The sequence below is a fragment of the Citrobacter sp. Cpo100 genome (assembly GCF_030332595.1).
In the GTDB taxonomy this organism is placed as follows: Bacteria; Pseudomonadota; Gammaproteobacteria; order Enterobacterales; family Enterobacteriaceae; genus Citrobacter; species Citrobacter portucalensis.
In genome coordinates this window covers 800,990-912,480 of record NZ_JAOWHM010000037.1, presented here as the reverse complement: position 1 = coordinate 912,480, position 111,491 = coordinate 800,990, and the positions used below count along the sequence as shown (strand labels likewise).

The 111,491-nt window shown below is 50.2% G+C and carries 126 protein-coding genes and 5 pseudogenes (2 of these 131 running past the window's edge); 80 read left to right on the top strand and 51 right to left on the bottom strand.

The window, feature by feature from the left end; translation table 11 throughout:
• The 6 genes in view from purB to rluE are tightly spaced (at most 53 nt apart) and all read right to left on the bottom strand, a layout consistent with a single transcriptional unit that may run on beyond the window.
• Positions 1–1,248, bottom strand: the 5' portion of a protein-coding gene (gene purB, locus OGX96_RS20080) for an adenylosuccinate lyase (protein WP_167819828.1). Its footprint begins 123 nt before the window's first position; 1,248 of the gene's 1,371 nt are visible here — the first part of the coding sequence; its start codon is at positions 1,246–1,248; its stop codon lies beyond the left edge, outside the window.
• 3 nt (positions 1,249–1,251) lie between these two features.
• Positions 1,252–1,893, bottom strand: coding sequence for a high frequency lysogenization protein HflD (gene hflD, locus OGX96_RS20075; protein ID WP_003832401.1), 642 nt, complete (start codon positions 1,891–1,893; stop codon positions 1,252–1,254).
• A gap of 34 nt (positions 1,894–1,927) precedes the next feature.
• Complete coding sequence (mnmA, locus tag OGX96_RS20070; RefSeq protein WP_003832402.1) at positions 1,928–3,034, bottom strand: tRNA 2-thiouridine(34) synthase MnmA; 1,107 nt, start codon at positions 3,032–3,034, stop codon at positions 1,928–1,930.
• Between the two features lie 53 nt (positions 3,035–3,087).
• The gene (locus OGX96_RS20065; RefSeq protein WP_008784446.1) at positions 3,088–3,549 is read right to left on the bottom strand and encodes an NUDIX hydrolase; all 462 of its coding nucleotides are present in this window, start codon (positions 3,547–3,549) and stop codon (positions 3,088–3,090) included.
• A 9-nt stretch (positions 3,550–3,558) separates the two neighbouring features.
• Positions 3,559–4,488, bottom strand: coding sequence for a hypothetical protein (locus tag OGX96_RS20060; protein ID WP_286584115.1), 930 nt, complete (start codon positions 4,486–4,488; stop codon positions 3,559–3,561).
• Between the two features lie 44 nt (positions 4,489–4,532).
• Positions 4,533–5,156: a 23S rRNA pseudouridine(2457) synthase RluE gene (gene rluE / locus OGX96_RS20055; RefSeq protein WP_167819830.1), complete on the bottom strand. Its 624-nt coding sequence runs from the start codon at positions 5,154–5,156 to the stop codon at positions 4,533–4,535.
• Positions 5,157–5,358: 202 nt separating this feature from the next.
• Between rluE and icd the strand changes: the two genes are divergently transcribed.
• The 3 genes from icd to OGX96_RS20040 all read left to right on the top strand — a co-directional run bounded on the left by icd (position 5,359) and on the right by OGX96_RS20040 (position 9,189).
• Positions 5,359–6,609 (top strand): NADP-dependent isocitrate dehydrogenase, encoded by a 1,251-nt coding sequence (icd, locus tag OGX96_RS20050; RefSeq protein WP_003841892.1) that lies wholly within the window; start codon positions 5,359–5,361, stop codon positions 6,607–6,609.
• Positions 6,610–6,760: 151 nt separating this feature from the next.
• On the top strand, positions 6,761–8,206 hold the full coding sequence (locus tag OGX96_RS20045) for an HAD-IA family hydrolase (RefSeq protein ID WP_221661670.1): 1,446 nt from the start codon (positions 6,761–6,763) through the stop codon (positions 8,204–8,206).
• Positions 8,206–9,189 carry a DNA-processing protein DprA gene (locus tag OGX96_RS20040; RefSeq protein ID WP_286584226.1) on the top strand — a complete coding sequence of 328 codons (984 nt, stop codon included), beginning with the start codon at positions 8,206–8,208 and terminating at the stop codon, positions 9,187–9,189. Before OGX96_RS20045 ends, OGX96_RS20040 begins: the two co-directional genes overlap by 1 nt.
• Before the next feature lie 65 nt (positions 9,190–9,254).
• Here OGX96_RS20040 and OGX96_RS20035 read toward each other — a convergent pair.
• The 6 genes and pseudogenes from OGX96_RS20035 to OGX96_RS20010 all read right to left on the bottom strand — a co-directional run.
• Positions 9,255–9,524, bottom strand: a pseudogene (locus OGX96_RS20035) (site-specific integrase); the annotation flags it as partial.
• Positions 9,525–9,697: 173 nt separating this feature from the next.
• Positions 9,698–10,162: a hypothetical protein gene (locus tag OGX96_RS20030; protein WP_286584110.1), complete on the bottom strand. Its 465-nt coding sequence runs from the start codon at positions 10,160–10,162 to the stop codon at positions 9,698–9,700.
• A complete protein-coding gene (locus tag OGX96_RS20025) occupies positions 10,137–11,033 on the bottom strand; it encodes a hypothetical protein (RefSeq protein WP_221661667.1) in 897 nt (298 codons plus the stop codon). The genes OGX96_RS20030 and OGX96_RS20025 overlap by 26 nt, the downstream gene beginning before the upstream one ends.
• Before the next feature lie 114 nt (positions 11,034–11,147).
• Positions 11,148–12,275 (bottom strand): site-specific integrase, encoded by a 1,128-nt coding sequence (locus OGX96_RS20020; protein ID WP_286584104.1) that lies wholly within the window; start codon positions 12,273–12,275, stop codon positions 11,148–11,150.
• A complete protein-coding gene (locus OGX96_RS20015; protein ID WP_000939946.1) occupies positions 12,256–12,501 on the bottom strand; it encodes an excisionase-like protein from lambdoid prophage 14 in 246 nt (81 codons plus the stop codon). Before OGX96_RS20015 ends, OGX96_RS20020 begins: the two co-directional genes overlap by 20 nt.
• A 30-nt stretch (positions 12,502–12,531) precedes the next feature.
• Positions 12,532–12,711, bottom strand: a pseudogene (locus OGX96_RS20010) (hypothetical protein); the annotation flags it as partial.
• 171 nt (positions 12,712–12,882) lie between these two features.
• Between OGX96_RS20010 and OGX96_RS20005 the strand changes: the two are divergent.
• Complete coding sequence (locus tag OGX96_RS20005; RefSeq protein WP_286584101.1) at positions 12,883–13,371, top strand: hypothetical protein; 489 nt, start codon at positions 12,883–12,885, stop codon at positions 13,369–13,371.
• Positions 13,372–13,561: 190 nt separating this feature from the next.
• Here OGX96_RS20005 and OGX96_RS20000 read toward each other — a convergent pair whose 3' ends face one another.
• Entirely contained in the window at positions 13,562–14,236 is a 675-nt protein-coding gene (locus OGX96_RS20000) for a LexA family protein (protein ID WP_119665458.1), read from the bottom strand.
• Between the two features lie 90 nt (positions 14,237–14,326).
• Here OGX96_RS20000 and OGX96_RS19995 point away from each other — a divergent pair, with 90 nt between their 5' ends.
• Genes OGX96_RS19995 through OGX96_RS19945 form a run of 11 tightly spaced genes read left to right on the top strand, consistent with a single transcriptional unit; the run spans position 14,327 to position 19,913 of the window.
• On the top strand, positions 14,327–14,527 hold the full coding sequence (locus OGX96_RS19995; protein WP_286584097.1) for a helix-turn-helix domain-containing protein: 201 nt from the start codon (positions 14,327–14,329) through the stop codon (positions 14,525–14,527).
• A 43-nt stretch (positions 14,528–14,570) separates the two neighbouring features.
• Complete coding sequence (locus OGX96_RS19990; RefSeq protein ID WP_286584095.1) at positions 14,571–15,122, top strand: YmfL family putative regulatory protein; 552 nt, start codon at positions 14,571–14,573, stop codon at positions 15,120–15,122.
• Entirely contained in the window at positions 15,119–15,355 is a 237-nt protein-coding gene (locus OGX96_RS19985) for a hypothetical protein (protein ID WP_286584228.1), read from the top strand. The genes OGX96_RS19990 and OGX96_RS19985 overlap by 4 nt, the downstream gene beginning before the upstream one ends.
• Entirely contained in the window at positions 15,352–15,576 is a 225-nt protein-coding gene (locus OGX96_RS19980; protein ID WP_286584093.1) for a hypothetical protein, read from the top strand. The genes OGX96_RS19985 and OGX96_RS19980 overlap by 4 nt, the downstream gene beginning before the upstream one ends.
• Entirely contained in the window at positions 15,573–16,562 is a 990-nt protein-coding gene (locus OGX96_RS19975) for a helix-turn-helix domain-containing protein (protein WP_286584091.1), read from the top strand. Before OGX96_RS19980 ends, OGX96_RS19975 begins: the two co-directional genes overlap by 4 nt.
• Before the next feature lie 2 nt (positions 16,563–16,564).
• Complete coding sequence (locus OGX96_RS19970) at positions 16,565–17,032, top strand: PerC family transcriptional regulator (RefSeq protein WP_286584089.1); 468 nt, start codon at positions 16,565–16,567, stop codon at positions 17,030–17,032.
• Entirely contained in the window at positions 17,029–17,352 is a 324-nt protein-coding gene (locus OGX96_RS19965) for a LexA family protein (protein ID WP_286584087.1), read from the top strand. Before OGX96_RS19970 ends, OGX96_RS19965 begins: the two co-directional genes overlap by 4 nt.
• Complete coding sequence (locus OGX96_RS19960) at positions 17,349–17,741, top strand: RusA family crossover junction endodeoxyribonuclease (protein WP_286584085.1); 393 nt, start codon at positions 17,349–17,351, stop codon at positions 17,739–17,741. The genes OGX96_RS19965 and OGX96_RS19960 overlap by 4 nt, the downstream gene beginning before the upstream one ends.
• Before the next feature lie 15 nt (positions 17,742–17,756).
• Positions 17,757–18,554: a KilA-N domain-containing protein gene (locus OGX96_RS19955; RefSeq protein WP_048235574.1), complete on the top strand. Its 798-nt coding sequence runs from the start codon at positions 17,757–17,759 to the stop codon at positions 18,552–18,554.
• Positions 18,555–18,561: 7 nt separating this feature from the next.
• Positions 18,562–19,551 (top strand): DUF968 domain-containing protein, encoded by a 990-nt coding sequence (locus OGX96_RS19950; protein WP_286584082.1) that lies wholly within the window; start codon positions 18,562–18,564, stop codon positions 19,549–19,551.
• Positions 19,552–19,568: 17 nt separating this feature from the next.
• Positions 19,569–19,913, top strand: coding sequence for an antiterminator Q family protein (locus OGX96_RS19945; RefSeq protein WP_286584080.1), 345 nt, complete (start codon positions 19,569–19,571; stop codon positions 19,911–19,913).
• Between the two features lie 34 nt (positions 19,914–19,947).
• Here the strand turns inward: OGX96_RS19945 and OGX96_RS19940 are convergent, their stop codons facing one another.
• The 3 genes from OGX96_RS19940 to OGX96_RS19930 form a co-directional block, all read right to left on the bottom strand.
• Positions 19,948–20,832 (bottom strand): ion channel, encoded by an 885-nt coding sequence (locus tag OGX96_RS19940; RefSeq protein WP_048235571.1) that lies wholly within the window; start codon positions 20,830–20,832, stop codon positions 19,948–19,950.
• Positions 20,833–21,081: 249 nt separating this feature from the next.
• Positions 21,082–21,513, bottom strand: coding sequence for a type II toxin-antitoxin system HicB family antitoxin (locus tag OGX96_RS19935; protein WP_048235570.1), 432 nt, complete (start codon positions 21,511–21,513; stop codon positions 21,082–21,084).
• A gap of 24 nt (positions 21,514–21,537) precedes the next feature.
• The gene (locus OGX96_RS19930) at positions 21,538–21,720 is read right to left on the bottom strand and encodes a type II toxin-antitoxin system HicA family toxin (protein WP_286584077.1); all 183 of its coding nucleotides are present in this window, start codon (positions 21,718–21,720) and stop codon (positions 21,538–21,540) included.
• 133 nt (positions 21,721–21,853) lie between these two features.
• Between OGX96_RS19930 and OGX96_RS19925 the strand changes: the two genes are divergently transcribed.
• From OGX96_RS19925 to OGX96_RS19795, 27 genes are all read left to right on the top strand, one after another.
• Positions 21,854–22,240: a putative holin gene (locus OGX96_RS19925; RefSeq protein WP_137367447.1), complete on the top strand. Its 387-nt coding sequence runs from the start codon at positions 21,854–21,856 to the stop codon at positions 22,238–22,240.
• Positions 22,230–22,508 carry a phage holin family protein gene (locus OGX96_RS19920; RefSeq protein WP_286584074.1) on the top strand — a complete coding sequence of 93 codons (279 nt, stop codon included), beginning with the start codon at positions 22,230–22,232 and terminating at the stop codon, positions 22,506–22,508. The genes OGX96_RS19925 and OGX96_RS19920 overlap by 11 nt, the downstream gene beginning before the upstream one ends.
• Position 22,509: 1 nt before the next feature.
• The gene (locus OGX96_RS19915; protein WP_286584072.1) at positions 22,510–23,055 is read left to right on the top strand and encodes a glycoside hydrolase family 108 protein; all 546 of its coding nucleotides are present in this window, start codon (positions 22,510–22,512) and stop codon (positions 23,053–23,055) included.
• Positions 23,052–23,234, top strand: a complete 183-nt coding sequence (locus OGX96_RS19910) for a hypothetical protein (protein ID WP_286584070.1) — start codon at positions 23,052–23,054, stop codon at positions 23,232–23,234. The genes OGX96_RS19915 and OGX96_RS19910 overlap by 4 nt, the downstream gene beginning before the upstream one ends.
• Before the next feature lie 226 nt (positions 23,235–23,460).
• Complete coding sequence (locus tag OGX96_RS19905) at positions 23,461–23,883, top strand: Ivy family c-type lysozyme inhibitor (RefSeq protein WP_048235566.1); 423 nt, start codon at positions 23,461–23,463, stop codon at positions 23,881–23,883.
• A gap of 341 nt (positions 23,884–24,224) precedes the next feature.
• A complete protein-coding gene (locus tag OGX96_RS19900; RefSeq protein WP_048235565.1) occupies positions 24,225–24,770 on the top strand; it encodes a DNA-packaging protein in 546 nt (181 codons plus the stop codon).
• Entirely contained in the window at positions 24,745–26,670 is a 1,926-nt protein-coding gene (locus tag OGX96_RS19895; protein WP_286584066.1) for a phage terminase large subunit family protein, read from the top strand. Before OGX96_RS19900 ends, OGX96_RS19895 begins: the two co-directional genes overlap by 26 nt.
• Positions 26,667–26,873, top strand: coding sequence for a phage head-tail joining protein (locus OGX96_RS19890; RefSeq protein ID WP_000198149.1), 207 nt, complete (start codon positions 26,667–26,669; stop codon positions 26,871–26,873). Before OGX96_RS19895 ends, OGX96_RS19890 begins: the two co-directional genes overlap by 4 nt.
• On the top strand, positions 26,870–28,471 hold the full coding sequence (locus OGX96_RS19885) for a phage portal protein (protein WP_267455735.1): 1,602 nt from the start codon (positions 26,870–26,872) through the stop codon (positions 28,469–28,471). Before OGX96_RS19890 ends, OGX96_RS19885 begins: the two co-directional genes overlap by 4 nt.
• Entirely contained in the window at positions 28,452–29,771 is a 1,320-nt protein-coding gene (locus OGX96_RS19880) for a S49 family peptidase (RefSeq protein WP_286584059.1), read from the top strand. Before OGX96_RS19885 ends, OGX96_RS19880 begins: the two co-directional genes overlap by 20 nt.
• 9 nt (positions 29,772–29,780) lie before the next feature.
• The gene (locus OGX96_RS19875) at positions 29,781–30,113 is read left to right on the top strand and encodes a head decoration protein (RefSeq protein WP_048235563.1); all 333 of its coding nucleotides are present in this window, start codon (positions 29,781–29,783) and stop codon (positions 30,111–30,113) included.
• Between the two features lie 55 nt (positions 30,114–30,168).
• Positions 30,169–31,194 (top strand): major capsid protein, encoded by a 1,026-nt coding sequence (locus OGX96_RS19870; protein WP_048235562.1) that lies wholly within the window; start codon positions 30,169–30,171, stop codon positions 31,192–31,194.
• 41 nt (positions 31,195–31,235) lie between these two features.
• On the top strand, positions 31,236–31,634 hold the full coding sequence (locus OGX96_RS19865) for a DNA-packaging protein FI (RefSeq protein WP_267455737.1): 399 nt from the start codon (positions 31,236–31,238) through the stop codon (positions 31,632–31,634).
• A gap of 11 nt (positions 31,635–31,645) precedes the next feature.
• Entirely contained in the window at positions 31,646–31,999 is a 354-nt protein-coding gene (locus tag OGX96_RS19860; protein ID WP_048235560.1) for a head-tail joining protein, read from the top strand.
• 11 nt (positions 32,000–32,010) lie between these two features.
• A complete protein-coding gene (locus OGX96_RS19855) occupies positions 32,011–32,589 on the top strand; it encodes a phage tail protein (protein WP_267455738.1) in 579 nt (192 codons plus the stop codon).
• The gene (locus tag OGX96_RS19850) at positions 32,586–32,981 is read left to right on the top strand and encodes a phage minor tail U family protein (protein WP_048235558.1); all 396 of its coding nucleotides are present in this window, start codon (positions 32,586–32,588) and stop codon (positions 32,979–32,981) included. The genes OGX96_RS19855 and OGX96_RS19850 overlap by 4 nt, the downstream gene beginning before the upstream one ends.
• A gap of 7 nt (positions 32,982–32,988) precedes the next feature.
• Positions 32,989–33,735 carry a phage tail protein gene (locus OGX96_RS19845; protein WP_286584051.1) on the top strand — a complete coding sequence of 249 codons (747 nt, stop codon included), beginning with the start codon at positions 32,989–32,991 and terminating at the stop codon, positions 33,733–33,735.
• A 17-nt stretch (positions 33,736–33,752) separates the two neighbouring features.
• Entirely contained in the window at positions 33,753–34,169 is a 417-nt protein-coding gene (gene gpG, locus OGX96_RS19840; protein WP_048235556.1) for a phage tail assembly chaperone G, read from the top strand.
• A 26-nt stretch (positions 34,170–34,195) separates the two neighbouring features.
• Positions 34,196–34,594, top strand: coding sequence for a phage tail assembly protein T (locus OGX96_RS19835; RefSeq protein WP_048235555.1), 399 nt, complete (start codon positions 34,196–34,198; stop codon positions 34,592–34,594).
• Positions 34,578–37,127, top strand: a complete 2,550-nt coding sequence (locus OGX96_RS19830; protein WP_286584049.1) for a phage tail tape measure protein — start codon at positions 34,578–34,580, stop codon at positions 37,125–37,127. The genes OGX96_RS19835 and OGX96_RS19830 overlap by 17 nt, the downstream gene beginning before the upstream one ends.
• A complete protein-coding gene (locus OGX96_RS19825; RefSeq protein ID WP_048235553.1) occupies positions 37,124–37,453 on the top strand; it encodes a phage tail protein in 330 nt (109 codons plus the stop codon). The genes OGX96_RS19830 and OGX96_RS19825 overlap by 4 nt, the downstream gene beginning before the upstream one ends.
• The gene (locus OGX96_RS19820; protein WP_048235552.1) at positions 37,453–38,151 is read left to right on the top strand and encodes a phage minor tail protein L; all 699 of its coding nucleotides are present in this window, start codon (positions 37,453–37,455) and stop codon (positions 38,149–38,151) included. Before OGX96_RS19825 ends, OGX96_RS19820 begins: the two co-directional genes overlap by 1 nt.
• Positions 38,152–38,156: 5 nt before the next feature.
• Positions 38,157–38,900 carry a C40 family peptidase gene (locus OGX96_RS19815; protein ID WP_267455741.1) on the top strand — a complete coding sequence of 248 codons (744 nt, stop codon included), beginning with the start codon at positions 38,157–38,159 and terminating at the stop codon, positions 38,898–38,900.
• Positions 38,864–39,439 carry a tail assembly protein gene (locus tag OGX96_RS19810; RefSeq protein WP_231587321.1) on the top strand — a complete coding sequence of 192 codons (576 nt, stop codon included), beginning with the start codon at positions 38,864–38,866 and terminating at the stop codon, positions 39,437–39,439. The genes OGX96_RS19815 and OGX96_RS19810 overlap by 37 nt, the downstream gene beginning before the upstream one ends.
• Positions 39,440–39,499: 60 nt before the next feature.
• Positions 39,500–42,922: a phage attachment tail tip protein J gene (gpJ, locus tag OGX96_RS19805; RefSeq protein WP_048235549.1), complete on the top strand. Its 3,423-nt coding sequence runs from the start codon at positions 39,500–39,502 to the stop codon at positions 42,920–42,922.
• 94 nt (positions 42,923–43,016) lie between these two features.
• Positions 43,017–45,029: a phage tail protein gene (locus OGX96_RS19800; RefSeq protein WP_286584042.1), complete on the top strand. Its 2,013-nt coding sequence runs from the start codon at positions 43,017–43,019 to the stop codon at positions 45,027–45,029.
• Positions 45,029–45,631 (top strand): tail fiber assembly protein, encoded by a 603-nt coding sequence (locus OGX96_RS19795; protein ID WP_050131119.1) that lies wholly within the window; start codon positions 45,029–45,031, stop codon positions 45,629–45,631. Before OGX96_RS19800 ends, OGX96_RS19795 begins: the two co-directional genes overlap by 1 nt.
• 270 nt (positions 45,632–45,901) lie before the next feature.
• On the opposite strand, the gene OGX96_RS19790 is transcribed toward OGX96_RS19795, so the two are convergent.
• Positions 45,902–46,144 (bottom strand): DinI family protein, encoded by a 243-nt coding sequence (locus OGX96_RS19790; RefSeq protein WP_003840850.1) that lies wholly within the window; start codon positions 46,142–46,144, stop codon positions 45,902–45,904.
• 77 nt (positions 46,145–46,221) lie between these two features.
• Between OGX96_RS19790 and OGX96_RS19785 the strand changes: the two genes are divergently transcribed.
• From OGX96_RS19785 to OGX96_RS19775, 3 genes are all read left to right on the top strand, one after another.
• Positions 46,222–46,641 (top strand): translesion error-prone DNA polymerase V autoproteolytic subunit, encoded by a 420-nt coding sequence (locus tag OGX96_RS19785; RefSeq protein WP_286584225.1) that lies wholly within the window; start codon positions 46,222–46,224, stop codon positions 46,639–46,641.
• A 2-nt stretch (positions 46,642–46,643) separates the two neighbouring features.
• A complete protein-coding gene (locus tag OGX96_RS19780; RefSeq protein WP_286584040.1) occupies positions 46,644–47,912 on the top strand; it encodes a Y-family DNA polymerase in 1,269 nt (422 codons plus the stop codon).
• A 160-nt stretch (positions 47,913–48,072) separates the two neighbouring features.
• Entirely contained in the window at positions 48,073–48,720 is a 648-nt protein-coding gene (locus OGX96_RS19775; protein WP_286584038.1) for an EcsC family protein, read from the top strand.
• Positions 48,721–48,846: 126 nt separating this feature from the next.
• Here OGX96_RS19775 and OGX96_RS19770 read toward each other — a convergent pair whose 3' ends face one another.
• From OGX96_RS19770 to OGX96_RS19755, 4 genes are all read right to left on the bottom strand, one after another.
• Positions 48,847–49,518, bottom strand: coding sequence for an SOS response-associated peptidase (locus tag OGX96_RS19770; protein ID WP_286584036.1), 672 nt, complete (start codon positions 49,516–49,518; stop codon positions 48,847–48,849).
• Between the two features lie 400 nt (positions 49,519–49,918).
• Positions 49,919–50,434, bottom strand: a complete 516-nt coding sequence (locus tag OGX96_RS19765) for a phosphoribosyltransferase (protein ID WP_003832724.1) — start codon at positions 50,432–50,434, stop codon at positions 49,919–49,921.
• 72 nt (positions 50,435–50,506) lie between these two features.
• Positions 50,507–51,622, bottom strand: coding sequence for a gluconeogenesis factor YvcK family protein (locus tag OGX96_RS19760; RefSeq protein WP_032942972.1), 1,116 nt, complete (start codon positions 51,620–51,622; stop codon positions 50,507–50,509).
• Between the two features lies 1 nt (position 51,623).
• Positions 51,624–52,760, bottom strand: coding sequence for an MFS transporter (locus OGX96_RS19755; RefSeq protein WP_286584034.1), 1,137 nt, complete (start codon positions 52,758–52,760; stop codon positions 51,624–51,626).
• A gap of 262 nt (positions 52,761–53,022) precedes the next feature.
• On the opposite strand from OGX96_RS19755, the gene OGX96_RS19750 reads away from it, so the two are divergent.
• Positions 53,023–53,793, top strand: coding sequence for a DeoR/GlpR family DNA-binding transcription regulator (locus OGX96_RS19750; protein ID WP_003832721.1), 771 nt, complete (start codon positions 53,023–53,025; stop codon positions 53,791–53,793).
• 436 nt (positions 53,794–54,229) lie between these two features.
• Here OGX96_RS19750 and OGX96_RS19745 read toward each other — a convergent pair whose 3' ends face one another.
• The gene (locus OGX96_RS19745) at positions 54,230–54,571 is read right to left on the bottom strand and encodes a hypothetical protein (protein WP_231587310.1); all 342 of its coding nucleotides are present in this window, start codon (positions 54,569–54,571) and stop codon (positions 54,230–54,232) included.
• A gap of 150 nt (positions 54,572–54,721) precedes the next feature.
• On the opposite strand from OGX96_RS19745, the pseudogene OGX96_RS19740 reads away from it, so the two are divergent.
• The 3 genes and pseudogenes from OGX96_RS19740 to OGX96_RS19730 form a co-directional block, all read left to right on the top strand.
• Positions 54,722–54,889, top strand: a pseudogene (locus OGX96_RS19740) (isocitrate/isopropylmalate family dehydrogenase); the annotation flags it as partial.
• A 521-nt stretch (positions 54,890–55,410) separates the two neighbouring features.
• Positions 55,411–55,896 carry an Ail/Lom family outer membrane beta-barrel protein gene (locus OGX96_RS19735; RefSeq protein WP_032944396.1) on the top strand — a complete coding sequence of 162 codons (486 nt, stop codon included), beginning with the start codon at positions 55,411–55,413 and terminating at the stop codon, positions 55,894–55,896.
• A 10-nt stretch (positions 55,897–55,906) separates the two neighbouring features.
• Positions 55,907–56,161 (top strand): hypothetical protein, encoded by a 255-nt coding sequence (locus OGX96_RS19730; protein ID WP_048214393.1) that lies wholly within the window; start codon positions 55,907–55,909, stop codon positions 56,159–56,161.
• A gap of 60 nt (positions 56,162–56,221) precedes the next feature.
• On the opposite strand, the pseudogene OGX96_RS19725 reads toward OGX96_RS19730, so the two are convergent.
• Positions 56,222–56,341: pseudogene (locus OGX96_RS19725) on the bottom strand (cytochrome b); the annotation flags it as partial.
• A gap of 88 nt (positions 56,342–56,429) precedes the next feature.
• Positions 56,430–56,702: a hypothetical protein gene (locus OGX96_RS19720; RefSeq protein ID WP_063941461.1), complete on the bottom strand. Its 273-nt coding sequence runs from the start codon at positions 56,700–56,702 to the stop codon at positions 56,430–56,432.
• Between the two features lie 241 nt (positions 56,703–56,943).
• Between OGX96_RS19720 and pdeG the strand changes: the two genes are divergently transcribed.
• The gene (gene pdeG / locus OGX96_RS19715) at positions 56,944–58,467 is read left to right on the top strand and encodes a cyclic di-3',5'-guanosine monophosphate phosphodiesterase PdeG (RefSeq protein ID WP_167819831.1); all 1,524 of its coding nucleotides are present in this window, start codon (positions 56,944–56,946) and stop codon (positions 58,465–58,467) included.
• Positions 58,468–58,636: 169 nt separating this feature from the next.
• Positions 58,637–58,834, top strand: coding sequence for a hypothetical protein (locus OGX96_RS19710; protein WP_048214390.1), 198 nt, complete (start codon positions 58,637–58,639; stop codon positions 58,832–58,834).
• Between the two features lie 31 nt (positions 58,835–58,865).
• Here OGX96_RS19710 and waaZ read toward each other — a convergent pair whose 3' ends face one another.
• Both waaZ and OGX96_RS19700 read right to left on the bottom strand, forming a co-directional pair.
• On the bottom strand, positions 58,866–59,642 hold the full coding sequence (gene waaZ / locus OGX96_RS19705) for a 3-deoxy-D-manno-oct-2-ulosonate III transferase WaaZ (RefSeq protein ID WP_167819832.1): 777 nt from the start codon (positions 59,640–59,642) through the stop codon (positions 58,866–58,868).
• A gap of 359 nt (positions 59,643–60,001) precedes the next feature.
• Entirely contained in the window at positions 60,002–62,089 is a 2,088-nt protein-coding gene (locus OGX96_RS19700; protein WP_198802050.1) for a TonB-dependent receptor, read from the bottom strand.
• A gap of 396 nt (positions 62,090–62,485) precedes the next feature.
• Here OGX96_RS19700 and OGX96_RS19695 point away from each other — a divergent pair, with 396 nt between their 5' ends.
• The 11 genes from OGX96_RS19695 to OGX96_RS19645 all read left to right on the top strand — a co-directional run bounded on the left by OGX96_RS19695 (position 62,486) and on the right by OGX96_RS19645 (position 70,881).
• Complete coding sequence (locus tag OGX96_RS19695) at positions 62,486–64,108, top strand: ABC transporter substrate-binding protein (protein WP_198802051.1); 1,623 nt, start codon at positions 62,486–62,488, stop codon at positions 64,106–64,108.
• Positions 64,108–65,082 (top strand): ABC transporter permease, encoded by a 975-nt coding sequence (locus OGX96_RS19690; RefSeq protein ID WP_198802052.1) that lies wholly within the window; start codon positions 64,108–64,110, stop codon positions 65,080–65,082. Before OGX96_RS19695 ends, OGX96_RS19690 begins: the two co-directional genes overlap by 1 nt.
• A complete protein-coding gene (locus tag OGX96_RS19685) occupies positions 65,072–65,884 on the top strand; it encodes an ABC transporter permease (protein ID WP_008784503.1) in 813 nt (270 codons plus the stop codon). Before OGX96_RS19690 ends, OGX96_RS19685 begins: the two co-directional genes overlap by 11 nt.
• The gene (locus OGX96_RS19680) at positions 65,878–66,672 is read left to right on the top strand and encodes an ATP-binding cassette domain-containing protein (protein ID WP_008784504.1); all 795 of its coding nucleotides are present in this window, start codon (positions 65,878–65,880) and stop codon (positions 66,670–66,672) included. The genes OGX96_RS19685 and OGX96_RS19680 overlap by 7 nt, the downstream gene beginning before the upstream one ends.
• Positions 66,656–67,243 carry an ATP-binding cassette domain-containing protein gene (locus tag OGX96_RS19675; protein ID WP_008784505.1) on the top strand — a complete coding sequence of 196 codons (588 nt, stop codon included), beginning with the start codon at positions 66,656–66,658 and terminating at the stop codon, positions 67,241–67,243. Before OGX96_RS19680 ends, OGX96_RS19675 begins: the two co-directional genes overlap by 17 nt.
• A 31-nt stretch (positions 67,244–67,274) precedes the next feature.
• A complete protein-coding gene (locus OGX96_RS19670) occupies positions 67,275–67,790 on the top strand; it encodes a phospholipase D family nuclease (RefSeq protein WP_003832425.1) in 516 nt (171 codons plus the stop codon).
• Between the two features lie 77 nt (positions 67,791–67,867).
• On the top strand, positions 67,868–68,518 hold the full coding sequence (gene zinT, locus OGX96_RS19665) for a metal-binding protein ZinT (RefSeq protein WP_286584025.1): 651 nt from the start codon (positions 67,868–67,870) through the stop codon (positions 68,516–68,518).
• Positions 68,519–68,657: 139 nt separating this feature from the next.
• Positions 68,658–69,296, top strand: coding sequence for a leucine efflux protein LeuE (gene leuE / locus OGX96_RS19660; RefSeq protein WP_048227040.1), 639 nt, complete (start codon positions 68,658–68,660; stop codon positions 69,294–69,296).
• A 173-nt stretch (positions 69,297–69,469) separates the two neighbouring features.
• Positions 69,470–69,832, top strand: coding sequence for a DUF1971 domain-containing protein YeaR (yeaR, locus tag OGX96_RS19655; protein ID WP_003030735.1), 363 nt, complete (start codon positions 69,470–69,472; stop codon positions 69,830–69,832).
• Between the two features lie 3 nt (positions 69,833–69,835).
• Positions 69,836–70,018, top strand: a complete 183-nt coding sequence (locus tag OGX96_RS19650) for a DUF1869 domain-containing protein (protein WP_003832433.1) — start codon at positions 69,836–69,838, stop codon at positions 70,016–70,018.
• A 218-nt stretch (positions 70,019–70,236) separates the two neighbouring features.
• The gene (locus tag OGX96_RS19645) at positions 70,237–70,881 is read left to right on the top strand and encodes a hypothetical protein (RefSeq protein ID WP_103285073.1); all 645 of its coding nucleotides are present in this window, start codon (positions 70,237–70,239) and stop codon (positions 70,879–70,881) included.
• Between the two features lie 52 nt (positions 70,882–70,933).
• Here OGX96_RS19645 and fdhF read toward each other — a convergent pair whose 3' ends face one another.
• A complete protein-coding gene (gene fdhF, locus OGX96_RS19640; protein ID WP_286584022.1) occupies positions 70,934–73,081 on the bottom strand; it encodes a formate dehydrogenase subunit alpha in 2,148 nt (715 codons plus the stop codon).
• A 361-nt stretch (positions 73,082–73,442) separates the two neighbouring features.
• Here fdhF and OGX96_RS19635 point away from each other — a divergent pair, with 361 nt between their 5' ends.
• A complete protein-coding gene (locus OGX96_RS19635) occupies positions 73,443–73,691 on the top strand; it encodes a GlsB/YeaQ/YmgE family stress response membrane protein (RefSeq protein ID WP_003832440.1) in 249 nt (82 codons plus the stop codon).
• A 48-nt stretch (positions 73,692–73,739) separates the two neighbouring features.
• On the opposite strand, the gene yoaJ is transcribed toward OGX96_RS19635, so the two are convergent.
• From yoaJ to OGX96_RS19620, 3 genes are read right to left on the bottom strand one after another with little or no spacing between them, the layout of a single operon-like run.
• The gene (gene yoaJ, locus OGX96_RS19630; protein ID WP_095533175.1) at positions 73,740–73,814 is read right to left on the bottom strand and encodes a protein YoaJ; all 75 of its coding nucleotides are present in this window, start codon (positions 73,812–73,814) and stop codon (positions 73,740–73,742) included.
• Between the two features lie 2 nt (positions 73,815–73,816).
• Positions 73,817–73,915, bottom strand: a complete 99-nt coding sequence (locus OGX96_RS19625; protein WP_032941789.1) for a YoaK family small membrane protein — start codon at positions 73,913–73,915, stop codon at positions 73,817–73,819.
• Between the two features lie 47 nt (positions 73,916–73,962).
• The gene (locus tag OGX96_RS19620) at positions 73,963–74,988 is read right to left on the bottom strand and encodes a sensor domain-containing diguanylate cyclase (protein WP_020996460.1); all 1,026 of its coding nucleotides are present in this window, start codon (positions 74,986–74,988) and stop codon (positions 73,963–73,965) included.
• Positions 74,989–75,174: 186 nt separating this feature from the next.
• Here OGX96_RS19620 and OGX96_RS19615 point away from each other — a divergent pair, with 186 nt between their 5' ends.
• The gene (locus OGX96_RS19615; RefSeq protein ID WP_079935322.1) at positions 75,175–75,423 is read left to right on the top strand and encodes a putative hemolysin; all 249 of its coding nucleotides are present in this window, start codon (positions 75,175–75,177) and stop codon (positions 75,421–75,423) included.
• 7 nt (positions 75,424–75,430) lie between these two features.
• Here the strand turns inward: OGX96_RS19615 and OGX96_RS19610 are convergent, their stop codons facing one another.
• A complete protein-coding gene (locus OGX96_RS19610; RefSeq protein WP_003832445.1) occupies positions 75,431–75,778 on the bottom strand; it encodes a DUF488 domain-containing protein in 348 nt (115 codons plus the stop codon).
• A 198-nt stretch (positions 75,779–75,976) separates the two neighbouring features.
• Between OGX96_RS19610 and OGX96_RS19605 the strand changes: the two genes are divergently transcribed.
• Entirely contained in the window at positions 75,977–76,684 is a 708-nt protein-coding gene (locus OGX96_RS19605) for a CTP synthase C-terminal region-related (seleno)protein (protein WP_020996459.1), read from the top strand.
• A gap of 37 nt (positions 76,685–76,721) precedes the next feature.
• Here the strand turns inward: OGX96_RS19605 and OGX96_RS19600 are convergent, their stop codons facing one another.
• Positions 76,722–77,909: a CynX/NimT family MFS transporter gene (locus OGX96_RS19600; protein WP_286584019.1), complete on the bottom strand. Its 1,188-nt coding sequence runs from the start codon at positions 77,907–77,909 to the stop codon at positions 76,722–76,724.
• Between the two features lie 99 nt (positions 77,910–78,008).
• Here OGX96_RS19600 and OGX96_RS19595 point away from each other — a divergent pair.
• Positions 78,009–78,807, top strand: a pseudogene (locus OGX96_RS19595) (AraC family transcriptional regulator).
• On the opposite strand, the gene OGX96_RS19590 reads toward OGX96_RS19595, so the two are convergent.
• The 3 genes from OGX96_RS19590 to dgcJ all read right to left on the bottom strand — a co-directional run bounded on the left by OGX96_RS19590 (position 78,784) and on the right by dgcJ (position 81,406).
• Positions 78,784–79,230, bottom strand: coding sequence for a DUF441 domain-containing protein (locus OGX96_RS19590; protein WP_003832453.1), 447 nt, complete (start codon positions 79,228–79,230; stop codon positions 78,784–78,786). The pseudogene OGX96_RS19595 and the gene OGX96_RS19590 sit on opposite strands and share 24 nt — an antisense overlap.
• 137 nt (positions 79,231–79,367) lie before the next feature.
• Positions 79,368–79,871 carry a YbaK/prolyl-tRNA synthetase associated domain-containing protein gene (locus OGX96_RS19585; RefSeq protein ID WP_286584017.1) on the bottom strand — a complete coding sequence of 168 codons (504 nt, stop codon included), beginning with the start codon at positions 79,869–79,871 and terminating at the stop codon, positions 79,368–79,370.
• A gap of 44 nt (positions 79,872–79,915) precedes the next feature.
• On the bottom strand, positions 79,916–81,406 hold the full coding sequence (gene dgcJ / locus OGX96_RS19580; protein WP_008784517.1) for a diguanylate cyclase DgcJ: 1,491 nt from the start codon (positions 81,404–81,406) through the stop codon (positions 79,916–79,918).
• A gap of 164 nt (positions 81,407–81,570) precedes the next feature.
• Here dgcJ and OGX96_RS19575 point away from each other — a divergent pair, with 164 nt between their 5' ends.
• Positions 81,571–82,341, top strand: a complete 771-nt coding sequence (locus OGX96_RS19575) for a class I SAM-dependent methyltransferase (protein ID WP_286584015.1) — start codon at positions 81,571–81,573, stop codon at positions 82,339–82,341.
• Between the two features lie 94 nt (positions 82,342–82,435).
• On the opposite strand, the gene OGX96_RS19570 is transcribed toward OGX96_RS19575, so the two are convergent.
• The gene (locus OGX96_RS19570) at positions 82,436–83,719 is read right to left on the bottom strand and encodes a YeaH/YhbH family protein (RefSeq protein WP_008784519.1); all 1,284 of its coding nucleotides are present in this window, start codon (positions 83,717–83,719) and stop codon (positions 82,436–82,438) included.
• Positions 83,720–83,840: 121 nt separating this feature from the next.
• The gene (yeaG, locus tag OGX96_RS19565) at positions 83,841–85,775 is read right to left on the bottom strand and encodes a protein kinase YeaG (protein ID WP_003030707.1); all 1,935 of its coding nucleotides are present in this window, start codon (positions 85,773–85,775) and stop codon (positions 83,841–83,843) included.
• A gap of 433 nt (positions 85,776–86,208) precedes the next feature.
• On the opposite strand from yeaG, the gene OGX96_RS19560 reads away from it, so the two are divergent.
• The 4 genes from OGX96_RS19560 (at position 86,209) to OGX96_RS19545 (ending at position 89,173) form a co-directional block, all read left to right on the top strand.
• Positions 86,209–86,955: a MipA/OmpV family protein gene (locus OGX96_RS19560; protein ID WP_286584013.1), complete on the top strand. Its 747-nt coding sequence runs from the start codon at positions 86,209–86,211 to the stop codon at positions 86,953–86,955.
• A gap of 580 nt (positions 86,956–87,535) precedes the next feature.
• Positions 87,536–87,778 carry a hypothetical protein gene (locus OGX96_RS19555; protein ID WP_111465757.1) on the top strand — a complete coding sequence of 81 codons (243 nt, stop codon included), beginning with the start codon at positions 87,536–87,538 and terminating at the stop codon, positions 87,776–87,778.
• Positions 87,779–87,788: 10 nt separating this feature from the next.
• Entirely contained in the window at positions 87,789–88,139 is a 351-nt protein-coding gene (locus OGX96_RS19550) for a hypothetical protein (RefSeq protein ID WP_198802058.1), read from the top strand.
• A gap of 179 nt (positions 88,140–88,318) precedes the next feature.
• Positions 88,319–89,173, top strand: coding sequence for an aldo/keto reductase (locus OGX96_RS19545; RefSeq protein ID WP_286584010.1), 855 nt, complete (start codon positions 88,319–88,321; stop codon positions 89,171–89,173).
• 105 nt (positions 89,174–89,278) lie between these two features.
• On the opposite strand, the gene OGX96_RS19540 is transcribed toward OGX96_RS19545, so the two are convergent.
• Together OGX96_RS19540 and gapA are read right to left on the bottom strand one after the other, a co-directional pair.
• Entirely contained in the window at positions 89,279–90,163 is an 885-nt protein-coding gene (locus OGX96_RS19540; RefSeq protein ID WP_286584008.1) for a D-hexose-6-phosphate mutarotase, read from the bottom strand.
• Positions 90,164–90,235: 72 nt separating this feature from the next.
• Positions 90,236–91,231: a glyceraldehyde-3-phosphate dehydrogenase gene (gene gapA / locus OGX96_RS19535; protein ID WP_003030697.1), complete on the bottom strand. Its 996-nt coding sequence runs from the start codon at positions 91,229–91,231 to the stop codon at positions 90,236–90,238.
• Positions 91,232–91,572: 341 nt separating this feature from the next.
• Here gapA and msrB point away from each other — a divergent pair, with 341 nt between their 5' ends.
• Together msrB and OGX96_RS19525 are read left to right on the top strand one after the other, a co-directional pair.
• A complete protein-coding gene (gene msrB, locus OGX96_RS19530; protein ID WP_003832475.1) occupies positions 91,573–91,986 on the top strand; it encodes a peptide-methionine (R)-S-oxide reductase MsrB in 414 nt (137 codons plus the stop codon).
• Positions 91,987–92,028: 42 nt separating this feature from the next.
• On the top strand, positions 92,029–92,304 hold the full coding sequence (locus tag OGX96_RS19525; protein WP_003030693.1) for a YeaC family protein: 276 nt from the start codon (positions 92,029–92,031) through the stop codon (positions 92,302–92,304).
• Positions 92,305–92,348: 44 nt separating this feature from the next.
• Here the strand turns inward: OGX96_RS19525 and yajD are convergent, their stop codons facing one another.
• The 4 genes from yajD to ansA form a co-directional block, all read right to left on the bottom strand.
• The gene (yajD, locus tag OGX96_RS19520; RefSeq protein WP_003832478.1) at positions 92,349–92,693 is read right to left on the bottom strand and encodes an HNH nuclease YajD; all 345 of its coding nucleotides are present in this window, start codon (positions 92,691–92,693) and stop codon (positions 92,349–92,351) included.
• A gap of 93 nt (positions 92,694–92,786) precedes the next feature.
• Complete coding sequence (gene chiD / locus OGX96_RS19515; protein WP_020996455.1) at positions 92,787–94,040, bottom strand: chitinase ChiD; 1,254 nt, start codon at positions 94,038–94,040, stop codon at positions 92,787–92,789.
• Between the two features lie 258 nt (positions 94,041–94,298).
• The gene (gene pncA, locus OGX96_RS19510) at positions 94,299–94,937 is read right to left on the bottom strand and encodes a bifunctional nicotinamidase/pyrazinamidase (protein WP_373371236.1); all 639 of its coding nucleotides are present in this window, start codon (positions 94,935–94,937) and stop codon (positions 94,299–94,301) included.
• Positions 94,938–94,951: 14 nt separating this feature from the next.
• Positions 94,952–95,968, bottom strand: a complete 1,017-nt coding sequence (gene ansA / locus OGX96_RS19505) for an asparaginase (protein ID WP_003832492.1) — start codon at positions 95,966–95,968, stop codon at positions 94,952–94,954.
• Positions 95,969–96,205: 237 nt separating this feature from the next.
• On the opposite strand from ansA, the gene OGX96_RS19500 reads away from it, so the two are divergent.
• Positions 96,206–97,273, top strand: a complete 1,068-nt coding sequence (locus OGX96_RS19500; protein ID WP_286584001.1) for a GlxA family transcriptional regulator — start codon at positions 96,206–96,208, stop codon at positions 97,271–97,273.
• A gap of 36 nt (positions 97,274–97,309) precedes the next feature.
• On the opposite strand, the gene sppA is transcribed toward OGX96_RS19500, so the two are convergent.
• A complete protein-coding gene (gene sppA, locus OGX96_RS19495; protein WP_286583999.1) occupies positions 97,310–99,166 on the bottom strand; it encodes a signal peptide peptidase SppA in 1,857 nt (618 codons plus the stop codon).
• A gap of 175 nt (positions 99,167–99,341) precedes the next feature.
• On the opposite strand from sppA, the gene OGX96_RS19490 reads away from it, so the two are divergent.
• The 3 genes from OGX96_RS19490 to topB all read left to right on the top strand — a co-directional run bounded on the left by OGX96_RS19490 (position 99,342) and on the right by topB (position 103,004).
• Positions 99,342–99,893, top strand: a complete 552-nt coding sequence (locus tag OGX96_RS19490) for an NAD(P)H nitroreductase (protein ID WP_286583997.1) — start codon at positions 99,342–99,344, stop codon at positions 99,891–99,893.
• A gap of 116 nt (positions 99,894–100,009) precedes the next feature.
• Positions 100,010–101,053 carry a selenide, water dikinase SelD gene (gene selD, locus OGX96_RS19485; protein ID WP_003832497.1) on the top strand — a complete coding sequence of 348 codons (1,044 nt, stop codon included), beginning with the start codon at positions 100,010–100,012 and terminating at the stop codon, positions 101,051–101,053.
• A 4-nt stretch (positions 101,054–101,057) separates the two neighbouring features.
• Positions 101,058–103,004, top strand: a complete 1,947-nt coding sequence (gene topB, locus OGX96_RS19480; protein ID WP_032934436.1) for a DNA topoisomerase III — start codon at positions 101,058–101,060, stop codon at positions 103,002–103,004.
• An 88-nt stretch (positions 103,005–103,092) separates the two neighbouring features.
• Here the strand turns inward: topB and gdhA are convergent, their stop codons facing one another.
• Entirely contained in the window at positions 103,093–104,436 is a 1,344-nt protein-coding gene (gdhA, locus tag OGX96_RS19475) for an NADP-specific glutamate dehydrogenase (RefSeq protein ID WP_003832501.1), read from the bottom strand.
• Between the two features lie 252 nt (positions 104,437–104,688).
• Here gdhA and OGX96_RS19470 point away from each other — a divergent pair, with 252 nt between their 5' ends.
• Entirely contained in the window at positions 104,689–104,949 is a 261-nt protein-coding gene (locus tag OGX96_RS19470; protein WP_170974251.1) for a YnjH family protein, read from the top strand.
• Here the strand turns inward: OGX96_RS19470 and OGX96_RS19465 are convergent.
• Positions 104,909–105,322 (bottom strand): pyrimidine (deoxy)nucleoside triphosphate diphosphatase, encoded by a 414-nt coding sequence (locus tag OGX96_RS19465; protein ID WP_103285981.1) that lies wholly within the window; start codon positions 105,320–105,322, stop codon positions 104,909–104,911. The genes OGX96_RS19470 and OGX96_RS19465 overlap by 41 nt on opposite strands.
• A 79-nt stretch (positions 105,323–105,401) precedes the next feature.
• Between OGX96_RS19465 and OGX96_RS19460 the strand changes: the two genes are divergently transcribed.
• Together OGX96_RS19460 and OGX96_RS19455 are read left to right on the top strand one after the other, a co-directional pair.
• Positions 105,402–105,971: a carboxymuconolactone decarboxylase family protein gene (locus OGX96_RS19460; protein ID WP_048235522.1), complete on the top strand. Its 570-nt coding sequence runs from the start codon at positions 105,402–105,404 to the stop codon at positions 105,969–105,971.
• A complete protein-coding gene (locus OGX96_RS19455; RefSeq protein WP_219987872.1) occupies positions 105,964–106,587 on the top strand; it encodes a CDP-alcohol phosphatidyltransferase family protein in 624 nt (207 codons plus the stop codon). The genes OGX96_RS19460 and OGX96_RS19455 overlap by 8 nt, the downstream gene beginning before the upstream one ends.
• Before the next feature lie 100 nt (positions 106,588–106,687).
• Here the strand turns inward: OGX96_RS19455 and OGX96_RS19450 are convergent, their stop codons facing one another.
• From OGX96_RS19450 to OGX96_RS19430, 5 genes are all read right to left on the bottom strand, one after another.
• Positions 106,688–107,995, bottom strand: a complete 1,308-nt coding sequence (locus tag OGX96_RS19450; RefSeq protein WP_128611873.1) for a sulfurtransferase — start codon at positions 107,993–107,995, stop codon at positions 106,688–106,690.
• Between the two features lie 88 nt (positions 107,996–108,083).
• Complete coding sequence (locus tag OGX96_RS19445) at positions 108,084–108,716, bottom strand: ATP-binding cassette domain-containing protein (RefSeq protein WP_191226105.1); 633 nt, start codon at positions 108,714–108,716, stop codon at positions 108,084–108,086.
• Positions 108,716–110,251 carry an ABC transporter permease family protein gene (locus OGX96_RS19440; RefSeq protein WP_286583988.1) on the bottom strand — a complete coding sequence of 512 codons (1,536 nt, stop codon included), beginning with the start codon at positions 110,249–110,251 and terminating at the stop codon, positions 108,716–108,718. Before OGX96_RS19440 ends, OGX96_RS19445 begins: the two co-directional genes overlap by 1 nt.
• Complete coding sequence (locus OGX96_RS19435) at positions 110,224–111,393, bottom strand: ABC transporter substrate-binding protein (protein WP_191226103.1); 1,170 nt, start codon at positions 111,391–111,393, stop codon at positions 110,224–110,226. The genes OGX96_RS19440 and OGX96_RS19435 overlap by 28 nt, the downstream gene beginning before the upstream one ends.
• A 32-nt stretch (positions 111,394–111,425) precedes the next feature.
• Positions 111,426–111,491: the end of a TVP38/TMEM64 family protein gene (locus tag OGX96_RS19430; RefSeq protein WP_286583986.1), read on the bottom strand. It continues 645 nt past the right edge of the window; only the last 66 of its 711 coding nucleotides appear in the window; its start codon lies beyond the right edge, outside the window; its stop codon occupies positions 111,426–111,428.

Below are 111,491 nucleotides of genomic sequence, written 5' to 3'. Positions count from 1 at the left end.
TGCGTCAACGCGCTTACCGCGGGTCAGCTCTTTCAGCTTTTCGTACGGCTTCTCAATACCGTAGCGACGCATCACGGTCTGAATCGGCTCTGCCAGAACTTCCCAGTTATGGTCCAGTTCATCCAGCAGATGATCGCGGTTCACTTCCAGTTTGCTCACGCCTTTCAGCGTGGACTGATAGGCGATCAGCGCATAGCCAATACCTACGCCCAGGTTACGCAGAACGGTAGAGTCAGTCAGGTCACGCTGCCAGCGGGAGACCGGCAGTTTGCTCGCCAGGTGCTGCAGAACCGCGTTAGACAGACCCAGGTTACCCTCGGAGTTTTCGAAATCGATGGGGTTAACTTTGTGCGGCATGGTGGAAGAGCCGATTTCACCCGCGATAGTTTTCTGTTTGAAATGGTTCAGCGCCACGTAACCCCAGACATCGCGGTCAAAGTCGATCAGGATGGTGTTGAAACGGGCGATGCAGTCAAACAGCTCGGCAATGTAGTCGTGCGGCTCAATCTGCGTGGTGTACGGGTTCCACTGGATGCCCAGCGAGGTGACAAACTCTTCGCTGAACTGATGCCAGTCAACTTCCGGGTAAGCAGCGATGTGGGCATTATAGTTACCGACTGCACCATTGATCTTACCAAGAATTTCAACCTGGTTGAGCTGACGATACTGACGCTCCATACGGTAAGCCACGTTAGCCATTTCTTTGCCTAGCGTAGACGGGGTGGCTGGCTGACCGTGGGTACGGGAGAGCAGAGGAATATCGCGATACTGAACAGACAGATCTTTCACCGCATCGATAAGCTTACGCCAGTACGGCAGAACCACTTCGTCGCGTGCGGTTTTCAGCATCAGCGCGTGAGACAGGTTGTTGATGTCTTCTGAGGTACACGCAAAGTGGATAAATTCGGAAACAGCATGCAGTTCCGGGATATCCGCCACTTTCTCTTTCAGGAAATACTCAACTGCCTTCACATCATGGTTGGTCGTACGCTCAATGGTTTTGATGCGCGCAGCATCTTCTTCATTGAAGTTAGCGACGATCGCATCAAGGAAACCGATTGCGTCGGCAGCAAAAGCAGGAACTTCCTTGATCGCTGCGTGCGCGGCCAGTTTTTGCAGCCAGCGTACTTCAACCTGTACACGGAATTTCAGCAAACCGTATTCGCTGAAAATCCCGCGCAGCGCGCTGACTTTATCGCCGTAGCGTCCATCGACAGGGGAAACGGCGGTCAGTGAGGATAATTCCATAGATCACAACTCCGGGGTTAAATGAGCAAGAATTTGTTTTGCCTGAGTCGTCAGGCGATTACGAGAAAACATGAGTTGCAGACGGCCTCCACCAACCTGATGCCAGAGCACGGCAGCACGGATGCCAGCCAGCAGTGAAGCGCGTACTTTAGCCTGTACTTGTGGGCTCTGAAGGATGGCCGGGGAACCCGTGACCTGAATACGCGGGCCGAGTGGGCTGATGACGTCAACATAAATGCCAGCCATCGCACTCATCAACGTTTCTGACTGCAAATCAAAATGGTCCAGCTGGCGCTGCAAGCCGCTAATACGGTCTCCCAGCGTGTCCATAGCGCCCTTGGCTGCTGACAGCTTACGCTCCAGCACCATCAGGCTTAGCGTATAGCGGGTGAGTTCCGCATTCAGTCCCTGACGACTGCTGGCGTTCAGCACGCCAAGCAGCGTTTCAAGGCCAAGACGCAGGTTGGCTTCGCTGCCGCCAAACACGCCCAGCGTAGAGCTGGGATTCATGTCGATGACACTGTTCAGTGAAACGTGTAATGCATCGGCATCACAATGCCCCTGGTGCGCCAGTTCCTGCACCAGGCGTGCCGACTGACAAATGCCTGCCAGGGCGAGGGTGATGTCATAATAATTCTTTGCCACGTTCACTGCTTCCTTGTATCAAATTTGTAAGTAATTATACCGGCAGAGGCAATCGTTGTTCGATAATGCCGCCGCCGAGGCACACTTCGCCATTGTAAAAGACAGCCGACTGACCCGGCGTGACCGCCGCGACTGGCTCGTCGAAAATGACTTCAATACGCTCAGCATCCAGTGCCTTAACGGTGCACGGAATGTCGGTCTGACGATAGCGGGTTTTCACCGTGCAGCGCATGGTGCCGGTGAACGGTTCGCGATCGACCCAATGCAGCTGTTGCGCCACCAGGCCAACGGACATCAGACGTGGATGTTCATGACCCTGAGCGACAACCAGAATGTTGTTCTCAACGTCTTTATCCACCACATACCATGGATCTTCCGTCCCTTCTTTCGTACCGCCAATGCCCAGACCTTTACGTTGGCCCAGAGTGTGGTACATCAGTCCCTGGTGCTGGCCAATCTCTTCGCCGTCAACGGTGATGATTTTGCCAGGCTGAGCGGGCAGGTAGCGACCAAGAAATTCACGGAACTTACGTTCGCCGATGAAGCAGATACCCGTGGAGTCTTTTTTCTTGGCCGTAATCAGACCGAGATCTTCGGCAATTTTACGCACCTGCGGTTTTTCCAGTTCACCGACCGGGAACAGGCTTTGCGCGATTTGCTCATGGCCGAGCGTATAGAGGAAATAACTCTGGTCTTTATTGCCATCGAGCCCACGCAGCAGGCGGCTTTTGCCGTCGACATCCGCGCGACGCACGTAGTGACCGGTGGCGATGTAATCGGCACCTAAATCTTCGGCGGCAAACTCAAGGAAGGCTTTAAACTTAATTTCTTTATTGCACAGAATATCCGGGTTCGGCGTACGGCCCGCTTTGTACTCTTCAAGGAACAGTTCAAAGACGTTGTCCCAGTATTCTGCGGCAAAGTTGACGGTATGCAGTTCAATGCCGAGTTTGTCACAGACAGCCTGCGCATCCGCAAGGTCGGCGGCCGCTGTGCAGTATTCCTCGCCATCGTCCTCTTCCCAGTTCTTCATGAACAGGCCTTCTACCTGATAGCCCTGTTGTTGTAACAGCCAGGCAGAAACGGAGGAATCGACACCGCCGGACATGCCGACGATCACTTTTTTTGGGCTTTCAGACATAGGAATACTCACGACATTGAACTTCAAGGCGGCATATTCTAGCACGCAGCCCTTTACTTGACACCCTCTGTAAACGGCCAGTTAAATTCGCCGATCATGGCCAGTGGGTAGCGCTGTCCGCTCTGATAACAGCGAATACTCTCCGCAACCAACGGCGAACGCAGGTTTGGCGCAGAGAAAATCTCTTCTGCGCTGACCCAACGACAGCAATCTATATCGCTGTCATGGGGTTCTGTAGCGCACATATTGGCAAGCTCGATAGAGAAAAGAAAACGCAAAAAGGGCGTTCTGTCCGGTGCAATCCATTGATGCATACGAATGAAATGCTGCGGCTGCGCTTTAATGCCCGTTTCTTCCCACAGTTCGCGTGCTGCGGCTTGCACCAGCGTTTCATCGGCTTCCAGGTGTCCTGCAGGCTGATTCCACAAGGCTTTGCCATTGATCGTTTCTTCAACGACTAAGAATTTATCTTCTGCATGCACAATGCAGGCGACCGTGACGTGCGGTTTGAACATATTTTCCCCTTATTCCTCAGCAAATCCTTCGGCAACATCTGGCCAGCTAATTTCGCCGCTGGCCTTGTCGATACTAATATAAGCCACAGGAGGCGACGTTTGTGGGTCGGCCCCTCCACGGCACAATGCGGTTTGATGATCCTCGCGCACGATAATCTCAATGGCCTTTTTAGCATTCCAGCTTTCATAAAAAATACATTGGTGGTTGTGACGTAGCCCAAGGGTGGCGACTCTCGTTGCTTTGTCTGTCGACAACGGGTTGATGTCGTCGCGATAGTGGTCACCGCTGTTTATAGCTTGTAACTGCGACTTTTTTAACCAGCCGCGTATGATTTGGCGATCGGTGGTGTAATAGACCGCTTCCATAAAATCATCGTTGGATTGTTCTTGTACAGAGACGAGGTCGCCGGGCACTAAAAATACGGACGGGCTGCGACACTGTTCGGTTGGCATCGCATAGAACCATGCGCGGGTGTCTCCTGTTACCTGATAGTGGTTTGCGAAGGAGGGGGGGAAAAACCCGCGCTGCGACATCGCTTTATTTGCCCATGTCTGGCAAGACGCGCTTACTGCAAGCGGACTGGATAACGGCGTTAATCCATCTACCGAGACCCAGCCGGTGGCGAAGGTTCCTTTAGCGTCCCGATAACGTACGTAACGATAAGGCTCATCTTTGGAAAGCATGCCCGTGCTTTTGTAGCGCTGTGAACTCCTGAGCACCTCGACGGTGTCGCCATTGACCATGAACGCGGGGAGTTGACACTCTGTTGCTGGTGCAGAATAGAAATGCAGGCGTGAGTCGGTTTTTACTTTGGCAGACTCATAAAGGTAGTTTGCCTCTCCTGCTGCTGTTCCGGCAATTGTCTCACAGTCCAGTTTTGCTGTACAAAACGGTGACACGCCGAGCAGGATGAATGCTGCAAAAAGCTGCTTATCCATTTTTTTTCATTCTTCCCTGTTAACACTCACGTTAAACCGTACGGTTACGATTTCAGTTCCCGCCACTCGCCGTTAGCAAGATTTTCCAGCGTGTAATCCCCCATGGCATAGCGGATGAGGCGCAGCGTAGGAAATCCAACATGCGCTGTCATACGACGTACCTGACGGTTGCGACCTTCATATAAGGTAACTTTCAACCAGCTGGTGGGAATGTTTTTCCGTTCCCGAATCGGCGGATTTCTCGGCCACAGCCATACGGGTTCCTCTACTACTTCAATGCCTGCGGGTAGCGTGGGGCCATCATTGAGCGTTACTCCGTTACGCAGGGCGTCCAGCGCTTCTGCTGTCGGCTCACCTTCAACCTGGACGTAATAAACTTTCCCGGTACGCTTACCGGGTTGCGTTAACCGCGCCTGCAGCGCGCCGTCATTGGTCAGCACCAAAAGCCCTTCGCTGTCCCGGTCGAGTCGGCCCGCCGCATAAATTCCCGGCACGGGAATAAAATCTTTTAATGTGCTTCTGCCAGCCTCGTCAGTAAATTGTGGCAAAACATCGTAGGGTTTATTGAACAAAACCACGCGTTTTGGCTGGTTTTCTTTACGCTGCTTAGTGACTTGTCGTGAGCTGAATCGCTCAACCCGGTGATTTCTAAAAGAAGTTTTTTGCATGGTATTTTCAGATTATATCAATTGCCGCATTATAGCCTAAGAACGAGTGTCTTTCATGGCGGCGAACAATAGGGTAGTATTGACACGCTCATTACAAATCATTAACAAAAAGTTGCTCTAAAGCATCCGTGTAGCAGGACGCAAACGCACATGCAGCGTGATGACAGACGAGCAGAACCAGAAGCGCTCGAAGGAGAGGTGAATGGAAAGCAAAGTAGTTGTTCCGGCGGAAGGTAAGAAGATCACCCTGCAAAACGGCAAACTCAACGTTCCTGAAAATCCGATTATCCCGTTCATTGAAGGCGACGGTATCGGCGTTGATGTAACCCCACCGATGATCAAAGTTGTCGATGCTGCTGTCGAGAAAGCCTATAAAGGCGAGCGTAAAATCTCCTGGATGGAAATCTACACCGGCGAGAAATCCACTCAGGTTTATGGCCAGGACGTCTGGCTGCCTGCTGAAACCTTAGATCTGATTCGTGAATATCGTGTTGCCATTAAAGGCCCTCTGACCACTCCTGTTGGCGGCGGTATTCGCTCTCTGAACGTAGCTCTGCGTCAGGAACTTGACCTGTATGTCTGCCTGCGTCCGGTGCGTTATTATCAGGGCACACCAAGCCCGGTTAAACACCCTGAACTGACCGACATGGTCATCTTCCGCGAAAACTCCGAAGACATCTACGCGGGTATCGAGTGGAAAGCTGACTCTGCCGATGCTGAGAAAGTGATTAAATTCCTGCGCGAAGAGATGGGCGTGAAGAAAATCCGCTTCCCGGAACATTGCGGTATTGGTATCAAACCGTGTTCTGAAGAAGGGACTAAACGTCTGGTACGTGCAGCGATTGAATACGCCATCGCCAACGATCGTGATTCAGTTACCCTGGTACACAAAGGCAACATCATGAAGTTCACCGAAGGCGCGTTCAAAGACTGGGGTTACCAGTTAGCGCGTGAAGAATTCGGTGGTGAACTGATTGACGGCGGCCCGTGGGTGAAAATCAAGAACCCGAAAACCGGTAAAGAGATCGTGGTTAAGGACGTTATCGCTGATGCGTTCCTGCAACAGATCTTGCTGCGTCCGGCTGAGTATGACGTGATTGCCTGTATGAACCTGAACGGTGACTACATCTCCGATGCGCTGGCCGCACAGGTTGGTGGTATTGGTATCGCGCCGGGTGCAAACATCGGTGACGAATGCGCTCTGTTCGAAGCAACCCACGGTACTGCACCGAAGTATGCAGGTCAGGATAAAGTGAACCCAGGTTCCATCATTCTGTCTGCTGAAATGATGCTGCGTCACATGGGTTGGACCGAAGCGGCTGATTTAATTGTTAAAGGTATGGAAGGCGCGATCAACGCGAAGACCGTAACCTATGACTTCGAACGTCTGATGGACGGCGCTAAGCTGCTGAAATGTTCAGAGTTTGGTGACGCAATCATCGAAAACATGTAATGCGGTAATTTGTTAAATTCATTAACGGGAGCGTAACGCTCCCGTTGTTTTTTGTTAGGCTGCTAACGGTTATCAAAATTTTATCAAAACAGGTTATCAAAATGAATTATAGGAAGTATATTAGAGTATTCTTATAGACATGGAGTTGATAATGAAAATTGAAGCCATTTTATTCGATTTAGATAACACGTTAGCATCAACAAATAAGCTCAAAGATATTAGAGAACGTGGGGCTTATGATGAAATAACAGAAGAACTACTATCAACAGTCAAACCATATAAAGGTACTGAAAAATTACTTGAAAGACTGATTTCTAAAGGCATAAAAATAGGGATCGTAACAAATTCAAGTAAGCGCTATGCAGAAACAATAATTTCACATTTAAATTTGCCAGATTTCGACACCGTGGTGACATATACTGATGTAGGCTCATCAGGGATGAAACCAAATCCTACCGGTATTAATCTAGCATTAAAAAATTTAGGACTCACAAATCCAGAAAGAGTCATTTATATTGGTGATGATTACACAGATATCATTGCTAGTTATTATGCGGGAGTTATACCTATTGTTCCATCGTGGGCATCAAGAACCCCAGTTTCTCAAGTACCAGCCGCCGTATTAAGCACTGAATTCCTTATAGATGATGTTGATGAGTATGAGAATATAATTCTCATGGCGGAAAACTGTGCGCGACACAATAGTTTTAAATTTGAGCGAAAAAGATTCTACTTTGTACCTTTGGATGAGTCAGCTAATGTCATTCCCTCAAGTGAGACGCTCTCCACAATATGTCTTGGACGTTATTTTTCGCAAAAAAGTTTACTTACAACAAAATTACATGACTCGCATCCATTATCTATTGAAATCGCTAAGAAAGAACATAACGATAATTACGTACCTCCAGAGTACTGGGGAGATATTTTAGCGCATGCAGCAGATAATATCCCATCATTTTTTCGGGCGGCTAAAGGTTTTGATATTGTTACAGTAATACCATCAAAAAAAGAAAAAAAACAAAGGTTAGAGAAAGTCTTAGAAAATGCTCGAAGTAAAAGTAATTCTGATGCTGCTTTTATAGATGATCTTTTTGTTTTTAGTGAGGGAGCCAAATCGCTTAAGACTTTACCAAAGGATCAGCGTTCGATTGAAATAGAATCTAGTTTGCATATAAACCCCAAATATAAAGGTACGCTTGAAGGTAAGACCGTATTAATATTTGATGATATCATTACTACAGGCTCTACCCTAAAAAGAGCTTATTCATTGCTAAAAATCGAGAGCGTTAAACATAGCTTAGGGATATGCTTGGCTAAAACAGTTTCTATTTCTGAAGTGGATAGGCTTTGTCCTGAATGCATGTGTCACATTCTTAAAATAAGGAAAAACTCTCTAACGGGTATTCGATTTTGGGGGTGTTCAGGCTATAATGATGAATTAGAAAAGTGTGAGTACACTGAAAGTATCGTTGAAAAACAATGCCCTGACTGTGGTAGAGATATGGTGAAAAAGTACAATAAATGGAAGAAGGTTCGTTTTTTAGCCTGTACAGGGTGGGACCAAGAGCCTAGATGCAATCACACTGAGAGTGAGTGATGTTGACAATATCTCCAGACACAGAAAAGTTGTTGACACTTAGTGCCCTTAAAGGAGTGGGTACTAAGTCGTTATCTAGCTTAGGCATGCTCAAAGACTTTTCTAATTTATCCCTTGATGAGTTGGTGAAATTATTGGGAGTTAAAGAAATAACTTCCGATGATTTGTTAGTGGCTAGAGACTTCGCAAGAAAGAATATCGATATAGCTCATGCTAAAAATCATTTTATAATTTCATTTTTTGACGAGTGTTATCCTGAAACATTAAAGGTTACTAACGATAGACCTGCAATACTCTATTGTGCTGGTAATCTAAATTGTTTGCGTAATAAATGCTTGGCGGTAATTGGTACTCGTGAACCCACTCTTCATGGTGAAACAATTGCAAAAAATATCACTAAGTGGTTTACAGAAAAAGGGTGGACCATTGTAAGTGGTTTGGCTAAAGGTGTTGATTCAATTGCCCATGCTTCCGCTATTGAAAATCATGGGAAAACAATAGCAGTTATGGCGCAGGGATTGGAGAAAATTTATCCTGCAGAGAATAAAAAACTTGCAATGGATATTCTTAACTCAGAGGGACTATTAATTTCGGAATATGCCTATGGAAGCAATACATTTCGCACTAACTTTGTAGAACGTGATAGAATCCAGGCAGGATTATCAGCTGGAGTTTTGATGGTTCAATCTGACTTAAAAGGTGGTAGTCTGCATGCGTCTCGCTCAGCAGTAAATTATGGACGGTATCTTGTTATTCCCAATCAGTCTAGAAGGGATATTATTAACAGTGAACCAAAAATACAAGCCAATCTTGCATTCATGAATGGTGATCATTATTCAATTAGGTCACTACTGAAAGTTAATGGTGATATAAGTAAGTTATTAATAATTATGAAAAGCAGTAACGATTACCTTAAAGTTGAAGAGCAATTGTATGACGCTCTTCATTCATTACATAACAAATCTAATGGTTTTGATTTTTAAAATAATTAATTTTAGCTAACTGTTAACGATACATTTATATACCTTATTCTTCAGTAACTTTCTTTTTAGAAGGTTACTTTTATCCAGTGTTTCCCTCGATCATCTCGGTATTTACCTGTCTGGTTTAGTGACTTATGGCCTTGCAATTTCTGAGTATCAATACCTTGACCACCGTAGAGGCGTTCGGACAAAGAACGTTGTTCGTGGAATGTTGCTGGTATGCCATCGTCCCAGTCAATCCCAGCCAAATCTCTCGCCTTACTAAAATTCATTGTTAAAGTATTCGATTTAACTTGAGCACTACGCTCTGCCTGTGAAGTTAAACGAAAAAAATGCTTGGGTCTAAAACGGGTTTATTTACAGGTTGAACTGGAACAGCAGACCTGATTGTTAAAGGTATGGAAGGCGCACTCACCGAAAACATTTAATTTAGACTCTGGTGTGTGTGAACGGGAACCGAGAGGTTCCAGTTTTTATTATTAGATTTCGAACGGTTATCAAAACAGGCTCACTTTGATTCAATTTTGAAACTTTTTTTAACCACTAAAATAATGCAGCTAATCACTTCTGCAATGAGGTTAAGGGATACCACGACAGCAAAAAGTTCTAAAGCAGTAAATAGCTTGCCTTTAGAAGGGATAAGTTCGTGCTGAGGATAATTTACTAGTGTTATGTCATAATTACGTAAATAAGGAAGGAAAATTGTTGCTGCCAGACATAGAACCAGTAATTTCAGATCTGATTCTAAACTTTCTAAATAGTCCGTAAAGTCTGTAGTTTTCTCGCCCTTGTTAATGACAGCCAAAATTCCGAAGATAACGGAGATACCTGCGGTTATCCCTCCGAGTATTGAACCAATTACTCCAGCAGAAGCCTGCTCAAGCAAGGTATAAATTTGTTTATCAGTCGACGATAATGCTAAGCACAAAAAGAAAGTAACTATAGCTTTAATCCAGACGGTTAGAATTTTCATTTTTGAACGTATACCTGTTTTGATGTAAGGCTATGATTTCTTTAATGTCACTTGCTGAATAGCCATCAAGTTCAATTTCTGATATCTCACCTTCGATCAGCACGATTTTGGCTGTCTGATTACTGGATACCGTCGTAGATTTTGACTTGAGTGACTTACGTCCTTTGATCAACCATGACCCGCCACCATCTTTGACCCAGTCAACAAGAGTTGAAGCCCAATGAGAACCTTTGAGTTTCAAATTGCCATCTTTGTTTTCAAAAGTAGTGGTTACAGCATTTGCATTGGTATCTTCTTCAAGCTTCCGTAAATCATTGGTTAACGCTTGCTTACTGCTTCCGAAAATATTCGGAGTAATCAGCGTAAAGCTGACTTTGTCGATAAATGGAAGTCTATGATATTCTGACCAAAAATCTTCCATTTCAAGGCAAGGCTCTATAAATATTCTAAGTCCTAACTGAGCCAAATAGTCGTTATTGGTTAGATCTTCGAACGCTTTAGCAACTTGTTGTGCATCCTTGAAAACCGCAGTTTTCCTCTCAACCAGTAACACTTGCTCTTCCCTGTCCCAAATCCATACGATAGGTGGATAGTTGTCTACATCGTACTCACGAAAATCTTTATCATGGCCCTTAATCTTTTGCTGCTTTGATATGACTCCTGCCATAACACCATCAGTAGGTTTTATGCTCAGTTTCAGGGTATAACTAGTTTTCTTATGAACGGAAGGTGTTGATGAGGTCATATGTAACTTTTTTGCAGCGATAACCATAGCATTTTCAAAATGAGAGATATCTTTCTGAACAGATCCTTTCGAAAAGAGGTCTGGATCGCGCGGTCTCATTAACACACGTAAGGCATACAACAGCATAAGAAAACTCCTGTAAACTATTTGGTTCCATTATTCCATAAAACCAAGCACCTTCAAGAGCTTAAATTTTATTGTTGCTGTATGTATATACAGTATCATTGACTGTTGGAAAATTCAAACTTTGATTTTTGCCCATCCTTTACCACGATCATCATGGTATCGGGCTGTCTGATTAGGCGATTTATGCCCCAGAAGTTTTTGGGTGTCGACACCCTGAGCTTCGTAAAGTCGCTCAGATAAAGACCTTTGTTCATGGAATGTGGCAGGGGAACCTCGCCCCCAGTCAATTCCTGCCAAATCCCTCGCTTTACTGAAATTCATCGTCAATGTATTGGATTTTACCTGCGATCCGCGTTCAGCTTGAGATGTTGTTCTGAAAAAGTGCACGAGATAGGGACTGACAGCGTAATCACGGCAGCGAGCGACTACATCTCGTAAACTCCAGTTGATAGCATTCAATCGAAGAGAAAGAGGGATAGCGATTTTGCTTCCGGTCTTTTCCTGAATGACATGAAGGTGGTCATCCCAAATATCGCTGAATTTCATTTTAGATATATCCCCCAAACGCTGTCCAGTGACCAAAGCTAGGAGCATGGCATTTCCCATATAACGATGACTGGCATCTGCGATATCGAATATTTTTTGCCATTCTTCCAGGCTGAGGCGTTGACGGGTAATTTTCCTTCTGGGTTGCTTCGTTGCAAGAGCAGGGTTATACCCAGGCGGAACTTCACCGTAATGCTGTGCTTCCTTAAACACATCGATCAATACAGACCTTACAACCTGGGCCATTCTAGGCTGTCCAGCAGAGATATACTCTTCAAGCAATTGTGCTATATCTCTGACATCAACGGCCGAGATCAACTTCATTCCTGCTCTTTCCCTGAGCAAGGATACTGGTTTGGCTTTCTGCTTATAGGTGTTGAGTCTTATATCACCACTTTTCAGCCTATCGTCCTGGATAGCTTGGTAACGGTCTAACCATGTAGATGTTGTGATCGCTTTTCCTTTGCTGGTTGCGATCCTGTCACTGATAGCCAAAATCTGTCGGGTTCTTTGTTCAGCCAGGCGAGTGTTGGCCTCAGTGGCAATAGCGATAGCTTCAGCTTCGTTTGTTCCCAAAGCATGGAATTTCCCTGTTATTGGATGCTTATACCGCCAATAGACTTTATTTACCTTCCGACTATAAAGTGGATATAAGTTAGGGACCGAAACATTATTTTTACGCGGTCTGGCTGCCATCACTCAAAATCCGTTGCAAAAGTAATGAGTCATTTTTCTTAATTACTGGCGTTACCAGCTCTCCAACTAACTCGGCATCCTCGCGCACTCGCCATAACCGACCTTGTTTCATTGCCGGTGGACAAAACAAATTCTGCTTAGCATAACGACGCAACGTGGAAACGCTTGGAGGATTACTTCTGTATTTTTCAGAAGCCCATTCTTCAAGAGTTAACATTTGAAGCATATGCGATCACCTTATTACTTCACTAACTGTTCAGTCTCTGCATATCGACCCTGCACGGTCGGTTAGTTTCTCCACAAAACAGAGAAGAGCACCTGTAGCCACAACTATCAGGATGGATCGGGTTATGACCCCGTCATCCGGGGATACTCTTCTCTGTTTTGTAAAAAGGGCGGTACCAGAAAGGACTAAGGAAAAAACTGGTACCGCCAAAGCAGCGGCTGTTGTTACTGGATATCGCAAAGCTAAAGGCTCTCGTTCCTGAAAACACTTAGCCGTTGTGTGCCTGCTTTTAGCCACATCAGGCGAGGTGGACCTAGTTATTCCCCAACAACAAAGATTCGGTTAATCTGGATATCCCCAACAACGAGCAGAGTATTCAACGTGATAGCTGAACTTTCAGCGGCTATGACCGCTATAAAGGAGACTGCTGGTCTCGCTAAGGTTATTAATGACGCGAAAACGGATGCAGAAGTTAAAGCTGCAACCATAGAACTCCAGAACAAACTAATCACGCTTCAGGCGGAGTGCTTCTCTCTTGGTGATGTGATCCGTCTTCGTGACGAAGAGGCTGCGCGTCTCAAAGCAAAAATCGCAGAATTTGAAGATTTCGAAAACAAGGCTGAAGGATATGTCTTGAATCAGCTTGAATCCGGTTCTTTTGTTTACTCGAAGGAGCAAATAGTGGGTGGTGCGGAGATTACTGTACACCTTTGCCCTAATTGTTTTACAAACCAGAAAATATCAATATTGCAGCCTACGAGCACATCATGGGCAGAACGTTACACACACTCTGTGTGCCCATCATGTAAGACAGATCTAAAAATGAATCGGAAACCAAACCCACCAGATAATCGAACTATAGGTCTGTGAGCGGGATATCCAGATTGTTAAAGAGCGAAGCGTCCGATAGGGCGCTTAACGAATCATCCTGATCTTCGTCTGCCCCTGGGGGACGTCGTGGGCCCCCTGCCTTTCGTTGTTGCATGATGGTACATTATGTATCCCTGGGGTACATTGTCAAGTGTAAAAAAACCTGCCTAAGCAGGTTCATAAAAAAGCTTCAGGATTTAATAGAGTATCTTCTTGGTTTTCCGGAAAAAATAACAGTGCCAATGATTGAGCAGTTGCCATTAATCTTAATATACGGCTCGGGCCAGTTTGAATTTAGTGCTTTCAGGTACCTTTGAGTACCGTCCTCAATCAACCGTTTAAATGTGGTTTCACCTGTTTCGTGCATCAAGGCAATCACATCGTCCCCATGACATGCAGGTACTTCGGGATCAACAAAAATCATATCACCAGGGCGATACTCATCAATCATTGAATCGCCTATTACACGCAAAATGTATGTCATTTCACCACAGGGTACAGGGCAGGGAAAAGTCTCTGCTGTGCTCAAGTCTACCTCGGAATAACCAACTTCTCTCCATGCTCCGGCCTGTACCCAGGATATAACAGGGACCATAGTAATTTTTTTATTAATTATTGAAACATCGGGTTTTTTTGTGATGTTTGTTGTTTGGTGTTCACGATCAAGCCATCCGATAGGTAGATCGAAACATTTCTCAATATGCCGGGCCATGGTGTCACCGATATTTTTGGTGGCCCCATCACCCATAAATCTACTAGTTTGGGTTGGTTCGCGATCAATCATGCTGGCGAAAGATGTATTTCCGCCAACACCGTCTCGCAACTTTCTGGCGTTTGACCGCCTGATGTCATGGATTGTTTTCATATAGAAATTAAAACCTTTGTACCATGAAGGTACAAGTATCTTGAAGGTTCATTTCATTCATGTAATATGTATACCGGAGGTACATATTGCATGAAGGCATATTGGGATTCATTGACCAAAGAGCAACAGAGCCAGCTGGCAGAGAGAGTTGGTTCGACTCCCGGCTACTTAAGGCTGGTATTCAACGGTTATAAAAAGGCCAGCTTTTCGCTAGCCAAGAGGCTGGAGCAAAACACATTTGGTGCAATTACGAAATCTGATTTGAGGCCGGATATCTACCCAAAAGACTAGCAAAACATATTCAATTTTTAACCACAGAGAATTGGGACTTACCGTGGGTAAACATCACTGGAAAGTAGAAAAACAACCTGAGTGGTATGTGAAGGCTGTCAGGAAAACTATCGCGGCCCTGCCAGGGGGATATGCAGAAGCTGCTGACTGGCTGGATGTAACAGAGAACGCGCTCTTTAATCGCCTCCGCGCAGATGGCGATCAGATCTTCCCACTTGGTTGGGCAATGGTTTTACAACGTGCTGGTGGTACTCATCATATTGCTGATGGTGTAGCGCAATCTGCGAATGGTGTCTTTGTATCACTTCCGGAAGTTGAGGAAGTGGAGAACGCTGATATCAACCAGCGTCTGCTGGAAGCCATCGAGCAGGTTGGAAGCTACTCAAAGCAAATACGTTTAGCAATCGAAGATGGGGTGGTGGAACTTCATGAACGGATAGCCATCAACGATGAGCTTTTCCGGGCTATTACGAAGCTGCAGGAGCATGCCACGCTGGTCTACAAGATTTTTTGTGTCCCTGAAAGTAATGACGCCCACGAGTGTGCAGCTCTGGGCGCCGTGGCGTGTCGTGACTGTGGAGAAACTAACGCATGAACAGTTTAACGGCAAATAACTCTGTGTCGCAACAGCTGGTGGTCGGCATGGCTGTACACCAGTTGTTACGGCATGAATGCAGATTATCAAATGGCCAGGTCATTAGTAACCACAGAGGACACGGCCAGGCTGTGGGCCAGAATCGCCTGTATGACCGCATCAATGACGATGCGGCGCTTGCTCGTCTCATCAAACTATTACTGAACCCTTCCGAGGTAAGGGGACGCAAATGATCAGGAAGATTATTAACCGTTTCACCAGCCAGTATCGTGATTGTCCTCGTGAAGGACAGTGGTATGCCACCAGCCGCGGTCACGTTCTGCGCGTCAGCCTTGTTGATACCGAAAGCCAGAAGGTGGTCTGCGAATTATTGGGACGCGATTACACCCTCAGCTATCCGCTCATTGCGTTTCTTTCCGGGAGGAACTTTAAACGTATTGGAGGTGCAGCGTGAGTAGCAAGCTGCATGGCCTCGTATGGGAGGGATGTGCCTTTACGGGCATGATTTTGTCCAGGGTTGCGGTGATGGCTCGTCTTGCTGATTACAGTAATGACGAGGGCTTGTCATGGCCTGCTGTGGAAACTATCCGCCGCCAGATTGGCGCAAAAAGCGAATCAACCGTTAAGTCGGCGATTGCAGAGCTTGAGAAAGACGGATGGCTCACAAAGAGGGTGCGTAAAGCAGGCGGCCGCAATCTGAGCAATATCTATCAAATCAATGTCGAGAAGCTCGAAGCTGCGGCGGCTGCTGCACGTGAAGCATACAAACCGAAAAGAAAAGTTAACCGGGTAAAAACTGACCCGTCAAATTTTGACCCCTCAATGATTAGCCCGTCAAAAATTGACCCCTCAAATTTTGATGGGTCAACGGTTGATAAAAATGCCCGGGTTAGGGGGGCGATGGTTGACCCCGATCCGTCAGTATTAAAACCAGATCCGTCAGATAAAAACATTTCTCGTCCGGACGCTTCGCTACCGGACCAGCAGGCGGCTGACCAGGAGTTTTTAACCCGGCATCCGGACGCTGTCGTATTCAGCCCCAAAAAGCGCCAGTGGGGAACGCAGGCTGATTTGACCTGCGCGCAGTGGCTCTGGAAAAAAATCATCGCCCTGTACGAACAGGCCGCCGAGAGTGACGGTGAACTGGTTCGTCCGAAAGAACCGAACTGGACAGCCTGGGCAAACGAAATCCGCCTGATGTGCGTTCAGGACGGGCGTACTCACAAGCAAATCTGCGAGATGTACAGCAGGGTCAGCCGTGACCCGTTCTGGTGCCGTAACGTGCTTAGCCCGTCTAAGTTGCGAGAAAAGTGGGACGAGTTATCTCTGCGCTTGTCACCAGCCAACGTTGCTCGCGGTGAACACCGTGAAGATCCGTTTTTCAAGTCCAACTACGACAGCGTGGATTACAGCCAGATCCCGACAGGGTTCAGGGGGTGAGTATGAGTCTAATGGCAGATGTTCAAAAATTTATTGAGGAAAATCCAGGCTGTACTTCCAGCGACATCGCAAACGCTTTTGAAGGTTGTTCACGGCGGTGCGTTTTGCAGACCGCAAGCAAGTTACGCCAAAGCGGGCGCGTTGCTCATCGCTACGAAGGTGAGACACACAGGCATTATGCACTGCACGAGGAACCAATCGCTGCAACCAAACCGGTGCGGAATTGCTATACCGGCACCAACGACCCCCAGGTGATTTTGCGCCTGACCCGTAAGGCAGAAGAACTGGAGTCGAAGGGGCTCTACCGACGCGCAGCAACGGTCTGGATGGAGGCATTTTGCGAGAGCCATTCTCAGTCGGAGCGAAACAAATTCCTGCAACGCCGTGAGCGGTGTTTACGTAAAAGCAAAAGGATCGTTGTGTCGGCTGATGGGTGGTATCTGTCAGGGAATTATGTGGGGGCTGAATGACTGTGTTAACCCAACGCCAGCAGCAGGTGCTGGATATGCTGATTTCTTACCAGAAAGAGCGTGGATTTCCGCCAACCAATCAGGAACTCGCCACCATGCTGGGTTGCCGCTCGGTGAATGCTGCTGTGGAACAGCTCCGCGCACTGGAGAAAAAAGGTGTCATCACGATAAAGCGTGGTGTGGCGCGGGGAATAACGCTTCACACAGCAGCGGTAGAAGACAACGAAGCCGCCGGGATTATCCGCGCATTACTTGCCAACGAAGAGAACGCGAAATTACGTGCGGTCCATTGGCTACATGAACGGGGAGTGAAGGTATGAAACTGACTTTGCCATTTCCGCCCAGCGTGAACACTTACTGGCGGCATCCCAATAAAGGACCGTTTGCAGGACGAAACCTGATAAGTGCGGTAGGGCGTAAATTCCAGAGTGCAGCGTGCGAAGCCATCATTGAGCAATTACGTCGTCTACCGAAACCAACGACAGCACCAGCATCAGTGGAAATCGTGTTGTTTCCTCCTGACAACCGGATCCGCGATCTGGACAACTATAACAAAGCGCTGTTTGACGCGCTGACCCACGCGGGTGTGTGGGAGGACGACAGCCAGGTGAAAAGAATGCTGGTGGAGTGGGGGCCGGTTATCCCGAAAGGGAAGGTTGAGATAACTATCAGCAAGTTCGAAAAAACGGCGGGTGCAGCCGCCAGATAGTAGGAGAAACAAAGCATGAATAATTTGATGATCATTGATGGTATCGAAGTTCGTCGTGATGCTTATGGTCGATACAGTCTTAATGATCTGCACCGCGCAGCTGGCTCTCTGGATAAACATAAACCCACGTTCTGGCTCCGTAATGAGCAAACAGGACGCTTAATTAGCGAGTTGCAAATTAGCAACTTGGTCAACATGGACCCGGTTAGCGTTATTCATGGCGGAAATAACCGGGGGACGTATGTCTGCAAAGAACTGGTGTACTCCTATGCAATGTGGATCAGCCCGTCATTCCATTTAAAGGTGATTCGCACCTTCGACCAGGTAACGAGTGCTCCGGAAAAGTCATCGGGTATGGCAGCCGATAAGATACAGGCGGGGGTGATTCTGCTGGGTTTTATGCGCAAAGAGTTAAACCTGTCCAATTCATCGGTACTGGGCGCATGCCAGAAACTCCAGGATGCTGCTGGCCTGCCAAATCTGACTCCGCAGTATGCCATTGATGTTCCTGTTGGCGCGCCGGATGGCTCCAGCCGTCCAACTCTTTCACTGAGCGCGCTGCTGAAACAGCACGGTATTCGCATAACGGCAAACCAGGTATATCACCAGTTGGCGAAGCTGGGGATTGTTGAACATCGTGAGCGATACAGCCGAACAGGAATCAACGGCATTAAAAAATTTTGGTCACTGACGGCGAAGGGCTGCATGTTCGGCAAGAACATCACCAGTCCGGCAAACCCGCGCGAGACTCAGCCGCATTTCTTCGAGTCCAGATTCCCTGAGCTGTTAAAGCTGCTTGAGACCGTTCATTGAGGTAATCGTGAGAGCGTTACTGACTCCTGAAATTGCCCCGCGTATGGGGATTGTATTGTTCAGGCCCGGTTCAGAGCTGATGCCCCTGTTTATGCAGGGGCGTGTCCTGCTGGAGCCAGAGCCGGAGCGTTATTCATCTTTTGCCAGTGGTGCCGTTCCGGCGGCATCACAACCATTAGCTGAGGATCCCGTTATTCGGGAGGTTTTCCGCAATGAATCTGTTATTCGTCGAGCTGGTGGAGTAGAGAGCCTTGAAAGCTGGTTGCTTCGGGAGAAAGGTTGTCAGTGGCCGCATTCTGACTGGCACAGTGGGCACGTGACAACAATGCGTCACGCTCCAGGGGCGCTCCGATTGTGCTGGCATTGCGATAACCAGCTGCGCGATCAGTTCACCGAACGGCTGGAATCAATGGCAACGGATAACTGTGCTCGCTGGGTGCTGTCTGTTGTTCGTCGGGATCTCGGTTTTGATGATAACCATGTCGTTACGCTACCGGAACTGTGCTGGTGGCTGGTTCGTTATGAACTGGCTGATGTTCTGCCGGAAAGCGCAGCCTGTAAGGCCCTCAGAATGCCAGAGCCAGTAGTTCAATCGGTAACCCGTGAAAGTGACCTGGTGCCCTCGGTCCCTGCCACCAGCATTGTCCAGGATAAAGCGAAAAAGGTTCTGGCGCTGAAGGTTGATCCTGAGTCACCAGAGTCATTTATGTTACGCCCAAAACGTCGCCGTTGGGTTAACGAGAAGTACACGCGCTGGGTTAAGACTCAGCCGTGTGCATGTTGCGGAAAGCCCGCCGATGATCCCCACCACCTGATAGGCCACGGTCAGGGGGGGATGGGAACAAAAGCGCATGATCTCTTTGTGATGCCTTTGTGCAGAAAGCATCACGACGAACTGCATGCGGACACTGTGGCATTTGAAGAGAAGTATGGCTCCCAACTGGAGCTGATATTTCGTTTTATTGATCGCGCGCTGGCGATTGGCGTGTTGGCCTGATTTTGTGGAGAAAATTGATGCGTGATATGTATGAAGTGATGGATCGTTGGGGAGCCTGGGCGGCTTCAGAGAACAGCGGGGTGGACTGGCAGCCGATAGCGGCAGGTTTCAAGGGACTTTTACCACATGGTAAAAAGTCACGCATCAAGTGTGATGATGATGAAGGCATCATGATAGACGGCTGTGTTGCCTGCCTGCGGAAGTATAAGCCAGACGAATATGAGCTGATCATTGCCCACTTTGTGATTGGTATTTCACTCCGTACAATCGCGAAGAAGCGGAAATGTTCAGATGGTACTATAAGGAAAGAACTGCAAACTGCACTAGGATTTTTGAATGGAACTTTATTATTATTAAGTTAATATTAAAGCAAGCCCTCATTTTTGAGGGCCTTATTTATTTTTTGGATAAAAATCTTTGGGTTACATTAGCTAAAACTATTATTGATAGTAATAGTTGCACGCAAACTAAAAATCTGATACATCTTGAGTTTGCTAATAAATCACCAAAGGTTGTCGTTGTAGATATTCCTATGCTATAAAATAAAAAATCAAAAAAATTAAGCTCATCTTTTTTGAGTTTATCCAACATGGATTGAGATTTATTTCTTATTTCCATTATTTTTGTTTCGTTGTTTATTATTTTTTCTCTTGTTCTCTCAATTTCTTTAGTGGTCGCATCAAATTCTTTACTGATTGCCGGATCGTTAAAATTGCCGAAATTAGATAAGATATAGACATTAGCATCATTCTCTTTATACGCTATTTCAAGATTTATTTTGGCTATTTCTACATCTTTGTCGGCCAGCATAATGTTAATCTGACTTTCATTTGTTTTGTTTTTTAAAGAAGATATGGTAGCACGTTCATTATTTTTAATGACAAGCGTTTCGTGTAAATCTTTCAAACGGTCTTCTTTGTATTTTTCTGTGTTCTTGCCCCGCGCTATTGATTGCTTTTCACTAATTTCTTTTAATTTTTTTTGCTGTTGAGATAATGTTTGTTCAAGTTCTAAATTTTCAATATTTATCTTATTGAATTGATTTGTAAGTGTTAAGATTTGCTCTGAAAATACTTCTCTTGAAACACTGGCTGTGGCTTCTTTTTTCACCTCATTGTTCGCATATGCTAAACTAATAGCATCATATACAGGTGTAGAGTTGAGTGCATTGTTTTTTACGAAAGAATCTGGACTGACAATCCAAGCAACATTATATATTAAGGCAAAAACTATAATAATTACTGTATAAGCTATTGCTGGATGTTTTTGGATGAATTTCATTGTATTGGTAACATAATGGTTTGATTACGTTTTTATACTTTAACAAAAATGCTAACGCGTACGCAAAAACTATTGTATCGTGTTAAGAGTGGTTCCTTTGCCGCACAGCTTAAACCCGCCGCCAGGCGGGCTTTTTTGGGTCTGAAAAGTAGCGCAGTACGGTAAATTTGCGGGTTGATGCAGATAGGTGAGATTAGCGCGAGCGCTTCAGAATGTAAGAAGCCCCGGCAATCCGGGGCCATAAAATCATTATTGCTTCAGTTCGTGTCGGGCAGCTTCAGCGATGAAGTGACTGCGGTCGCGATAAACGTTGCTGCTCTTCACTGCATTATCGATTCGCTTAATCAGCGTATCAGGTAATGAAATGTTTATGCGCTGCGGCTTGCCTTCGAATTCTGACAAATCAACGTCGACCATAACCCAGCTGTCGAAGTCTTTATATTCTGGGTTAAGCGAATAAACCAGATAACCTGCATCCTTGATGTCTTCGACAGAAATATTTTCGTTCTGAATCAAATCTTCTACGACCATCAGGATGGCCTCTTTCACCATTGGGGCAATCTGATCCTGTGTGTCAGCGGCGGAAAAGCAGCCGTAATCGTAAGCTGAAAACGCAGGAACAATCATACCGTAGGCGGTGTTTTCATCTTTCGGCGTCTCGACGCCCACTGAGAAGAACATATCAACCTCCAGAGAGGGCGGGGATTAGATCCCCGCCAGTTTTTTAATGGATTTGACAGTGCCGAGAGGTAAATCCTTTTTGGGATGCGGAACCGGAAAAGTTTTTCCGGTTATCGGTGACCACCATATCTGGTGGCTTCCTCCGTTATGCCTTTTGAGTTCACATCCGGCCTCGGTCAATTCCTTTATCAGGTCAGTCGATTTCATATTTCCTCCTGGCCTGAAAATTATTATACACACGAATACACACAAAACAATATTCTGTGTGTATTCGTGTGTGCATTTGATGGGGTGCTATTAACGGGCTGCTGGTGGCCCTTTTTATTTACAGGAGAACATCATGTCTGAACCCTTATCCGGGACGGGCACGGCTGCGGCGCTCGGAGGGGCGACGGCATTCGGTCTATTTACCAATACGGATTTTGGGATAGTGTTTGGCGCATTTGCTGGGGCACTGTTTGTGGCCACGATGCCGCAGGCACTGTCTGCCTGGCGGGTGGCGGCTCATTTTCTGGTGTCATTCATCATTGGTGTGCTGGGGGCAAAGGCGCTGGCGTCATATCTTGCAACGAAAACAGGTTATGACGGAGCCTCTGCTGAAGCATTGTGTGCGGTACTGGTATCAGTGGTGTCAGTAAAAATTCTGTCGTTTATCCATCAGCAGGATATCGGTTCGTTGATATCGGGGCTGTTTTCCCGCCTGCGGGGGGGGGGTAATGGCAGGTAATATTCCAGGACTGCTGAATGTGGCGTTATGCACGGTCATCGTGCTGACGCTTTTTTTTTACCGCAGAAAAGACGCGACACATAAACCGCTGGTGTCGTGGCTGGCCTGGCTGCTGATGCTTGTTTATGCGGTAGCGCCGCTCAGTTATCTGTGTGGTCTTCCTCTTCCAGATAGCTGGGGCATGCTGCTGGGTAATCTGCTGTTCTGTGTGCTGGTGGTATGGGCGCGCGGGAATGTATCAAAAATCCTTTCAGTACTGAGGAACTGAGATGAAATCGAAGGATGTAATTTTTGATGAAATCCTCGGAAAAGAGGGTGGCTACGTAAACCATCCTGATGATAAGGGCGGTCCGACAAAGTGGGGTATCACTGAAAAAGTGGCCCGTGCTCACGGATATCTGGGAAATATGCGCGACCTGACACGCGGGCAGGCACTGGAAATCCTCGAGGCTGATTACTGGTATGGACCCCGTTTCGATCAGGTTTCTGCATTGTCTCCCGACATTGCCGCCGAGCTGTGCGACATAGGGGTGAATATGGGGCCGTCAGTTGCAACAAAAATGCTTCAGCGCTGGCTGAACGTGTTCAATCTGTGTGGGAAACTGTATCCGGACATGGATGCCGACGGACGTATCGGCCCACGGACCGTTAATGCGTTACGCGCCTTTCTGAAAAATCGTGGTAAAGACGGTGAGCTTGTCATGCTCGTATCGCTGAACTGCACGCAGGGCGAGCGTTATCTGGAACTGGCAGAGAAGCGCGAAGCCAATGAGAGTTTCATCTACGGTTGGATGAAAGAGCGCGTATCAGTATGAAACGAAGACACTGGACACACCGAACGCCACGATCGGCGGCGAAATGGGCACTGGTAGCGATACTGATGCCTTTTTTGTTGGTGGGCTGTGTCAGCCTGGAAAAAGCGAGTCAGTTTTTAGATACCGCATCTCAGGTTTGCCAGCTTATTGATGGCGTTCGGCGGTGTGCGCAGAATTGATCACTCATTCTGACAGAATATTTTGCTGAAAAATGATGTAGGTTAGGTTATCCGGAAAGCATGAAATCCTGCCGTATGCGATATTGTTAAATAATTGATTCTGATTCTGGCTATTGCAAATCAGATATCGATCACTTGCATTATTGTAGGAATTCCCTGAGCAACTGACAAAATAACAAAAAAAAGATAATCTCCTTCTAGTCTTTAATGGAATGAAGGTAATGGTATGAAGAATAAATTTATTATTGCGATGTTGGCTTTTCTTCCGCTGGCGGTTAGTGCAGAAGGAAATCCATACCTTTTCGATTTTGTACAAGGTAAAGAAACCGGGAAGGCTTATAAGAGCCTAATTGCCAAACGTAATTTACCATTGTGGGTGCAAGATGGTGGCACAAGCACCCCAGCGAACGAAATTACTATCCGTGGTAGTAAGTATCTTGCACTTTCTGGTTGCATGCCGCATAACTGTCCGGCTCAAGCCATAGCAATATTGTACTCTCCGGAAAAGGGAGATATTCATGGTGTCTTCTCTGAATACGATTTTACAGAAGATCGTCAGAAGCTCACATGGATGAATCTTGACCCTATAGATTCTGATGATATGCGAAATATCTTGTTCAAAAGATTGCATGGTGATGTTTCAAACTAAAATTCAAGAGTTATATCAAACCGCCTTCGGGCGGTTTTTTGTTGGTCTTACAACAGCCCTTCGGTGAAGGCTTCGATAATGCTGGTTGCCATGGTGTGGATGATGGTTTTTCTCATTTTTACGGGTCCTTTCCGGCAATCCGGAGAGTTACGGGGCGGAAGCGTCGCGGGTTTTCGCTATTTATGAAAATTTTCCGGTTTCAAGCGTTTCCGTTCTTCTTCGCCGTAACTTAATGTTTTTATTTAAAACACCCTCTGAAAAGAAAGGAAACGACAGGTGCTGAAAACGAGCTTTTTGGCCTCTGTCGTTTCCTTTCTCTGTTTTTGTCCATGGAATGAACAATGGAAGTCAACAAAAAACAGCTGGCTGACATTTTTGGTACGAGTATCCGAACCATTCAGAACTGGCAGGAGCAGGGAATGCCCGTTCTGCGAGGTGGTGGCAAGGGTAATGAGGTGCTTTATGACTCTGCCGCCGTCATAAAATGGTATGCCGAAAGGGATGCTGAAATTGAGAACGAAAAGCTGCGCCGGGAGGTGGAAGAACTGCGACAGGCCAGTGAGGCAGATCTCCAGCCGGGGACTATTGAGTACGAACGCCATCGACTCACGCGTGCGCAGGCCGACGCACAGGAGCTAAAAAATGCCAGAGACTCCGCTGAAGTGGTGGAAACGGCATTCTGTACTTTCGTGCTTTCGCGGATCGCAGGTGAAATTGCCAGTATTCTCGACGGGATACCCCTGTCGGTGCAGCGGCGTTTTCCGGAGCTGGAAAACCGACATGTTGATTTCCTGAAACGGGATATCATCAAAGCCATGAACAAAGCAGCCGCGCTGGATGAACTGATACCGGGGTTGCTGAGTGAATATATCGAACAGTCAGGTTAACAGGCTGCGGCATTTTGTCCGCGCCGGGCTTCGCTCACTGTTCAGGCCGGAGCCACAGACCGCCGTTGAATGGGCGGATGCCAATTACTATCTACCGAAAGAATCCGCATACCAGGAAGGGCGCTGGGAAACACTGCCCTTTCAGCGGGCCATCATGAATGCGATGGGCAGCGACTACATCCGCGAGGTGAATGTGGTGAAGTCTGCCCGTGTCGGTTATTCCAAAATGCTGTTGGGTGTTTATGCCTACTTCATAGAGCATAAGCAGCGCAACACCCTTATCTGGTTGCCGACGGATGGCGATGCCGAGAACTTTATGAAAACCCATGTTGAGCCGACCATCCGTGATATTCCGTCGCTGCTGGCGCTGGCACCGTGGTATGGCAAAAAACACCGGGATAACACGCTCACCATGAAGCGTTTTACCAATGGTCGTGGCTTCTGGTGCCTGGGCGGTAAAGCGGCAAAAAACTACCGTGAAAAGTCGGTGGATGTGGCGGGTTATGATGAACTCGCTGCGTTTGATGACGATATTGAACAGGAAGGCTCCCCGACGTTCCTGGGTGACAAGCGTATTGAAGGCTCAGTCTGGCCAAAGTCCATTCGTGGCTCCACTCCCAAAGTGAGAGGCACCTGCCAGATTGAACGTGCTGCCAGTGAATCCCCGCATTTTATGCGTTTTCATGTTGCCTGCCCGCACTGCGGGGAGGAGCAGTATCTTAAATTTGGCGATAAAGAGACGCCGTTTGGCCTCAAATGGACGCCGGATGATCCCTCCAGTGTGTTTTATCTCTGCGAGCATAATGCCTGCGTCATCAGGCAGCAGGAACTCGACTTCACTGATGCCCGTTATATCTGCGAAAAGACCGGGATCTGGACCCGTGATGGCATTCGCTGGTTTTCGTCTACCGGTGAAGAAATGGAACCGCCGGACAGTGTGACCTTCCACATATGGACAGCGTACAGCCCGTTCACCACCTGGGTGCAGATTGTCAAAGACTGGATGAAAACGAAAGGGGATACGGGAAAACGTAAAACCTTCGTGAACACCACTTTAGGTGAAACGTGGGAAGCGAAAATAGGCGAACGTCCGGATGCTGAACTGATGGCAGAGCGGAAAGAGCATTATTCAGCGCCCGTTCCTGATCGCGTTGCTTACCTGACCGCCGGTATCGACTCTCAGCTGGACCGCTACGAAATGCGCGTATGGGGATGGGGGCCGGGCGAGGAAAGCTGGCTGATTGACCGTCAGATTATGATGGGCCGCCATGATGATGAGCAGACGCTGCTGCGTGTGGATGAGGCCATAAATAAAACCTATACCCGCCGTAATGGTGCAGAGATGTCGATATCCCGTATCTGCTGGGATATCGGTGGGATTGACCCGACTATCGTGTATGAACGCTCGAAAAAGCATGGTCTGTTCCGGGTGATCCCCATCAAAGGGGCATCCGTCTACGGCAAGCCGGTGGCCAGCATGCCACGTAAGCGAAATAAAAACGGGGTTTACCTTACCGAAATCGGTACGGATACCGCGAAAGAGCAGATTTATAACCGCTTCACACTGACGCCGGAAGGGGATGAACCGCTTCCCGGTGCCGTTCACTTCCCAAATAACCCCGATATTTTTGATCTGACCGAAGCGCAGCAGCTGACTGCCGAAGAGCAGGTCGAAAAATGGGTGGATGGCAGAAAAAAAATATTGTGGGACAGCAAAAAGCGACGCAATGAGGCACTCGACTGCTTTGTTTATGCGCTGGCGGCGCTGCGCATCAGTATTTCCCGCTGGCAGTTGAATCTCAGCGCACTGCTGGCGAGCCTGCAGGAAGAGGATGGTGCAGCAACCAACAAGAAAACACTGGCAGATTACGCCCGTGCCTTATCCGGAGAGGATGAATGACGCGACAGGAAGAACTTGCCGCTGCCCGTGCGGCACTGCATGACCTGATGACAGGTAAACGGGTGGCAACAGTACAGAAAGATGGGCGGAGAGTGGAGTTTACTGCCACTTCCGTGTCTGACCTGAAAAAATACATTGCTGAACTGGAAGTGCAGACTGGCATGACACAGCGACGCAGGGGACCAGCAGGATTTTATGTATGAAAACATCCACCATCTCCACCCTTCTTGGACCGGACGGCAGGACATCGCTGCGTGAATTTGCCGGTTATCACGGCGGTGGCAGCGGATTTGGTGGTCAGCTGCGGGCGTGGAATCCACCGAGTGAAAGTGTGGATGCAGCCCTGCTGCCAAACTTTACCCGTGGCAATGCTCGTGCAGACGATCTGGTGCGCAATAACGGCTATGCCGCCAACGCCATTCAGCTGCATCAGGATCATATCGTCGGGTCTTTTTTCCGGCTCAGTCATCGCCCCAGCTGGCGCTATCTTGGCATCGGGGAAGAAGAAGCCCGTGCTTTTTCCCGCGATGTTGAAGCAGCCTGGAAAGAGTTTGCTGAGGATGACTGTTGCTGCATTGACGTTGAGCGAAAACGCACGTTTACCATGATGATTCGTGAAGGTGTGGCCATGCACGCCTTTAACGGTGAACTGTTCGTTCAGGCTACCTGGGACACCAGTTCGTCGCGGCTGTTCCGGACACAGTTCCGGATGGTCAGCCCGAAGCGCATCAGCAATCCGAACAATACCGGCGACAGCCGGAACTGTCGTGCCGGTGTGCGGATTAATGACAGCGGTGCGGCGCTGGGATATTACGTCAGCGAGGACGGGTATCCGGGCTGGATGCCGCAGAAATGGACATGGATACCCCGTGAGTTACCCGGCGGGCGCGCCGCCTTCATTCACGTCTTTGAACCCGTGGAGGACGGGCAGACCCGCGGTGCAAATGTGTTTTACAGCGTGATGGAGCAGATGAAGATGCTCGATACGCTGCAGAACACGCAACTGCAAAGCGCCATTGTGAAGGCGATGTATGCCGCCACCATTGAGAGTGAGCTGGATACGCAGTCAGCGATGGATTTTATTCTTGGCGCGAACAGTCAGGAGCAGCGGGACAAGCTGACTGGCTGGATTGGTGAAATTGCCGCGTATTACTCAGCGGCGCCAGTCCGTCTTGGGGGCGCAAAAGTGCCGCATCTGATGCCCGGTGACTCACTGAACCTGCAAACTGCCCAGGATACGGATAACGGCTACTCAGTTTTTGAGCAGTCATTGCTGCGGTATATCGCTGCCGGGCTGGGTGTCTCGTATGAGCAGCTTTCCCGAAATTACGCCCAGATGAGCTATTCCACGGCACGGGCCAGCGCGAACGAGTCATGGGCGCACTTTATGGGGCGGCGAAAATTCGTCGCATCCCGTCAGGCGAGCCAGATGTTTCTGTGCTGGCTGGAAGAGGCCATCGTTCGCCACGTGGTTACGTTACCTTCAAAAGCGCGCTTCAGCTTTCAGGAGGCCCGCAGTGCCTGGGGAAACTGCGACTGGATAGGCTCCGGTCGTATGGCCATTGATGGTCTGAAAGAAGTACAGGAAGCGGTGATGCTGATAGAAGCCGGACTGAGCACCTACGAGAAAGAGTGCGCAAAACGCGGCGACGACTATCAGGAAATTTTTGCCCAGCAGGTCCGTGAAACGATGGAGCGTCGGGCTGCCGGTCTTAAACCGCCCGCCTGGGCGGCGGCGGCATTTGAATCCGGACTGCGAAAATCAACAGAGGAGGAGAAGAGTGACAGCAGAGCTGCGTAATCTCCCGCATATTGCCAGCATGGCCTTTAATGAGCCGCTGATGCTTGAACCCGCCTATGCGCGGGTTTTCTTTTGTGCGCTTGCTGGCCAGCTTGGTATCAGTCGCCTGACGGATGCGGTGTCCGGCGACAGTCTGACTGCCGGAGAGGCACTCGCGACGCTGGCGATATCCGGTGATGATGACGGGCCACGACAGGCCCGCAGTTATCAGGTCATGAACGGCATCGCCGTGCTGCCGGTCTCCGGTACGTTGGTCAGCCGAACGCGGGCGCTGCAGCCGTATTCGGGGATGACCGGTTACAACGGCATTATCGCCCGTCTGCAACAGGCTGCCAGCGACCCGATGGTGGACGGCATTCTGCTGGATATGGATACGCCTGGCGGGATGGTGGCGGGAGCATTTGATTGCGCTGACATCATCGTCCGTGTGCGTGACATTAAACCGGTATGGGCGCTGGCCAACGACATGAACTGCAGTGCAGGTCAGCTGCTTGCCAGTGCCGCAACCCGGCGTCTGGTCACGCAGACTGCACGTACAGGCTCCATCGGCGTCATGATGGCTCACAGTAATTACGGTGCTGCGCTGGAGAAACAGGGTGTGGAAATCACGCTGATTTACAGCGGCAGCCATAAGGTGGATGGCAACCCCTACAGCCATCTTCCGGATGACGTCCGGGAAGCACTGCAGTCCCGGATAGATACTACCCGCCAGATGTTTGCGCAGAAGGTGTCGGCATATACCGGCCTGTCTGTGCAGACCGTGCTGGATACCGAAGCTGCAGTATACAGCGGTCAGGAGGCCATTGATGCCGGACTGGCTGATGAACTTGTCAACAGCACCGATGCAATCACCATCATGCGTGATGCACTGGATGCACGTAAATCCCGACTCTCAGGAGGGCGAATGACCAAAGAGACTAAACCGACAGCTTTCTCAGTCACAGCTTCGCAGGCTGACGTCACTGACGTGGTGCCAGCGAAGGAGGGCGAAAATGCCAGCGCAGCGCAGCCGGACGTGAACGCGCAGATCACCGCAGCGGTTGCGGCAGAAAACAGCCGCATTATGGGGATCCTCAACTGTGAGGAGGCCCACGGACGCGAAGAACAGGCGCGCGTACTGGCAGAAACCCCCGGCATGACCGTGGAAACGGCCCGCCGCATTCTGGCCGCGGCACCACAGAGTGCGCAGGCGCGCAGTGACACTGCGCTGGATCGTCTGATGCAGGGGGCACCGGCACCGCTGGCTGCAGGTAACCCGGTATCTGATGCCGTTAACGATTTGCTGAACACACCAGTGTAAGGGATGTTTATGACGAGCAAAGAAACCTTTACCCATTACCAGCCGCTGGGCAACAGTGACCCGGCTCATACAGCAACCGCACCTGGCGGATTGAGTGCGAAAACGCCTGCAATGACCCCGCTGATGCCTGATACCTCCACCCGGAAGCTGATTGCGTGGGATGGTACCACCGACGGTGCAGCCGTTGGCATTCTGGCGGTTGCTGCCGATCAGACCAGCACCACGCTGACGTTCTACAAGTCCGGCACGTTCCGTTATGAGGATGTGCTCTGGCCGGAGGCTGCCAGCGACGAGACTAAAAAACGGACCGCGTTTGCCGGAACGGCAATCAGCATCGTTTAACCTTACCCTTCATCACTAAAGGCCGCCTGTGCGGCTTTTTTTACGGGATTTTTTTATGTCGATGTACACAACCGCCCAGCTGCTGGCGGCAAATGAGCAGAAATTTAAGTTTGATCCACTGTTTCTGCGTCTCTTTTTCCGCGAGAGCTATCCCTTCACCACGGAGAAAGTCTATCTCTCACAAATTCCGGGACTGGTAAACATGGCGCTGTACGTTTCACCGATTGTTTCCGGTGAGGTTATCCGCTCCCGTGGCGGCTCTACCTCTGAATTTACTCCGGGTTATGTCAAGCCGAAGCATGAGGTGAATCCGCAGATGACCCTGCGTCGCCTGCCGGATGAAGACCCGCAGAATCTGGCGGATCCGGCATACCGTCGCCGTCGCATCATCATGCAGAACATGCGCGACGAAGAGATGGCGATTGCTCAGGTTGAAGAGATGCAGGCGGTCTCTGCCGTACTTAAAGGCAAATACACCATGACCGGTGAAGCCTTCGAACCGGTTGAAGTGGATATGGGGCGTGATGAGGCGAATAACATCACGCAGTCTGGCGGCACGGAGTGGAGCAAGCGTGACAAGGCCACGTATGACCCGACCGACGATATCGAAGCCTACGCGCTGAACGCCAGCGGTGTGGTGAATATCATTGTGTTCGATCCGAAAGGCTGGGCGCTGTTCCGTTCCTTCAAAGCCGTCAAGGAGAAGCTGGATACCCGTCGCGGCTCCAATTCCGAGCTGGAAACAGCGGTGAAAGACCTGGGCAAAGCAGTGTCCTATAAGGGGATGTATGGCGATGTGGCGATCGTCGTGTATTCCGGACAGTACGTGGAAAACGGCGTCAAAAAGAACTTCCTGCCAGACAACACGATGGTGCTGGGTAACACTCAGGCACGTGGTCTGCGTACCTATGGCTGCATTCAGGATGCGGACGCACAGCGTGAGGGCATTAATGCCTCTGCCCGTTACCCGAAAAACTGGGTGACCACCGGCGATCCGGCGCGGGAGTTCACCATGATTCAGTCAGCACCGCTGATGTTGCTGGCTGATCCTGATGAGTTCGTGTCCGTGCAACTGGCGTAATCATGGCCCTTCGGGGCCATTTTATCTCTGTGGAGTAGTCCATGACGAAAGATGAACTGATTACCCGTCTCCGGTCGCTGGGTGAGCAACTGAACCGTGATGTCAGCCTGACGGGGACGAAAGAAGAACTGGCGCTTCGTGTGGCAGAGCTGGAAGAGGAGCTTGGTGATACGGATGACACAGACAGCCAGGATAAGTCTTCCCGTCCGGAAAATGCGCTGACCGGGCATGAAAATGATGTGGTATCAGCGCAGCCGGATACCGTTATTCAGGATACGGCTGATCTGGCCACGGTCGTGGCACTGGTGACGCTGCATACCGATGCACTTCACGCCACGCGGGATGAACCTGTGGCATTTGTGCTGCCGGGAACGGTGTTTCGTGTCTCTGCCGGTGTGGCAGCCGAAATGACAGAACGTGGTCTGGCAAAAATGCAATAACGGGAGGCGCTGTGGCTGATTTCGATAATCTGTTCGATGCTGCCATTGCCCGCGCCGATGAGACGATACGCGGGTACATGGGAACGTCAGCCACCATTACATCCGGTGAGCAGTCCGGTGCTGTGATACGTGGTGTTTTTGATGACCCTGAAAATATCAGCTATGCCGGACCGGGCGTGCGTGTTGAAGGCTCCAGCCCGTCTCTGTTTGTCCGGACTGATGATGTGCGGCAGCTGCGGCGTGGAGACACGCTGACCATCGGTGAGGAAAACTTCTGGATAGACCGGGTTTCGCCGGATGATGGCGGAAGCTGTCATCTCTGGCTGGGGCGGGGCGTGCCGCCTGCCGTTAACCGTCGCCGCTGAAAGGGGGATGTATGGCCATAAAAGGTCTTGAGCAGGCCGTTGAAAACCTCTGCCGTATCAGCAAAACGGCGGTGCCCGGTGCCGCCGCAATGGCCATTAACCGCGTTGCTTCATCCGCGATATCGCAGTCGGCGTCACAGGTTGCCCGTGAGACAAAGGTACGCCGGAAACTGGTAAAGGAAAGGGCCAGGCTGAAAAGGGCCACGGTCAAAAATCCACAGGCCAGAATCAGGGTTAACCGGGGGGATTTACCGGTGATTAAGCTGGGTAACGCGAGGGTCGTGTTGTCCCGCCGTAAGCGCAGGAAAAAAGGGCAGAGTTCTTCGCTGAAAGGCGGCGGCAGTGTTCTTGTAGTGGGGAATCGCCGTATCCCCGGCGCTTTTATTCAGCGAGTGAAAAATGGCCGGTGGCATGTCATGCAGCGTGTGGACGGGAAAAACCGCTACCCCATTGATGTGGTGAAAATCCCGATGGCGGTGCCGCTGACCACGGCGTTTAAACAGAATATTGAAAGGATACGACGTGAACGTCTTCCGAAAGAGCTGGGCTATGCACTGCAGCATCAGCTGAGAATGGTGATAAAGCGATGAAACATACTGATATCCGTGCAGCCGTACTGGATGCACTGGAGAAGCATGATACCGGGGCGACGTTTTTTGATGGTCGCCCCGCTGTTTTTGATGAGGCGGATTTTCCGGCAATTGCCGTTTATCTCACCGGCGCTGAATACACGGGCGAAGAGCTGGACAGCGATACCTGGCAGGCAGAGCTGCATATTGAGGTTTTCCTGCCTGCTCAGGTGCCGGATTCAGAGCTGGATTCGTGGATGGAGTCCCGGATTTATCCGGTGATGAGAGATATCCCGGCACTGTCAAATTTGATCACCAGTATGGTGGCCAGCGGCTATGACTACCGGCGCGATGATGATGCGGGGCTGTGGAGTTCAGCCGATCTGACTTATGTCATTACCTACGAAATGTGAGGACGATATGCCTGTACCAAATCCAACAATGCCGGTGAAAGGAGCCGGAACCACCCTGTGGGTTTATAACGGGAATGGTGACCCTTATACGAACCCGCTTTCAGACGTTGACTGGTCGCGCCTGGCAAAAGTTAAAGACCTGACACCCGGCGAACTGACTGCTGAGTCCTATGACGACGGCTATCTCGATGATGAAGATGCGGACTGGACCGCGACCGGGCAGGGGCAGAAATCTGCCGGTGACACCAGCTTCACGCTGGCGTGGAAACCTGCAGAGCAGGGGCAGCAGGCGCTGCTGGCGTGGTTTAATGAAGGGGATGTTAGGGCCTATAAAATCCGGTTCCCGAACGGCACGGTGGACGTATTTCGTGGCTGGGTCAGTAGCATCGGTAAAGCCGTTACCGCGAAAGAAGTGATCACCCGCACGGTGAAAGTGACTAATGTCGGGCGCCCGTCGCTGGCTGAAGACCGCAGCACCGTCACCCCGGCAACGTCCATGACAGTGACACCGGCCAGTGCGTCGGTGGTGAAAGGGCAGAACACCACCCTGACTGTGGCGTTCCAGCCAGAAGGTGCGACCGACAACAGTTTCAGTGCGGCATCTGCTGACAAAACAAAAGCCAGCGTGTCGGTGAGCGGTATGATCATTACCGTAAAAGGTATCGCTGCAGGCAAGGTGAAAATCCCGGTGGTATCCGGAAATGGTGAATTTGCCGCCGTGGCGGAAATCACTGTTACGGAAGATGGTGGTTAATCCGGAGAGAGTAAGCAATGTTCCTGAAAACAGAATCCTTTGAATATAACGGCGTGACCATCACGCTCTCAGAACTGTCAGCGCTACAGCGTATTGAGCATCTGGCCTGGCTGAAACAGCAGGAAGAACAGTTGGCCTCCGGTGTTAACCCTCGGGTGGCGCTGGAAGACACCATTAAGACGGCAGCGTTACTGGTGGCCATGTCCCTGTGGCACAACCACCCGAAGAAAGCGCAGATGCCATCAATGGATGAGGCCATTAAGCAGCTTCACCAGGAAGTGCTGACCACCTGGCCTGTTGAAGCAATTTCTGCTGCGGCAGATATGGTGGAGCGTCTGAGTGGCATGTCTGCGCCAGTGACTGAAGATGTTCCGGCACTGGCGGAGGATACTGCTGAACCGATCACGGCGGGAAAGCATTCGAAGGCGAGCTGAAGTTTGCCCTGAAACTGGCGCGTGAGATGGGGCGACCCGACTGGCGCGCCATGCTTGCCGGGGTGTCATCAACCGAATATGCCGACTGGCACCGTTTTTACGACACGCATTATTTTCAGGATGCACAACTGGATATGCATTTTGCCGGGCTGACGTACACCGTACTCAGCCTGTTTTTTTGCGATCCGGATATGCATCCGTCTGATTTCAGCCTTCTGAACGAACGGGTGGTTGAGGAGGGGACAGAAGATGATGTGCTGATGAGAAAAGCGACAGGGCTTGCCGGTGGGGTTCGTTTCGGGCCTGACGGAAATGAAGCCATATCCGTCCCCCCTGATGTGGCAGGTATGACGGAGGATGACGTAATGCTGATGACGGTATCAGAGGGTATTGCAGGAGGTGTCCGGTATGGCTCAACCGGTTAGTGATCTGGTCGTTGATTTGAGTCTGGATGCGACCAGATTCGATGAGCAGATGGCCAGGATAAAGCGTCATTTTTCCCGGACGGAAACTGATGCCGGAAAAACAGCAGCAGTCGTTGAGCAGTCAATGAACCGGCAGGCACTGGCTGCACAGAAAGCGGGGATCTCCATCGGGCAGTACAAAGCCGCCATGCGAATGCTGCCTGCGCAGTTTACCGACGTGGCCACACAGCTTGCGGGGGGCCAGAGTCCGTGGCTGATCCTGCTGCAGCAGGGGGGGCAGGTGAAAGACTCCTTCGGTGGGATGATCCCCATGTTCAGGGGACTTGCCGGAGCAATCACAATGCCGATGGTCGGAGCCACTTCGCTGGCGGTTGCCACTGGTGCGCTGGCGTATGCCTGGTATCAGGGTAATTCAACGCTGTCAGACTTTAATAAAACGCTGGTCCTTTCCGGTAATCAGTCCGGCCTGACGGCGGATCGTATGCTGGTCCTGACAAGGGCTGGACAGACTGCAGGACTGACATTTAACCAGACCAGTGAGGCGCTCAGTGCGCTGGTGAAAGCCGGTGCGCGTGGTGATGAGCAGTTTGAATCCATCAGCCAGAGCGTGGCGCGTTTTTCTTCTGCTTCAGGTGTGGAAGTGGACAAGGTTGCTGAGGCCTTTGGAAAGCTGACCACAGACCCGACCTCCGGGCTTATTGCGATGGCCCGCCAGTTCCATAACGTGACGACGGAGCAGATTGCGTATGTTGCTCAGTTGCAGCGTTCTGGTGATGAGGCAGGGGCATTACAGGCGGCAAATGAGGCCGCAACGAAAGGGTTTGATGACCAGACCCGACGTCTGAAAGAGAACATGGGCACGCTGGAGACCTGGGCGGACAGAACGGCCAGAGCGTTTAAGTCCATGTGGGATGCGGTGCTGGATATCGGTCGTCCTGATACCGCTCAGGAGATGCTGGCGAAGGCAGAAGCGGCGTTTAAGAAAGCAGATGAAATCTGGAATCTGCGCAAGGATGACTATTTTGTCAATGATGAAGCGCGGGCGCGTTACTGGGACGATCGTGAAAAAGCCCGACTTGCTCTTGAGGCGGCGAAGAAGAAGGCCGAGGAACAGGCCAAACAGGACAAAAATGCTCAGACGCAGAGTGAAACTGAAGCGTCGCGGCTGAAGTATACCGAAGAGGCGCAGAAGGCTTATGAGCGTCTGCAGACGCCGCTGGAGAAATATAAAGACCGTCAGGATGAGCTGAACAAGGCACTGAAAGACGGGAAAATCCTGCAGGCAGATTACAACACACTGATGGCTGCGGCGAAAAAGGACTATGAAGCGACTCTGAAAGAGCCGAAACAGTCAGGCGTGAAAGTGTCTGCGGGCGATCGTCAGGAAGACAGTGCTCATGCCGCTCTGCTGACGCTTCAGGCAGAACTCCGGACGCTGGAGGAACATGCCGGAGCGAATGAGAAAATCAGCCAGCAACGCCGGGAACTGTGGAAAACAGAAAACCAGTACGCGGTACTGGAAGACGCAGCGCAACGGCGTCAGTTGTCAGCACAGGAAAAATCTCTGCTGGCGCATAAAAATGAGACGCTGGAATACAAGCGTCAGTTGGCTGACCTGGGCGACAAAGTAGCGTATCAGGAGCGCCTGAACGCGCTGGCTCAGCAGGCAGAGACATTCGCACAGCAGCAGCGGGCGAAACGCGCGGCTATTGATGCCAAATCCCGTGGCCTGACTGACAGACAGGCTGAGCGTGAGGCGACGGAGCAGCGGCTGCGTGAGGCGTACAGCGATAATCCTCTGTCACTTCAGAAGGTACTGGAGGAACAGAAGAAAACCTGGGCTGCGGAAGACCGGCTGAACGGCAGTTGGATGTCTGGTCTGATGTCAGGCTGGGGAGAATGGGAGGAGAGCGTCACGAACAGCCTGTCGCAGGTAAAAGGTGTGGCAACGCAGACTTTTGATGGTATCGCGCAGAACATGGCGGCGATGCTGACCGGTGGCGAACAGAACTGGCGCAGTTTCACCCGTTCAGTACTGTCGATGATGACAGAAATTCTGCTTAAACAGGCAATGGTTGGGATTGTCAGTAATGTAGGCAGCCTCATCGGAGGCAGCACATCAGCGTCAACAGGTACAGCCATTCAGAATGCGGCAGCGAACTTTCATTTTGCGACCGGGGGATTTACGGGAACTGGCGGGAAATATGAGCCAGCGGGGATCGTTCACCGTGGCGAGTTCGTCTTCACGAAGGAGGCAACCAGCCGTATTGGTGTGGGAAATCTGTACCGGCTGATGCGCGGATATGCCGATGGCGGCTATGTGGGGGCGCCGGGCAGCATGGCAGACAGTCGGGGACAGGCTGTCGGAAAATTTGAGCAGAAGAACAACGTGGTGATTCAGAATGACGGTACGAATGGGCAAATAGGCCCGCAGGCGTTGACAGCGGTTTACGACGTTGCCCGCAAGGCGGCGCTGGACGTGCTGAGTGGGCAGATGCGTGACGGTGGCCTGTTCTCGGGAGGTGGGCGATGAAAACCTTCCGCTGGAAAATTAAGCCCGGAATGGAGGTTACCTCGGTACCGTCGTTCCGGGAAGTGCGGTTTGGTGATGGTTATTCCCAGCGTTCGCCAGCTGGGCTGAATGCAGACCTGAAAACGTACAGCGTGACGCTTTCCGTAACCCGTGATGAAGGCAGGCTGCTGGAAGCATTTCTGGCAGAGCACGGGGGCTGGAAGGCCTTTCTGTGGACGCCGCCTTACGGATACCGGCAGATAAAAGTGATCTGTGCTAAATGGACGTCGCGGGTGAGTATGCTTCGCACTGATTTCAGTGCGGAGTTTAAACAGGTGGTGAACTGATGCAGGACATACAACAGGAAACGCTGAATGAATGTACCCGCGCGGAGCAGTCTGCGACCGTAGTGCTCTGGGAGATTGATTTGACGACGGTGGGCGGCGATCGTTACTTCTTCTGCAATGAGCAGAATGAGAAGGGTGAAGCCGTCACCTGGCAGGGGCGGCAGTATCAGGCGTATCCGATTCAGGGGAAGGGATTTGAGCTTAACGGCAAGGGTACAAGTGCCAGACCGACGCTGAATGTTTCCAACCTGTACGGAATGGTCACCGGTATGGTGGAGGATCTGCAGAGTCTGGTCGGCGGCACAGTCATCAGGCGTAAGGTTTATGCCCGTTTTCTGGATGCGGTGAACTTTATCAGCGGTAATCCGGAGGCTGATCCTGAGCAGGAGGTGGTCAGCCGCTGGCTGATTGAACAGTGCAGTGAACTGTCAGCGGTAAGTGCGTCCTTTGTGCTGTCCACGCCAGCTGAAACGGATGGCGCCGTTTTTCCGGGGCGCATCATGCTGGCCAACACCTGCACCTGGAGTTACCGCGGCGATGAATGTGGCTATACCGGCGGCGCGGTGGCGGATGAGTACGATCAGCCCACGGCAGATATCACAAAGGATAAATGCAGCAAGTGCCTGAGTGGTTGTAAGTTACGTAACAACGTCGGCAACTTCGGCGGTTTCCTTTCCATCAATAAACTTTCGCATTAAATCCCATGACACAGACAGAATCAGCGATTCTGGCGCACGCCCGGCGATGTGCGCCAGCGGAGTCGTGCGGCTTCGTAGTGAGAACGCCGGAGGGAGAGAAGTATTTTCCCTGCGTGAACATTTCCGGTGCGCCGGAAGATTGTTTCCGGATGACGCCGGAGGACTGGCTGAGGGCAGAAATGCAGGGTGAGATTGTGGCGCTGGTCCACAGCCATCCCGGTGGCCAGCCATATCTGAGTGAGGCCGACCGGCGGCTGCAGGTGCAGAGCGATTTGCCCTGGTGGCTGGTCTGCCGGGGGACGATTCATAAATTCCGCTGTGTGCCACATCTCACCGGGCGGCGATTTGAGCACGGTGTGACGGACTGTTACACCCTGTTCCGCGACTCTTATCATCTGGCCGGGATTGAGATGCCTGATTTCGGGCGTGAGGATGACTGGTGGCGTAACGGCCAGAATCTCTATCTGGATAATATGGAGGCGACGGGGCTGTATCAGATGCCGTTATCAGCGGCACAGCCGGGCGATGTACTGCTGTGCTGTTTTGGCTCATCGGTGCCGAATCATGCCGCCATTTATTGTGGCAATGGCGAACTGCTGCACCATATTCCCGAGCAACTGAGTAAACGAGAGAGGTATACCGATAAATGGCTGCGACGCACACACTCCCTCTGGCGGCACCGGGCATGGCACGCATCTGCCTTTACGGGGATTTGCAACGATTTGGCCGCTACATCGACCTGCGTGTGAAAACAGGGGCAGAAGCCATCCGGGCGCTGACTGTTCAGATCCCTGCATTTCGTCAGAAACTGATTGATGGCTGGTATCAGGTACGGATTGCCGGGCGAGATGCAGGCGAAACCGAATTATCAGCCCGTCTTAATGAACCGCTGGCAAGTGGTGCCGTGATCCATATAGTGCCGCGACTGGCGGGAGCCAAAAGGGGCGGTGTTTTTCAGGCCGTTCTGGGCGCTGCGTTGATTGTGGCGTCAATATGGATGCCTGGGGTAAGTATTGCGGCGAGCAACATCATGTTTTCTCTCGGTGCTTCAATGGCTCTGGGCGGTGTGGCCCAGATGCTGGCGCCAAAACCTAAAATGCCAGGCCAGTCAGCCACGGACAATGGAAAACAAAACACCTATTTCTCCTCATTGGACAACATGGTCGCTCAGGGCAATGCCCTGCCGGTGTTGTACGGCGAAATGCGGGTGGGATCGCGGGTGGTGTCCCAGGAAATCAGTACGGCTGACGAGGGGGATGGTGGTGAAGTCGTTGTGATTGGCCGTTGATGCAAAAAGTCTTATGTGAAACCGCCTGTGGGCGGTTTTGTCGTTTTTGGAGCATGAGGAATGGGTAAAGGCAGCAGTAAGGGGCATACCCCACGTGAAGCGAAGGATAATCTCAAATCGACGCAGCTGCTGAGCGTGATTGATGCCATCAGTGAAGGTCCGATTGAAGGTCCGGTGGACGGGCTGAAAAGTGTGCTGCTGAACAGTACGCCGGTGCTGGACAGTGAAGGTAATGCCAACATCTCTGGTGTGACGGTGGTATTCCGTGCCGGAGAGCAGGAGCAGACACCGCCGGAAGGATTTGAATCCACTGGCTCAGAAACCGTGCTGGGTACGGAAGTGAAATATGATACGCCGATCACCCGTACCATCACTTCAGCGAACATTGACCGCCTGCGTTTTACCTTTGGTGTGCAGGCGCTGGTGGAAACCACGTCAAAGGGGGACCGGAACCCTTCGGAAGTTCGCCTGCTGATTCAGATCCAGCGCAACGGTGCATGGTTAACGGAAAAAGACATTACCATCAGGGGCAAGACCACCTCGCAGTATCTGGCCTCGGTGGTGGTGGATAACCTGCCGCCGCGCCCGTTCAATATCCGGATGCGCAGAATGACGCCGGATAGCACCACAGACCAACTGCAGAACAAAACCCTCTGGTCGTCGTACACCGAAATCATCGATGTAAAGCAGTGCTATCCGAACAGCGCACTGGTTGGGGTTCAGGTGGATTCAGAGCAGTTCGGCAGCCAGCAGGTGAGCCGTAATTACCATCTGCGCGGGCGTATTCTGCAGGTACCGTCGAACTATAACCCGCAGACGCGGAAGTACAGTGGCATCTGGGACGGGACGTTTAAACCGGCATACAGCAACAACATGGCCTGGAGCCTGTGGGATATGCTCACCCACCCGCGTTACGGCATGGGAAAACGCCTCGGGGCGGCAGACGTGGACAAATGGGCGCTGTATGCCATCGGGCAATACTGCGACCAGTCAGTGCCGGACGGTTTTGGTGGAACGGAGCCGCGCATCACCTGTAATGCCTACCTGGCCACGCAGCGTAAGGCGTGGGATGTGCTCAGTGATTTCTGCTCGGCGATGCGGTGTATGCCTGTCTGGAACGGGCAGACGCTGACATTTGTGCAGGACAGACCATCTGACAGGGTGTGGACCTATCACCGCAGTAACGTGGTTATGCCGGATGATGGCGCGCCGTTCCGCTACAGCTTCAGCGCCCTGAAGGACCGCCATAATGCCGTTGAGGTGAACTGGATCGACCCGAATAACGGCTGGGAAACGGCAACGGAACTCGTGGAGGACACGAAGGCTATTCTCCGCTACGGGCGCAACGTTACGAAGATGGATGCCTTTGGCTGCACCAGCCGGGGACAGGCGCACCGCGCCGGGCTGTGGCTGATAAAAACGGAGCTGCTGGAAACCCAGACGGTGGACTTCAGCGTGGGGGCTGAAGGGCTTCGCCATGTGCCGGGGGACGTCATTGAAATCTGCGATGATGACTATGCCGGGATCAGTACTGGCGGGCGTGTTCTGGCGGTGAACAGCCAGACCCGGACGCTGACGCTCGACCGTGAAATCACGCTGCCGTCTTCCGGAACCACGCTGATAAGCCTGGTTGATGGTGAAGGACATCCGGTCAGCGTGGAGGTCCGGTCCGTCACCGACGGCATGACGGTGAAAGTCAGCCGGGTTCCTGATGGGGTTGCAGAATACAGCGTGTGGGGACTGAAACTGCCGACACTGCGCCAGCGTCTGTTCCGCTGTGTGAGTATCCGGGAAAACGATGACGGTACGTATGCCATCACCGCCGTGCAGCATGTGCCGGAAAAAGAGGCCATCGTGGATAACGGGGCGCACTTTGACGGTGACCAGAGTGGCACGGTGAATGGCGTCACGCCGCCCGCGGTGCAACATCTGACAGCCGAAGTCACCGCAGACAGCGGGGAATATCTGGTGCTGGCGCGCTGGGAAACCCCGAAAGTGGTGAAGGGTGTGAGCTTCATGCTTCGTCTGACAGCGACAGCGGATGACGGCAGTGAACGGCTGGTCACTACGGTAAGAACAACTGAAACCACATACCGGTTTACACAGCTGGCGCTGGGGCGCTACACGCTGACAGTAAGAGCCGCGAATGCCTGGGGGCAGCAGGGAAGCCCTGCGTCGGTTTCTTTCAGAATCGCTGCGCCTGCAGCACCGTCGCGTATTGAACTGACGCCGGGATATTTTCAGATAACCGCCACGCCGCATCTTGCCGTTTATGACCCGACGGTACAGTTTGAGTTCTGGTTCTCGGAAAAGCAGATTGCTGATATCAGGCAGGTTGAAACAACCGCCCGCTATCTTGGCACGGCGTTGTACTGGATTGCCGCCAGTATCAATATTAAGCCCGGCAGGGATTATTATTTCTATATCCGCAGCGTAAATACTGTCGGGAAATCAGCATTTGTGGAGGAAGCAGGTCGAGCCAGCGATGATGCTGAAGGTTATCTGGATTTTTTCAAAGGCCAGATAACGGAATCCCACTTAGGCCAGGAGTTACTGGAAAAAGTCGAACTGACAGAGGATAACGCCAGCAGGCTGGAGCAGTTCTCTAAAGAGTGGAAAGACGCCAACGATAAATGGAATGCCATGTGGGGCGTCAAAATAGAGCAGACCGAAGACGGCAGGCACTATGTTGCCGGCCTTGGCCTCAGCATGGAGGACACCCCGGAAGGAAAACTGAGCCAGTTTCTGGTGGCGGCAAACCGAATCGCGTTTATTGATCCGGCTAATGGCAACACCACGCCGATGTTTGTGGCGCAGGGCAACCAGATATTCATGAACGAAGTCTTCCTGAAATATCTGACGGCGCCCACCATTACCAGCGGCGGATATCCGCCAGCATTCTCACTGACGCCGGACGGAAGGCTGACCGCTAAAAATGCGGATATCAGCGGCAACATTAACGCCAGCTCCGGTACGCTGGACAATATCACAATCAATCAGAACTGCCGGATCCTGGGAAAACTGTCGGCGAATCAGATTGACGGGGATATTGTTAAAGCCGTCGCAAAAAGTTTTCCGCGTGCAGGCGTGGATCCACAACACCATAACAACGGCTGGCCGTCAGGCACGCTGACTCTGACGGTATTTGATGATCAGGCGTTTGACAGGCAGATCATCATTCCACCTGTTATGTTCTGCGGAGCATCCAGTAGCTACAGCATCAGCGACAGTGCGGACGGGTGGTGGACGACGACCTGTACTCTGGATATCCGTAAAAATGGTGTGCAGATATTTAATGACAGTGTGACGGACAGAACGTCGACCTACTCCGGGGTGATTGATATGCCCGCCGGAAGGGGACATGTCACGATGACTTTTTCGGTTTCTTCCAGAAGCAGTAATAAATGGAACCCTTCAGCCTGGATAAGCGACCTGGTTGTTATGGTGGTTAAAAAAGCATCCACAGGTATCACTCTTGCCTGAGTGTGCCCTTGCATCCTTCCCGTCCTTCAGCGAGGGGAATGATATCAGTTCAGTTATTAGCCCCGCACTGGCGGGGTTTTTTTATGGGGTAATTATGCCGGTACACATTTCGGGCGTACTTAAAGACGGTGCAGGAAAGCCCATAGAGAACTGCACTATTCAACTGAAAGCGAAACGGAACAGCACTACGGTGGTGGTGAATACAGTAGCCTCGGAAAATCCGGATGAGGCCGGGAGTTACGCTATGGACGTTGAGTATGGCCAGTACAGCGTCATCCTGCTTGTCGAAGGTTATCCTCCTGCTCATGCAGGGATGATAACTGTCTATGAGGACTCTAAGCCCGGCACACTGAATGACTTTCTTGGTGCACTTTCTGAGGATGATGTGCGTCCTGAAGCACTCCGCCGCTTTGAGCAAATGGTGGAAGAGGCAGCGCGAAATGCAGCATCAGCGTCACAGTATGCAGTTGATGCAAAGAAATCAGCCAGCGATGCCAGCGCATCTGCCGGGCAGGCTGCAACCCATGCAACTGATGCTGCAGATTCAGCTCGGGCAGCCAGCACCTCATCCGGACTTGCGTTGTCGTCAGCACAGTTAGCCTCTTCCAGTGCTGAAACGGCATCAATAAAGGCCACAGAAGCGTCAAAAAGTGCCACAACTGCAGAGTCATCCAAAAATGCAGCGGCCACCAGTGCCGCAGCTGCAAAAACGTCAGAAACGAATGCCGCGGCGTCACAACAATCAGCAGCTACATCTGCATCCACAGCGACCACGAAAGCGTCAGAAGCCGCCATCTCAGCCCGGGATGCGGCGGCCTCAAAAGAGGCAGCAAAATCATCAGAAACGAACGCATCATCAAGCGCCAGTAGTGCAGCTTCCTCGGCAACGGCGGCAGGAAATGCCGCGAAGGTGGCAAAAACGTCTGAAACTAACGCTAAGTCCTCTGAAACGGCAGCGGAACAGAGCGCCTCAGCTGCAGCAGGCTCAGAAACGGCGGCAGCGTTGTCGGCCAGCGAGGCATCCACGAAGGCGACAGAGGCGGCAGACAGCGCGGCGGAGGCTGCGCGGAGTAAAAGTGCGGCAGAGTCTGCAGCAACGCGTTCGGAGAATGCGGCAAAACGTGCAGAGGATATTGCATCCGCAGTGGGGCTTGAGGATGCGAGCACGACAAAAAAGGGAATAGTGCAACTCAGCAGTTCTACCGACAGTACATCTGAAACACTTGCAGTCACACCAAAGGCCGTCAAAATCGTTATGGATGAGACGAAGACGAAAGCACCCCTGGACAGCCCTGCCTTCACCGGGACGCCCACCACACCAACCCCACCGGACGATGCATCTGGTCTGGAAACGGCGAACGCGGCGTTTGTGCGCAAACTGATAGCTGCACTGGTTGGTTCATCTCCTGAAGCCCTGGACACACTGAACGAGCTGGCGGCAGCGCTGGGTAATGACCCGAACTTTGCGACAACGATGACGAATTTGCTGGCAGGTAAACAGCCGCTTAACGAAATACTGACGTCCTTATCAGGGCTGGCCGCTGCCGGTAATAAGTTGCCTTATTTCAATGACAGAAACACTATGGCACTGGCAAATCTGACGGCGGTCGGGCGGGTGTTAATTGGTCAGAACTCGAAAAATGAGGTGCTGAAATACCTGGGACTGGAAGGTAGCGAGCCCTTTCCGGCAGGTATCCCGCTCCCGTGGCCGTTACACACACCACCGGCAGGCTGGCTGAAATGTAACGGTGCGTCATTTTCTGCTGAAGCCTACCCGGCGCTGGCGAAAGTTTTCCCGACAGGACGATTACCGGATTTGCGGGGCGAGTTTATCCGTGGCTGGGATGATGGTCGTGGTGTTGATGCCGGACGTACACTGCTGAGTAGTCAGGAACATGCCATTGAATATCACTCACACCGGTTATTCATCAGCACCGGTCGTGCGGGTGACGACAGGTATATCAGTGTCAGCGGAGGCACCAGTGGAGCATTTGCTGATTACATTGAGCAACCCAATGGCGGAGAAATCAGTGGGATTGATTCAACCGGAGAGTGGGAAACCCGACCCCGTAATATTGCATTTAACTATATTGTGAGGGCTGCATGATGAATAAGGCGGTATTAAACGGTGAGTTTATTGCCACAGAAGAAGGGTATATAACCGTTTATAACTATGACCGCGTCACGCGGGAATATCTGTCGGCATCGACGGAATACCTTGCTGTGGGGGTGGGTATTCCTGCCGGTTCGTGTCCGGATGCACCTGACGTCCCCCGGGCAGGATATGTCGTCTGCCGCACGGCAGATTTAAGTGCATGGGAATATGTGCCGGATCATCGGGGGGAAATTGTCTACGACACCGGGACAGGAGAATCAAAAAAAATCACTGTCCCGGGGGATTATCCTGAAAACACAACCACCATTCCCCCATCAACGCCATACGATAAATGGAATGGTGAGCAATGGGTGACGGATACGGAAGCTCAACGCTGCGCTGCAGTGGAAGTGGCAGAAACACAGCGGCAGTCACTGATTGATGCAGCAATGGCGTCGGTGGAGTTGATTCAGCTGAAGTTACGTGCAGGGCGGAGACTGTCGGGAAGTGATGCAGCCCGTCTTGATGCGGTGCTGGACTATATTGAGGCACTGGAAGCCACAGATACCGGCTCTGCACCGGATATCGAGTGGCCGACAATGCCTGCAGAGTAATAACGGTGTCAGCGTGAAATGTACTGGAATATTTAGACGATATAAGGTTACTTGATATAGAGGGTGGAAGTCGATCGGGACTGGGACGGTATGAATATTGATGTGAAAAATATTCGAGTGCTGAAGTAAAAGAAACCAGAGCTAATAACCGCAGTCACGTCGTATGCAAGAACGTCACTGCGACTGACTGGCGTTTGTTCGATATTGCGAGTATGGAATGACTGCCAGCCGGCGCAGAGTGTACTTGCCCGGTATGACAATTCAATGTGTTTAATCTGAAACCAGCCACATATCAGCCTCTTCAAACATTTCCTGAACAGTACGGCTTATCTGTTCTTTCTCATGCTTGCTGGCGTCAGTGTTGATCGCAGGCAGTGTCATCATCGGTTTAACCCGGACATCAGCATCAGGGAAAATCCGGTGAACCCTCTTGGTCAATTCGCCAAGAATGATATCTTTTGCACCGGGCAGCCCATCAAAATTCCTTTTGTCATAAACGAGTTCCACGAACATGCTTTAACTCCTCTTTACTGTGTATAACGTCAGTATATACTGTATATATAAACAGTATCAATGTGAGTGAGTTTATTATGATGTTTTATTCACCAGCAGAGCTGCGACAGATAGTTGGGCTCCCCTTGTTCAGCGATCTTGTTCCCTGTGGTTTTCCATCTCCGGCGCATGACTACGTTGAAAAACGTATTGATTTAAATGAACTGTTAGTGAAACACCCCAGCGCAACATATTTTGTGAAATCGTCAGGCGATTCAATGAATGGGGCGGGGATCAGTAATGGTGATTTGTTGGTGGTCGATCGATCAAGACAGCCTGCGCATGGAGATATCGTTATCGCTGCTGTAGACGGGGAGTTCACTGTTAAACGTCTGCAGTTGCACCCGAGCGTCATGCTTGTTCCTGAAAATAGTGCGTATGCGGCCATTATGATAAACAGCGAAGACACGCTGGATATCTTTGGCGTTGTGACGTTTATCGTTAAAGCGGCCAGCTGAACATGTTTGCTCTGGTTGATGTGAACTCGTTTTATGCCAGTTGTGAGACTGCGTTCCGGCCAGATCTCAAAGGAAGGCCGGTTGTGGTTCTCTCAAACAACGATGGCTGTGTTATTGCCCGTAACGCTGAAGCCAAAACGGTTGGTGTGAAAATGGGGGATCCGTATTTTAAGCAGAAGGACTTATTCCGTCGATATGGCGTGGTTTGCTTCAGCAGCAATTACGAGCTTTATGCAGATATGTCCGGCAGAGTAATGTCCACGCTGGAGGCAATGTCGCCCCGCTGCGAAATATATTCAATTGATGAAGCCTTCTGTGACCTGACTGGTGTAAGAAACTGCCGGGTTCTGCAGGATTTTGGGCGGGAATTAAAAGATGCTGTTTATCAAAATACGGGGCTGGCGGTTGGCGTTGGTATTGCCCAGACAAAGACTCTGGCGAAACTGGCGAATCATGCTGCCAAAAAATGGCAGAGACAAACGGGTGGGGTGGTGGATTTATCTAACCTGGATCGCCAGCGCAAACTGATGGCTGCACTTCCGGTTGATGAAGTATGGGGAGTAGGGCGCCGTATCAGCAAAAAGCTGGAGGCTATGGGGATTAAAACGGTTCTGGAGCTGGCTGATACCGATATTCGTTTTATCCGGAAGCACTTCAATGTTGTCCTCGAGAGAACGGTGCGCGAACTGCGCGGCGAACCATGTCTTGAACTGGAGGAATTTGCCCCCGTAAAGCAGGAAATTGTCTGTTCCAGATCATTCGGGGAACGTATTACGGATTATGACGCTATGCGACAGGCCATCTGCAGTTATGCCTCGCGCGCAGCAGAAAAGTTACGTGGAGAGCATCAGTATTGCCGCTTCATATCTACTTTTGTTAAAACATCACCCTTTGCGTTGAACGAACCGTACTACGGTAACAGAGCGTCGGTGAAGCTGCTCACCCCGACACAGGACAGCCGGGATATCATTGCAGCAGCGACGAGGAGTCTGGATGCAATATGGAAAGACGGACACCGATATCAGAAAGCCGGGGTAATGCTGGGTGACTTCTTCAGTCAGGGTATCGCCCAGTTGAATCTGTTCGATGATAATGCGCCGCGCCGGGGTAGTGAGAAATTGATGGAAGTTCTGGATCATCTGAATGCAAAGGAAGGAAAGGGGGCGCTTTATTTCGCCGGACAGGGGATCCAGCAACAATGGGCGATGAAGAGAGAGATGCTGTCACCACGTTATACTACCAGGTATTCTGATCTCCTTTGTGTCAGATGAGTCTCATCTGATACCTTCGTCCGCGATGTGCCCGGAAGTGGACATATCAACGATAGTCAGAAGTAACAAGGCCGACCTTAGGCTAAATTAGATGTAAAGAAAACTATGTAATGGCCGATAAATATATAACTTTTTTCTTTTAATTTGACAGGATTTAAAAATGGCTGAAAAGCTTAGCGAAGGCAAGATTATGCAAGCCCTTAATTGGGCCTACGAGAAAGCTTTGGATGGTACTATCCCTGGAACAGATTCATCTTATGAAATGGCTGAAAACTACCAGAAGGGAGAGGATAATTTAGAGGCTAAGGTTAATTCACTGATAAGGTGGCAGAATACTAAATCTGCGACAACTGGGTTCGTATCCGGTCTTGGAGGTATTATTACGATGCCAGTTGCTATCCCTGCAAGTATTGCAACCGTGATTTACGTCCAGATTCGCATGATAACAGCAATCGCTATCATGGGTGGCTACGATGTTAAAGATGACCGAGTTAAAGCGCTCGTTTATTCATGCCTCGCTGGCAATGCGGCGAAGGATATTCTTAAAGGGACGGGAATAATTATTGGCTCGAAAATGTCCACGCAGTTAATTAAAAGTATATCGCGAGAAACGATAGTTGCTATTAACAAACAGGTTGGTTTTAGACTTCTTACTAAATTTGGCGAAAAAGGGGCGATCAACTTAGGTAAAATGATTCCTCTGGTGGGAGGGGTAATTGGTGGAACCTTTGATGGTATTTCAACGAATATCGTTGGTAACATCGCCAGAAAAACATTTATTGAAGGGAGCGCTTTAGCCGCATCATAGGAGCATCTCTATTTGTTGAGTTTACGGCTCGTTATGTATCTTTTTGATACCTACTATTTGGGACGTTAGTACTGGTGCGACGTCAGCATCCCGCTTAGATAGAATCTTTCGCTCTCGCCTCGTGCATCAACGGATAGCTGCTATTAACTCTGGCCCTTGATTCCTAACATTCCCGACGGCACGCGTCACGGCGTGCCATTTAAATTTATCAGCCGGAACGGAAGCATCGGCCGCAATTTCCGCAGCTTCTTTCCCTCCAACGTCCTGTCTCATCCATTCGCGAGCGGTTTCTGGTGACAGTACCAGTGGCCGCCTGACGTGAATATCTACCAGTCCCTTGTCGGCAGCAGTCGTCACTATCAGAAATCCTTCTGCTTCATCTCCACGTTCAAATGGTGTGCTGCCGATCGCCGCCATGAATATCGGCTGGCCATCGGCTCGATAAATGAAGTATGGCTGCTTTTTGTCACCTTCCTTTTTCCATTCATACCATCCATCAGCAAAGCAAATTGCGCGACCATGTTGCCAGAGTGGTTTAAACATTCTGCTGGTGGCCGCAGTTTCAGACCGTGCGTTAATGAGTGGTGGTTTATCCCACCATCCGGGGGCATATCCCCAGATAACTGGATCCAGATGCAGTTGCTCGTCGCGTTCACTGAGTAGCAGAACTTTGCTACCGGGCATCACGTTGTACCGGCCTATAGGCTCAGGATCATAAGCGATATCACGATCGGCTTCGTCGGCCAGATATACCAGGTATTCTTCGCGGGTCTGTGCTTGTGCAAAGCGTCCACACATATGAAACCTCCAGTCGGTCAGACTGAAAGTATAGAAGAGGATATGCGAGTGGCTGTTCCAGTGTTGCCAGGACGGTTGATGTCGGAGTAATTCCCCATACGTATTTCAGCTATAAAAAACCAGCCGTAAAAAGCTGCTTCTTAAGGGTGCGGCACGAGAGGATTTGAAGCACCTCTCACAGACACTCCATGACAGAATGCCACTGTCTCGAGGGCTGATATGTGCCAACAGCGGACATTGTTTCGGTCTACTGTCAGTGTTGTAACTTTTCTTAACTGACTGTTTTTGTGGGGCTGGCGGGAATTGAATCTGCGAGCACACAGAAAAGTGATCCAGAAAATTAACCATTAAAGGCAATTTATCCGTAACCGAGCCCCACTTAACATAAGTGCACGACTGGTTATTTCATTAATTTAGTAATATTGGGTCGATTGCGATATTTATTATCCCATGGCATACCATAGCCAATGAGTAGATCATCACTCTCCATTTCATAGGCAAAATACTGTTTTACAGGAATATTCACTCTTCCAGGTTTGACGAAGAGGACGGCAACAGACAGGGATGCTGGATTGAAATTATCTAAGATATATTTAATAAGGCGCTTCATTGTACCACCTGATTCTATTGCATCATCAATAAGAATGACATGACGATTTTCAATCTCAATATTTTGATGGTAAACAATAGTGGAGTTGTTATTTCGTTCCCCAGGTGTGTGAGGGCAGGATATGTAATCCATGCTTACATCAAACTTCAGCTTTCTTGTTAAGTCTGCTGTATAGAGAATACCGCCTGGAACAACAGTTATAACAACAGCATCGGTGTAGTCATTGTTCAACTGCTCAGCCACACGACTGACACCGACAGCAATACTTTCTTCATCAAGAATAACTTCACCAATATGATGATTCATCGTTCGAACTCCACGTATGTTGTAATAACGAACTAAGCATTCAACTTATCAATCAAAAAGACTTCTTTCCGATTAATTTTCAACCAGAGACAATAGCCTGTTTGCAAGTATTTCACCATCGTGTTTACCACGCACCCAGACATCTTCAAACTCATCCAGCACACAGGTGTAGCGGGTTGATTCATTGATTTCATCCGAGAGATAGGCAAATTCACCCACATATTTTTCAATTGAAAGAAATCTCTGATTTCCCAGAACCATCAACTCAGGCAAGGCAATGGATGCGTCTGCATCGTGCCATTGCTGGATAAAACGATTAGCAACATCCTGCAAACCCAGTCCATGACTCTCACGGCATTCTAAAATATTAGCGATCAGTGCTACGGGGCATCCTGCTTTTGCTATGGCTGCGATTACGCCCTTAACCTGAAGATGTGGCATGATACTGGTATAAAAACTGCCAGGACCGAAAGCGACAAGATCCGCGTTCTTTATGGCTTCCAGCACGGCAGTATTTACCTGAGCATTGCTTCCGTTGGACGTTTGCAATGTGACAGAATTGATGCCAATCTCCGCCTGTTGCCTAGAAAGATGGGTAATTCTGTCCTGAGGTGAAACATGCTGCCCATCATTAAGATTAGCGGAAAGCACAAGATCATTATTGAGTGAAGAAGGCCAGACTTCTCCTGTAATGCCGCAGAGTTTTCTGAAAACAAAAATCGCGGTATTCATATCCCGATTATGTGCCAAATAGGCGCCGGTTAAGATGAAATTCCCGATACTGCCATTACGGTAGTCAAATGCGACACCCACCGTGGTAGAAAAAATCTGGAGATAATTGACAATTGCGCCTCTCAATCCAGTATCGAGGCGCTCAAGCAAAGGATGTCTGTCCTCCGCATAAGCCTGAAATTCTCTCAAAGCTTCCTGAGTTTCCCCCTCGGATGATAAACGGGTATTGCAGATGCGAACGATATCACCCGAACAGTTTTCACCATAGGCCATGGTCATTAGCGCCTGGCGGATATCACCTACAGATAATACATCGATATTTTCTCTAATTGATCGTGAGCTTCCACCGCTATCCCACGCAGGAACAATACGAGTCAAAGAAACTGGATGGTGGCAAAGCGCAATATTCAGAGAACGGCATGCACTGCCACCAGAAAACAAAACAATACGCTTCACTTTAAATCTCCTGGTGCAATTTTAGTGTTTTACTTAATGCCAGACTTAGCATTAATACGAGAATCATGAGTGCCGCTACAAAGATAAAGGCAGCAGGCAAAGAACTTCGGTGGGCAATAAAACCAATCATGGCTGGTCCTGCAAGTACGCCGATATACCCCATCGTAGTCACAGCTGGAACTGCAACTGCCTGCGGCATGCTCTGCTGTTTGCCAATCTGGCTGAACATAACAGGTACAATGTTTGCGCAGCCTGCGCCTATAAAGAAATAGCCGGCAAGGAGTGCGGGAATTGAGCTAACCAGGATAATGAGGCAAAAACCGAAAAAGGCCAGAATTGCACCGTAAATGACGACAGGCAAAGCGCCAAGGCGACTAATGACCGCATCACCGCTAAGTCTTCCCACCGTCATAGCGACAGCAAAGCAAGTGAAACCGAGACCTGCCTGAGAATCCGCAACTTGCCTTACTTCCGACAGATAAACAGCGCTCCAGTCAAGTACGGTTCCTTCAGCCAGAAAAACGATAAAGCAGATGACACCTAAGAGCAGGACATCTCCTTTAGGAAAGGAAAATGATGGGCCTTCTGCTGGGCTGGCATAGGTAAGAAGTTGTCTGTAACTGGCTATTAACAACAAGAAGATAATGAGACAGACTGACAATGATGCTGTGTGAATGTTCAGACCAACAGTGAGCAGGCCGGTCATTACGCCAGCTCCCGCAATACCTCCTACGCTATACATCCCATGGAAACCGGACATAAGTGGGATGCTTTCGTTTTTCTCTACCAGTATTGCCTGAATATTCATGGCGCAGTTGGCAAGGCCAATCCCAGTGCCGAACGTGAGTAGAAGAAGGCCAAGTGAAACGGGGTCATTGGCTAATGTTAAAAACGGCATGGATAACAGAATAATCAGTACTGCACAGCAGATAATTTTACGACAGCCGAAGCGAGCTGTGAGAGGCCCTGCAAGGGGCATAGAAATAATAGCGCCCCCTCCTAGGCACAGGAGTAAAACACCCAAAACTGCCTCGTTAGCTCCAGTATTAATTTTTGCAAAAGGGACCATCACAGCCCAGGCTGACGTTGCCAATCCTGCGATGAAGAATATGCATCGTGTTGCAACTTTTTCGTTCATTCTTGTGCTCGCTTTGCGTTCGTTACGAGAGCGGTCTTTCGCATTTTCGCACTGCACCAGCCTGACTCATGGATACACAAATGTTGCTCTGATAATGAGATAAAGGGGCACGGTCGAAACATGCTTTAACCAGCTGAAATTTATGTTGATTTATGAATCCCCTATGCGCCGGGGAGTAATGTAAATCAACGGAGTTGACACAGATAATATGAATGCACGATCATGCACCCTCTTGCTCGTTTAAATGAACTTAGGAGTTAACGTGCTCGATTATGCAGCTTTCCCGGATCAACGACAAGCCCTAATTCGTGAGCTCTTACAAGAAAAAGGACGGGTTGTTTGTGTCGAGCTTTCTGCTCAACTAGGTGTGTCAGAACACACAATTCGCCGTGATTTACATGAGCTTAGTAAGGATGGCGTTTGCAAAAAGGTATACGGTGGGGCTGTGGCCACACTGCCTGAAGTAGGGAATTATGCTGATCGCACAACTACAAAAACAGATGAAAAGAGCATGATCGCGCAAAAGTGCGCGCAACTTATCAAAGCAAATAGCTGTATCTTTATCGATTCAGGCACGACGAATCTTGCTATGGCCATAGCTCTTCCGGAGTCAGTGGCTTTAACTGTGGTGACAAACTCGCCAGAAATAGCTGCCATTCTATTAAGAAAACCGTTATGCGAAGTCATCATGCTGGGTGGAGCGGTTCAACGCTCATCTGGAGGGTGTGTTGGCAGTCCTGCCCTTGAACAAATTAAAGCAATTATCTTCGATCAGGGTTTCATCGGAGGTTGTGCAATGTCGTTAGAATCAGGTCTGACTGGTTTCGATTATGCTGATTGTGAGTTCAAGAAAGCGGTTATCAGACAGTGCAGCGAAGTGATTGTGGGATTAACATCCGACAAGATCCCTGCGGCCGCTCGCTATGTCGTTGCAAGTAGCAGCCAGATAGATGTGCTCGTCATTGAGGGGGGGGTGAGCAAAAAATATGCTGAAGTATTCCAGGAAGCTGATCTTCAGATTTATGAAATTTAGGGTAAGACTGTGCCGCCAGTCCGCATAACCCCCATGTCTGACTGTTTATGCTAACGCCGTTGTGGGGGGGGAAGTGCAAACGTCTGCTGTTCGCTCATAGCAGACGCTCACATAAGTTATGGCTAAAAAGCAGGAATGAGGGGAAGGTGACAGGCTATGGTGAAAGAAAAGTGGGCTGCTGTTTGTGGTCGCATTGAGCGTGGCGAATGAGGCAAAGGAGCAAAAACAAAAAAGCCCGCATCAGCGAGCTTTCATGTCACTCTGGAGCCACGGCTCCTTTGTGTATCCTTTTTTGCCCCATCACCGTCTGGTCGGTGTCCTGCTGAGACTGCTAACTTCCTGTTGTTGCTGGTGATGTACTATCACTGTCCAATCATGATTGGTGGAGCAAGCGGGAGTTGAACCCACTGCCGGTATGAAGAACATAGAACATGAATTATTGTTTCAAAATTGCCTCAGCCATTGCTCTCAGACGTTCAATTTGAACGTTTATTTCCGAAACAATTTCTTCAGGCTTCAGCCCCTTGTTAGATTGCACAAAATCTCTAATTTGCATCATTTGATGTGCACGAATTTCTAATTCGCTATAAATACTTAGCTCGTCAGGATCATCTGGCGATTGTTCACCTGTTTCAAATTCTACATAGGTATGTGGCGGATTGTGATAAACACGAGAAATAGGGGTCGGCCACCATTCCTCACCGGTCACTACGTCCGCATCGAATGGCACAGTTTTGTCAATTTCCATTAATTTCTGAATGAGAACAGAAGTTTTCAAGCGAACCTCCATTTAGCCCTAAAGTGGTTATCAAAATGCTACGTAAACTATACAAAATCAGTGAGTTATCGTGAAGGTAAAAAAACAAGTTTAGATACTTGCTAAGCATAAAATCGTTTTAATTCAATTGGATATAATAAATTGCTAAATCTACTGCTGCGCCATATGGGTTGGGTTGAAGCGGCTGACCTGATTGTTAAAGGTATGGAAGGCGCGATTAACGCCAAGACCGTAACTTATGACTTCGAACGTCTGATGGATGGCGCTAAGCTGCTGAAATGTTCAGAGTTTGGTGACGCGATCATCAAAAACATGTAATCCAGATCCTGGGTTATATGAGAACGGGAGCCGAGAGGTTCCCGTTTTTTTTACCTGCAAAATGCTTTCCTGGCGCTCATACTATTAAACTCATTTAAATAGCACTGAAGAACAAATTTTTATCTTTGCCATTACAATTTTATTTTTTGATAATAATTTCCATGGCTGTCAATATTTCTTTATTTAACTCTATTCGGGTATGAGAACTAACTATAATTGAGTGGTGTTTGTATCTTATTGATTATCAGATGGGAAATAATCATTTTAAAAATAAGAAAAATATCGGAAATATTTACAAGGAAGAAGCGTTTTAAGATTTTTTATCCTAATTTTAAATTCATTTTTATCAGTGTGTTATAACAGTTGATTATTCTGAATATTAGTAATGTCCAAAAAAGAACATTTTCTCCGATTGATGTTTTTTTACCTTTCTGTTTTTCTGTTGGCAACATGCTTGAGAAATAAAACTCAAAGCATGATTCCTTATTATGTGTGTTACTTACTATTAGTTGATGATGAAAATGGTTATTAAAAAGCTAAGTTTAAAAACAGGTTTAGTGGCTGTTACATTATGTTTTGCTATGACGGTTTATGCAGGAGAAAGCGTAGTCACCGGCGGTTATGTACATACCCGGACAGATGGGCAGAACCTTAATGGTTTTAACGCTAAATATGGTTATACCCCAGATGAGAGTGATTTTGGTGTTATGACATCCTTAACCATTTCAGCAAATGACGATAATGATATAGATCGTGGTTATGGTTCTGCATTAGTCGGCGCAAGTTATAAAGTAAATGATGTGGTAAAACCTTATGTAATGGCGGGTATTGGGAGAGGTGCGATCAAAGCTAATGGTGAAACTGACACTTCTACAGGTTTTGCCTATGGCGCTGGTATTCAGTTTATCCCCATTGCAGGTTTCACTGTTGATGCAGGCTATGAAGGTTCTAAGGTCTTTGGCGCACAAGCTAATAGTATTGTAGTCGGCGCCGGCTGGAAATTCTAAGGTTATTTATATGAATAAATTAATGATAATATTGGGTGCGTTTTCTGCTGTTTCCTTGATGTCTGGTTGTGTATCAGAAGAACAACGCTTAGCAAAGTGCGAAGCGAAGGGAATTAGCCGTGATGTTTGTTATCACGAAGAAAAAGAATATTGGAATAATTACAGTGCTAATATGAGTCGACTGCAGGCCGCTAATACACAAGCGGATGCTTTCAAAGAGGCTATGAGTGATCACAAGAAACATAAGCATTATGATGACGATTAATATTTAAGAACACACACATACGGTCTTGAGTGCTTATGTTCTTGATATTTTAATCATTTATTAATTATTCAAATGGTTATGCTCAGTCTTCACTCTCAAAAGCGTATTATCCTTCTGTATATAGTGATGAAATGATGCAGCGCCGGCATGGGCTGCAATTAGAAAGTAGCAGATATCGGCGAGCTGACTTCCCCCCAAAGCCAGAGTTTTTTATGATAACCATGGCCTTACTTTGGTTTGAGAAAAACGCTTGGTCTGCTGTGTGCAATTATTCTTTTGCTGAAAGTTTGTACGGAAATACATGCAGAGCGTTGGCTGCGATGGGATAAACGCCCAGGCCTTCTGTTCTGGCTTTGATTTCCTCGAAAGAGAGTGAAGGGGAGGGTTCTCGTCCGCCCCACAGATTAATGCCTTCAGGAACATCGTCCCGGCTGTACTCCTCGGCGATCTCGATGGTTCCGCCACTATTCAATTCGATGACAACGCTTTTTCCGTCAACAGGAATCAGGTTCCCGTCATTGTCAGTGATAAAGATTTTCATTTGATTACCTCTTATTAGTGCATTCCTATGATAGCAAAATTGGATGAGGTGCAACGCCGGTTTTGTACTGCGAATTTCAGTAATGATTTTATCAATAAATTAGTAAGTTACGTTGTTATTGAGGAAATGTGACTGGGCGCATGGCGATTTCTGTTTCTGTCTACCATGCTCTTTAGTAACAAATTTGAATACGTCAATGTTTATCGCAACGACCGATCGGCTTTCACCACAGGACATGAGAATGCGCAAAGCACTTTTACCGGGAACCGCTGCGGTGTGTCTTTTTTTAATCGGTGTTTTTATTCTTAATATGCAGCTTTGGTATTCCTCCTCGATGGAAACCCTCGGGGGTGCCAGATATGCCGCGAAAAATATGGATAACATACTTGATGAAGCTTTCCAGGCAACCCGCACCGCCAGGCATATTGCTGAAAAAAAATGCGATCTGGAGGGACAATACCAACTTGGAACCGAAGCTGCGCTCAGACCCCATTTGCGAACGCTGATAATTATTCGACAGGGGAAGGTTTGGTGTACCTCTTTGCCGGGTAATCGGATATTACTTAAGCATATTCCCGTTATAGCTGATACTAATCTACAACTGACTCCCGCAAGCAATACCGAGAATGAAATACCTGTTCTGCTGTATCAAACACGTTTTCGCACAGGCCGTATCATCGTCACCATAAGTGGCGTGCATATCCGAGGGGCACTGAATGTCCCGTTAGCGGGAGTAACGTACTCGTTGCTTGTGGGTGACGCAGTACTCGGTTTATTTGGCGATGTGAAAACTGTTGCTGCAAATGCGCAGAAGTTTGGCCAAGTGAATTCCGCGAAATATTCCTTCAGCATCATTTACGCTGAACCACCATTGTTTAGTGCTAGCAGGTTGATCAGGCATGGCTTAGGGATCCTGATTTTTATCCTACTGATATCGCTCGCCGCCGCTTATGCCATTGATAAGTATCTGAACAAGAACGATACCCCTGAAGAAACGTTGCGCAGGGCGATAGTAAAAGGAGAGATCGTGCCTTTTTATCAACCTATCGTAAATGGTCGCGAGGGGACGTTACGCGGTGTTGAAGTGCTGGCCCGATGGAAACATCCTAAGGCCGGATATATCTCTCCTGCTTCCTTCATTCCCGTCGCTGAAAAATCAGGCCTGATAGTGCCACTAACTCAAAGCCTGATGAGGCAGGTCGCGGAAAACATGAACGCCATTGCCAGCAAACTGCCATCCGGCTTCCATGTCGGCATTAACTTCAGCGCATCCCATATCACATCCCCTACATTCGTGCAGGAGTGCCTGCATTACAGGGATAGTTTTAACCGCGATGACCTCAATCTGGTAATCGAAGTTACCGAGCGCGAGCCGTTAGATGTTGATGAAGATCTTGTGCAGAGGCTCAATATCCTGCATGAGAATGGCTTTGTGATTGCGTTGGATGATTTTGGGACGGGCTATTCTGGGCTTTCTTATTTGCATGACCTGCACATTGATTACATTAAAATCGATCAGAGCTTTGTGGGAAGGGTAAATGAGCTTCCCGATTCAACCCGAATTTTGGATTGCGTCCTCGATTTGGCGCGCAAGCTGTCTTTAAGCATAGTTGCTGAAGGGGTTGAAACGAAGGCTCAGCTCGATTATCTCAACAAAAACAACATTGTTTTCCTGCAAGGGTACTATTTCTATAAACCAGTAACCTTCACTGAGTTCGTCATGATTCTGCTGTCAAAGCCTAAAGTGAAGGTTTTTGTCGAATAAATACAAGATAACCTTATTGATCAAAAGTGAGCATGAAATCTGCTTCGGTAGCAAAAATCCGACGATTATCTTTATCGTGAGACAAATCTCAGATTCTGTTAGTTAAAATCTATACCCTTATCGATGTGGTGGTTATTTATGTTTTTATATACAGCAACTGGATAATGGTATGGCAGATATAACATTCGCGATGGAGCGTGATTCAAGTCACAGAGCGGCGAAAAATAAGTTGGATGTGCGAAGCAAGGCGAAGTACACAAATCGCAACCAGCTTGCGATTGCCGCAGTACTATTTTTAGGCGGTATCGTCGGGGTTATTGTTTTGGCATTGTACCTAATGGTGCAGGAAGGGGTGTTTTTATATTGATTGTTTAAATATTCTTATCATTGGTGTATTGCTAGTAGGAGCTGGAACAAGCTACTTCTTCTGTCTTGATGAACGGAATAACATCGTATGGAATAGCAGTTTGTGGGGAAAGATTGTAGATCTTACCGTCATAGTGGCTACTTACATAAGAAAACGACCTTAATATAAAGCTAAGATCAGCGGGGAGAGTCGTGGGTTGGGCGTTAACTTCATTGTAAAACCGTTTACAGCTACCTTTCAAATCTAAACCGGAAAAAATTATTCTTTCAAACTTTAGACTAATGGCTATTTGTAACGCGCTAAATGCGACCGTAGCACTACCAAAATGGCCATGTGTTACGTTAGTTGAAAATGCAATTGTTTTCACTTTTCTGAATACAGAACATTTAATTCGAAGATTCCTGTTAGCCATTGTTTTTATTTTATAGCGAATCTTTCTACCGATACCACCTCTGGATTTGCAAATGTCCTTTAACAGAAAACATGTGTTGAGCAAGTACTCTGCCTCTGTTGAATCAGCTCTTTTAATAACATCTTCACTAATAAAGGTATGCTGAGCATAGGAGGAATACTTGTGAAATAAGTCTTTATTGTTTTCATAAAATGAGCCATCACAAACAACATAGATAAAAATAGGGATATTGTTGTCGATTAAATGACCGGCACTTCCGTTTACGCAAATAAAATTTTTATCACGCATTCTACTTAATGGCGTGTCCAATGATGATGGACCGGACAGGTAAATAATGCAATCATCGGAAATTCTATTTCCCATTATCTTATTTAATATATTGTGTGTGATAACCATTGCTTTTACCATGAATATTATTTTTGCAAATGTTACCACTTTCTTTATGGGCTTTCAAATCAGTGATAATGTTGACTTTTATTATATAAATTTAATGAATGAATTCATGAAAACATGGAAGATAATTATGACTCGTGGTAATTATTCTGAATGAATATAATTCATGGCGTTTATGAATGTGCCGTGCTATGGACAAGGCGATTAGGTTTATGTTGGGATAAATGAATTAGGGGTGTGGTTAGAAGAGGATGTGAGTCGCCTTTGTAAGGCGACTCTATGAAATCATTCAGGATATTTTTCTGAATGATGTCGGCTGGATGGGATGCACGTGATAGCTCGACCAGCAGGATCTTATAAAATTAGAACTGATAATTTAAAGATACCCAGTAGTTACGACCAGGGTTTACGTATCCGGTAGTGGATTGTGCAGTCTGATAATAATCACCTGCGTAGGTGCTATTGCGGCCCACCTGGTACAATTTGACCTCACTAAAGTCTTTATCCAGCACGTTATTAACCGCCGTATTAAGCGTCAGATCTTTGGTCAGCTTATAAGACATCCCCATATCGACAACGGTCCAGGCTTTTAAATCAGCGCCTTTATCGTCATAGACGGCCTTTTGTACCGCGCTAAGGTTGTCGTAATTTTCGGTAAAGCGTGGAGCTTTGCCGCGATAACGTGCGCTGAGCCAGGCGTTCATATCTTCCGTTGCCTGCCAGTTCAGACGGGCGTTAGCCATATGTTTTGGTGTGTAACTTAATGGCGCGCCTTTATTGTCACCATCTTTTTGCTTGCTCTGAGTGTAGGTGTAGTTGAGAGATAAGGTCAGCACATCCGACCATAGAGGGAAGGTGCTGGCAAATTCAACGCCATCGGTCCTTGCCTTGCCGCTGTTGGTATAGCTGTTGGTATTATCATCGATAGAATATGAGACAATTTTATTTTTGTATTCGGTATAGAAGCCGGTAATGTTGGCGTTAAGCCCGGCGTCGTTCTCGTAATACAGCCCGGTTTCGTAGCTGATACTTTCCTCAGGTTTGAGGTCCGGGTTACCGACCGTATTCACCGTTCCCTGCGCGGTTACACCACTGATCCCGTTATGCAACTGGCTTAGTGATGGTGCTTTATAACCTGTCGTTACGCCGCCTTTGAGGGTCCATTCGTCGGATGCGTCCCAGACCATATAGGCACGCGGGCTGAGATGACCGCCAAAGACATCGTTATGCTCATAGCGTGTTCCTGCGGTTAAGGCCAGCGAGTCGAGAATATGCCATTCATCTTCCGCATAGGCTGCCCACGTTTTTTGATGGAACGTCTCGCCGGTATTGGCCAGTACCACACCATCTTTCATCCGGGCATCCCAGTATTCTCCGCCAAGGGTTAAGAGGTGCGAATCACCTAATGGCGTCAGCAGCACTGAGTCAAGAATGACGTTGGTGTTCTTCAGTTCACGCGCGTCACCGGCCCGGCCTGCGTTCTCTGGTGTGAGTGCGGAAGATACCAATTGCCGGCCTTTGTTTTCGGTTTCATTCCAGCCGAGGGAGGATTTCCAGGTGCCGAACGTTAAGGCTGTATCGTGGCCGAGGGTCACTTTGTTACGCTCATAGCGTAGCGTTTTATCATACCCCCCTGTCAGGTTGCCCAACTGCCCGTCATCGTTGTCATAGCGCTGTCTGGCGGAGTCGAGATCTAACCACAGCGTATTGTTCTCATTGGTTTTCCAGTCGAGGCGCGTGCCAATATTATAGTTTTCCGATTCGGTAGGATAAGGTACGCGGGTGGAGGCGGTATCGCTGAGGGAGGTGACGCTGGAACCCTGACGCTGGGTTGTGCTCCCCCGAACCTGCATATCCAGTACGCCCGCAATCAACGGGCCGCTTGACCAGAAGTTGGCGACCGTACTGTTACCCCATTTATTACTCTCTTGCAGGTTAACGCCGGTATTGATGGAAGTGCTCCATTTATCGGTGCTTTTTTTGGTGATGATATTCACCACGCCACCGATTGCGTCGGACCCATAAAGCGTCGACATCGGGCCGCGGATCACCTCAATATGATCGATTGCCGCCAGCGGGGGCATAAAGCTGGTATTCATGGCAGAGAAACCGTTTGGCGTTACGTCGCTGCTGCCGTTTTGACGAATACCGTCAATCAGTATCAAGGTATAGCTGGCAGGCATGCCACGGATGCTGATCTCCAGACCGCCGGTTTTACCGGTGCTGCTTTCAACATCTACCCCTTCAACAGAACGCAGGGCTTCACCTAAGTCATTATATTTATTGGTTTGTAACTCTTGGTGCGAAATAACAGAGACGCTGGCGGCGGCATTGGTGATTTTCTTTTCATAACCGGAAGCGGTTACCACCATGACATCTTCAGCAAATACCAGGGGGCTGGAAAATCCTAAACAGGACAGAACGACAGAGGCAACAGGTTTTAAACGCATAGTCAAACTTCCTTTGTTAAAAATTCAAAGGCAGTAAGATAATTGATAGAAATGATAATACAAATAATTATCATTACAAATTTACATAACTTGTCACTTCTGGTGTTTTTCTTGAATAAATATACATAAATTGTCATGAGTTTTAGATAAGGAATTAGCAGGAAGGGACAATAGTCCGCATAGGCAATTATTAGTTCGGGATTAATATTTCTGTGAATAAATGGCGAGGGATTAATCTATTTTCTGAGATTCACATCGTACTCATAACGGAGTATCAGAAAAAAGTATGATAATTTTAGAAAATCGTCATACTTTTCTGCGCCGCATCATTTTTTTCGTCATTTCTGTCCGCCATAATCCCTTCCCCAGGAGACTGCTTAACGACGGTAAATCGTTATGCGGCATAAAAATAACGTAAATCTGGATAACATAATGATCAAAGGCAAGCTGGCACTGCTTACGTGCGCATTGACTCTCGCATTAACCTCACCACTTCTTGCCGCGCAAAATGCGAGCGAAGGGCAGACGTTAAAACTGGCAATTGGACCAGAACCAACGGAAGGGTTTGACCCGATGCTGGGCTGGAGTCATGGCAGCTATTTGCTTTTGCATGCACCATTATTAAAACAAAATGCAGATATGAGCTGGGGAAACCTGCTGACGGAAAAAGTAGAGACCAGCGCAGACGGCAAAACCTGGATATTGACGTTAAAACCTGACCTTAAATTCTCTGATGGTTCCCCGCTAACCGCTGAAGATGTGGTGTTCACCTATAACAAAGCAGCAAAAAGCGGCGGCAAAATCGACATGGGAAACTTCACCCATGCCAGCCTGAAAGATAACCGTACGGTAGAAATTACGCTGAATAGCCCACAGAGCACCTTTGTGAATGTGCTGGGTTCTTTGGGTATTGTTCCGGCGAAACGGTATGACGAAAAAACATTTGCCAAAAATCCGATTGGCGCAGGTCCTTATCGGCTGGTGAGTTTTCAGCCGGGACAGCAGTTGATCGTGGAGGCTAATCCCTGGTATGCCGGTAAGAAAAATGATTTCAGTAAGCTGGTGTTTGTCTTCCTTGATGAAGATAACGCTTATGCCGCAGCGCGCAGTGGCCAACTGGGACTCGTACGTATCGCGCCGTCGATGGCGGTCGCTCCTCAGCAGACAAATTTGAAACTTTGGGTACGCGATAGCGTGGAAAACCGGGGCATTGTGTTCCCGATGGTTCCTGCAGGTAAAAAAGATGCCAATGGCTATCCGATTGGGAACGATATCACTGCCGATGGTGCCATCAGGCGCGCCATCAACTATGCCATCGACCGTAAGCAGCTTGCCGATCAGGTCATGGAGGGTCATGCGATTCCTGCGTATAGCGCAGTGCAGGGGCTGCCATGGCAGGGGCAATCCGTTGCGTTCAAAGATGGTGATAGCGAAAAAGCACGTACGATTCTGGAAGAAGCCGGCTGGAAGGTAGGTAAAGATGGCGTGCGAGTGAAAGACGGCAAAGAGGCTCGACTGACTTTATGGTACGCCAGCGGTGACAGTACGCGCCGGGATTTAGCCGAAGCTGTTCGCGCAATGCTGGAACCGGTGGGCATTCAGGTATCACTACAGTCAGGAAGCTGGGAAACCGTTGAACGTCACATGCATGCGAACCCGACGTTATTTGGTTGGGGAAGCCTGGATCCGATGGAGCTTTTCCATCATTACAGTAATCAGGCCGCGGGCGTGGAATATTACAACCCAGGTTATTACAGCAATCCTGTTGTTGAACAGCACCTTAAACAGGCTATCGACGCCCCAGACTGGCAAAAGGCGTTACCTTTCTGGCAACAGGTGGAGTGGGATGGTAAGCAAGGGGCTGGCGTGCAGGGCGATGCTGCCTGGGCATGGCTGCTGAATATTCAGCACACTTATCTGGCAAATCCGTGTATTGATTTAGGCAAAGGCGCACCGGAGATTCACGGTAGCTGGTCACTGCTCAATAATTTGGACGAATGGACCTGGACCTGCCGTTGATGAAGTCTGTTGTGGGCCATTTTCTACGGCTGATTGTGCTATTAGTGCTGGTTGCGGCTGGCACTTTTGTGCTGCTCAGTTTTTCTCCAGTCGATCCGATTCGCGCTTATATCGGCAACGATCTCCTGCATGTGCCGCCGGAGCAATATGCACGCATTGCTGCTCGCTGGGGATTGGACCAGCCGCTATGGGAGCGTTTTGGTCACTGGTTTGTTCGTGTATTGCAGGGCGATCTCGGCTATTCCATGTTGTTTAATGCGCCGGTTGCCAGCGTGATCAAGGAACGCTTTTCCACCTCGTTTGCGCTGCTTGGCGGCGCGTGGCTACTCTCCGGCATATTGGGAACGGCAATGGGATTTGTCGCGGGTCGCTACCTGAATCGCTGGCCGGACAAAGCAATCTGTCGCATCAGCTATCTGCTTTCTGCGCTGCCGACCTTCTGGATTGGCATGTTGCTGCTGGCGTTATTTGCCGTGCGCTGGCCGGTATTTCCGGTCTGCTGCGCGTGGGAGCCGGGCAACAGCGGCGATATGGTGACGCTGACCGAGCGTCTGCGTCATCTGGTGCTTCCCGTTTGCGCGCTCAGTTTGCTGGGACTGGGGCAAATTACGCTTCACACGCGGGAAAGCATCGCCAGCGTAATGAAAAGCGAATTTGTCCGTTTTGCGCGTTCCCAGGGAGATAAAGGCTGGTCACTGTTACGCCATCAGGTTCTGCGTCATGCAATTACGCCTGCGCTGTGTTTGCAGTTTGCCTCACTGGGAGAACTGTTGGGAGGTGCACTATTGGCCGAAAAAGTCTTTGCTTATCCAGGACTGGGGCAGGCCACCATTGATGCCGGGTTACGCGGCGATCTGCCGTTACTGATGGGGATTGTGTTGTTCAGTACCGTACTGGTGTTCATTGGCAACTCGCTGTCTACCTGGCTTGTCCGTATGTTGAACCGTGCTCTGGAGCGACCTGATGCTCTATAACCCGACGCCGACGCTAATTCGTCTTTTGTTCTCTTTTAGCTGCCTGTTATTCATTGCAGTGTATGGTGCCGCAATGCTGGATAACCCGTTGAGCGTTAATCTGCTTGCCCGTCATCTTCCACCTGATGCGATGTACTGGTTTGGCACCGATAACCTCGGTCGCGATCTGTGGATCCGTTGTTTTCAGGGGGCACTAACCAGTCTGCAAATTGGTATTGGTGCGGCGTTGTGCAGCGGTTTCATTGCGTTAATGATGGCGGCGGTTTCGCGCATACATCCACGTCTGGATGTGCTTATGCGTCTAATTACTGATGCCATGCTATCGATGCCGCATCTGCTGTTGCTTATTTTGATCTGTTTTACGCTGGGTGGTGGGAAAAACGGGGTAATCATGGCGGTTGCACTAACGCACTGGCCGCGTCTGGCGCTGATCCTGCGTGCTGAAGCGCAGCGCGTGGCCCACAGTGACTATCTGACGTTGACCTGGCGTCTGGGACACGGCCATTTTTACTGCTGGCGGCATCACTATCTACCGGCGTTGTTACCCCAGTGGTTAACCGGGACATTGCTGATGTTTCCCCATGCGGTGTTACACAGCGCGGCGTTAAGCTTCCTCGGTTTTGGACTGGCACCGCATGAACCGTCGCTGGGCCTGCTGCTGGCGGATGCGCTGAGGTTTATCAGTCATGGCGACTGGTGGTTAGTGCTGTTTCCAGGACTGATGCTGTTCAGTTTGGTGATGTTATTCGATCAGCTCGCAAGGGCGGTGCATCGTTTATGGTTACGAGGTGACGCATGTTGAGTTTAAGGCAGGTCTCGCTGGACGTGGCGCGTTATCGCTGGTACGGCGCGAAAAACTGGTCTTCGCTGTTGCAGGATATCTCTTTCGACGTAGCGCCTGGTCAGATGGTGGCGCTAGTTGGGGGAAGTGGGGAAGGTAAGAGCCTGTTGCTGCAATGTCTGCTCGATCTCTTACCAGACAATTTGCGTTTCAACGGCGTTATTACCCTGGAAGGTAAAGCGCTGGGCAGTGATGATATTCGCAAATGTCGTGGCAATACCTTCAGCTACGTCCCGCAAGGTATTCAGGCACTTAACCCGCTGCTCTCGATTGAAAAGCATCTGCGCAGGGCATGCCAGCTTTCTGACCAGCAGTGGAATGCCGGAAAAATTGAACGATTGCTCCAGCGTAGCCGACTGGAAAGTCGCGTATTAGATGCTTTTCCGCGTCAGCTTTCAGGCGGTATGGCAAAACGTGTTCTGGCTTGTCATGCGTCTCTGAGTCAGGCTCGCTATATTCTGGCGGATGAAATTACCGCCTGGCTTGATGCACCTCTCGCTAATCAACTGCTTGAACAGTTGCGTGAGCAATGTGAGCAAGGGGCTGGTGTTTTGTGGGTAACGCATGACCTCACGCTGGCGGCCCGCCATGCGGATCGTATTGTTGCGCTGCATCAGGGAAGGGTGTCGGATAACGTCAGCCGGGAACAGCTGTTACGCGGAGAGATTAGCGAACACCTGCAACGACAATGGCGGGCGCTGCCTGAAAGAAATCAACTTTTTGGAGAGCGCGATGCTGTGCTGTCGTGATGTAACAATCCGTCAAGGGGAAAAGGTTCTGTGGCAAAATCTGACCTTTTCTCTACGCCCTGGAGAACGTATTGGGATTTGTGCGCCCAGTGGAACTGGCAAAACGACGCTGGGACGCGTGCTGGCGGGCTGGCAGAAACCAACTTCCGGTGACATTCTGATTGATGACCAACCGTTGCCGATGCACCAGTATTGTCCGGTGCAACTGGTGCCACAGCATCCAGAATTAACTTTTAACCCCCGACGCAGCACCGGTGATGCGGTGCATGATGCATGGCGACCGGATGCTGCAATGCTTACCCGTCTTCACATCAATCCAGAGTGGTTAACCCGCCGTCCCGGACAACTTTCTGGTGGTGAACTGGCGCGAATTGCTTTACTTCGCGCGCTGGACCCGCGGACACGTTTTCTTATTGCTGATGAAATTACTGCCCAGCTTGATCCTTCTATTCAACGGGATATCTGGGCGCTGCTGCTTGAAGAATCTCAGCGTCGACCATTGGGTATGCTCATTATCAGTCATCAGCAGGCGCTGCTTGATCAGATCTGCACGCGAGCGCTACTCTCTTAGGTCTCTTTCGCATTTCAGGCAAATAACTAACGTGATCGTAAAAACTATCGCTGTGGCTGCGCTAATGTACGGGGCGGGTGCTTTTGCAGCACATGCTTCCATTCAGGTGGGTTTTTCACCGGAAGGGTCGGCTCGGGCTTTAGTGCTGGATTCAATTAACCATGCGCAGCACAGCATCGATATGATGGCTTATTCATTTCAGTCTGCAGATATTGTTCAGGCCCTGGTAAACGCTGAAAAGAGAGGCGTAGTGGTTCGGGCTGTGATCGATAAGAAACGTAACCAGGGCAAGGTTAGCCAGAAGGCCATCGCGTTTGCTGCCGCGAATGGGGTTGATGTGCAACTGGATGGTCACTACCACATCCAGCATGACAAGGTAATGATTATTGATGGCGACACGCTGGAAACCGGTTCGTTCAACTTTGCCAAATCCGCAGAATTTGCCAACTCTGAAAATGTGTTAGTTATTCGTGACGAACCTGCCGTTGTTGCGCAGTATCAGGCCCATTTTGACAGCCGTTGGAAAATCGCGCACCAGAGCGGTTAAATGCTTCACAACGCCGTTGATTTAAATGTGATGTTATATTATAACATTTCACTCGCAAATGATTTGAGGGTGAAATTTTGGCTATTCGTTTTAAGAAACTGACAATCGCTCTGGGGATGCTTTTAGTCAGTAGTTCGGTTCTGGCGCATGGTCATCATTCCCATGGTGCGCCAATGAGTGAAGCAGAACAAAAGGCGTCGGAAGGGGTATTTGATGACAACCAGGTGCAGAACAGGGCGCTGACCGACTGGGATGGCATGTGGCAATCTGTTTATCCGTATCTGGTCAGCGGCGAACTTGACCCAGTATTCAAAAAGAAAGCGGAGAAAGATAAAAGCAAAACGGCAGAACAAATCAAAGCGTATTACCGTACAGGCTATGCAACCAACGTAGACACTATCGGTATTGAAAATGGCGTGATGGAGTTTCATACCGGGAATCAGGTTGCATCATGTAAATACGACTACGCCGGATATAAAATCCTGAATTATAAATCAGGCAAGAAAGGTGTACGGTATCTGTTTGAGTGTACAGCTGCTGACAGCAAAGCGCCTAAATATGTGCAATTTAGCGATCATATTATCGCGCCGCGTAAATCGAGCCACTTCCATATCTTTATGGGAAATACCTCGCAGGCAGCCTTGCTTGAAGAGATGGAAAACTGGCCTACCTACTACCCTTATCAGTTGAAGGGAGAAGAGGTTGTGGATGAGATGCTGCACCATTAATCCGGGCTAACCTTATCTGTACACACCCGTCACCAGTGGCGGGTTTTTTAATTCATAACCTTCTCTTTCCATCACCCGATGCATTCGTTAGCATATTGTATCGCAGCAAGTGCATGTGTTTTTTCAGGAAGAGGTTAACGTGTTCGCAGAGTATGGAGTTCTGAATTACTGGACGTATCTGGTGGGAGCCATTTTTATCGTGTTGGTACCGGGGCCAAATACGATATTTGTGTTGAAGAACAGCGTCGGTCGGGGAGTGAAGGGTGGTTATCTCGCCGCAAGCGGTGTGTTTATCGGTGATGCCGTGTTGATGTTTTTGGCCTATGCCGGTGTTGCCGCATTGATCAAAACAACGCCCGTTTTGTTCAACATCGTTCGCTATCTTGGCGCGTTTTATCTGCTGTACCTCGGTGCGAAGATCCTGTATGCGACACTGAAATCGAAAGCAAGCGATGCTGCGGCCGAGGAAGTCCCGTTTGGCGCTATTTTTAAGCGAGCATTAATTCTGAGCCTGACGAATCCCAAAGCTATTTTGTTTTATGTTTCGTTCTTTGTGCAGTTTATTGATGTCAATGCACCGCACTCAGGGCTGTCATTCTTTATTTTGGCCATTACGCTTGAAGTAGTGAGCTTTTTCTATCTGAGCTTCCTTATTTTCTCCGGCGCGTTCGTGACACAGTATATTCGCACGAAGAAAAAACTGGCCAAAGTGGGTAATTCCCTAATCGGCCTGATTTTCGTTGGTTTTGCCGCTCGTCTGGCCACGCTTCAGTCGTGATGCTATCGGCCCGCTGGTTGCGGCGGGCCTTCAATATGACACTTTGCTTTTCATTTGTAATTGTAGGGTTATAACCAATAAATGGTATTTTAAATGTATATTTTGAGGCGTACCCTGTGTACAGCAGCGATTCAATAAGACTCGCTGGTTGTCGACTGGAAAAGGGAAGAAAAATGCTTCAAATTCCACAGAATCATATCCATACACGCTCTACACCATTCTGGAACAAAGAAACTGCGCCTGCCGGAATTTTCGAACGCCACCTTGATAAAGGAACTCGTGCCGGGGTTTATCCACGACTTTCGGTTATGCAGGGGGCGGTCAAATATCTCGGATACGCCGATGAACACAGTCCGGAGCCAGTAGAGGTGATGGTTATTGAAGCCGGTCAGTTTGGCGTTTTTCCGCCGGAAAAATGGCATAACATCGAAGTGATGACCGACGACACTTACTTTAATATCGATTTTTTCGTTGCCCCGGAAGTTCTGATGGAGAGTGCAAATCAACGAAAAGTCGTGCGCACCGGCAAGGAGTAAATCATGGGTAAAGCAACCTATACCGTAACCGTGACCAATAACAGTAACGGTGTTTCTGTTGATTATGAAACAGAAGCGCCGATGACATTACTGGTGCCGGATGTGGCAGCAGAAGTGGTCAAAGACTTGGTCAATACCGTTCGTTCGTACGATACCGAGAATGAGCATGAAGTCTGCGGATGGTAGGCGTTAAATACTCTTACTGATTGAATACACAGAATTTTAATGTACTAACCGCACAGCGTTTTGACGGCGCCGTGCGGTTTTTTTATTTGTGTTGAACGTAGTGATGTCCGAAAAAAGATTCCTTAAGAATACCTTAAGGAATTCGCATTGAATGCTAATTGTCGATCATTCACAGGAGTTATGATCGCAAAACAGTAACAATACAGAACATCGCGCTTATGAAACTGAATACCCAAATTACATTCCCCACACTTATTCTAGGACTGGTCATTGTGGCGATCCCGTTCACCGCGAACTGGAATCTTCCGCTGCTTAACGGCACTGTCGTCAGATGGATCGAAAATGGGCAGGCGCTATGGCTACTGTTTGGTGCCGTATTTACCCTTGGCTATATCCGGCCTTTATCACGCCCTGAAGGCGAGAAGCAATTTTGGCTTTGGGCAGCCGTGTGGTGGTTGGTATTGCTGGGGAGAAGCACCAGTTGGGGCCGTGACTATTTCCCGGAGCAGCCTAAACTTCTGTTCAGAGCTATCTCTGTTGTAATGATTTCCATGATTATTCTGCCGGTGCTGTTGTCGAAGCGCTTACGCCTGGATATTGTCCGACGCGTGCGTAATGAACCGCTACCGCTCTGGCTGCTGGCGATCACCGCCTGCGCATTTTTGATTTCCGATACGGTAGAGCATCATCGTCTGCTGGCTCCCATCTTCCTGCACAATGTCCAATATGGCGATATGATTGAAGAATTGTACGAACTACCGTTTATGGCTGGCCTGTTTCTGATGAACCTCGGTTTTATGCAGCGGGATATGCAGGAGGAATCTGCCTCCATCCGCTTCAGTGAACCACACCTGGTAAAGTAATGAGATAAAATCTGAGTCTGGGTATCCAGACTCAGGTGGCGAGGGTGGGGAATTACGCAATGGCCTCACATAAGCGTGATTTCATGTCGCTATACGATTGAGCGGCATACTTTTCAGCCCATCTCTGATCGCTAATGTGCTCGATATTTACGGCACAATATTTGGTTTCCGGCGTTTTCGAGATTGGATCGAGGTTATCCTGGGTCAACTCGTTGCATGCACCAATCCACCATTGATAGGTCATATACACCGTTCCAGAATTGATACGCTCGGATACATCCGCACGGCTGATGACCTTACCCCGACGCGAGCTGACCCACACCAGATCACGATGACGGATACCGAGTTTTTCGGCATCATGGGTATTGATTTGCACATATCCTGGTTCATCAGCCAACGCTTGTAACGCTGCGCAGTTACCGGTCATCGAGCGACAGGAGTAATGCCCAACTTCACGCACGGTACACAGTACCAGCGGATAATTGTCATCCGGAACTTCTGCGGGCGCTCGCCACGGAGCGGCAAACAGTTTGCCTTTGCCGTTGGCGGTATCAAACTGGCTGTGCGCGTAAAGGTACGGCGTACCAGGACTATCGAGATCGGGGCACGGCCACTGAACATGCCCCATTTCCCCCATTTTCTCATAGGTCACGCCGTAGAACAGCGGGCACAGGTCGCGCATCTCATCCCAGATTTGCTGGTTATTTTGATACTGCATTGGATAGCCCATTTCGCTGGCCAAAAGGCTGATGATCTCCCAGTCACGTTTCACATCAGCGGTGGGCTCAATCGCTTTCTCAAAACGCTGGAAGCCGCGATCGGCGCAGGTAAATACGCCGCCATGTTCGCCCCATGAGGTGGCGGGCAGGAGGACGTCGGCCATTTCCGCTGTCTTAGTCATGAAGATGTCTTGCACGACGATAAAATCGAGCGCGTTAAACCCTTCCCGAACCAGGCCCAGGTCGGCCTCGGTTTGCAGCGGATCCTCTCCCATGATGTAGTAGGCTTTTATTTTGCCTTCGAGAGCCAGATGCGGAACTTCAGTGATGCGCGTTCCAACCTTGTCATCCATCTGATTAACGTCAATGCCCCATGCGCTGGCGAATTTTTCCCTGACGGCGGAATCGGTCACGTCCTGATACCCCGGGAACTGGTTAGGTAGTACCCCCATATCGCACGCACCCTGCACGTTATTTTGCCCGCGCACCGGACCAACGCCGACGTTAGGGCGACCCAGATTCCCGGTCAACAACGCCAGGCTCGACAAACCGCGAACCACATCAACGGCCTGACCAAACTGGGTGACGCCCATCCCCCACATTACGGTTGCCGATGGTGCTGCGGCAAATGTACGCATTGCCTGACGAACCTGCTGTGCGGGAACGCCGGTCAAATGTTCAACGGCTTCAGGCGCATAGTCCTTAACGGTTTCCCAGTATGTTTCCAGCCCTTCCGCATGCTTTTGCACATACTCGCGATCGTAGAGTTGCTCTTCGATAAGAACATGACCGAAGGCATTAACCAGCGCCATGTTGCAACCATTTTTCAACTGCAAATGTTGGTCAGCAATACGGGCGGTTTCAATACGACGTGGGTCGCAGACAATGATTTTTGCACCGTTCTGGCGAGCTTTAATTACCCGGCGGGCTACGATCGGGTGCGAGTCGGCGCAGTTATAACCAAAGATCAGCAGACATTTTGAGTTTTCAATGTCGCTGATGGAATTGCTCATGGCGCCATTGCCTAACGTTTCTTGTAACCCGGCAACGGAAGGACCGTGACAGACGCGGGCACAACAATCGACATTATTGGTATGAAGTACGCCACGTGCGAATTTTTGCATCACGTAGTTAGTTTCATTTCCGGTTCCCCGGGAAGAGCCGGTAGTCATGATGGCGCGAGGGCCATAGGTATTTTTGATTTCAGACAGGCGTTTTGCGGTGTAACGAATGGCTTCATCCCAGCTAACGGGCGTGAATTTGCCACCTTTTTCATAACGGATCATCGGGCGAGTCAGACGGGGAGTCAGAAGGCGTGTGTCGTTAAGAAAGTCCCAACCATAATAGCCTTTCAGGCATAACTGATTTTGGTTCGTTACACCCTCTGCGGCTTCGGCGCGGATGATTTTGTTATTTTCGACAACAAGCTTGAGCTTGCACCCGGCCCCACAGTATGGGCAAACACTGGTGATTTTTTTCATCAATAACAGACCTGTTAAATGCTGAAATAGCGCGAATTGTAGACGCAGCCGCGCGATAAGCACCGCGGACTACGATTTGTCGTAGCGACGGGTTGTTTAAGCATAAAGTGTGCCAGAAGTGAAAACCCAGCAATAACGGGGCTAACGGCAAAAGAGTTAAGCATAATGACTGACGATTCGACATTAATGACGAGGAGCGGCAAAAATTTAGCCTGCCGGTCAGCAGTCATAACCTTATGAAACATCGGAAAAAGATGAAAATATGAAGTGACGACGATCACAAATTTTAATTTTTCAGCGCTATGCTATGCTTTTATACAACGAGTGAATCGTTAATTTAAAAACATAAGTGAGGAAAATTATGGGCATTATTTCATGGGTGGTTTTCGGTCTTATCGCTGGGATTTTGGCAAAATGGATTATGCCGGGTAAAGATGGCGGCGGATTCTTTATGACCATTATCTTAGGGGTTGTCGGTGCGGTAGTGGGTGGCTGGATCAGTACCTTCTTTGGTTTTGGTAAAGTTGATGGTTTCAACTTCGGCAGTTTCGTCGTAGCGGTTATCGGTGCGATTGTGGTGTTGTTTATCTATAGAAAAATCAAAAGCTAACTAAACATACAGACAATAGGGGCCACTGATAAGTGGCCTTTATTTTGGTTACCACCACCCCAGTTCCGTGCCCAGAACCACGATGATCGCCACGCCAATCATAATAATCGTTGTTTTTTTCATCGTTATGCTCCCGGCGCAGCGTAGCCGCCAATAAAAAACCAGGATAAGAAAACGACAGCGGAAATGAAAATAATGACAGGGAAAATAATACCGAGTCGCATACGATTATCTACCAGAGTTATTTAAAGACGAGCCAGCATAGCAGGGCTTAATGTACGACAAAAGGGGTTTTATCCTGACGCTTTTTATCCTGATACATTGCGCTGTCTGCAAGATGAAGCGCACAGTTTACATCAGTCTCCAGCGGATCAATTTCCACCACACCCAGGCTGGCACCAGGATAAAACAGATGAATGTCACCCAGGTGGTAGTCACCGCAAATCTGCTGTTGCAGCTGATTTTTCACCTGCTGCAGACGCATAAGCTGATCAAGTTCATCTTCCGCTGACAGGCGAACGACTAAAAATTCGTCGCCGCCCAGTCGACCGAGAATGTCATTATCACTACATTCACGGAGCAGGCGCTGCCCAATCTGGATCAGGAACTGGTCACCAACCTCATGACCAAAACGGTCATTAATCAGTTTAAAATCATCCAAATCAATATAGGCAACGACGACCTTCTGCCGAAGATGTCGGGCAAGCGAAAATAGGGTTTCAACATTTTCAAAAATCGAGCGCCGGTTCGGTAACCCGGTCAGCGCATCGGTGTAGGAATGAGCAATCAGCGCGGCGTTAGCTTCGCGTAACTGAGCGACCAGCGACTCTTTTTGAATCGACTGGGCGATCAGACCGGCAAACAGATGTAATACTTGTTCTCCACGTTGGCTCAATGCCTGCTGGCGGCGGCTGGTAGCGCAGAGTGTACCGTAAAACGTTCCGTCAGGAAGATGAACGGGAGTGCTCAGAAAGGTGGTGATGTCCAGTGCGCGAGCGGCGGTACATTCCGGCCAGCGTGCGGGCACGTTGTCACTGTACAGACAGTTTTCCTCAATAGCGCGTTTGCACAGCGTTTCATCCCACGGCACGGATAGCCCTTCGGGGATCTGCATTTGGCGGCTATTACGTGCATACAGAATATGCTGCAGACGGGCATCCAGATCGACCTTGGTCAGGTAGGTCGATTCCATCTCAGTCACCATCTCCAGCATCTCCAGAAGTTGCCGAACCAGACTTTCAACAGACTGCTCCGTGGCTAAGGATTGTGAGACTCTGGCAAGGATCATGTCCGACATGAGATGTAAATGCTCCTGAGTAATGACTGGGCTGACGTTGCCCGCATGATAGAACATCAAGGTGAAAGATGAAACACGCCATCCAGCACAGAATGTAAACATAAAATGGATAGCTGGCAGGAAAACATGGAGATAGATGGAAAGTCGGGGTAACCTGCCAGGATAAGGTTTTTAACAGGAGTAAATATGAAACTGGCATCTATTGTTTTGCCCGGCTTGCTGGTGCTGGCGGGGTGTACCACAGAACCGAAAGCGCCTGTGCCACCGAAAGTTGGCATGGCGAATCCAGCATCGGTGTATTGCGAACAAAAGGGCGGCTCGCTGATTGCGGTGCAGACTCCGCAAGGTGTTAAGTCTGACTGCAAACTACCCAACGGGGAAGTAATTGATGAATGGTCACTCTGGCGTAGAGATCATCCGGCAACGGCCAAGTAATACGCGGTCAGCATTGACGTAGCCACTCAGCGAGCACCAGCGCGTGGTTTTGCTGGGTATTTTTCGCTGCATACAGTAGCGTTAAGGTTTGCTGTCGGGCAATCTCTGCGAGGCGCTTTCCTTCCTGCTGCTGTTGGGCCAGCTCTGCGCGATATTGTTCGGAAAAGTGTGAAAAATCGATCAGTTCTGCGTGGAATGCTTTGCGCAATTCAGAGGATGGCGTCAGCGTTTTATTCCATTCGTTGAAAGCAAGGTCAGTCTTTTTTATCCCGCGTGGCCACAACCGGTCGACCAACACGCGATAACCATCGCTTTTTTCTGCCGGGTCATACACGCGTTTACACTGAATCTTCATCTCTTCATCCGCTCCTTTCAGCTACCGCTCAGGTATTTATCATCAACTTTATTACGGTTAAATAAGATCGTAAAACGTGACCATTATAGCATTTTGCCTGTCCTGACTCCCAATTTAAGGGATTGTGATACCACTAAAAAGTCGGTAGGCTGAGGCTCCTTATGCTGTCCCTTATTGTCAGGACACAAGGAAAGCTTAATGGAAATTTCCCCAATTAAAGATACGCTTCGCATTGCGCTGGTGGGCGATTACAGCCCCGATATTGTGGCGCACCAGGCTATTCCCCTTGCTATCGATGATGCTGCCGCCGTCCTGGAATTGGTGGCTGATTACGACTGGCTAACCACATCTGATATCAACAGCAGTGAGGACTTGATTGGCTATGATGCCATCTGGGTCGTTCCAGGCAGTCCATATCGCCATCTTGAAGGGGCGCTGATAGCGATACGCTACGCGCGTGAAAACAGCATCCCGTTCCTGGGGACCTGCGGCGGCTTTCAACATGCGATTCTGGAGTACGCCCGCAACGTGCTGGGCTGGAGCGATGCCGCCCACGCCGAGACGGACACCACGGGTCGGATGGTGATAGCACCATTGACCTGCTCGCTGGTAGAAAAAACGGATGATATTGAGCTGCGGGCCAATACGCTGATTGCCAAAGCCTACGGGCGGGATGTTATCACCGAGGGATATCACTGCAACTATGGCGTATCGGAGGATTTTGCCGCCGAGCTTGAAAGCGGCGATCTTCGGGTGACCGGTTGGGATGAGGCTGGTGATATTCGTGCCATTGAGCTGGTGACGCATCCATTTTATGTTGGCACGCTCTTTCAGCATGAACGCGGAGCGCTGGCGGGAAAACCCGTGCCGTTAGTTCAGGCGATGCTGCGCGCCGCGCGCGGATAAAAAAACGGGCAGGTTGTTCACGAACCTGCCCTGTGCATTATGCGCTCGCGATCTCCCGATTGCGCCCCGCGCACAAACCAAATACCGCCATCAGCATCGCTAACAAGGCGACCCCGCCAAGAGGAATCAGCCAGCTATCGTTGAGGTCGTGAATTTTCCCCATCAGCGGTGGCCCGCAGGCGGCCAGTAAATACCCAACAGATTGTGCCATGCCGGAGAGGGCAGCAGCCTGATGCGCTGAGCTTGCGCGCAGGCCAATAAAGGTCAAGCCGAGGATCATCGTCGCGCCTGAGCCAAAGCCAAACAGGATGGTCCATAGCAATGCCTGGTCGGGCATTATGGCGAATCCCGCCGCGCCGACGGAGCACATTAATGAAACCAGAGCGGCGATGGCGCGCTGATCCTTAAATCTGTTCAGGACGAGAGGAATCAATAATCCCGGCGCGGCGGTCGCCAGCTGCAGTAAACCATGCAGCGAACCGGCCTGCGCCTCGCTGTAGCCGTGGCTGATCAAAATGGCGGGCAACCAGCCGATGATGACGTAGTAGATAAGCGAATTGATCCCCAGAAACAGCGTCACCTGCCAGGCGAGGCTGGAGCGCCAGATCGCGCGGGAATGCAGAGCGCGCGAGTTGCTCAAGCTGGCATTGGCCGTCTGGCGGCATTGGGGTAACCAGATAATCAGCGCCAGCAGCGGAAAGGCCATCAGTACCATCAGCGCACCGCGCCAGCCAAACCCGTTCAACGCCAGCGGTACCACAATGGCGGAACCCAGTGCCGCTGCTGCGCCCATGGTCAGCGAGTATGCGCCAGTGAGTTTCGCCACATGCTGAGCAAAATCACGCTTAATCAGTCCGGGTAAAAGCACATTTCCCAATGCGATTCCGCAACCAATGATAGCGGTGCCGCTAAACAGGAACCCTGGTGAGGGCAGCGAACGTATCGCAATACCCACGCAAATCAGTAGCATAGCAACAAACAGGCTGCGTTCGATACCCCAACGGCGCGCAACGGCGGCAGCCAGAGGTGAAACCAGTGCGAAAGCCAGCAGTGGCAGGGTGGTCAGAAGCCCCGTCTGGGCGGTACTCAGACCGTAGTCGGCGCGAATTGCATCCAGCAACGGGGCTGCACCGGTAAAGGTGACGCGCAATGTGGTGGCAATCATCAGGATCCCCGCGATCAGCAACGCTGCGTTCTTGCCACGGGAGGAAGGTGTATTTGTCATTTTTTTCTCATATCGTCAGGCGAGGCGATACCTTAGCGTTTTTACTCAATGGATGAATCAAGCTAAAATGACAGTTTATCGCTTAAATCGGACATTTTTATGTTAGGACTGAGGCTGGATGGATACGAACCCGATCTTCACCACGATGCAGCGGTGGCGTTTTGTATTCAGGCCCGGGAAGATGAACTTTTCAGTCCGCTGCATCAGCACCGTAAAGGCCAGTTGATTCTGGCGCTGCATGGCGCGATCACCTGTGAGGTTGAGAATGCTATGTGGATGGTGCCCCCGCAATATGCGGTGTGGATCCCCGGTGAAATTCCACACAGCAACCACGTTACCGTTGGCGCACAATTGTGCTTTTTGTTTATTGAGCCGCAGGCCGTCGTGATGCCCGATCGTTGCTGCACGCTGAAAATTGCTCCGTTGTGCCGGGAGCTTATTCTGGCGCTGGCATCCAAAACGGATGCCCAACGGCTGGAGCCGGCAACCCAGCGGCTGACGCAAGTGTTGTTTGATGAACTGCCGCAGCAACCCCAGGAGCAAATGCAGTTGCCGGTTTCCGATCACCCGAAAATTCGCAGAATGGTCGCAACGATGGCGAGAGAGCCTGCACAATGGCAGACGTTGGGGCAATGGGCCAGCGTATTTGCGATGAGTGAACGTAACCTTGCTCGCCTGGTCGTCAAAGAAACGGGGTTGAGTTTTCGCCGCTGGCGTCACCAGCTCCAGCTGATTCTGGCGCTGCAGGCGTTAATTGATGGTCGCAATGTACAACAGGTCGCGCAAATGCTCGGGTACGATTCGACCACGGCATTTATCACTATGTTCAAAAAAGGCCTGGGACAGACACCAGGCCGTTATCTGAACGGGCTGGCTACTGCTTCCCAACAATCAATGAGACCAGACCTGCCGCAATAAGCGGCCCCACTGGCACACCGCGAAACAGCGCCACGCCCAGTACCGTGCCCACCAGTAAACCAGCAACAAGCTGAGGCTGGCTACCCATTAGCGTAACGCCGCGTCCGCCAAGCCAGGAGACAAATACCCCAACGGCAATAGCAACCAGTGATTTCCAGTTCACAAAGGAGTGGATGAGCGTGGAGGGCGGTAGCGTTCCGCTGGCGATCGGCGCCATGACGCCAATGGTCAGAATTATAATCCCGACGGTCAGGCCCTGTTTTTCAATCCAGGGAAAGAAGGTATTCAGTGGGGTAACACGAACTATTATCAGCACCAGAATTGAAACAGCGACAGTGGTGTTGTGGCTGACAAAGCCCAGAGCTGCCAATCCGAGCAGGATCAGCAGAGTGACATCAAACATCGTAGTTTCCTTGCCAAAAGAAAAAATAAGCCTGCTTACTGTACGCGTAAATGCGTGACCGAACAGGCTTTTTTTAATGATTATGATTTTTTTGGGCTAACGCACGAAGCGATGTTTTTTACTGCTAACTTGTGCAGTTATTGTTCTCTGCGGAACGGGATTAATTCCGGTTGTGCGATGCGCAGGTAATCTGCGGTATCCATGATCACGGATTTTTCCAGCATTCCGGCATTGAACGCAATTTCATTAAAACGCTCAAACAACAGCGGTTCGGCGACCAGCTTGAGGTTCGGATGAAAACTGAACGGTGGGATAGCGCCAAATACGCAGCCAGTCAGTTCATCTACCTCCGCCGGGCTGGCAAGTGACGCTCTCAACCCGCCAATATGGCTGGCCAACAGGCTCAGGTCGGCCTGCTGATCGGCAGAGAGGATCGCCAGAACATGCTGATTGACGCCGTTGCCTTTTACTTTGCAGACCAGCGCTTTTGCACCCTGACCCAGTGCGGTACCGCGAATTTCAGAGACAGCTTCACATTTGCCTACGGCTTCATGGCTGACTACGCGGTAGGTCGCACCGTGTTCTGACAACAGGGAGATTAAACGCTGGTGCGTTGCGTTACCTTTGTTTACTTCCGTCATGACTTACTCCTGGTACAACAATGAAAATCCTGTCAGAAAAATAATTACGCATCGGTGCGTTTTTTCTGTTTGTTCAGGTAGAGCTGTGCATCAGATGCTTTGTAGGCATCATCAATGGTGTCGTTTGGCTGCATATTATAAATCCCGACAGAGAAGCTGATTGATCTATCTTGCGCAATAATTTGTAAGTTATAGCGAATCCTCTCCAGCAGGCGGGGCGTTAATTCACTGGGGTGATCGATGAGGATAATGCAAAACTCATCGCCGCCGAGGCGGATGGCATAGTCGCTTTTGCGAATGGACGTTTGAATAGCTTTGGCCAAAATGGTGATAATGCGATCGCCTTCCTTATGCCCCAACGTATCATTAATAACTTTTAGTTTGTCGCAATCAATGGCGATAAAGGTCACGAGCGTTCCTGTGTTCACCAACTGTTGCAAACGCTGCTCAAGCGCTGGCGTTAAAATTTTACGGTTGTAGAGCCCTGTCATCGCATCACTGACATTTTCCCGTGTGACGTTGTGATACAAGCGAAAATGCGTTCTGACCATATTCAGCAGCAATATCGTTGCCAGTAGATAGAAGGCGAATATCTTCCAGGACGAGACAATAAAGTACATAACATCAAGTGAGAGGGTGATACGTATACCGCCAGGTATGTCCTTCTCATAGTGAACATAGCGGAACAGATCGGTTTCACTTTTGTGAACGAGGATCTCTTTACCTGAACTGGTGTCAGAGACCGTTACGTTAAGATAACGCCAGACGAGAGGGCGGTCGCTGGTATAGAAAATATTCTGTAAATTCTCTTTATTAATATCCACCATCACCACGCCTTTTAGCTTATTGGCGTAGTAAACCGGTGTTAAAAAGCTCATCACCTTTTTCTCGGTCAGGTTATCTTCATAAATACTGGAGATCACCGTGCGGCCAGTAAAAATACCGTCAATATCATTCTGGTCGATTCCCAACGTACCTTTTTGCAAAAACGACCAGTTGTGTATCGCAAATTTCCGCGAGTCGATCACATCATAGAAATAAACGTAGTTATTTTTGAGATCGACGTAATATCGAAATTTATACTCCAGCGTCCCTAATCCCTGACCGTAATCTTTCTGCTGGCGATTAACATTGACCGCCCGGTCAAAAGAGGGCAGCAGAAAAATGTCATCAAGCTGTTCGCTACATTTTGTTGAGGTGGTCTGCAACGTACCGTGTAATGGCAGATAGTTGCGCTTAGTGAGATTGAGTCCATGAGTGCCGTTAACGCTGTCGAAAGCGTTGCAAAGTACTTTTTGCTGTTCGAGAGAAGCAGGCCCCTGAGGGGATGAAAATGTGCGCATCAGATGGGCTGCGATGCTCTGATTTGTGTACTTATCATAGAGAAACGAGGAGTCGGCTTTCTCATTGATATAGCGCATGTACGCATTCATTGCTTTATCACTAGCAATGAGCTCATAAACCAAAAAAGAAGATGTCAAAACAATTACGCTGACTGAGATAAAGATCCTGAGCGCTTTATGATGCAATTTCATAATGATTTACAGCCCTGTAAGTCTGATACTTCAGTCTATCACACGGCATACATCCGCTCTAACGCTACGGGAAAGGACATTTTGAAATAAAAATCATTCGCGTACTTCACCTTTAACTCTTAATGTTGTATTTATAATGCAACTTATAAAAAGGAGACAGGCCAATGAGCGCGACTGAAAAAGCGGGTCATACATTTTTAGCCAGCCTGGGCAAAACCCGTCTGCGTCCGGGCGGTGTTGAAGCAACAGAATGGTTGTTTAGCCAGTCACAGCTGACGCCCGGCAGCCAGGTACTTGAAGTGGCGTGCAACATGGCCACGACGGCGATAGAGTTAGTTCAACGCTATGGCTGTACCGTATACGCCATTGATATGGATAAAACCGCACTGTCAAATGCAAGGAATAACGTAGCGGCAAATGGTCTGGAAAATCATATTCATGTGATGGCTGCTAACGCCAACACTCTTCCTTTTGCGGATAGCAGTTTCGATGTTGTGATTAACGAAGCCATGCTGACAATGTATGCCGATAAAGCGAAGGCGAAGTTAATTGCCGAATATTATCGCGTGTTGAAGCCCGGTGGGCGTCTGCTCACCCACGATATTATGTTCACCGCCCAAAAACTGGGCGCGGGCGATCAGGGCCAGCTTGTCGATGTGGTGAAATCAAACGTTAGCCCAATGACCAGACAAGGCTGGCGTGATTTGTTTCTTAACTGCGGGTTCGAACAGGTCCTGCAGCAGAATGGCAACATGTCGCTGATGTCGCCGCGCGGATTAGTTCGTGATGAAGGGCTTACGGGGGCGGTAAAAATTGTGTTTAACGGCTTACGCACGAGCAAAAATCGTCGTCGTTTCCTGAAAATGTTTCGCTTCTTCCGTTCGCAACGTCATCAACTCAATTACATTGCCTGCTGCTCTGTAAAGGGAAAATAAAAAGGATAAACGGATGAATATTGATAAGATGAAAAAACAGCACCCGTAAAAAATCAGCCAGAGAAGATAACCTCTGGCTGATTTGTTTAGGTGGTTAACTATTGCTGGTCGTACTTTGTTTATGAAACAGTTCGCGGAATACCGGGTAAATATCATCCTGGTCGCGAATATGTTGCATCGCAAAGTTATCAAAAGTTGATTGCAGATGTTCGTATTCACGCCACAAGGTTTGGTGAGCGCGGCGAGTGATTTCGATATAGCTGTAATAGCGGACCACTGGCAGCAGTTTTTTCGCCAAAATCTCATGACACAGCGGTGAATCATCAGCCCAGTTATCACCGTCCGATGCCTGTGCAGCATAGATGTTCCACTGGGCAGGGTTGTAGCGCTCTTTCACCACTTCATCCATTAACTTCAGCGCACTGGAGACAATGGTTCCCCCGGTTTCCTGAGAGTAGAAGAACTCATGCTCATCCACTTCTTTCGCCTGGGTATGGTGGCGAATATAAACCACCTCCACGTTCTTATAGGTCCGGCTTAAGAACAGATACAGCAGGATATAAAAACGTTTAGCCATATCTTTGGTCGACTGATCCATTGAACCAGAAACGTCCATCAGGCAGAACATTACCGCCTGGCTGGAAGGGTCGGGGCGTTTTTCATAATTCTTGTAGCGTAAATCAAAGGTGTCGATAAATGGCACGCGTTCGATTTTTGCCCGTAGTTCGGCAATCTCTTTGCGTAACCGTTCCTCTTCCAGCAACTGTGCTGGTTCGCTTTTCGCGATGGTTTCCAGATCCGCTTCGAGAGCATGCAGTTCGCGACGCTTACCCGCTGTCATCGCCGTGCGGCGCGCCAGTGAGTTTTGCAGGGATCGCACCACGCTGATGTTGGCAGGCACACCGTTAGAGGTAAAACCTGCCCGGTGCGTTTTGTACTCCGTTAGCTGACGCTGCTGATTCTGCTTCAGGTTAGGAAGTGCTAAATCTTCGAACAACAGATCGAGATATTCATCTTTAGAGATCTGAAAGACGAACTCATCCTGACCCTCACCATCCTGGCTGGCCTGGCCTTGTCCGCTTCCTGAACCGCCACCGCCGCCCTGTGGGCGTTCAATGCGGTCATTCTGCACAAAATGGTCGTTACCCGGATGCACGCGATGGCGCAGGCCACCACGTCCCTGATGAAACATTGGTTCGCTAATATCATCAGTCGGAATAGAGACAGATTCGCCGCTATCCACATCAGTCACCGAACGCTTGTTAATGGCCTCGGAGATCGACTGTTTAATTTGCGATTTATAACGGCGTAAGAAGCGCTGGCGGTTTACCGTGCTCTTGTTTTTGCCGTTAAGACGCCGGTCAATAAACCAGGTCATAAGCCCCCCGTACTGCCAACTGTTCGCCATGTCTGTAAGTGCCGGATGGCGCTGGCGCTATCCGGCCTACGGAACATTGTTTTGCAAGCCCGGTAAGCGCATGCGCCACCGGGCACTTATGTTAAGACGATTTACGTACGCGCAAATACCATTCGCACAGTAAACGCACCTGTTTACGCGTGTAGCCTTTTTCCATCATACGGTCGACAAAATCGTCGTGTTTTTTCTGCTCGTCAGTCGAGGTTTTAGCATTGAACGAAATGACCGGCAGCAGCTCCTCGGTATTGGAGAACATTTTCTTCTCAATGACCGTGCGCAGTTTTTCGTAACTGGTCCAGTTTGGATTGCGACCGCTGTTATTCGCTCTGGCACGCAGAACAAAGTTGACGATCTCGTTACGAAAATCTTTCGGGTTACTGATACCCGCCGGTTTCTCAATTTTCTCCAGTTCTGAGTTCAGTGACTCGCGGTCAAACAGCTGACCGGTATCCGGGTCGCGATACTCCTGATCCTGAATCCAGAAATCCGCATAAGTGACATAACGGTCGAAAATGTTCTGTCCGTACTCGGAATAGGATTCGAGATAAGCCGTCTGGATCTCTTTGCCGATGAATTCAGCATATTTCGGGATCAAATAGCCTTTCAGGAACTCAAGATAACGCTCAGCTTGCTCCTGCGGGAACTGTTCACGTTCGATTTGCTGCTCCAGTACGTAAAACAGATGTACCGGGTTAGCTGCCACTTCGGCATGGTCAAAGTTAAAGACGCGAGAGAGGATCTTAAATGCGAAACGCGTGGAAAGACCGTTCATTCCCTCATCAACCCCGGCGTAATCCCGATACTCCTGATAGGATTTCGCTTTCGGATCGGTATCTTTCAGGCTTTCGCCATCGTAAACGCGCATCTTCGAGTAAATGCTCGAGTTCTCAGGTTCTTTCAGGCGAGAAAGAATGGTAAAGCGAGAGAGCGTTTCCAGTGTGCCCGGTGCGCAAGGCGCATGGGTCAGCTCACTGTGGTTAAGCAGTTTTTCGTAAATTTTGATCTCTTCAGAGATACGCAGGCAATAAGGCACTTTGACGATGTAAACACGGTCAAGAAACGCCTCATTGTTTTTGTTATTACGGAACGTTACCCATTCGGACTCGTTCGAGTGGGCAAGAATAATCCCGTTAAACGGCAGGGCAGAGATACCTTCTGTCCCGTTGTAGTTTCCTTCCTGGGTGGCGGTCAGCAGAGGATGCAGCACTTTAATCGGTGCTTTAAACATCTCAACGAATTCCATAATCCCCTGGTTTGAACGACACAGTGCACCCGAATAACCGTAGGCATCAGGATCGTTCTGGGCGTGGTGTTCGAGTTTACGAATATCCACTTTCCCGACCAGCGCAGAAATATCCTGGTTGTTTTCATCACCAGGCTCCGTTTTGGCGATTGCGATCTGCTCCAGAATAGACGGCCAGACTTTGACGACGCGGAATTTTGTAATGTCCCCGCCGAAATCGTGCAGACGTTTCGCAGCCCAGGGCGACATGATCGTACCGAGATAGCGACGCGGGATCCCATACTCTTTTTCCAGGATCTGCGCGTCTTCCTGCGGATTAAACAGGCATAACGGATGATCGTTGACCGGGCTACGTTCGCCATTGGCACTCAGGACATAAATCGGTACTCTCTGCATCAGCGACTTCAGTCGCTCAGCAAGAGATGATTTCCCCCCTCCCACAGGCCCCAGCAGATACAGGATCTGCTTCTTCTCTTCCAGACCCTGAGCCGCATGTTTCAAATAAGAAACAATTTGCTCAATGGCGTCTTCCATGCCGTAAAACTCTTCAAAGGCGGGATAGCGTGCAATTACCCGATTCGAAAAGAGTCGAGAAAGTCGAGGTTCGTGGGCAGTGTCGACCATGACAGGCTCACCAATAGCCATTAATAGCCGCTCTGCCGCGTTGGCATAAGCACTGCGATCTTGCCGACAAGTGGTAAGAAACTCCTGCAGCGTGAACTCTTCGTCCTTGGCAGCTTCATAACGCTGGCGATAGTGATCGAATATATTCATGGTATGCCGTCCTTTCGTTTTTTAGCACATGTTAAGAGCCGTTCATATGAATAGTAGAGGCCCCTGAAGAGGTAAACTGAACGACGTCTCTGCTGAATAAATAAGCAACTCTCATGCCATTTTGGTGGTCAGGAGATCAACGTATTCGGTGATACACCTTCTAAAATTAAGCGTAGATGGCATTTGCAAAACTTGCCTGTGTGCGCAAATGAATTTCAATGGCATATCAATAACTCATCAGCAAAAAAAGCACATCTTATGTAAAGAATTGGAGCGGGATTCATGCGGTGTTCACCGTCCTGCAAGCAAAATGTCATCACTCGCTGAGAAATTAGGGGGTTACATTCTGGGGCGAATACGTAAAATAGTTGGGCTGAAGCGTATTGGCGGTTACACTTTGACCGCTACACATTTGAATAAGGAATTATGGATTGTGACCAAACTCAAACTTCTGGCACTTGGCGTCCTTGCCGCAACCGCAGTTAGCACCGCACAGGCGGAAAGTCAGTGGACTGTTGGCGCGGGTGTCGGCGTGATTAACAGCCCGTACAAACAGTATGACCGCGATGTTTACCCTGTTCCGGTTGTCACCTATGAAGGCGATAATGTCTGGTTCCACGGCTTGGGTGGCGGCTACTATCTGTGGAATGACACGGCAGATAAGCTTTCCATCATGGCGTACTATGATCCGACGCATTTCAAGCCGGGTGATAGCGATAGCCATGCTTTGCGCCAACTCGACAAGCGTAAAAGCAGCTTGATGGCTGGCCTCTCGTATGTACATAACACCCAGTATGGTTTCCTGCGTACTGCACTGGCGGGTGATACTCTGGATAACAGCAATGGCTTTATCTGGGATCTGGCCTGGCTCTACCGTTACACTAATGGTGGGCTGACTCTGACGCCGGGTATCGGTTTGCAGTACAGCAGCGAAAACTACAACGACTATTATTATGGCGTTTCCAATCACGAGTCTCGCCGCAGTGGTCTGAAAAGCTACAACGCTGACGATGGATGGGATCCGTACCTGGAGTTGACCGCGAGCTATAACTTCATTGGAAACTGGAACGTATACGGAACTGGCCGTTATGTGCGCTTGAGTGATGAAGTGAAGGACAGCCCGATGGTCGATAAGTCCTGGTCTGGCATCTTCTCGGTGGGTGTAACCTACAAGTTCTGATGCTACTGCGCGTCAAACACTAGCCCGCATCAGTGCGGGCTTTTTAGTGCGCTACCGATATGAATATTGATCTAAAACATGAGATTTCATCTTTTGTGCTGATTTGATATTCTGTCAGGCTACAACGAATTTTTAACGTATTATTCCTGTCGCTGTTACTAAAAATAAACCTGCTATTTTATTAGCCTGTTATCTATTCATTTTTGAATGAAATAAAGTCGTGAAGGTTTAGCAAATCATTGTCATGAGGTAATGGTTTTTAGCTATACAATGCGTTGATAATACTAGGGTTTACGATCGAGGTAAGCGTTATTTTCTTATTGTTAAGCACAATGAAAATCATTGATAACTCTTTTAGCATGTTTATCTCATGGCGAAAGTTAACTTTCATGTGAAAAAACAAAAATTAATCGATTGATTTTAATTTTACATCTTTAGGTATTTATCTGAAAAAATTAAAATTGACATTAAATATCCCATTGCAGATATTAATTAAACTTTAAAGTATCGACAGCAACTCTTCATGGCATTAAATATAATTCGCCATGTGGATTTTTTGAGAATAAACCTGGTATATATAATGAAAAAGTTAATCATGATAGCTGTGATGGGCGGGATTCTGGCTGGTTGTTCCACCGAGGCTTCACGCATGAATGCTTGCGAAAGCAAGGGTGTGAGCCGTGATGCCTGTTATGTTGCGGAGCAAAACCGTCAGGCGACAATCAATGCTGCCGCTGAAAAACAGGCTATGGAAAACGCGCAAAACTTGTATAGCACTAATGATACTAATTCCAGCCATCACCACAAACACGATAAGTATTAAGGTGTAACGTATGAAAAAATTAATTATTATCGTTGCTTTGGTGGCTTCCTTCGCTGCACCTGCTTATGCCATTAGCGAGGCTTACCGCCAGCAGTTACAGCATGAACATAAAACCATGGTCAGTGACACGAATGCCCCGGTACACGCCAGTAAAATCATGCCCGTGCATGTGAATAAACTTGGAGTGGACTTTAAACGTGGTGCTGATGGCATTGCTTATATTAATGGCAAACCTGCGGCAAATGATGAGAATAGTGCAGAAGCTCAGTCTTATAGCGCAGGTTTGATTTCCGTTATCGTCTATAAAAACGGAAAAATCAACGCTATGAAAGAGGGGAAATATTTAGGTCGGTTGAAATAACCACTTCGTAGATAAGATTTTGTATTTTTTCGGCCCGGGAACATCTGCTGTTCCCGGGTTTTTTATTTCGCTCGCCTTAACGATCGGTTTCCAATCCATGATGGTGCAATTTGTGCACCCTAACAGGACACATGCACGTTGTTTTGCTTTACTGTGGTGCATTAACACAGGAGGGTGCGATGACAGCGAAACAGGTGACGTTTACAAACCAGGTATCGCTTCCTGCTATTGGGCAGGGAACATGGTACATGGGCGAGGATCCAAGCCGACGCCGGGATGAAGTGTCTGCGCTGCAGGCCGGACTGGATCTCGGCCTGCGATTGATTGATACCGCAGAAATGTACGCTGATGGTGCAGCGGAAGAGGTGGTGGGTGAAGCATTAACGGGACGGCGTGATAGCGCTTTTTTAGTCTCGAAAGTTTACCCATGGAATGCCGGTGGACAGAAAGCCATTGCCGCCTGCGAAGCGAGTCTGCGTCGACTGAAAACTGATTATCTGGATCTCTATTTGCTGCACTGGATGGGCGATTTTTCATTTGCAGAGACCATCGATGCCATGGAAACACTGATTGCGCAGGGGAAAATCCGCCGTTGGGGCGTCTCAAATCTCGATTATGATGATATGCAGGCGTTATGGCAGGTTCCCGGTGGACGGGAGTGCGCAACTAACCAGGTGCTTTATCATTTAGCCTCGCGCGGTATTGAATATGATTTACTGCCGTGGTGCCAGCAGCAGCAGATGCCGGTCATGGCATACAGTCCGCTGGCCCAGGCGGGACGACTGCGTGGCGATTTGCTTTCTAACTCTGTGGTGAATGACATCGCGCACGCGCACAATGTTAGCGCTGCACAGATTTTGCTGGCATGGGTGATTCATCAGTCGGGTGTAATAGCCATTCCGAAAGCCGCAAGCGTAGCGCATGTCGAACAAAATGCCGCCGCGCTAGAGATAACGCTCTCTGTAGATGAGTTGAAGCAGTTAGATAAGGCGTATCCGGCGCCAAAAGGTAAAAACGCGCTGGATATGGCCTGATTTGCCAAATGCCGATGTTCCCGCAGCTTATCAGGCCTACGGCTGCATGTAGTTTGTAGGCCGGATAAGGCGTTAGCCGCATCCGGCATGGTGCGCAGAGCTGTGTTAGCGTTTAGCTACACGAATAGTTTGCGCGAGGCGAGATGGTTTTTCTTCGGTGGTTTTCTGCGGAGCGGTCGCGTAAGCCGTTTCTACACAAACAAACGTTTTGTAGCCATCATCCGGCATATCGCTCATGCTGACGGACAGCGCCGGGCCAGGGTTCCAGCCCACGACATTCAGGTGGTGGTGATGGACAACATCTATATTGCGATTCAACGCATCATCATGAATCACACTGCACGCTTCCGGATTCAGATAAACGCGATCGGTGCGGTCCGGGAAGGTCTGGATACCATCAGCCAGCACATCTTCTTTAGCATCATTCACTTTATCGATCAGGCGATCGCCAAGACCACTGACTTTCACTGCCGCAATATCACCAACGTTGAAATAGGTATGCAGTGCCGAGGTGGTTTCAAACTCACCATGAGCTTCCAGCTCCATTTCACAGGTGGCTCCCACTTTGAAGCGAGCCAGCAGACAGAACTCGTGCGGCCAAAGCTGACGCGTTTCAGCGTTGCTCTGCAGTTCAAACGTCAGCACCACGCCATTGTCGTCTTCGTTGTGCGCTTTCAGCGTCCATGGCAGGTTGCGGGCAAAACCATGCGAAGGCAGGCCCTTCGTAGCAGCCGGACCAAACCACGGCCAGCAAATTGGTACGCCGCCACGCAGCGCTACGCCGGTTTTAAACGGGGTGTTATTACTTAACCACAGGACTTCCTCTTCACCATTTGGTTTCCAGGAAAGAAGATGTGCGCCCTGCAGCGCGAAAGAAGCTTTAACCTGTGGGTGATCGACAACAAGAACCTCAAGCTCATCAAGCTGACGGCGGGAGAGGACAGGGGTAATTTGTTCGATTACCGGAAGTGCAAAAATTTTATTAATCATTACGCAATCCTTTCTTCAGGCAAAAAAAAGAGCGACCTGAGTCGCTCTTACAGATTACTGTTTCATCTCAACTTATTTGGAGATGTGAGCAATCAGGTCCAGAACTTTGTTGGAGTAGCCGGTTTCGTTATCGTACCAGGATACCAGTTTCACGAAGTTGTCGTTCAGTGCGATACCAGCTTTAGCATCGAACACGGAAGTGCAAACTTCACCGTTGAAATCGGTAGATACTACGTCGTCTTCGGTGTAACCCAGAACGCCTTTCATCGGGCCTTCGGAAGCAGCTTTGATTGCTTTCTTAATTTCTTCGTAAGAAGCAGCTTTTTCCAGACGAACGGTCAGGTCAACAACGGATACGTTCGGGGTAGGAACGCGGAACGCCATACCAGTCAGTTTGCCGTTAAGTTCTGGCAGTACTTTACCTACAGCTTTAGCTGCACCGGTAGAGGACGGGATGATGTTCTGGGATGCGCCGCGGCCGCCGCGCCAGTCTTTGTGAGACGGGCCATCAACGGTTTTCTGAGTAGCGGTGGTCGCGTGAACAGTAGTCATCAGACCTTCGATGATGCCGAAGTTGTCGTTGATAACTTTAGCCAGCGGAGCCAGGCAGTTAGTGGTGCAGGAAGCGTTAGAAACGATGTCCTGACCTTCGTATTTGTCAAAGTTAGCGCCTTTAACAAACATCGGAGTGTTATCTTTGGACGGACCAGTCAGAACCACTTTTTTCGCGCCAGCAGTGATGTGCTTACGAGCGGTTTCATCTGTCAGGAACAGGCCAGTAGCTTCAGCTACTACGTCAACACCAACTTCGTCCCATTTCAGGTTAGCCGGATCACGTTCAGCGGTAACACGGATTTTTTTACCGTTTACGATCAGATGACCGTCTTTCACTTCAACGGTACCGTTGAAACGGCCGTGAGTGGAGTCATATTTCAGCATGTAAGCCATGTAGTCAGCGTCTAACAGGTCGTTGATTGCAACGATCTCGATGTCAGAGCGTTCTTGAGCAGCACGGAAAACAATGCGACCGATACGGCCAAAACCGTTGATACCTACTTTGATAGTCATATATTCCACCAGCTATTTGTTAGTGAATAAAAGGTTGCCTGTAAAATTACAAAAACCTTACGCAGCGTCAAGCGGAATCGTGTCAATCATTGCGACAAATCAATCTGCTGCCTAAGCTTTGCGCAACTGACTCGCCTCACTCTTCCTTTGGGCTTGAAACCACATGGGGTCGGCGGCCCGAATTTTAAAGGGCAATCAAGATAAAAACGTGATTCTGATCACGAATTGCAGGCTGCCATTTCGCAAGGATCAAGTTTAGAACAAAAGTTCGCACTCCGGTGTTAATGTTTTGTTAGAATCTGTCTCGCGATGTGAGTTTAGATAAAGCGAGATGTGAGCAAATGGCTAATCAACCTTCTCCAGAAGAACTGAAAAAAAATTTAACCGAAATGCAGTTCTATGTGACGCAGAATCACGGGACAGAACCGCCATTTACCGGACGTTTGCTACATAACAAACGTGACGGCATCTACCACTGTTTGATCTGCGACAATCCGCTATTTCGTTCCGAGACAAAATATGACTCAGGCTGCGGCTGGCCCAGCTTTTACGAGCCTGTCAGCGATGAGGCTATCCGTTACATAAAAGATACGTCACACGGCATGCAGCGCATTGAAATCCGCTGCGGAAACTGTGATGCACACCTGGGACACGTCTTCCCGGATGGTCCGAAACCTACCGGTGAACGGTACTGCGTTAACTCAGCGTCTTTGAACTTTACCGATGGTGAAAACGGTGAGCAAACCAAGGGTTGAAGAAACGATTCAGCAAATTATTCTACGGAGAGTGGATTTAACATGAATCTTGATGAGATGATCAACAGCATGACGCCGGAAGTTTATCAGCGCTTATCGACTGCCGTTGAACTCGGAAAATGGCCGGATGGCGTAGCGCTAACGGCAGAACAAAAAGAGAATAGCTTACAGCTGGTGATGTTATGGCAGGCGCGAAACAATATTGACGCGCAGCATATGACGATTGATACCAACGGTGAGATGGTGATGAAGAGCAAGCAGCAGTTGAAGGTGGAGTTTGGTATTACGCCAGAACCGATTGCGACGTTTAAATCCTGATTACCCAGGCCCGGCAAACATCTGTGTCGGGCCTGCAGTTGATGTTATTTCTTGTTCATCATCGCCTTCAGATCGGCGAACGGGTTGTATTTCGCTTCGCCTACGGCCTTTTGCGCATCTTCTCCTGCAACCACCGTTGAACCATACTGGTCCGCTTCCGTATATTTGGAATGCTCGTGATCGTGGCAGTACAGGCACAACATTTCCCAGTTGCTACCATCTTCCGGGTTATTCGAGTGATCGTGATCGATATGGTGTACCGTCAACTCGCGCAAATTTGAATACACGAACTCACGGGAACAGCGTCCGCAGACCCAGGGGAAGAGTTTAAGCGCCTTTTCCCGGTAACCGACTTCCAGACGGGCGTAATTTTTAGGGATAAAAGCCATAAAGCTCATGCCTCCAGTAGAAAATGAAGAGCTGCGCCAAAAGCTGGCGCAGCAGAATGCGCTAATCATAACCTATTGTGTCAGGCGTTGGGATCAGTGTTTGATGCCTAACGAATCGGCTAACTGCTTCGCCAACTGATTATTGTCATCTGCGCCGTACTCCCAGAACATAGCGCCTGCCAACCCTTTGCTTTTGATGTAGTCGGCTTTGATCGCCACCGAACGCGGGTTTTCATAGGAGAGGGCAAAGAGTTTTTTTCCATCCGCAGACTGTACCGACAGCCACGGCACTTTCGCTTCATCATCCCAATGTTGGCTAAAGCGTTTTTGCGGATCGTTGATCAACTTCGCCACGATATCGTTGTACTTCACGTAGGTGTCTTTGCTCAGGTCGACGCCCAGTGATTTGAACAACTCAATTTGAGCTGACTCGAAATAGGGCTGGGTAGCCGGGTTTTTCTGCGCGTCAGGTTTGCTCCAGTCAATACCTGGCTCAACGGCGCGTTTTGGTACGCGTCCATAAAAGCCAATGCCCAGATTCATTTGACTCGGTTTCAGACCGGCGGCGAGATAGTTATTGACCACAAAATCGGCGCTGTACTTATCCGCCGCGGCGACCGTTGGCCATTGCGTCGAATCATACAGGTTCGAGTTGAAATACTGGGTGCCGTAAGCCATGTCATAGGTCATCAGGTTGATGTAGTCGAGCGATGGTGCAATGGCTTTTACATCCACCCAGCTTTTCGGGCTTTCTGCATTTGCGCCCACGGCGATGGTCAGCAGTTTTTTATGCCCCAATGCGGCGCGCAGTTCTGTTAGCAGCGCGGTGAAGTTAGCGCGGTCAGCCGGTTGGCTTTCGACCAGTCCCCAGGCGCCGTTAACCGGATATTCCCAGTCGAGATCGATGCCATCCAGACCATATTTCGCAATTATCTCCTGTGCAGACTGAATAAACACTGCACGTGTTTCCTTCGTTGCTGCCGCGCCAGAGAATCCACGCGCTCCCCAGCCGCCGACGGAAAGCAAAACTTTCAGGTTTGGATTTTGTTTACGCAGCTGTGGAATTTTCAGCAAATCATCCTGCACTTTCTGTGAAAGCCAAATCTGATGCAGTTTGCTGGCGTCTTTTAAGGCGTCATTGGTCTCGTCTTTTTCGTTGTTGTAGACAAGGCCAAACGAATAGTTGAGATGGGTTATCTGGCGAACATCCAGTTTATTGATGTCGCCACCGGGACCGGCAGTGACGTCGCCGCCACCATTAAAGTAGCCAACTGACATCAGTGAACTGGCGGAAACAACGCTGGCGCAGAGCAGGGGTAATGCTGCCAACAAAGGCAATAGTTTCATCGGTGTTCCTCTTTGACATTTAAACAAGCAAACACGCCACGGAAATGGCGTGGCGAAAAAAACAGCACCCGCAGGTTAACAGTTTCATAACAGGAAAAATGCGAAGGGGTTCACGCCATGCTGGAGCAGCGGCAAACCAATTTTGGTAGGTTGTATTGGTTAGAGGAGTACTGGTTGAAAGGGAGATGCGTATTAATCCGGCCTATAAATTTGCAAAAATGTGCAGTTTCAATCGACCGGATATAACGTTTTAAAGCATTAGCGCTGGGTTTCCAGCCAGTCGTCCAACGTATACAGCGTTGCGCCCGCAGCCGCCATTTCCATAAAGGCGTTTGCACTGTCCTGGGGGTGAATATTAACGCCACGGCAGCCGTCGGTTATAACGCTGACGGTGTAGCCAAGATCGAGCGCATCCAGAACGGTGAATTTAACGCAATAGTCGGTAGCCAGACCCATGATGATGAGCTCGGCAATGCGGTGTTCGAGTAGCCATGCATTCAGCGTGGTTGCCTGACGACGACCGTTATCAAAAAAAGCACTATAGCTGTCGACCAGCGGGTTCTCACCTTTAGTGAACGTTTGAGTTATCGCACGCTGGTTCAGCAGCGGATGCAGGGCAGCACCTTCGCTGTTTTGTACGCAATGATCGGGCCAGAACGTCTGCGCCAGGCCATCGAGTTGTCCCTGGGTGTAGGGCTCGACCTGATGCTGGCTGGCAAAACTACCGTGATTCGCCGGGTGCCAGTCCAGACTGGCAACGACCGTGTCGCCGCGTATGGCACACCAGTCAATCAGGCGGTTGGCGATATCGATTGTGCTGTCACCTTGTGGGACCGCGAGGGCACCACCGGCACAAAAGTCATTTTGTAAATCGACCAACAGTAAGGCTCGGGCCATGGGCATAGACTCCTTTAATCGTCAGGTGTGAGCTCACCACGCAGATTTTGCGTCATTGCTTCACGAATTGTCTGCGTATCCAGTCCCTGACTCAGCAAATAGTGCAGTTTGGTGAGTGTGGCTTCGACGGTCATATCCGCGCCGCCAATCACGCCAGCATGCGCCAGCGCATTCCCTGTCGCGTAGCCCCCCATGTTCACCTTGCCGGACATACACTGCGTAAGGTTCACCACCACAATGCCACGCGAGCTCGCATCTTCAAGTTCTTTCAGGAACTCTTTATTCTGCGGCGCATTGCCCACGCCGTAGGAGCGCAAAATTAATGCTTTTACCGGCTGGCGCAGGAAGTTGCGTACCACGTCAGCGGAGATCCCAGGATAAATGGTGACCACGCCAATCGGTTGTGGAGTGATAGGATGGACAATCAACTCACCTGTGCCGTGAGGTGCGGGCGGTGTTCCCAGCCGACGAATGTGGATTCCGGCTTCCAGCAGTGGTGCAAGGTTGGGTGAGGCAAACGCGTCAAAACCATCAGCATGCGCTTTAGTGGTCCGGTTACCGCGAAACAGTCGGTTGTTGAAAAACAGGGTCACTTCATTGATCGGATAATTTGCTGCAACGTACAACGCATTCAGCAAATTGATTTGTCCGTCAGAACGTAGCTCTGCTAATGGGATTTGTGACCCTGTCACAATGACTGGCTTGCCCAGATTCTCCAGCATAAATGAGAGCGCCGAAGCCGTAAACGCCATGGTGTCAGTGCCGTGCAGTATGACAAAACCATCGTAATCGTCGTAGTGCGCTTTAATGTCTTCAGCAATATGCTGCCAGTCTTCTGGCGTCATGTCTGAGGAATCCATCAGCGGGACGTATTCGTGGATGGTGAAGTCTGGCATCTCTGGGCGGTGGAATTCAGGCATCAGTGCCAGCTGACGCTGGAGATGACCGGAAACAGGAATATAACCCTGTTCTGAGCGCTGCATACCAATGGTACCGCCGGTATAGGCAACGTAAATCGATTTCTTTTGCATGGGCGTCACAGGTTAAGTTGTGCATAAACAGGCGCAGTATAAAGTCCCCCCTGAAAAAATACAGTGCAAATGACGCATACCTGCCATCCGATCAATATGTCATTTATGTTCAGTGCCTTGTCCCGTTTGTTCAGTGTGGTTTTGCTCCCTCGGCCCTACAGTAGCAGCCTTGCTTTTTGGATATAGCGATTGCCGTTATCATGTTTCGTCCTAATGACAATACGCATGGAGCCTGAAGTGAAGAAAGACCTGAGAATTTTTCAGCCAGGCGAGTGGGCGGATGGAGACATCATTACGGCTATCGATGCGAGTCAGACAGAGACACCGCACAGACCACAGTTGAATGTCGGCATTCTTCTGTGGCCGGAATTTCCTCTGCTGGCGCTGGCGGGGTTAACCGATGCGTTACGTCATGCGGCGGATATGGGGGATGATAGCCAGAAAATTCGCTGCTCCTGGCGTCTGATGAGCGCTACACCAGACCGACCAGTTCTCAGCAGTTCAGGAATGGCGATGATGCCGGATAGCGCATTCGTTGCACCGGAACAATTTGATTATGTGGTGGTGATTGGCGGCTTGCTGCGCAGTATGGCGAAAGCCGATCGGGCCGCGCGACGTTACCTGCATCTTGCGCATCAGCTCAACATTCCGCTGGTAGGTATCTGCACGGGCAGCTTTGTTCTGGCGCAAGAAGGTTTCCTCAATGGGCTGATGGCGGCGATTCATCCCTGGCATCTGAATGATTTTAAAACGCAATTTCCTCAGCTGGCTGCCCGTAGCGGGGTCGATTTTGTTGAGGAAAAAGGGATTCTGACATGTCCGGGGGGCATTTCGACGATAGGGCTGGCAACAGAGCTTATTCGCCGCCACTGTGGTCCCGACAGGGCGACAAAAGCCATCTTCCAGATGTCCGTCCCCAACCGCATAGACAGCACGTCAGTGGCGGTCTCCAGAGCGATAGGTTTTACCCACGTGAGCGACAGTCGGTTACGCAAAGCGGTCTTTTTAATTGAGCAAGGACTGGTAAAGCCCATTTCGACCCGCTGGCTGGCCGCTGAAGTCAACCTGAGCCCGCGACAGCTTACCCGGTTGTTTAACGCCGAGTTCGCCCAATCGCCGGGAGAGTTTATCCGACGTGCGCGTTTGCGTTATGCCCACTGGCTGCTAATGAATTCTGGAGAGAGTGTCACGGAGATTGCGCTGCGTCTGGGATTTAGCGACTGTGCGCACTTTATTCGTTTGTTTAGTCTGGAGTTTGGCTGTACGCCAGGAGATTTTCGCAGTACGCGACATCAGAATGTGTAAAAAAATGCTGCCCCGACTTGGGGCAGCATTGGCAGGTTAGCGAACGTTGGCGCAGGTCAGGCAAAACGCATAGCGGTTTTGCGGATCGTTAAACGCGGCCAGCTTATCGCTCTCCGCTTTAACCGTACTCGCCGCAGAAGCGAGCGGCGCCGGGAGCATCGCCTGGATAGCTTCAGGCAGCATGGCACGAACGGAACCGGACATGCTATCCATCACCATATCAACGAATGCCGGTTCGTCCTGATAATACTCAATGTGCCATTGCTTCAGTTTGGCCAGCTCAGCCGCTTTCGCCACGGCGTCATCAAAATCACCCAGACTGTCTACCAGACCGTTGGCTTTCGCATCCTGGCCGGTCCAGACGTGGCCCTGCGCGATTTTGTCAATCTGCTCAGGCGTTGTCTTACGCGCATCTGCGACCAGCGTGATAAAGCGCTTATAGCCGTTCTCGATGCTCAGTTGCATCATTTGCTGCACTTCAGGCGGTAACGCTTTGGTGATGGAGATATCCGCCAGTGGGGATGTCGCCACGCCGTCGGTGTGTACACCAATGGAATCCAGACTGTTTTCCACAGTGTTGATCACGCCAAAGATCCCGATTGAACCGGTCAGCGTGCTGGGGTTCGCCACAATGTAGCTTGCTGGGGTGGAGATCCAGTACCCGCCGGATGCCGCCATGCCGCCCATGGACACGACAACCGGCTTGCCTGCCGCTTTTGCCGCAGCCAGCTCAGCGCGAATGACTTCGGAAGCGCTGACGCTGCCGCCAGGGCTGTTCACGCGCAGCACAATTGCTTTCACTTTCGGATCAAGACGCGCTTCGCGGATCTGCGCGGCAGTCGTGTCACCGCCCACATTCCCAGGGGTTTCTTCACCGTCCATAATTGCGCCATTTGCGAAGACGACGCCAATGCTGTCCCCAGTATCCGCTGGCGTTTTCAGCGAGTAATCGTAATAGCTGACGGCGCGATAATTTTTATCCGCTTTGCTCCAGCCAAACTGTTTGGTCAGCATTTTTTCGACTTCGGCGCTGGAGGCCAGTGCATCCACCAGTTTGTTGTCGAGCGCATATTTCGCGGTATCACCATCGACTTTTGTCAAACCGTCCAGCATGGCCTGTGCGCCCGGGAACACCTGCTGAGCAGGGATCTGGCGGTTGGCTGCGACCGTGTCGAGATAGTTCTGCCACAGCTCGCCGATCCAGCGGCTGTCGGCCTCGCGCGCGGCAGGAGACATATCATCACGAATGAACGGTTCTACGGCAGACTTATAAGTCCCGACACGGAACACGTGTGTGGAAACTTTCAGCTTGTCGAGCAGGGACTTGTAGTACAAACCGTTGGTGGCAAAGCCGTGCAGATCAACGGAACCCTGCGGAGAGAGATAAATTTTATTGGCGAAACTGGCGAGGTAGTACTGCCCCTGGCTGAAGTTATCGCCCACGGCAAAGACCGGTTTGCCGCTGTCGCGGAATTCCCGCAGCGCTTTACCGATATACTGCATGGAAGGCTGGTCGGCCCCGGCAAAATTTTTCAGATCCATCACAATGCCGGTGATGTTGCGATCATCTTTTGCCTGGCGAATAGTATTCACGATATCGAACAGGGAGTTTTCCTGCAGACGATCGGAACTGGCGCCAAACAGCTGACGACCAATAACGCTTAAGCGACTGGTGCTCGAAGGCTTATCGACAATCACCCCCGAGATATCCAGCAGCAGTGCGCCTCGCTCAGCGTGTTCACTGGTATTGCTGCTGCTGACCTGCATCCAGATGCCCACGCCCACCAGCACCAAGAAGATGAAGAACAGGTTAAGCACAAATTCACGGACGAAATTGAGTAATCGCCATGTCCATTTAAAAAATCCGGCAATAAATCGCCACAGGGTTCGCATGTATTCTCCCTACCGATTAACAACACGCCACCCCGAAATTCTGGAGAAAGGCGATAAGATGAGGCTATCGTAATGACCCGACAGGCACTTGTCAGCAGGAATCACCGCCTGTGCTGTAACAAAATCCGCTCACGTGTTAATTTTGTGAACAAATCTCATTGTTGGAGTTAAGCAAATGGATGCACTCGAATTACTGATTACCCGTCGTAGCGCCTCTCGTCTCGTCGAGCCAGCCCCGACAGGAGAGCAGCTGCAAAACATTCTGCGTGCGGGAATGCGCGCGCCAGACCACAAAACGCTGCAACCGTGGCAATTCTTTGTCATTGAGGGCAAAGGGCGTGAGCGTTTTAGCGCGGTGCTTGAAAAAGGGGCGATTGCCGCAGGCAGTGACGAGAAAGCCCAGGAAAAAGCGCGCAGCGCACCGTTTCGCGCACCGCTGATTATTACCGTGGTGGCGAAATGTGAAGAAAACGACAAGGTTCCTCTGTGGGAACAAGAAATGTCTGCCGGTTGTGCGGTAATGGCTATGCAGATGGCCGCAATTGCCCAGGGCTTTGGCGGTATCTGGCGCAGTGGTGCATTAACCGAAAGTGCGGTCGTTCGCGAAGCATTCGACTGTCGCCCGCAAGATAAAATCGTCGGTTTTCTCTATCTGGGCACACCGCAGCTAAAAGCATCCACGACGATTAACCTTGCCGATCCGAGCGCATTCGTCCGTTATTTCTGATATCAACGGCAAAACTGTCTGGATTCTGAGCAAAGACACCCGAATTCAGACAGTCACTCTTACCACATCATGGAATGAGCGCTACCATATCCGGATTGCAATGACAGGAGATGTCCATGAGCGAGCAAGCTATTCGTTTAACGCAATACAGCCACGGAGCCGGTTGCGGTTGTAAAATTTCCCCAAAAGTGCTGGAAACCATCCTGCACAGCGAGCAGGCGAAGTTTGTTGATCCGAACTTACTGGTGGGTAATGAAACCCGCGACGACGCGGCCGTATACGATCTGGGAAACGGCACCAGCGTTATCAGCACCACCGATTTCTTTATGCCGATTGTCGATAATCCGTTTGATTTTGGACGCATCGCCGCGACTAACGCCATCAGCGATATTTTCGCCATGGGCGGCAAACCGATTATGGCAATTGCTATTCTGGGCTGGCCGCTGGATAAGCTGGCGCCGGAAATCGCCCGCGAAGTCACCGAAGGCGGACGCTTTGCCTGCCGTCAGGCGGGTATTGCGCTGGCGGGCGGCCACTCTATTGATGCCCCAGAGCCTATCTTCGGCCTTGCGGTAACCGGCGTTGTGCCGACCGAACGCGTGAAGAAAAACAGCACCGCTGAAGCAGGGTGTAAGTTGTTCCTGACCAAGCCGCTGGGCATTGGTGTTCTGACAACCGCAGAGAAAAAATCACTGCTTAAGGAAGAACACAAAGGACTGGCGACAGAAGTGATGTGCCGGATGAACATTGCCGGTGCTGCATTCGCCGATATTGACGGCGTGAAAGCCATGACCGATGTTACCGGTTTTGGTCTGCTGGGGCATCTGAGTGAGATGTGCCAGGGCGCAGGCGTTCAGGCACAGATCGTCTACCAGGATATTCCTAAGCTGCCTGGCGTTGAAGAATACATCGCGCAGGGCGCGGTGCCGGGTGGTACCCAACGTAACTTTGCCAGCTACGGACACCTGATGGGTGAAATGCCGCAATCGGTACGCGATCTGCTGTGCGATCCGCAAACTTCCGGTGGTCTACTGCTGGCGGTAACGCCGGAAGCTGAAGCCGAAGTGAAAGCGGCAGCGGCGCAGTTCGGTATCGATCTCACCGCCATTGGTGAGTTAGTGGAAGCTCGTGGCGGTCGCGCCATGGTTGAGATTCGTTAACTCGATGCGGTTGTTTATTGCCGAAAAACCAAGTCTGGCGCGTGCTATCGCCGATGTGCTGCCGAAGCCGCATCGCAAAGGCGATGGTTTTATCGAATGCGGAAATGGACAAGTGGTGACCTGGTGTATTGGTCACCTGCTTGAACAGGCGCAGCCGGATGCCTACGACAGTCGTTATGCTCGCTGGAGTCTGGTCGATCTGCCGATTGTCCCTGAAAAGTGGCAACTGCAACCGCGCCCCTCGGTGACCAAACAGCTCAACGTCATTAAGCGCTTTTTGCATGAAGCCAGCGAAGTTATTCACGCCGGTGACCCCGATCGTGAAGGGCAACTGCTGGTGGATGAAGTGCTGGATTACCTGCAACTGGCGCCTGAAAAGCGCCAGAAGGTGCAGCGTTGCCTGATTAACGACCTCAACCCGCAGGCCGTTGAGCGGGCTATTGAGCGGTTGCGCGCCAACAGTGAGTTTATCCCGCTGTGCGTGTCGGCACTGGCGCGAGCGCGTGCGGACTGGTTGTACGGTATCAATATGACGCGCGCTTACACCATTCTTGGACGTAACGCGGGCTATCAGGGCGTACTTTCGGTCGGGCGCGTACAAACGCCGGTGCTTGGGCTGGTTGTGCGTCGCGATGAAGAGATAGAGAACTTCGTCGCCAAAGACTTCTTCGAAGTGAAAGCGCATATCGTAACGCCCGCCGATGAGCGGTTTACCGCTATCTGGCAGCCGAGCGAAGCGTGTGAGCCGTATCAGGATGAAGAAGGGCGCTTGCTGAATCGCACGCTGGCTGAACACGTGGTGAACCGCATTAACGGTCAACCGGCGATAGTCACCAGCTATAACGATAAACGGGAATCAGAATCCGCGCCGTTGCCGTTCTCGCTGTCTGCGTTGCAGATTGAAGCGGCGAAGCGCTTCGGTTTAAGTGCGCAAAACGTTCTGGATATCTGCCAGAAGCTGTATGAAACCCATAAGTTGATTACCTATCCGCGTTCGGATAGCCGTTATCTGCCGGAAGAACACTTTGCCGGACGTCACGCGGTACTGAACGCGATTAGCGTCCATGCGCCGGATCTGCTCCCGCAGCCGGCGGTCAATCCCGATACGCGAAATCGCTGTTGGGACGACAAAAAAGTGGATGCGCACCACGCCATCATTCCTACCGCGCGCAGTTCGTCCATCAACCTGAATGACAACGAAGCGAAAATTTACAACCTGATTGCCCGTCAGTATCTGATGCAATTTTGCGCAGATGCGGTATTCAGGAAGTGCGTCATTGAGCTGGATATCGCCAAAGGCAAGTTTGTCGCTAAAGCCCGTTTTCTGGCGGAAGCCGGATGGCGCACGCTGCTCGGTAACAAAGAGCGCGACGAAGATAATGACGGGACGCCGCTGCCGGTAGTGGCAAAAGATGACGAACTGCTGTGCGAAAAAGGCGAAGTGGTTGAACGTCAGACCCAGCCCCCGCGGCACTTTACTGATGCAACTCTGCTGTCAGCGATGACCGGGATTGCGCGATTCGTGCAGGATAAAGATCTGAAAAAGATCCTGCGCGCAACGGATGGTTTAGGTACGGAAGCGACGCGCGCCGGAATTATCGAGCTGCTGTTTAAGCGCGGGTTCCTGGTGAAAAAAGGACGTTATATCCATTCGACTGACGCGGGAAAAGCGCTGTTCCACTCGCTGCCAGAAATGGCGACGCGCCCGGACATGACAGCGCACTGGGAATCTATCCTGACCCAAATCAGCGAAAAGCAGTGTCGCTATCAGGATTTCATGCAGCCGCTGGTGGGAACGCTGTATCAGCTTATCGATCAGGCGCGCAGCACACCGGTACGACGCTTTCGTGGAATTGCTGCACCTGGCGGTAGTGGTAGCGATAAGAAAAAAAGCGCGCCGCGTAAACGTCCGGCGAAAAAAAGCCCGCCATCTGAAGAGGCGGGCCTGTAAGTTTGTAAGCCTGATAAGCATAGCGCATCAGGCTTAACCGGATGCGGCACCCGTGCATAATCCGGCCTACTGGCCTGCAGAGACAATATTAAATCACGCCCTGACCCAGCATCGCGTCGGCAACCTTCACGAAGCCCGCGATGTTGGCGCCACGTACGTAGTTGGTCTGCTTGCTTTCGCCGCCGTATTCAACGCAGGCATGGTGAATATCCAGCATGATGTGGTGCAGGCGCGCATCCACTTTCTCCGCTTTCCAGCCCAGACGAGCGGCGTTTTGCGCCATTTCCAGACCGGATGTCGCTACGCCACCGGCGTTGGCGGCTTTACCCGGTGCGAACAGTACGCCCGCTTCGAGGAACAGATCGGTGGCCTCGATAGTGGTCGGCATGTTTGCCCCTTCGGCGACAGCTTTCACGCCGTTGGCGATCAGTACGCGCGCTGCATCGACATCCAGTTCATTCTGAGTGGCGCACGGCAGGGCGATATCGACCGGAACCGACCACGGCTGTTTGCCTTCCAGATAGGTCAGGCCAAACTCGCGGGCGTAATCCGCCACGCGACCGTCACGGCTGTCTTTGATCGCGCACAGACGCGCCAGCTTTTCTTTAGTAAATCCGCTTTCGTCGACCACGGTACCGCTGGAATCGGAGGCGGTAACTACTCGCGCGCCAAACTCCATGGCTTTCTCAATGGCGAATTGTGCCACGTTGCCGGAGCCAGAAACCGCCACGCGCATGCCTTCAAAGCCCAGACCATGGCGTTTGAGCATTGCTTCGGTGAAGTACACCAGACCGTAGCCGGTGGCTTCCGGGCGGATCAGGCTGCCGCCAAAAGAGAGACCTTTACCGGTAAAGACGCAGGCGCTGTTGTTGGACAGTTTTTTCATCATCCCGGCCATAAAGCCGACTTCACGACCACCCACGCCGATATCGCCCGCCGGGACGTCGGTATCAGGACCTAAATGGCGGAACAGTTCGGTCATCAGAGCCTGGCAGAAACGCATGATTTCGCCTTCGCTTTTACCTTTCGGATCGAAATCGCTCCCGCCTTTACCTCCGCCCATTGGCAGCGTGGTGAGGGCGTTCTTAAAGGTCTGCTCGAAACCCAGGAATTTCAGGATCGACAGGTTCACGGAAGGGTGGAAACGCATACCGCCTTTGTACGGGCCAATGGCAGAGCTAAACTGTACGCGCCACGCGCGGTTGACCTGCACCTGATTGCGATCGTCCAGCCAAACTACACGGAACTGGATCACGCGCTCCGGTTCAACCAGACGCTCCAGCAACGACATCTGACGATAACGCGGGTTCTGCTCAAGAAAGGGCCACAGCGTCGTCATTACCTCACGAACGGCTTGCGCGAACTCGGTTTGATTCGGGTCGCGCTTTTGCACATGGTTGAGAAATGACTCCAGAGAACATGTCTGATCCATAGATATAAGAACCTCTTATGTATTGATATGGTTATATTTTTGATATTTATGTTATGTGTTGTGCAGTTTTTGACTATACCATCAGCAGTGTGACGTGACGCAAGAAAAAATTAACCCCGCTAAGTAAATTAATATTGCGCCGTGGGTCATAACCAAAAGCGATGATGGAAGGGACTAAAGTTTCTGCCGATTTATACCGTTATACTGAGCATAAATGTCAGTTAAAAAGGAAAGACAATGCGCCGTTTAATCATGGCAGGAGCGTTGGTACTGGTGTCCAGCGCGACGCTGGCAAATCAGCTTTATCGCCCTGATGTGCAGGTGAATGTACCGCCGGAAGTGTTCAGTTCCAGCGGTCAGCGGGCTCAGCCCTGTAGCCAGTGCTGTATTTATCAGGATCAAAACTACTCAGAAGGGGCGGTGATTAAAGCCGATGGCGTTCTGTTGCAGTGCCAGCGCGATGATAAAACGATCAGCACGAATCCGCTGGTCTGGCGGCGTGTAAAAGGATAAACGCCTCTAACAACGGGATATCGGCGGGTGCCAGCGGATAACGCAGCGCCTCTTCGGGTGAGCACCAGACGATATCCTGATGTTCAAACGCTCTCAATTCCCCCTGAAAAGACGGTACATGCCAGGCGTGTAGGTGAATCAATCGGCCTGAAACCTCGCGTTGATGACTGGCAATGTAGCGCCCCACGACCGCCTCAATGCCCAATTCTTCACGCAATTCACGGATCAGCGCCTCGGGCTGACTTTCGCCCGGCTCAACCTTACCGCCGGCAAACTCCCACATGCCTGACTGATCCGCATGCAGCGGACGCTGAGCCAGTAAAATTTTGCCATCACGTTCAATGATAGCGGCGACCACGTCGAGGGTTTTCATCATATTCATCAAGATCTAACAGCAGAAAATGACATACTATCGTTATCTTTGTTTTATCTAAAGTATTCAGGAGCCACCGTTGAACGAACCTCAGTCGTGGGTAAAGCCGTTAACGCGTATCCCTTCCAGTTTAAAACCGCTCGTTGCCACGCAGAAAAAACATTATGGCGATGTGCTGCATCCCACGCGCTGGTGGGGGCGGATGCCGTTTCTGTTCTGGCTGGTGGCGCTGTTTGTCGGGTTTCTGGAGCGTAAAAAGGCGCGCTTAACGCCGGTGATGCGCGCGTTGTTGATGACCCGCGTTTCTCAGGTCTGCCACTGCGCTTTCTGTGTTGATGCGAATAGTTTACGGCTGGCAGAACGCTGTGGCGCGCTGGATAAAGTCATGCAGGTTGCCAACTGGCAAGATTCGACGCTGTTTAGTGCTGAAGAACGCGTAGCGCTGGCCTATGCCGATGCGGTTACCGCAACGCCTCCACAGGTTGACGATGCGCTGAAAGTGCAGATGAAGCAGCATTTTACCGATGATGCCATTACGGAAATGACCGCGCTGATTGCGTTTCAAAATCTCTCGGCGCGTTTTAATGCCGCTCTCGATATTCCCTCGCAGGGACTGTGCGACAGTTTTAAAGGACGCCCGCATGCTTGACCGCCATCTTCATCCACGATTAAAACCGCTGTTGCATCGGTGCGTAGGTATTATCGATAAACCGGCGATTACCCCGGACGGACTTACGCTGGTCGGATTTGCCATTGGCGTGCTGGCGTTGCCATTTCTGGCGTTAGGCTGGTATCTGGCGGCGCTGGTGGCCATTGTGCTCAATCGGTTGTTTGACGGGCTGGATGGGGCGCTGGCGCGGCGCAGAGGACTATCCGACGCGGGCGGATTTCTCGATATTTCGCTCGATTTTTTGTTTTACGCCCTTGTGCCGTTTGGTTTTATTCTTGCCGCTCCGACGCAGAATGCGCTGGCAGGCAGTTGGCTGTTGTTCGCGTTCATTGGCACCGGTAGCAGCTTTCTGGCCTTCGCCGCACTGGCAGCGAAACATCAGATTGATAACCCCGGTTACGCGCATAAATCGTTTTATTATCTTGGCGGGCTGACCGAAGGAACTGAGACAATTTTGCTGTTTGTGTTGGGGTGTCTGTTCCCGGACTATTTTGCCGTGCTGGCGTGGGTCTTTGGCGCGCTGTGCTGGATGACAACGTTCACCCGGATCTGGAGCGGATATCTGACGCTGAAAACCGTTCAGCGTCAGGCGTAAGGTAATGCGTTGCCGGATGCGCTTCGCTTATCCGGCCTACAACGATGATATATCCAGGCTGGGTAAAGCGTTCTCGCCGCATCCGGCAATAATGCCAGTCTTACTTGCTGGCGTCCGGACCCCGTTCACCGCTGGCGACCGGGTTTTTCGGATTGCTGCTCCACTCGTACCAGCCACCATCGTAAACAGAGACGTTTTTCCAGCCCATCGCGCGGGCATACATAAACGTTTCTGAAGCACGCCAGCCGGTACCGCAATAGAAAGAGACCTGTTGATTCGGCAGGATATTCCATTGCTTCCACATGGCGGCGATGTCATCCGCGCTGCGCATGGTGCCATCCGGGTTATGGAAATCTTCCATGTGGGTGGAGTCGCTGCCCGCGTGGCCCCAACGCGCGCCTGCGATCTCACCTTTTGGCTTAATGTAGCTGTAACCGCTGGTGGTACCGACAAATTCCGGCCATGAACGAATGCTCACCAAAGATGCATCCTGGCGATGCAGCAGACCGCGCGCCTGTTCCATATCCAGCATAAGCTGCGGCTGGGCAGGGATTTTCACGCCGAAATCAGGCTCTGGTTTCACCGTTGGCGGAGTGCCGCGTTCGACCGGTAAACCTGAGTCGGACCAGGTTTGCCAACCGCCGTCGAGCAGACGAACGTCTTTCACGCCTGCGTACAGCATAATTTGCGCCACGCGAGCGGCGGCATAGACATCGCGGCCGTATAAAATTACCGTGGTGTCGTGGCGGATACCGTGTTTCGCCAGCATCGCTTTAAGCTGCTCGTCGGAAACTTTATTCCACAGCGGTTCGCTTTCAACTTCATTGGTATCAATGTAGCCCGCGCCGGGGATGTGGCTGAGCAGATACAACTTCGGCGCGCCCCAGGCGGCTTCAATCACTTTCCAGTCACCCGCCGGTTTGGCAGTCACGTCTTTACCCTGCTGAAGATCGTGCAGCCACTGTGGGTAAACCAACTGTTCGAAGTGCGGCAGACGTTGCAGACGGGCAGGGTCTGTCAGCGCATCGCTGAGGGTTGAAATCTGGTTAAAGCCAACTTTTTGCAGACGGGATTTAACGGCCTGCATGTCGTTATCACTGCCATACAGCGCCACCGGAGCGTCGGTCTTAAGTTGATGTGACTTAACCCAGGCGCTGAGTTGTTCATCATTCATCTTGTCGAGCCAGGCGGCAGACAGATTCAGTGCGGAAGGTTCGTGTCCTGAAGGACCATTGAGCGATTGTGGCCAGCCGTTGTAAAAAGCGCTCTGACGGGTATCGATCGCCGCGCCTTGCTTTTGCTGTAACTGGTTGAGGGTGAGCGTCTGTGCTGTTTCAGCAGCCCAGGAAGAAGCGCAAGCGAGCCCTAAAGCCAGTGCCAGCGCGGTCATTTGAGAAACACGTTTCATCGAATAGCCCGACGTTGAAAAAAAGAAGACGACATTCTGTGCCGCCAGTTACGTAAAAACCTTGCGTTAACGCAGCATATCGCCACATTCACGCCCAGTTTTCCATCTGAAATACGCGGCCTGCAGGCGGTACGTCTTGCGCGTCATGTGTCACCTGTACCACCGGGATCCCCAATTTACGCACCTCGGTGAAGACCCATTGGCGAAAGTTATCGCGTAGCGACGCATCCAGCCTGCTAAAGGGCTCATCAAGTAACAGCGCCTGGGGCTGCGCCAGCAGCGCGCGGAGCAGGGCGACACGTGAGCGTTGTCCGCCGGAGAGTGATGCCGGATCGCGCGAATAAAAACCTGCCAGGTCAGCGCGCGCGAGAGCGCATTCAATCTCATGGCGTCTGGCGGGACCTTGCAGGCTGGCGGGTAAGGCCAGCAGTAAATTCTGCCCAACGCTGAAATGGTCAAACAGCAGCGCATCCTGGAACAAAATGCCAATCTGGCGCTGCGCGGTAGGTAACGTATCGATGCGTCGTTCATTAAGCCACAGTTCGCCTGAGGCCTGGAACTGGGGAGACAACGCCCCGATCATCCATGAAAACAGCGAAGATTTCCCGCTGCCGGAAGGTCCCATAATTGTGACGATGTCACTTTTGTTAACCTGAAAATTAACGTCTTTCACCAGCGCTTTCGCGCCCTGGTACAACGAAACGCCTCGTACAGTAAGCATTAGCGGAGTCCTTGTCGAAAGCGGCCGATCCACGCGGCGAGAAAGGCTGCAAGTGCGAAAACGAGCAGTGGTAAAAGCAACTGCCACAACGCTTGTGTTGCCAGAATCGCACTGCTACCGCCGCTGCTTAATGCCACCGCTTCGGTGGTTAACGTGGGATAGCGTCCGGTACCTAGCCACATCGTTGGCATATACTGGGCGATACTAACCGAGAAGCCAACCGCGAAGGCAATCAATGCCGGGCGTGCCAGCTGTGGGCATTTCACCAGCCAGAATATCCGCCCCCGCGTCCAGCCCAGGGTTTGCGCAATCAAAATTAATCGTGGGTCAATGCGCTGCCACACCGGTTTAAGCACAAATAGCATCCAGGGCATCACCCACAGCAGGTGGCCCCAGATAATGGTCGTCATCAGTCCATCTTGTTCGGCATATAACGCCAGCAGATATTGTCCGGTTACCAGCGGTAGCGCAGGCAAAATGAGCGGTAGCCAGACCCAGCGGTGTCCGGTTTGTGGACCCCATTCCAGCCAGGCAAAAAGTATCAGAAGCGCCAGCACGCTGGAAAGGAGCCCCAGTTGCAGGCTGTTGCTGAGCGCCTCGCTGTTTAGCGAGGAATAGCTGGCGATAAGCGCCAGTACCAGCGCGCATACCACACCGCTGACGGGCAAAATCTGTACCAGCGGGCGTGCGATTGTCATAGATGAAAAATGCTGGCGTTCACCGTTTACTGCCGGAATAGTATGTCGCCAGGCACGCCAGAGCAGATAACCCACCAGCGCGATAACAAGGAGCAACAGCACCAGCAACAGACTGGCAAGTGCGCCTTTCGCCTGCTGTTCGACGTCGCCCTGACTGAGCCACTGCCAGCTCAATACGGCAAGCGTTGGCGGATTGCCGGGGCCAAGAACGATTGCCACATCAACAACGGAGAGTGACCAGGCAACAATCGCCAGCATAGCTTTACCTAATGCCGGGCCGATAGCGGGCAGAACCAGCCAGTTCAGGCATTTCAGTCGGCTGTAACCCAGCGAATCCAATACGATAACCTGCTGAGAAAGTTGTTTTTCACTCAGCAGGGCCGAGAGAATCCATAACAAAAAAGCGCTCTCTTTCACCGCCAGCGTTACGCCAAGTCCAATGCCGTAGCGGTCCGGCTGTGGGCTGAGGAACGGGAGCCATTGCCAAAGTATGCCGCCTTCAGCAAAAATCAACAGCACGCTGGTGGCGAAGGCAACGTGCGGAATTGCCAGCAGCCACGGAAGACGCGTATACAGACGTACCCAGCCTGCGCCGGGCCACAAGGCGAGGATAGCCAGCAGCGCAATAATCAGCGCGCCCCCAGCCGCGAGGCCGACGGAAACCAGCGTTGCCAGTAACGCCTGCGGAAGTTGAGGATCGGCAAAGAGCGCCAGCCAGTGTGTGATACTAAGCGCCGGTGTTATCAGAGACCATGCCGCTGGCGCCAACGGCAGATAAACTGCCGCCATGATGGCCCAGAGTAGCAGAATTAATGCGTACCGTAGCGGCGTAGCCATTCTTGTTCCAGAGCGTTTACCCAGGCTGCATGCGGTTCTGGCAACACGGCAGGGAGCCCCTGAGGGATCCGCGCCAGCAGCGCATCACGCTGTTCGTCAGGCAATTTTTGTGGATCAAGCACCGAAGGATCTCCCCAGACAGCCGGGTCAGCTTTGCGCAGTTGCGCTTCAGGAGAAAGCAGGAAGTTTGCCACGACTTTTGCTCCGGCACTGGCGTGGGCATTCGCCGGAATGGCAACAAAGTGCACGTTGCCGAGCATGCCCTGTGAGAAACCAAAACTGTAGCTGCTTTTAGGCAACTCGCCGCTGGCTACTTTTTGCTGCGCGTGGGCAGGGTTAAAGGTCAATGATAAACGCAGGGTACCGCTATTGAGCAGTGAATCCATTCGTGCTGGCGTGGGCGGAAAATCTTTGCCTTCACGCCAAAGTACAGGATGCAAGGTATCAAGATACTGCCACAATGGCGCGGTAACTTCGGCGAATGTCGCTGCATCTGGCGCAACTTTCAATGCCTGTGGTTTGGTGGTGAGCGAAATTAGCAACTGCTCAAGAAAAGCAGTTCCGGTAAAGTCTGGCGGGCGTGGATAGGTCACCGTGCCAGGGTGCGCCTGCGCAAATTCAAGAAGTGCCTGCGGAGATAACGGCGGCTGCGCGGTGAGATCGCGCCGGGCAATAAAGGTGAGTTGGGCACCGCCCCACGGTGATTCAGCCCCCTCTGTTGGAACGGAGAAATCTTCGGTCACCGGTTTTTGTGTATCAACATAGCGCCAGTTAGGCAGCGTTTGCGCCCACTGGGTTTGCAGCAGCCCGGCTTCTTTTAGCGTACGGAAGTTTTCGCCGTTAACCCACAGTAAATCGACAGAGCCGCCGGTTTTTCGCCCGGATGCCGCTTCCGTCTGGATGCGTTTTACGGCATCGGCGGCGTCCGCCAGGCGCACGATTTTCAGGTTAATGTCGTAGTGCGTTTTCATCTCGCCGCTAACCCAGTCGAGATACTGGTTAACTGCATTGTCGCCACCCCAGGCGTTGAACCACACCGTTTGACCACGGGCGTCATTTTTGATTTGTTGCCAGCTGGCGTCCTGGGCAAACGTCGCCAGCGGGCAGAGCAACAAACTCAGACACAATAAGCAGTAACGCATAATATCTCCATGGTTAAAAATGGGGGAAGGTCTCAGCTTTTTTTCCGTTGGCGCTCAAGATAAAGGCTTCTCGCCACCGATATCACCACGCTTAGGGC

What these genes read in the sequence shown, in the direction of transcription:
- mnmA (WP_003832402.1), bottom strand. Translation starts at nt 3,034, where the DNA reads ATGTCTGAAAGCCCAAAAAAAGTGATCGTCGGCATGTCCGGCGGTGTC.
- OGX96_RS20065 (WP_008784446.1), bottom strand. Translation starts at nt 3,549, where the DNA reads ATGTTCAAACCGCACGTCACGGTCGCCTGCATTGTGCATGCAGAAGAT.
- OGX96_RS20060 (WP_286584115.1), bottom strand. Translation starts at nt 4,488, where the DNA reads ATGGATAAGCAGCTTTTTGCAGCATTCATCCTGCTCGGCGTGTCACCG.
- rluE (WP_167819830.1), bottom strand. Translation starts at nt 5,156, where the DNA reads ATGCAAAAAACTTCTTTTAGAAATCACCGGGTTGAGCGATTCAGCTCA.
- icd (WP_003841892.1), top strand. Translation starts at nt 5,359, where the DNA reads ATGGAAAGCAAAGTAGTTGTTCCGGCGGAAGGTAAGAAGATCACCCTG.
- OGX96_RS20045 (WP_221661670.1), top strand. Translation starts at nt 6,761, where the DNA reads ATGAAAATTGAAGCCATTTTATTCGATTTAGATAACACGTTAGCATCA.
- OGX96_RS20040 (WP_286584226.1), top strand. Translation starts at nt 8,206, where the DNA reads ATGTTGACAATATCTCCAGACACAGAAAAGTTGTTGACACTTAGTGCC.
- OGX96_RS20030 (WP_286584110.1), bottom strand. Translation starts at nt 10,162, where the DNA reads ATGAAAATTCTAACCGTCTGGATTAAAGCTATAGTTACTTTCTTTTTG.
- OGX96_RS20025 (WP_221661667.1), bottom strand. Translation starts at nt 11,033, where the DNA reads ATGCTGTTGTATGCCTTACGTGTGTTAATGAGACCGCGCGATCCAGAC.
- OGX96_RS20020 (WP_286584104.1), bottom strand. Translation starts at nt 12,275, where the DNA reads ATGGCAGCCAGACCGCGTAAAAATAATGTTTCGGTCCCTAACTTATAT.
- OGX96_RS20015 (WP_000939946.1), bottom strand. Translation starts at nt 12,501, where the DNA reads ATGCTTCAAATGTTAACTCTTGAAGAATGGGCTTCTGAAAAATACAGA.
- OGX96_RS20000 (WP_119665458.1), bottom strand. Translation starts at nt 14,236, where the DNA reads ATGAAAACAATCCATGACATCAGGCGGTCAAACGCCAGAAAGTTGCGA.
- OGX96_RS19995 (WP_286584097.1), top strand. Translation starts at nt 14,327, where the DNA reads ATGAAGGCATATTGGGATTCATTGACCAAAGAGCAACAGAGCCAGCTG.
- OGX96_RS19985 (WP_286584228.1), top strand. Translation starts at nt 15,119, where the DNA reads ATGAACAGTTTAACGGCAAATAACTCTGTGTCGCAACAGCTGGTGGTC.
- OGX96_RS19980 (WP_286584093.1), top strand. Translation starts at nt 15,352, where the DNA reads ATGATCAGGAAGATTATTAACCGTTTCACCAGCCAGTATCGTGATTGT.
- OGX96_RS19970 (WP_286584089.1), top strand. Translation starts at nt 16,565, where the DNA reads ATGAGTCTAATGGCAGATGTTCAAAAATTTATTGAGGAAAATCCAGGC.
- OGX96_RS19965 (WP_286584087.1), top strand. Translation starts at nt 17,029, where the DNA reads ATGACTGTGTTAACCCAACGCCAGCAGCAGGTGCTGGATATGCTGATT.
- OGX96_RS19960 (WP_286584085.1), top strand. Translation starts at nt 17,349, where the DNA reads ATGAAACTGACTTTGCCATTTCCGCCCAGCGTGAACACTTACTGGCGG.
- OGX96_RS19955 (WP_048235574.1), top strand. Translation starts at nt 17,757, where the DNA reads ATGAATAATTTGATGATCATTGATGGTATCGAAGTTCGTCGTGATGCT.
- OGX96_RS19945 (WP_286584080.1), top strand. Translation starts at nt 19,569, where the DNA reads ATGCGTGATATGTATGAAGTGATGGATCGTTGGGGAGCCTGGGCGGCT.
- OGX96_RS19940 (WP_048235571.1), bottom strand. Translation starts at nt 20,832, where the DNA reads ATGAAATTCATCCAAAAACATCCAGCAATAGCTTATACAGTAATTATT.
- OGX96_RS19935 (WP_048235570.1), bottom strand. Translation starts at nt 21,513, where the DNA reads ATGTTCTTCTCAGTGGGCGTCGAGACGCCGAAAGATGAAAACACCGCC.
- OGX96_RS19930 (WP_286584077.1), bottom strand. Translation starts at nt 21,720, where the DNA reads ATGAAATCGACTGACCTGATAAAGGAATTGACCGAGGCCGGATGTGAA.
- OGX96_RS19925 (WP_137367447.1), top strand. Translation starts at nt 21,854, where the DNA reads ATGTCTGAACCCTTATCCGGGACGGGCACGGCTGCGGCGCTCGGAGGG.
- OGX96_RS19920 (WP_286584074.1), top strand. Translation starts at nt 22,230, where the DNA reads ATGGCAGGTAATATTCCAGGACTGCTGAATGTGGCGTTATGCACGGTC.
- OGX96_RS19915 (WP_286584072.1), top strand. Translation starts at nt 22,510, where the DNA reads ATGAAATCGAAGGATGTAATTTTTGATGAAATCCTCGGAAAAGAGGGT.
- OGX96_RS19910 (WP_286584070.1), top strand. Translation starts at nt 23,052, where the DNA reads ATGAAACGAAGACACTGGACACACCGAACGCCACGATCGGCGGCGAAA.
- OGX96_RS19905 (WP_048235566.1), top strand. Translation starts at nt 23,461, where the DNA reads ATGAAGAATAAATTTATTATTGCGATGTTGGCTTTTCTTCCGCTGGCG.
- OGX96_RS19900 (WP_048235565.1), top strand. Translation starts at nt 24,225, where the DNA reads ATGGAAGTCAACAAAAAACAGCTGGCTGACATTTTTGGTACGAGTATC.
- OGX96_RS19890 (WP_000198149.1), top strand. Translation starts at nt 26,667, where the DNA reads ATGACGCGACAGGAAGAACTTGCCGCTGCCCGTGCGGCACTGCATGAC.
- OGX96_RS19885 (WP_267455735.1), top strand. Translation starts at nt 26,870, where the DNA reads ATGAAAACATCCACCATCTCCACCCTTCTTGGACCGGACGGCAGGACA.
- OGX96_RS19875 (WP_048235563.1), top strand. Translation starts at nt 29,781, where the DNA reads ATGACGAGCAAAGAAACCTTTACCCATTACCAGCCGCTGGGCAACAGT.
- OGX96_RS19870 (WP_048235562.1), top strand. Translation starts at nt 30,169, where the DNA reads ATGTCGATGTACACAACCGCCCAGCTGCTGGCGGCAAATGAGCAGAAA.
- OGX96_RS19865 (WP_267455737.1), top strand. Translation starts at nt 31,236, where the DNA reads ATGACGAAAGATGAACTGATTACCCGTCTCCGGTCGCTGGGTGAGCAA.
- OGX96_RS19855 (WP_267455738.1), top strand. Translation starts at nt 32,011, where the DNA reads ATGGCCATAAAAGGTCTTGAGCAGGCCGTTGAAAACCTCTGCCGTATC.
- OGX96_RS19850 (WP_048235558.1), top strand. Translation starts at nt 32,586, where the DNA reads ATGAAACATACTGATATCCGTGCAGCCGTACTGGATGCACTGGAGAAG.
- OGX96_RS19845 (WP_286584051.1), top strand. Translation starts at nt 32,989, where the DNA reads ATGCCTGTACCAAATCCAACAATGCCGGTGAAAGGAGCCGGAACCACC.
- gpG (WP_048235556.1), top strand. Translation starts at nt 33,753, where the DNA reads ATGTTCCTGAAAACAGAATCCTTTGAATATAACGGCGTGACCATCACG.
- OGX96_RS19835 (WP_048235555.1), top strand. Translation starts at nt 34,196, where the DNA reads ATGGGGCGACCCGACTGGCGCGCCATGCTTGCCGGGGTGTCATCAACC.
- OGX96_RS19830 (WP_286584049.1), top strand. Translation starts at nt 34,578, where the DNA reads ATGGCTCAACCGGTTAGTGATCTGGTCGTTGATTTGAGTCTGGATGCG.
- OGX96_RS19825 (WP_048235553.1), top strand. Translation starts at nt 37,124, where the DNA reads ATGAAAACCTTCCGCTGGAAAATTAAGCCCGGAATGGAGGTTACCTCG.
- OGX96_RS19820 (WP_048235552.1), top strand. Translation starts at nt 37,453, where the DNA reads ATGCAGGACATACAACAGGAAACGCTGAATGAATGTACCCGCGCGGAG.
- OGX96_RS19815 (WP_267455741.1), top strand. Translation starts at nt 38,157, where the DNA reads ATGACACAGACAGAATCAGCGATTCTGGCGCACGCCCGGCGATGTGCG.
- gpJ (WP_048235549.1), top strand. Translation starts at nt 39,500, where the DNA reads ATGGGTAAAGGCAGCAGTAAGGGGCATACCCCACGTGAAGCGAAGGAT.
- OGX96_RS19800 (WP_286584042.1), top strand. Translation starts at nt 43,017, where the DNA reads ATGCCGGTACACATTTCGGGCGTACTTAAAGACGGTGCAGGAAAGCCC.
- OGX96_RS19795 (WP_050131119.1), top strand. Translation starts at nt 45,029, where the DNA reads ATGAATAAGGCGGTATTAAACGGTGAGTTTATTGCCACAGAAGAAGGG.
- OGX96_RS19790 (WP_003840850.1), bottom strand. Translation starts at nt 46,144, where the DNA reads ATGTTCGTGGAACTCGTTTATGACAAAAGGAATTTTGATGGGCTGCCC.
- OGX96_RS19785 (WP_286584225.1), top strand. Translation starts at nt 46,222, where the DNA reads ATGATGTTTTATTCACCAGCAGAGCTGCGACAGATAGTTGGGCTCCCC.
- OGX96_RS19780 (WP_286584040.1), top strand. Translation starts at nt 46,644, where the DNA reads ATGTTTGCTCTGGTTGATGTGAACTCGTTTTATGCCAGTTGTGAGACT.
- OGX96_RS19775 (WP_286584038.1), top strand. Translation starts at nt 48,073, where the DNA reads ATGGCTGAAAAGCTTAGCGAAGGCAAGATTATGCAAGCCCTTAATTGG.
- OGX96_RS19770 (WP_286584036.1), bottom strand. Translation starts at nt 49,518, where the DNA reads ATGTGTGGACGCTTTGCACAAGCACAGACCCGCGAAGAATACCTGGTA.
- OGX96_RS19765 (WP_003832724.1), bottom strand. Translation starts at nt 50,434, where the DNA reads ATGAATCATCATATTGGTGAAGTTATTCTTGATGAAGAAAGTATTGCT.
- OGX96_RS19755 (WP_286584034.1), bottom strand. Translation starts at nt 52,760, where the DNA reads ATGAACGAAAAAGTTGCAACACGATGCATATTCTTCATCGCAGGATTG.
- OGX96_RS19735 (WP_032944396.1), top strand. Translation starts at nt 55,411, where the DNA reads ATGGTTATTAAAAAGCTAAGTTTAAAAACAGGTTTAGTGGCTGTTACA.
- OGX96_RS19730 (WP_048214393.1), top strand. Translation starts at nt 55,907, where the DNA reads ATGAATAAATTAATGATAATATTGGGTGCGTTTTCTGCTGTTTCCTTG.
- OGX96_RS19720 (WP_063941461.1), bottom strand. Translation starts at nt 56,702, where the DNA reads ATGAAAATCTTTATCACTGACAATGACGGGAACCTGATTCCTGTTGAC.
- pdeG (WP_167819831.1), top strand. Translation starts at nt 56,944, where the DNA reads ATGCGCAAAGCACTTTTACCGGGAACCGCTGCGGTGTGTCTTTTTTTA.
- OGX96_RS19710 (WP_048214390.1), top strand. Translation starts at nt 58,637, where the DNA reads ATGGCAGATATAACATTCGCGATGGAGCGTGATTCAAGTCACAGAGCG.
- waaZ (WP_167819832.1), bottom strand. Translation starts at nt 59,642, where the DNA reads ATGGTTATCACACACAATATATTAAATAAGATAATGGGAAATAGAATT.
- OGX96_RS19700 (WP_198802050.1), bottom strand. Translation starts at nt 62,089, where the DNA reads ATGCGTTTAAAACCTGTTGCCTCTGTCGTTCTGTCCTGTTTAGGATTT.
- OGX96_RS19695 (WP_198802051.1), top strand. Translation starts at nt 62,486, where the DNA reads ATGCGGCATAAAAATAACGTAAATCTGGATAACATAATGATCAAAGGC.
- OGX96_RS19690 (WP_198802052.1), top strand. Translation starts at nt 64,108, where the DNA reads ATGAAGTCTGTTGTGGGCCATTTTCTACGGCTGATTGTGCTATTAGTG.
- OGX96_RS19685 (WP_008784503.1), top strand. Translation starts at nt 65,072, where the DNA reads ATGCTCTATAACCCGACGCCGACGCTAATTCGTCTTTTGTTCTCTTTT.
- OGX96_RS19680 (WP_008784504.1), top strand. Translation starts at nt 65,878, where the DNA reads ATGTTGAGTTTAAGGCAGGTCTCGCTGGACGTGGCGCGTTATCGCTGG.
- OGX96_RS19675 (WP_008784505.1), top strand. Translation starts at nt 66,656, where the DNA reads ATGCTGTGCTGTCGTGATGTAACAATCCGTCAAGGGGAAAAGGTTCTG.
- yeaR (WP_003030735.1), top strand. Translation starts at nt 69,470, where the DNA reads ATGCTTCAAATTCCACAGAATCATATCCATACACGCTCTACACCATTC.
- OGX96_RS19650 (WP_003832433.1), top strand. Translation starts at nt 69,836, where the DNA reads ATGGGTAAAGCAACCTATACCGTAACCGTGACCAATAACAGTAACGGT.
- OGX96_RS19645 (WP_103285073.1), top strand. Translation starts at nt 70,237, where the DNA reads ATGAAACTGAATACCCAAATTACATTCCCCACACTTATTCTAGGACTG.
- fdhF (WP_286584022.1), bottom strand. Translation starts at nt 73,081, where the DNA reads ATGAAAAAAATCACCAGTGTTTGCCCATACTGTGGGGCCGGGTGCAAG.
- OGX96_RS19635 (WP_003832440.1), top strand. Translation starts at nt 73,443, where the DNA reads ATGGGCATTATTTCATGGGTGGTTTTCGGTCTTATCGCTGGGATTTTG.
- OGX96_RS19625 (WP_032941789.1), bottom strand. Translation starts at nt 73,915, where the DNA reads ATGCGACTCGGTATTATTTTCCCTGTCATTATTTTCATTTCCGCTGTC.
- OGX96_RS19620 (WP_020996460.1), bottom strand. Translation starts at nt 74,988, where the DNA reads ATGTCGGACATGATCCTTGCCAGAGTCTCACAATCCTTAGCCACGGAG.
- OGX96_RS19615 (WP_079935322.1), top strand. Translation starts at nt 75,175, where the DNA reads ATGAAACTGGCATCTATTGTTTTGCCCGGCTTGCTGGTGCTGGCGGGG.
- OGX96_RS19610 (WP_003832445.1), bottom strand. Translation starts at nt 75,778, where the DNA reads ATGAAGATTCAGTGTAAACGCGTGTATGACCCGGCAGAAAAAAGCGAT.
- OGX96_RS19605 (WP_020996459.1), top strand. Translation starts at nt 75,977, where the DNA reads ATGGAAATTTCCCCAATTAAAGATACGCTTCGCATTGCGCTGGTGGGC.
- OGX96_RS19600 (WP_286584019.1), bottom strand. Translation starts at nt 77,909, where the DNA reads ATGACAAATACACCTTCCTCCCGTGGCAAGAACGCAGCGTTGCTGATC.
- OGX96_RS19590 (WP_003832453.1), bottom strand. Translation starts at nt 79,230, where the DNA reads ATGTTTGATGTCACTCTGCTGATCCTGCTCGGATTGGCAGCTCTGGGC.
- OGX96_RS19585 (WP_286584017.1), bottom strand. Translation starts at nt 79,871, where the DNA reads ATGACGGAAGTAAACAAAGGTAACGCAACGCACCAGCGTTTAATCTCC.
- dgcJ (WP_008784517.1), bottom strand. Translation starts at nt 81,406, where the DNA reads ATGAAATTGCATCATAAAGCGCTCAGGATCTTTATCTCAGTCAGCGTA.
- OGX96_RS19575 (WP_286584015.1), top strand. Translation starts at nt 81,571, where the DNA reads ATGAGCGCGACTGAAAAAGCGGGTCATACATTTTTAGCCAGCCTGGGC.
- OGX96_RS19570 (WP_008784519.1), bottom strand. Translation starts at nt 83,719, where the DNA reads ATGACCTGGTTTATTGACCGGCGTCTTAACGGCAAAAACAAGAGCACG.
- yeaG (WP_003030707.1), bottom strand. Translation starts at nt 85,775, where the DNA reads ATGAATATATTCGATCACTATCGCCAGCGTTATGAAGCTGCCAAGGAC.
- OGX96_RS19555 (WP_111465757.1), top strand. Translation starts at nt 87,536, where the DNA reads ATGAAAAAGTTAATCATGATAGCTGTGATGGGCGGGATTCTGGCTGGT.
- OGX96_RS19550 (WP_198802058.1), top strand. Translation starts at nt 87,789, where the DNA reads ATGAAAAAATTAATTATTATCGTTGCTTTGGTGGCTTCCTTCGCTGCA.
- OGX96_RS19545 (WP_286584010.1), top strand. Translation starts at nt 88,319, where the DNA reads ATGACAGCGAAACAGGTGACGTTTACAAACCAGGTATCGCTTCCTGCT.
- OGX96_RS19540 (WP_286584008.1), bottom strand. Translation starts at nt 90,163, where the DNA reads ATGATTAATAAAATTTTTGCACTTCCGGTAATCGAACAAATTACCCCT.
- gapA (WP_003030697.1), bottom strand. Translation starts at nt 91,231, where the DNA reads ATGACTATCAAAGTAGGTATCAACGGTTTTGGCCGTATCGGTCGCATT.
- msrB (WP_003832475.1), top strand. Translation starts at nt 91,573, where the DNA reads ATGGCTAATCAACCTTCTCCAGAAGAACTGAAAAAAAATTTAACCGAA.
- OGX96_RS19525 (WP_003030693.1), top strand. Translation starts at nt 92,029, where the DNA reads ATGAATCTTGATGAGATGATCAACAGCATGACGCCGGAAGTTTATCAG.
- yajD (WP_003832478.1), bottom strand. Translation starts at nt 92,693, where the DNA reads ATGGCTTTTATCCCTAAAAATTACGCCCGTCTGGAAGTCGGTTACCGG.
- chiD (WP_020996455.1), bottom strand. Translation starts at nt 94,040, where the DNA reads ATGAAACTATTGCCTTTGTTGGCAGCATTACCCCTGCTCTGCGCCAGC.
- pncA (WP_373371236.1), bottom strand. Translation starts at nt 94,937, where the DNA reads ATGGCCCGAGCCTTACTGTTGGTCGATTTACAAAATGACTTTTGTGCC.
- ansA (WP_003832492.1), bottom strand. Translation starts at nt 95,968, where the DNA reads ATGCAAAAGAAATCGATTTACGTTGCCTATACCGGCGGTACCATTGGT.
- sppA (WP_286583999.1), bottom strand. Translation starts at nt 99,166, where the DNA reads ATGCGAACCCTGTGGCGATTTATTGCCGGATTTTTTAAATGGACATGG.
- OGX96_RS19490 (WP_286583997.1), top strand. Translation starts at nt 99,342, where the DNA reads ATGGATGCACTCGAATTACTGATTACCCGTCGTAGCGCCTCTCGTCTC.
- selD (WP_003832497.1), top strand. Translation starts at nt 100,010, where the DNA reads ATGAGCGAGCAAGCTATTCGTTTAACGCAATACAGCCACGGAGCCGGT.
- topB (WP_032934436.1), top strand. Translation starts at nt 101,058, where the DNA reads ATGCGGTTGTTTATTGCCGAAAAACCAAGTCTGGCGCGTGCTATCGCC.
- gdhA (WP_003832501.1), bottom strand. Translation starts at nt 104,436, where the DNA reads ATGGATCAGACATGTTCTCTGGAGTCATTTCTCAACCATGTGCAAAAG.
- OGX96_RS19470 (WP_170974251.1), top strand. Translation starts at nt 104,689, where the DNA reads ATGGCAGGAGCGTTGGTACTGGTGTCCAGCGCGACGCTGGCAAATCAG.
- OGX96_RS19465 (WP_103285981.1), bottom strand. Translation starts at nt 105,322, where the DNA reads ATGAAAACCCTCGACGTGGTCGCCGCTATCATTGAACGTGATGGCAAA.
- OGX96_RS19455 (WP_219987872.1), top strand. Translation starts at nt 105,964, where the DNA reads ATGCTTGACCGCCATCTTCATCCACGATTAAAACCGCTGTTGCATCGG.
- OGX96_RS19450 (WP_128611873.1), bottom strand. Translation starts at nt 107,995, where the DNA reads ATGAAACGTGTTTCTCAAATGACCGCGCTGGCACTGGCTTTAGGGCTC.
- OGX96_RS19445 (WP_191226105.1), bottom strand. Translation starts at nt 108,716, where the DNA reads ATGCTTACTGTACGAGGCGTTTCGTTGTACCAGGGCGCGAAAGCGCTG.
- OGX96_RS19440 (WP_286583988.1), bottom strand. Translation starts at nt 110,251, where the DNA reads ATGGCTACGCCGCTACGGTACGCATTAATTCTGCTACTCTGGGCCATC.
- OGX96_RS19435 (WP_191226103.1), bottom strand. Translation starts at nt 111,393, where the DNA reads ATGCGTTACTGCTTATTGTGTCTGAGTTTGTTGCTCTGCCCGCTGGCG.